At 56.5% G+C, this 112503-nt stretch carries 112 protein-coding genes, 6 tRNA genes, 1 pseudogene and 1 riboswitch (2 of these 120 only partly in view); of the genes and pseudogenes, 58 read left to right on the top strand and 61 right to left on the bottom strand.

Features of this window, described 5'->3' with window-relative positions:
• Together MTP39_RS02720 and MTP39_RS02715 are read right to left on the bottom strand one after the other, a co-directional pair.
• Positions 1-92: the 5' portion of a LytR/AlgR family response regulator transcription factor gene (locus MTP39_RS02720; protein ID WP_249241337.1), read on the bottom strand. Its footprint begins 619 nt before the window's first position; the window shows 92 of its 711 coding nt (coding positions 1-92); the start codon lies at positions 90-92; the stop codon falls past the left edge of the window.
• Between the two features lie 290 nt (positions 93-382).
• A tRNA-Val gene (locus MTP39_RS02715) sits at positions 383-459 on the bottom strand.
• A 277-nt stretch (positions 460-736) separates the two neighbouring features.
• Between MTP39_RS02715 and MTP39_RS02710 the strand changes: the two genes are divergently transcribed.
• Complete coding sequence (locus tag MTP39_RS02710; protein ID WP_249241336.1) at positions 737-901, top strand: FeoB-associated Cys-rich membrane protein; 165 nt, start codon at positions 737-739, stop codon at positions 899-901.
• Between the two features lie 68 nt (positions 902-969).
• On the opposite strand, the gene MTP39_RS02705 is transcribed toward MTP39_RS02710, so the two are convergent.
• A complete protein-coding gene (locus MTP39_RS02705) occupies positions 970-1263 on the bottom strand; it encodes a hypothetical protein (protein WP_249241335.1) in 294 nt (97 codons plus the stop codon).
• Positions 1260-1523 (bottom strand): XRE family transcriptional regulator, encoded by a 264-nt coding sequence (locus MTP39_RS02700; protein ID WP_249241334.1) that lies wholly within the window; start codon positions 1521-1523, stop codon positions 1260-1262. Before MTP39_RS02700 ends, MTP39_RS02705 begins: the two co-directional genes overlap by 4 nt.
• Positions 1524-1715: 192 nt before the next feature.
• Here MTP39_RS02700 and MTP39_RS02695 point away from each other — a divergent pair, with 192 nt between their 5' ends.
• Genes MTP39_RS02695 through MTP39_RS02680 form a run of 4 tightly spaced genes read left to right on the top strand, consistent with a single transcriptional unit; the run spans position 1716 to position 4195 of the window.
• Complete coding sequence (locus MTP39_RS02695; RefSeq protein ID WP_249241333.1) at positions 1716-2336, top strand: LexA family protein; 621 nt, start codon at positions 1716-1718, stop codon at positions 2334-2336.
• A gap of 24 nt (positions 2337-2360) precedes the next feature.
• On the top strand, positions 2361-2579 hold the full coding sequence (locus tag MTP39_RS02690) for an aspartate dehydrogenase (protein WP_249241332.1): 219 nt from the start codon (positions 2361-2363) through the stop codon (positions 2577-2579).
• Positions 2580-2593: 14 nt separating this feature from the next.
• Positions 2594-3292, top strand: coding sequence for a tRNA (N6-threonylcarbamoyladenosine(37)-N6)-methyltransferase TrmO (gene tsaA, locus MTP39_RS02685; RefSeq protein WP_249241331.1), 699 nt, complete (start codon positions 2594-2596; stop codon positions 3290-3292).
• Between the two features lie 12 nt (positions 3293-3304).
• On the top strand, positions 3305-4195 hold the full coding sequence (locus MTP39_RS02680) for a LysR family transcriptional regulator (RefSeq protein ID WP_249241330.1): 891 nt from the start codon (positions 3305-3307) through the stop codon (positions 4193-4195).
• A gap of 193 nt (positions 4196-4388) precedes the next feature.
• Here the strand turns inward: MTP39_RS02680 and MTP39_RS02675 are convergent, their stop codons facing one another.
• Positions 4389-5504, bottom strand: a complete 1116-nt coding sequence (locus MTP39_RS02675) for an ABC transporter ATP-binding protein (RefSeq protein ID WP_097779213.1) — start codon at positions 5502-5504, stop codon at positions 4389-4391.
• Between the two features lie 124 nt (positions 5505-5628).
• On the opposite strand from MTP39_RS02675, the gene MTP39_RS02670 reads away from it, so the two are divergent.
• Positions 5629-6474: a helix-turn-helix domain-containing protein gene (locus tag MTP39_RS02670; protein ID WP_249241329.1), complete on the top strand. Its 846-nt coding sequence runs from the start codon at positions 5629-5631 to the stop codon at positions 6472-6474.
• Here MTP39_RS02670 and MTP39_RS02665 read toward each other — a convergent pair.
• A complete protein-coding gene (locus MTP39_RS02665; RefSeq protein ID WP_249241328.1) occupies positions 6471-7772 on the bottom strand; it encodes an MATE family efflux transporter in 1302 nt (433 codons plus the stop codon). The genes MTP39_RS02670 and MTP39_RS02665 overlap by 4 nt on opposite strands.
• A gap of 185 nt (positions 7773-7957) precedes the next feature.
• Between MTP39_RS02665 and MTP39_RS02660 the strand changes: the two genes are divergently transcribed.
• Both MTP39_RS02660 and MTP39_RS02655 read left to right on the top strand, forming a co-directional pair.
• Complete coding sequence (locus tag MTP39_RS02660) at positions 7958-8935, top strand: carbohydrate kinase family protein (RefSeq protein WP_249241327.1); 978 nt, start codon at positions 7958-7960, stop codon at positions 8933-8935.
• Between the two features lie 92 nt (positions 8936-9027).
• On the top strand, positions 9028-9564 hold the full coding sequence (locus MTP39_RS02655) for a phosphatase PAP2 family protein (protein ID WP_249241326.1): 537 nt from the start codon (positions 9028-9030) through the stop codon (positions 9562-9564).
• 45 nt (positions 9565-9609) lie between these two features.
• Here MTP39_RS02655 and MTP39_RS02650 read toward each other — a convergent pair whose 3' ends face one another.
• Genes MTP39_RS02650 through rlmD form a run of 3 tightly spaced genes read right to left on the bottom strand, consistent with a single transcriptional unit; the run spans position 9610 to position 12448 of the window.
• The gene (locus MTP39_RS02650) at positions 9610-10119 is read right to left on the bottom strand and encodes a hypothetical protein (protein ID WP_249241325.1); all 510 of its coding nucleotides are present in this window, start codon (positions 10117-10119) and stop codon (positions 9610-9612) included.
• Positions 10120-10156: 37 nt separating this feature from the next.
• Entirely contained in the window at positions 10157-11272 is a 1116-nt protein-coding gene (locus MTP39_RS02645) for a GGDEF domain-containing protein (protein ID WP_249241324.1), read from the bottom strand.
• A gap of 6 nt (positions 11273-11278) precedes the next feature.
• The gene (gene rlmD, locus MTP39_RS02640; protein WP_249241323.1) at positions 11279-12448 is read right to left on the bottom strand and encodes a 23S rRNA (uracil(1939)-C(5))-methyltransferase RlmD; all 1170 of its coding nucleotides are present in this window, start codon (positions 12446-12448) and stop codon (positions 11279-11281) included.
• A gap of 180 nt (positions 12449-12628) precedes the next feature.
• On the opposite strand from rlmD, the gene MTP39_RS02635 reads away from it, so the two are divergent.
• The 3 genes from MTP39_RS02635 (at position 12629) to MTP39_RS02625 (ending at position 14600) form a co-directional block, all read left to right on the top strand.
• A complete protein-coding gene (locus MTP39_RS02635; protein ID WP_249241322.1) occupies positions 12629-13549 on the top strand; it encodes an ROK family protein in 921 nt (306 codons plus the stop codon).
• A 75-nt stretch (positions 13550-13624) separates the two neighbouring features.
• The gene (locus tag MTP39_RS02630) at positions 13625-14086 is read left to right on the top strand and encodes a DUF4430 domain-containing protein (protein ID WP_249241321.1); all 462 of its coding nucleotides are present in this window, start codon (positions 13625-13627) and stop codon (positions 14084-14086) included.
• Positions 14061-14600, top strand: coding sequence for a hypothetical protein (locus tag MTP39_RS02625; RefSeq protein WP_249241320.1), 540 nt, complete (start codon positions 14061-14063; stop codon positions 14598-14600). The genes MTP39_RS02630 and MTP39_RS02625 overlap by 26 nt, the downstream gene beginning before the upstream one ends.
• An 84-nt stretch (positions 14601-14684) precedes the next feature.
• Here MTP39_RS02625 and MTP39_RS02620 read toward each other — a convergent pair whose 3' ends face one another.
• Positions 14685-15956 carry a bifunctional folylpolyglutamate synthase/dihydrofolate synthase gene (locus tag MTP39_RS02620; protein ID WP_249241319.1) on the bottom strand — a complete coding sequence of 424 codons (1272 nt, stop codon included), beginning with the start codon at positions 15954-15956 and terminating at the stop codon, positions 14685-14687.
• Between the two features lie 315 nt (positions 15957-16271).
• Positions 16272-16784: a folate family ECF transporter S component gene (locus tag MTP39_RS02615; RefSeq protein ID WP_249241318.1), complete on the bottom strand. Its 513-nt coding sequence runs from the start codon at positions 16782-16784 to the stop codon at positions 16272-16274.
• 149 nt (positions 16785-16933) lie between these two features.
• A riboswitch (THF riboswitch) is annotated at positions 16934-17030 on the bottom strand.
• A gap of 202 nt (positions 17031-17232) precedes the next feature.
• On the opposite strand from MTP39_RS02615, the gene MTP39_RS02610 reads away from it, so the two are divergent.
• The 3 genes from MTP39_RS02610 (at position 17233) to MTP39_RS02600 (ending at position 19923) form a co-directional block, all read left to right on the top strand.
• Complete coding sequence (locus MTP39_RS02610; protein WP_249241317.1) at positions 17233-18927, top strand: M3 family oligoendopeptidase; 1695 nt, start codon at positions 17233-17235, stop codon at positions 18925-18927.
• A gap of 126 nt (positions 18928-19053) precedes the next feature.
• The gene (locus tag MTP39_RS02605; protein ID WP_249241316.1) at positions 19054-19722 is read left to right on the top strand and encodes a hypothetical protein; all 669 of its coding nucleotides are present in this window, start codon (positions 19054-19056) and stop codon (positions 19720-19722) included.
• Between the two features lie 125 nt (positions 19723-19847).
• A tRNA-Thr gene (locus MTP39_RS02600) sits at positions 19848-19923 on the top strand.
• A 99-nt stretch (positions 19924-20022) separates the two neighbouring features.
• Here the strand turns inward: MTP39_RS02600 and MTP39_RS02595 are convergent.
• From MTP39_RS02595 to MTP39_RS02580, 4 genes are read right to left on the bottom strand one after another with little or no spacing between them, the layout of a single operon-like run.
• Positions 20023-20856: a hypothetical protein gene (locus tag MTP39_RS02595; RefSeq protein WP_249241315.1), complete on the bottom strand. Its 834-nt coding sequence runs from the start codon at positions 20854-20856 to the stop codon at positions 20023-20025.
• A complete protein-coding gene (locus tag MTP39_RS02590) occupies positions 20840-21565 on the bottom strand; it encodes a hypothetical protein (protein ID WP_249241314.1) in 726 nt (241 codons plus the stop codon). The genes MTP39_RS02595 and MTP39_RS02590 overlap by 17 nt, the downstream gene beginning before the upstream one ends.
• A gap of 11 nt (positions 21566-21576) precedes the next feature.
• Positions 21577-22098 (bottom strand): hypothetical protein, encoded by a 522-nt coding sequence (locus MTP39_RS02585; RefSeq protein WP_249241313.1) that lies wholly within the window; start codon positions 22096-22098, stop codon positions 21577-21579.
• The gene (locus tag MTP39_RS02580; RefSeq protein ID WP_243138345.1) at positions 22085-22630 is read right to left on the bottom strand and encodes an RNA polymerase sigma factor; all 546 of its coding nucleotides are present in this window, start codon (positions 22628-22630) and stop codon (positions 22085-22087) included. Before MTP39_RS02580 ends, MTP39_RS02585 begins: the two co-directional genes overlap by 14 nt.
• 172 nt (positions 22631-22802) lie before the next feature.
• On the opposite strand from MTP39_RS02580, the gene MTP39_RS02575 reads away from it, so the two are divergent.
• Entirely contained in the window at positions 22803-23765 is a 963-nt protein-coding gene (locus MTP39_RS02575) for a biotin--[acetyl-CoA-carboxylase] ligase (RefSeq protein WP_249241312.1), read from the top strand.
• A 377-nt stretch (positions 23766-24142) separates the two neighbouring features.
• Here MTP39_RS02575 and MTP39_RS02570 read toward each other — a convergent pair whose 3' ends face one another.
• Genes MTP39_RS02570 through MTP39_RS02545 form a run of 6 tightly spaced genes read right to left on the bottom strand, consistent with a single transcriptional unit; the run spans position 24143 to position 29201 of the window.
• Entirely contained in the window at positions 24143-25042 is a 900-nt protein-coding gene (locus MTP39_RS02570) for an RnfABCDGE type electron transport complex subunit B (RefSeq protein WP_249241311.1), read from the bottom strand.
• Positions 25043-25057: 15 nt separating this feature from the next.
• On the bottom strand, positions 25058-25690 hold the full coding sequence (locus MTP39_RS02565) for an electron transport complex protein RnfA (RefSeq protein WP_249241310.1): 633 nt from the start codon (positions 25688-25690) through the stop codon (positions 25058-25060).
• 1 nt (position 25691) lies between these two features.
• Positions 25692-26357: an electron transport complex subunit RsxE gene (gene rsxE, locus MTP39_RS02560; RefSeq protein ID WP_249241309.1), complete on the bottom strand. Its 666-nt coding sequence runs from the start codon at positions 26355-26357 to the stop codon at positions 25692-25694.
• Positions 26358-26374: 17 nt separating this feature from the next.
• Complete coding sequence (locus MTP39_RS02555; RefSeq protein WP_005923037.1) at positions 26375-26929, bottom strand: FMN-binding protein; 555 nt, start codon at positions 26927-26929, stop codon at positions 26375-26377.
• Positions 26926-27885, bottom strand: coding sequence for an RnfABCDGE type electron transport complex subunit D (locus MTP39_RS02550; protein ID WP_097785402.1), 960 nt, complete (start codon positions 27883-27885; stop codon positions 26926-26928). Before MTP39_RS02550 ends, MTP39_RS02555 begins: the two co-directional genes overlap by 4 nt.
• Entirely contained in the window at positions 27885-29201 is a 1317-nt protein-coding gene (locus MTP39_RS02545) for an RnfABCDGE type electron transport complex subunit C (RefSeq protein WP_249242082.1), read from the bottom strand. Before MTP39_RS02545 ends, MTP39_RS02550 begins: the two co-directional genes overlap by 1 nt.
• A 320-nt stretch (positions 29202-29521) precedes the next feature.
• Here MTP39_RS02545 and MTP39_RS14000 point away from each other — a divergent pair, with 320 nt between their 5' ends.
• Positions 29522-29647: a hypothetical protein gene (locus MTP39_RS14000; RefSeq protein WP_015537317.1), complete on the top strand. Its 126-nt coding sequence runs from the start codon at positions 29522-29524 to the stop codon at positions 29645-29647.
• Between the two features lie 83 nt (positions 29648-29730).
• On the opposite strand, the gene MTP39_RS02540 is transcribed toward MTP39_RS14000, so the two are convergent.
• The 12 genes from MTP39_RS02540 to MTP39_RS02485 all read right to left on the bottom strand — a co-directional run bounded on the left by MTP39_RS02540 (position 29731) and on the right by MTP39_RS02485 (position 39752).
• Positions 29731-30231, bottom strand: coding sequence for a hypothetical protein (locus MTP39_RS02540; protein ID WP_249241308.1), 501 nt, complete (start codon positions 30229-30231; stop codon positions 29731-29733).
• 158 nt (positions 30232-30389) lie between these two features.
• Positions 30390-30896, bottom strand: coding sequence for a CAP domain-containing protein (locus tag MTP39_RS02535; RefSeq protein WP_249241307.1), 507 nt, complete (start codon positions 30894-30896; stop codon positions 30390-30392).
• Positions 30897-31041: 145 nt separating this feature from the next.
• Positions 31042-31656: a hypothetical protein gene (locus MTP39_RS02530; protein ID WP_249241306.1), complete on the bottom strand. Its 615-nt coding sequence runs from the start codon at positions 31654-31656 to the stop codon at positions 31042-31044.
• A gap of 296 nt (positions 31657-31952) precedes the next feature.
• Complete coding sequence (locus MTP39_RS02525; RefSeq protein WP_117554455.1) at positions 31953-32489, bottom strand: DUF5662 family protein; 537 nt, start codon at positions 32487-32489, stop codon at positions 31953-31955.
• Between the two features lie 4 nt (positions 32490-32493).
• On the bottom strand, positions 32494-34371 hold the full coding sequence (locus MTP39_RS02520) for a glycosyltransferase family 2 protein (RefSeq protein WP_249241305.1): 1878 nt from the start codon (positions 34369-34371) through the stop codon (positions 32494-32496).
• A 1-nt stretch (position 34372) separates the two neighbouring features.
• A complete protein-coding gene (locus tag MTP39_RS02515; protein ID WP_097782992.1) occupies positions 34373-35116 on the bottom strand; it encodes an ABC transporter ATP-binding protein in 744 nt (247 codons plus the stop codon).
• Positions 35117-35128: 12 nt separating this feature from the next.
• Complete coding sequence (locus tag MTP39_RS02510; protein ID WP_249241304.1) at positions 35129-35938, bottom strand: ABC transporter permease; 810 nt, start codon at positions 35936-35938, stop codon at positions 35129-35131.
• A gap of 6 nt (positions 35939-35944) precedes the next feature.
• A complete protein-coding gene (gene rfbC / locus MTP39_RS02505; protein ID WP_005923016.1) occupies positions 35945-36511 on the bottom strand; it encodes a dTDP-4-dehydrorhamnose 3,5-epimerase in 567 nt (188 codons plus the stop codon).
• A gap of 68 nt (positions 36512-36579) precedes the next feature.
• Complete coding sequence (locus MTP39_RS02500) at positions 36580-37911, bottom strand: D-alanyl-D-alanine carboxypeptidase family protein (RefSeq protein WP_249241303.1); 1332 nt, start codon at positions 37909-37911, stop codon at positions 36580-36582.
• 81 nt (positions 37912-37992) lie between these two features.
• Positions 37993-38586 carry a dipicolinate synthase subunit B gene (locus MTP39_RS02495; RefSeq protein ID WP_212792436.1) on the bottom strand — a complete coding sequence of 198 codons (594 nt, stop codon included), beginning with the start codon at positions 38584-38586 and terminating at the stop codon, positions 37993-37995.
• Positions 38583-39377: an NAD(P)-dependent oxidoreductase gene (locus MTP39_RS02490; protein ID WP_249241302.1), complete on the bottom strand. Its 795-nt coding sequence runs from the start codon at positions 39375-39377 to the stop codon at positions 38583-38585. Before MTP39_RS02490 ends, MTP39_RS02495 begins: the two co-directional genes overlap by 4 nt.
• A 150-nt stretch (positions 39378-39527) precedes the next feature.
• Entirely contained in the window at positions 39528-39752 is a 225-nt protein-coding gene (locus MTP39_RS02485; RefSeq protein WP_097785386.1) for a DUF896 domain-containing protein, read from the bottom strand.
• Between the two features lie 66 nt (positions 39753-39818).
• On the opposite strand from MTP39_RS02485, the gene MTP39_RS02480 reads away from it, so the two are divergent.
• Positions 39819-40448 (top strand): epoxyqueuosine reductase QueH, encoded by a 630-nt coding sequence (locus MTP39_RS02480; RefSeq protein ID WP_249241301.1) that lies wholly within the window; start codon positions 39819-39821, stop codon positions 40446-40448.
• 167 nt (positions 40449-40615) lie between these two features.
• On the opposite strand, the gene MTP39_RS02475 is transcribed toward MTP39_RS02480, so the two are convergent.
• The 5 genes from MTP39_RS02475 to MTP39_RS02455 form a co-directional block, all read right to left on the bottom strand.
• Positions 40616-41755, bottom strand: a complete 1140-nt coding sequence (locus tag MTP39_RS02475; RefSeq protein WP_249241300.1) for an MFS transporter — start codon at positions 41753-41755, stop codon at positions 40616-40618.
• A gap of 143 nt (positions 41756-41898) precedes the next feature.
• Positions 41899-43062 (bottom strand): hypothetical protein, encoded by a 1164-nt coding sequence (locus tag MTP39_RS02470; RefSeq protein WP_249241299.1) that lies wholly within the window; start codon positions 43060-43062, stop codon positions 41899-41901.
• 51 nt (positions 43063-43113) lie between these two features.
• A complete protein-coding gene (locus tag MTP39_RS02465) occupies positions 43114-43356 on the bottom strand; it encodes an acyl carrier protein (RefSeq protein ID WP_249241298.1) in 243 nt (80 codons plus the stop codon).
• A 27-nt stretch (positions 43357-43383) separates the two neighbouring features.
• Positions 43384-44850: a class I adenylate-forming enzyme family protein gene (locus MTP39_RS02460; RefSeq protein ID WP_249241297.1), complete on the bottom strand. Its 1467-nt coding sequence runs from the start codon at positions 44848-44850 to the stop codon at positions 43384-43386.
• Positions 44851-44889: 39 nt separating this feature from the next.
• Positions 44890-46362 (bottom strand): class I adenylate-forming enzyme family protein, encoded by a 1473-nt coding sequence (locus tag MTP39_RS02455; RefSeq protein ID WP_249241296.1) that lies wholly within the window; start codon positions 46360-46362, stop codon positions 44890-44892.
• A 372-nt stretch (positions 46363-46734) separates the two neighbouring features.
• Between MTP39_RS02455 and MTP39_RS02450 the strand changes: the two genes are divergently transcribed.
• The 8 genes from MTP39_RS02450 to cysS all read left to right on the top strand — a co-directional run bounded on the left by MTP39_RS02450 (position 46735) and on the right by cysS (position 57580).
• Positions 46735-47850 carry an acyltransferase family protein gene (locus MTP39_RS02450; RefSeq protein WP_249241295.1) on the top strand — a complete coding sequence of 372 codons (1116 nt, stop codon included), beginning with the start codon at positions 46735-46737 and terminating at the stop codon, positions 47848-47850.
• Positions 47851-47912: 62 nt separating this feature from the next.
• Positions 47913-48707 carry a hypothetical protein gene (locus tag MTP39_RS02445; protein ID WP_249241294.1) on the top strand — a complete coding sequence of 265 codons (795 nt, stop codon included), beginning with the start codon at positions 47913-47915 and terminating at the stop codon, positions 48705-48707.
• Positions 48708-48740: 33 nt separating this feature from the next.
• Positions 48741-50345: a glycosyltransferase family 4 protein gene (locus MTP39_RS02440; protein ID WP_249241293.1), complete on the top strand. Its 1605-nt coding sequence runs from the start codon at positions 48741-48743 to the stop codon at positions 50343-50345.
• A 193-nt stretch (positions 50346-50538) separates the two neighbouring features.
• The gene (locus MTP39_RS02435; RefSeq protein ID WP_249241292.1) at positions 50539-51576 is read left to right on the top strand and encodes a lysylphosphatidylglycerol synthase transmembrane domain-containing protein; all 1038 of its coding nucleotides are present in this window, start codon (positions 50539-50541) and stop codon (positions 51574-51576) included.
• 4 nt (positions 51577-51580) lie between these two features.
• The gene (locus tag MTP39_RS02430) at positions 51581-52039 is read left to right on the top strand and encodes a hypothetical protein (RefSeq protein WP_249241291.1); all 459 of its coding nucleotides are present in this window, start codon (positions 51581-51583) and stop codon (positions 52037-52039) included.
• A gap of 580 nt (positions 52040-52619) precedes the next feature.
• Complete coding sequence (gene pflB, locus MTP39_RS02425; protein WP_249241290.1) at positions 52620-54872, top strand: formate C-acetyltransferase; 2253 nt, start codon at positions 52620-52622, stop codon at positions 54870-54872.
• The gene (gene pflA / locus MTP39_RS02420; protein ID WP_249241289.1) at positions 54859-55611 is read left to right on the top strand and encodes a pyruvate formate-lyase-activating protein; all 753 of its coding nucleotides are present in this window, start codon (positions 54859-54861) and stop codon (positions 55609-55611) included. Before pflB ends, pflA begins: the two co-directional genes overlap by 14 nt.
• A 571-nt stretch (positions 55612-56182) precedes the next feature.
• Entirely contained in the window at positions 56183-57580 is a 1398-nt protein-coding gene (gene cysS, locus MTP39_RS02415) for a cysteine--tRNA ligase (protein ID WP_249241288.1), read from the top strand.
• A 336-nt stretch (positions 57581-57916) separates the two neighbouring features.
• Here cysS and MTP39_RS02410 read toward each other — a convergent pair whose 3' ends face one another.
• The 5 genes from MTP39_RS02410 to MTP39_RS02390 all read right to left on the bottom strand — a co-directional run bounded on the left by MTP39_RS02410 (position 57917) and on the right by MTP39_RS02390 (position 60616).
• Entirely contained in the window at positions 57917-59134 is a 1218-nt protein-coding gene (locus MTP39_RS02410) for an iron-containing alcohol dehydrogenase (RefSeq protein WP_015537293.1), read from the bottom strand.
• A 225-nt stretch (positions 59135-59359) separates the two neighbouring features.
• Positions 59360-59435, bottom strand: a tRNA-Thr gene (locus MTP39_RS02405).
• A 3-nt stretch (positions 59436-59438) separates the two neighbouring features.
• Positions 59439-59515, bottom strand: a tRNA-Asp gene (locus tag MTP39_RS02400).
• A 487-nt stretch (positions 59516-60002) separates the two neighbouring features.
• Positions 60003-60078, bottom strand: a tRNA-Trp gene (locus MTP39_RS02395).
• Between the two features lie 67 nt (positions 60079-60145).
• Entirely contained in the window at positions 60146-60616 is a 471-nt protein-coding gene (locus MTP39_RS02390; RefSeq protein ID WP_249241287.1) for an RrF2 family transcriptional regulator, read from the bottom strand.
• Between the two features lie 132 nt (positions 60617-60748).
• Here MTP39_RS02390 and MTP39_RS02385 point away from each other — a divergent pair, with 132 nt between their 5' ends.
• From MTP39_RS02385 to nifU, 4 genes are all read left to right on the top strand, one after another.
• Positions 60749-61072: a rhodanese-like domain-containing protein gene (locus MTP39_RS02385; protein WP_055186843.1), complete on the top strand. Its 324-nt coding sequence runs from the start codon at positions 60749-60751 to the stop codon at positions 61070-61072.
• A gap of 309 nt (positions 61073-61381) precedes the next feature.
• Complete coding sequence (locus MTP39_RS02380) at positions 61382-61822, top strand: hypothetical protein (protein WP_005922940.1); 441 nt, start codon at positions 61382-61384, stop codon at positions 61820-61822.
• Between the two features lie 133 nt (positions 61823-61955).
• Positions 61956-63173 (top strand): cysteine desulfurase family protein, encoded by a 1218-nt coding sequence (locus MTP39_RS02375; RefSeq protein WP_081028484.1) that lies wholly within the window; start codon positions 61956-61958, stop codon positions 63171-63173.
• A gap of 2 nt (positions 63174-63175) precedes the next feature.
• A complete protein-coding gene (gene nifU, locus MTP39_RS02370) occupies positions 63176-63619 on the top strand; it encodes a Fe-S cluster assembly scaffold protein NifU (RefSeq protein WP_005922938.1) in 444 nt (147 codons plus the stop codon).
• 357 nt (positions 63620-63976) lie between these two features.
• Here the strand turns inward: nifU and MTP39_RS02365 are convergent, their stop codons facing one another.
• The 6 genes from MTP39_RS02365 to MTP39_RS02340 all read right to left on the bottom strand — a co-directional run bounded on the left by MTP39_RS02365 (position 63977) and on the right by MTP39_RS02340 (position 71815).
• Positions 63977-65515, bottom strand: a complete 1539-nt coding sequence (locus MTP39_RS02365) for an AAA family ATPase (protein ID WP_249241286.1) — start codon at positions 65513-65515, stop codon at positions 63977-63979.
• A 17-nt stretch (positions 65516-65532) separates the two neighbouring features.
• Positions 65533-66963: a vWA domain-containing protein gene (locus MTP39_RS02360; protein ID WP_249241285.1), complete on the bottom strand. Its 1431-nt coding sequence runs from the start codon at positions 66961-66963 to the stop codon at positions 65533-65535.
• Between the two features lie 14 nt (positions 66964-66977).
• On the bottom strand, positions 66978-68102 hold the full coding sequence (locus tag MTP39_RS02355) for a leucine-rich repeat protein (protein WP_249241284.1): 1125 nt from the start codon (positions 68100-68102) through the stop codon (positions 66978-66980).
• Positions 68103-68233: 131 nt separating this feature from the next.
• Complete coding sequence (locus tag MTP39_RS02350) at positions 68234-69793, bottom strand: recombinase family protein (protein ID WP_249241283.1); 1560 nt, start codon at positions 69791-69793, stop codon at positions 68234-68236.
• Between the two features lie 120 nt (positions 69794-69913).
• Positions 69914-71041, bottom strand: coding sequence for an anaerobic sulfatase maturase (locus MTP39_RS02345; protein ID WP_249241282.1), 1128 nt, complete (start codon positions 71039-71041; stop codon positions 69914-69916).
• Positions 71042-71068: 27 nt separating this feature from the next.
• Positions 71069-71815: a MurR/RpiR family transcriptional regulator gene (locus tag MTP39_RS02340; protein ID WP_249241281.1), complete on the bottom strand. Its 747-nt coding sequence runs from the start codon at positions 71813-71815 to the stop codon at positions 71069-71071.
• Positions 71816-72102: 287 nt separating this feature from the next.
• Between MTP39_RS02340 and MTP39_RS02335 the strand changes: the two genes are divergently transcribed.
• The 5 genes from MTP39_RS02335 to MTP39_RS02315 all read left to right on the top strand — a co-directional run bounded on the left by MTP39_RS02335 (position 72103) and on the right by MTP39_RS02315 (position 77742).
• Positions 72103-73575 carry a PTS transporter subunit EIIC gene (locus MTP39_RS02335; protein WP_249241280.1) on the top strand — a complete coding sequence of 491 codons (1473 nt, stop codon included), beginning with the start codon at positions 72103-72105 and terminating at the stop codon, positions 73573-73575.
• Positions 73576-73601: 26 nt separating this feature from the next.
• A complete protein-coding gene (locus MTP39_RS02330) occupies positions 73602-75065 on the top strand; it encodes a sulfatase (protein WP_249241279.1) in 1464 nt (487 codons plus the stop codon).
• Positions 75066-75145: 80 nt separating this feature from the next.
• On the top strand, positions 75146-75727 hold the full coding sequence (locus tag MTP39_RS02325; RefSeq protein ID WP_249241278.1) for a chromate transporter: 582 nt from the start codon (positions 75146-75148) through the stop codon (positions 75725-75727).
• A complete protein-coding gene (locus MTP39_RS02320) occupies positions 75724-76281 on the top strand; it encodes a chromate transporter (RefSeq protein WP_249241277.1) in 558 nt (185 codons plus the stop codon). Before MTP39_RS02325 ends, MTP39_RS02320 begins: the two co-directional genes overlap by 4 nt.
• Before the next feature lie 21 nt (positions 76282-76302).
• Entirely contained in the window at positions 76303-77742 is a 1440-nt protein-coding gene (locus tag MTP39_RS02315) for a glycoside hydrolase family 1 protein (RefSeq protein ID WP_249241276.1), read from the top strand.
• 890 nt (positions 77743-78632) lie between these two features.
• Here MTP39_RS02315 and MTP39_RS02310 read toward each other — a convergent pair.
• The 3 genes from MTP39_RS02310 to MTP39_RS13995 all read right to left on the bottom strand — a co-directional run bounded on the left by MTP39_RS02310 (position 78633) and on the right by MTP39_RS13995 (position 80767).
• Positions 78633-79559: an alpha/beta hydrolase gene (locus tag MTP39_RS02310; protein ID WP_249241275.1), complete on the bottom strand. Its 927-nt coding sequence runs from the start codon at positions 79557-79559 to the stop codon at positions 78633-78635.
• Between the two features lie 129 nt (positions 79560-79688).
• Positions 79689-80636, bottom strand: coding sequence for an alpha/beta hydrolase (locus tag MTP39_RS02305; RefSeq protein ID WP_207666231.1), 948 nt, complete (start codon positions 80634-80636; stop codon positions 79689-79691).
• Positions 80633-80767 (bottom strand): hypothetical protein, encoded by a 135-nt coding sequence (locus tag MTP39_RS13995; protein ID WP_256468832.1) that lies wholly within the window; start codon positions 80765-80767, stop codon positions 80633-80635. Before MTP39_RS13995 ends, MTP39_RS02305 begins: the two co-directional genes overlap by 4 nt.
• A gap of 98 nt (positions 80768-80865) precedes the next feature.
• Between MTP39_RS13995 and MTP39_RS02300 the strand changes: the two genes are divergently transcribed.
• The gene (locus MTP39_RS02300; protein WP_133303624.1) at positions 80866-81411 is read left to right on the top strand and encodes a TetR/AcrR family transcriptional regulator; all 546 of its coding nucleotides are present in this window, start codon (positions 80866-80868) and stop codon (positions 81409-81411) included.
• 49 nt (positions 81412-81460) lie between these two features.
• Here MTP39_RS02300 and MTP39_RS02295 read toward each other — a convergent pair whose 3' ends face one another.
• On the bottom strand, positions 81461-81712 hold the full coding sequence (locus tag MTP39_RS02295) for a DUF6061 family protein (RefSeq protein ID WP_120019808.1): 252 nt from the start codon (positions 81710-81712) through the stop codon (positions 81461-81463).
• Between the two features lie 417 nt (positions 81713-82129).
• Between MTP39_RS02295 and MTP39_RS02290 the strand changes: the two genes are divergently transcribed.
• The 15 genes from MTP39_RS02290 to MTP39_RS02220 all read left to right on the top strand — a co-directional run bounded on the left by MTP39_RS02290 (position 82130) and on the right by MTP39_RS02220 (position 99843).
• On the top strand, positions 82130-83044 hold the full coding sequence (locus tag MTP39_RS02290; protein ID WP_249241274.1) for a DUF6017 domain-containing protein: 915 nt from the start codon (positions 82130-82132) through the stop codon (positions 83042-83044).
• Positions 83045-83144: 100 nt separating this feature from the next.
• Positions 83145-83615, top strand: coding sequence for a PcfB family protein (locus MTP39_RS02285; RefSeq protein ID WP_249241273.1), 471 nt, complete (start codon positions 83145-83147; stop codon positions 83613-83615).
• Positions 83612-85420 carry a VirD4-like conjugal transfer protein, CD1115 family gene (locus MTP39_RS02280; RefSeq protein ID WP_249241272.1) on the top strand — a complete coding sequence of 603 codons (1809 nt, stop codon included), beginning with the start codon at positions 83612-83614 and terminating at the stop codon, positions 85418-85420. Before MTP39_RS02285 ends, MTP39_RS02280 begins: the two co-directional genes overlap by 4 nt.
• Positions 85421-85482: 62 nt before the next feature.
• A complete protein-coding gene (locus MTP39_RS02275; protein ID WP_005922889.1) occupies positions 85483-85698 on the top strand; it encodes a Maff2 family mobile element protein in 216 nt (71 codons plus the stop codon).
• A 103-nt stretch (positions 85699-85801) separates the two neighbouring features.
• Positions 85802-86665, top strand: coding sequence for a VirB6/TrbL-like conjugal transfer protein, CD1112 family (locus tag MTP39_RS02270; protein ID WP_249241271.1), 864 nt, complete (start codon positions 85802-85804; stop codon positions 86663-86665).
• A 15-nt stretch (positions 86666-86680) separates the two neighbouring features.
• On the top strand, positions 86681-87106 hold the full coding sequence (locus tag MTP39_RS02265; RefSeq protein ID WP_249241270.1) for a PrgI family protein: 426 nt from the start codon (positions 86681-86683) through the stop codon (positions 87104-87106).
• A complete protein-coding gene (locus MTP39_RS02260; RefSeq protein ID WP_249241269.1) occupies positions 87033-89435 on the top strand; it encodes a VirB4-like conjugal transfer ATPase, CD1110 family in 2403 nt (800 codons plus the stop codon). Before MTP39_RS02265 ends, MTP39_RS02260 begins: the two co-directional genes overlap by 74 nt.
• Positions 89432-90328: a DNA cytosine methyltransferase gene (locus MTP39_RS02255; protein WP_249241268.1), complete on the top strand. Its 897-nt coding sequence runs from the start codon at positions 89432-89434 to the stop codon at positions 90326-90328. The genes MTP39_RS02260 and MTP39_RS02255 overlap by 4 nt, the downstream gene beginning before the upstream one ends.
• Positions 90325-92301 carry a C40 family peptidase gene (locus MTP39_RS02250; RefSeq protein WP_249241267.1) on the top strand — a complete coding sequence of 659 codons (1977 nt, stop codon included), beginning with the start codon at positions 90325-90327 and terminating at the stop codon, positions 92299-92301. Before MTP39_RS02255 ends, MTP39_RS02250 begins: the two co-directional genes overlap by 4 nt.
• 18 nt (positions 92302-92319) lie before the next feature.
• The gene (locus MTP39_RS02245; protein WP_097777297.1) at positions 92320-92571 is read left to right on the top strand and encodes a DUF4315 family protein; all 252 of its coding nucleotides are present in this window, start codon (positions 92320-92322) and stop codon (positions 92569-92571) included.
• The gene (locus MTP39_RS02240) at positions 92561-93283 is read left to right on the top strand and encodes a DUF4366 domain-containing protein (RefSeq protein ID WP_249241266.1); all 723 of its coding nucleotides are present in this window, start codon (positions 92561-92563) and stop codon (positions 93281-93283) included. The genes MTP39_RS02245 and MTP39_RS02240 overlap by 11 nt, the downstream gene beginning before the upstream one ends.
• Entirely contained in the window at positions 93280-95397 is a 2118-nt protein-coding gene (locus MTP39_RS02235; protein WP_249241265.1) for a DNA topoisomerase 3, read from the top strand. Before MTP39_RS02240 ends, MTP39_RS02235 begins: the two co-directional genes overlap by 4 nt.
• A 99-nt stretch (positions 95398-95496) precedes the next feature.
• Entirely contained in the window at positions 95497-98691 is a 3195-nt protein-coding gene (locus MTP39_RS02230; protein ID WP_249241264.1) for a YodL domain-containing protein, read from the top strand.
• 3 nt (positions 98692-98694) lie between these two features.
• Positions 98695-99639, top strand: coding sequence for a hypothetical protein (locus MTP39_RS02225; protein WP_442899410.1), 945 nt, complete (start codon positions 98695-98697; stop codon positions 99637-99639).
• Positions 99640-99642: 3 nt separating this feature from the next.
• Complete coding sequence (locus MTP39_RS02220; RefSeq protein WP_249241263.1) at positions 99643-99843, top strand: transposon-transfer assisting family protein; 201 nt, start codon at positions 99643-99645, stop codon at positions 99841-99843.
• 116 nt (positions 99844-99959) lie between these two features.
• On the opposite strand, the gene MTP39_RS02215 is transcribed toward MTP39_RS02220, so the two are convergent.
• The 4 genes and pseudogenes from MTP39_RS02215 to MTP39_RS02200 all read right to left on the bottom strand — a co-directional run bounded on the left by MTP39_RS02215 (position 99960) and on the right by MTP39_RS02200 (position 103147).
• Complete coding sequence (locus MTP39_RS02215) at positions 99960-100856, bottom strand: BRO-N domain-containing protein (RefSeq protein WP_249241262.1); 897 nt, start codon at positions 100854-100856, stop codon at positions 99960-99962.
• 111 nt (positions 100857-100967) lie between these two features.
• Positions 100968-102296, bottom strand: a complete 1329-nt coding sequence (locus tag MTP39_RS02210) for a relaxase/mobilization nuclease domain-containing protein (protein WP_249241261.1) — start codon at positions 102294-102296, stop codon at positions 100968-100970.
• A pseudogene (locus tag MTP39_RS02205) lies at positions 102257-102587 on the bottom strand (plasmid mobilization protein). The gene MTP39_RS02210 and the pseudogene MTP39_RS02205 overlap by 40 nt, the downstream one beginning before the upstream one ends.
• Positions 102588-102790: 203 nt before the next feature.
• On the bottom strand, positions 102791-103147 hold the full coding sequence (locus MTP39_RS02200; protein WP_097769871.1) for a helix-turn-helix transcriptional regulator: 357 nt from the start codon (positions 103145-103147) through the stop codon (positions 102791-102793).
• 397 nt (positions 103148-103544) lie between these two features.
• Here MTP39_RS02200 and MTP39_RS02195 point away from each other — a divergent pair, with 397 nt between their 5' ends.
• From MTP39_RS02195 to MTP39_RS02170, 6 genes are all read left to right on the top strand, one after another.
• Positions 103545-103730: a cysteine-rich KTR domain-containing protein gene (locus MTP39_RS02195; RefSeq protein ID WP_003431289.1), complete on the top strand. Its 186-nt coding sequence runs from the start codon at positions 103545-103547 to the stop codon at positions 103728-103730.
• A 17-nt stretch (positions 103731-103747) separates the two neighbouring features.
• On the top strand, positions 103748-104731 hold the full coding sequence (gene rlmN, locus MTP39_RS02190; RefSeq protein ID WP_002584956.1) for a 23S rRNA (adenine(2503)-C(2))-methyltransferase RlmN: 984 nt from the start codon (positions 103748-103750) through the stop codon (positions 104729-104731).
• A 473-nt stretch (positions 104732-105204) separates the two neighbouring features.
• Positions 105205-105642 carry a sigma-70 family RNA polymerase sigma factor gene (locus MTP39_RS02185; protein ID WP_002604474.1) on the top strand — a complete coding sequence of 146 codons (438 nt, stop codon included), beginning with the start codon at positions 105205-105207 and terminating at the stop codon, positions 105640-105642.
• Positions 105626-105868, top strand: coding sequence for a helix-turn-helix domain-containing protein (locus MTP39_RS02180; RefSeq protein ID WP_002604473.1), 243 nt, complete (start codon positions 105626-105628; stop codon positions 105866-105868). Before MTP39_RS02185 ends, MTP39_RS02180 begins: the two co-directional genes overlap by 17 nt.
• Positions 105869-106320: 452 nt before the next feature.
• Positions 106321-106500 (top strand): hypothetical protein, encoded by a 180-nt coding sequence (locus tag MTP39_RS02175; RefSeq protein ID WP_005927535.1) that lies wholly within the window; start codon positions 106321-106323, stop codon positions 106498-106500.
• A 98-nt stretch (positions 106501-106598) separates the two neighbouring features.
• The gene (locus MTP39_RS02170; protein WP_249241260.1) at positions 106599-108308 is read left to right on the top strand and encodes a recombinase family protein; all 1710 of its coding nucleotides are present in this window, start codon (positions 106599-106601) and stop codon (positions 108306-108308) included.
• Between the two features lie 56 nt (positions 108309-108364).
• On the opposite strand, the gene MTP39_RS02165 is transcribed toward MTP39_RS02170, so the two are convergent.
• Positions 108365-108451, bottom strand: a tRNA-Leu gene (locus MTP39_RS02165).
• Between the two features lie 462 nt (positions 108452-108913).
• Between MTP39_RS02165 and MTP39_RS02160 the strand changes: the two genes are divergently transcribed.
• Together MTP39_RS02160 and MTP39_RS02155 are read left to right on the top strand one after the other, a co-directional pair.
• Complete coding sequence (locus tag MTP39_RS02160) at positions 108914-109291, top strand: DUF3592 domain-containing protein (protein WP_249241259.1); 378 nt, start codon at positions 108914-108916, stop codon at positions 109289-109291.
• Positions 109292-109307: 16 nt separating this feature from the next.
• Positions 109308-110261, top strand: coding sequence for an FKBP-type peptidylprolyl isomerase (locus MTP39_RS02155; protein ID WP_249241258.1), 954 nt, complete (start codon positions 109308-109310; stop codon positions 110259-110261).
• Between the two features lie 113 nt (positions 110262-110374).
• Here the strand turns inward: MTP39_RS02155 and MTP39_RS02150 are convergent, their stop codons facing one another.
• From MTP39_RS02150 to MTP39_RS02140, 3 genes are all read right to left on the bottom strand, one after another.
• On the bottom strand, positions 110375-110977 hold the full coding sequence (locus MTP39_RS02150; protein ID WP_249241257.1) for a TVP38/TMEM64 family protein: 603 nt from the start codon (positions 110975-110977) through the stop codon (positions 110375-110377).
• A 170-nt stretch (positions 110978-111147) separates the two neighbouring features.
• Positions 111148-112140, bottom strand: coding sequence for a 3'-5' exonuclease (locus tag MTP39_RS02145; RefSeq protein WP_249241256.1), 993 nt, complete (start codon positions 112138-112140; stop codon positions 111148-111150).
• Positions 112141-112147: 7 nt separating this feature from the next.
• Positions 112148-112503: the final stretch of a Cof-type HAD-IIB family hydrolase gene (locus tag MTP39_RS02140; RefSeq protein WP_005922828.1), read on the bottom strand. Its footprint extends 466 nt past the window's final position; the window shows 356 of its 822 coding nt (coding positions 467-822); its start codon lies beyond the right edge, outside the window; it ends in the stop codon at positions 112148-112150.

Genomic DNA, 112503 nt, shown 5'->3' with positions numbered 1-112503 from the left:
TGTAACCCCTGCTCCTCGGCATATTGCCGAACGAACCGGTTCAGGCATTCCCGCGTTTCCTCCTGATCTTCCACGATTGCGATCCTGAACATCCTGCACCCACCTTCTCTCTGCGTCTGATCGCCGTATCACTCTTTTTATTGAAACATACTTTTCCGTGAAATGCAATGGAAAACCTTTGTTTGAAACGAGGTTGTTTTTAGACGCCTGTCTTGTAGGGGCGGCCAAGTTCGCACAAAGCAAGCTTCCTTCTGCAAAGCAAAAAGGCAGGATACCATCACTACGATGATACCCTGCCTTTGCTCGTTTATCGCTTTGTTGCGCCAGTATGATAAACAAAAAAAACGTACCCAAACCCTTGCAGGTTCGAGTACGAACTGTATGGTGGAGAATTAGGGACTCGAACCCCAGACCCCCTGCGTGTGATGCAGGTGCTCTAACCAGCTGAGCTAATCCTCCATATTCGCTTGTGTTGTGCGCTCCGAACTGGAACGTGATTATTATAGCACGGCCTTTGCCGAAATGCAAGCCCTAATTTGAAAAACTTTTACTTTTTTCGAAACACTTTCCTTCCCAGCAAAAACGCCATGCCGGGTGCCGGGCGTGCAACATTACCGCCGGGCAGCTGCACCGGCTGCGCCCTGCACAAAAAATGTGCGGCAGGCTGTTGCTCTTTGCCTGCAAATCGTGTATACTTGGGGGCAGAAAGCTGCATAAGAGAAATCGAGGGATGTATATGCTGACACTTCGCGGGATCATCACGCTGGTAATATTGGCTGTGCTGTTTGCGCTGGCTGTGGTCTGGATCTCCAGACAGGGCGGCTGGAAGGGCGAGGGCTGCAACGGCAACTGCGCTTCCTGCCACAGCCATTGCGAGGACCCGGACGCCAAGAAGAAATAACCCAAACAGGGCTGCTGCACGAAACACGGTGCAGCAGCCCTGTTTTATGTTTTTTCACGGTTATTTGCTCAGAACGCACCGCGCTGGGCGGCATAGACGGCGATGGTGCTCAAAAGATCCTGCAGCGCCTTCTGGTAGGTGGTGCGGCCGATGTGCAGCTGCTCTAAGATCTCGTCCTCCGGGCGCTGCTCAAAAAAACGCATCCGCAGCAGGTCTGCCCGCATGGGGTCGTGCACCTGATAGTAGTCGATGCCTTCATCAATGGCGCTTTGCCAGCGGCGGTTTTCTGGCGTGCGCGCCCAGTGGCGCTCGCCGTACTTGCGCAGGGCGTTCCGGGTCAAGTCGCGTTGTTCCTGCGTCACTGGCGCTTCCCCCTTTTGGGCAGCTCCAGCACCGCACTGCGCGAAAACCGGTTCTCGGCATCGAAAAAGCAGGCGTCCCGCTCGGCCATCGTCAGCCCAAGCATAGTGGAAAGCCGTTCTGCTTCGTCCAGCTTGAATTGAGTCTCGCCCAGCAGCTTGTGCCGCAGGGTGTTGCTGCTGATGTGCAGCACACTGGCCACATATTGCAGCTTGTAGCCACTGTCTTGGATGTAAGTGTAGATCAGGTTTGTGTTTGCCATGGCTTCGCTCCTTTTTTGTAGTTCACCGCATTTGCAACAATCATTGGTTGTATTATACTCTGTTGTTGATTAACTGTCAACCTGCAATTTCCAAAACGCTCTGTAATTGTTGATTTTCAGGAAATTTTCTGCTATACTCAAAGCAGAAAGCCGCGTTTCACACTACAACCCATAGTTTTCAGGAGAACTGTCATGTCCGATCTATCTACCCGTGTCCGTCTGCGCCGGGAGCAGCTGGGCCTTTCGCAGCAGGAGCTTGCCCGGCGCATGGGCTACCGCTCCCGTTCCTCCATCACCAAACTAGAAAAAGGCATCAACGACCTGCCCCAATCCAAGGTAGAGGAGCTGGCACAGGCGCTGGAGACCACCCCCGCTGCTCTGCTGGGGCTGGACGCACCCTGCGCCTGCCCCCCGGGCTTTGAGCCGCTGCCTGCCATGGTGCAGGTACCGCTGATTGGCTCCATCGCCTGCGGCACCCCCATCACCGCCGAGCAGAATATTGAGTGCTATATCGGGGTGCCCGCCGCGTGGCACGCAGATTTTGCCCTGACCTGCCACGGCGACAGTATGTCTCCCACAATATGCAACGGAGACATCGTTTGCATCCGCTGCCAGCCCGAGGTGGAGCAGGGCGAGATCGCCGCCGTGCGGGTGGGCGAGGAAGCCACCCTCAAGCACTTCCACCGGCAGGGCGATGCCGTGATGCTGCTGGCAGACAACGCCGCCGTCTGCCCGCCCATGTTCTACGCCGGAGAGCAGCTTTCGGAGCTGCACATTGAAGGCAAGGCCGTGGGGCTTTGCCGCGGCCTATAAGATAAGGAAAGAAAGGAGCAGCCCGTGTTCGGCAAAAAGAAAGCGTTCCCCGCTTACGACCCCGCCGCCCAGAAGCCAGTGCTGCGGTGCAGCATCTGCACTGGGGAGCAGGTGGCCGGGTTTCAGGATCTGCACACCGGCCATTTTACCGAGGTGCAGCTGATCCGCAGCCCGCAGGAATTGCAGTCCTTCCGCAGCCGGTACGGCATCCCCGCCGACTGCCCTATTGAAAAGATCTATTGAGCAAGGAGTTCATCATGCAGCAGGCATCCGAAGCCATGACCCTGAAGGTCATTGCCCATATCCACACCGCCTTTCCCACCAAGTTCGGCATCCCGCGTCAGAGCGGGCTGGTAGAAGAGCTGCGGGGTGAGATCATCTTTACCCCGGAATACCGCAACCCCGATGCTCTGCGCGGACTGGAGGATTTCAGCCACATCTGGCTGGTATGGCAGTTTTCCGGCGCGGTGCGGGAAAGCTGGTCCCCCACCGTGCGCCCGCCGCGCCTTGGCGGCAACACCCGGGTGGGCGTGTTTGCCACCCGGTCGCCCTTCCGGCCGAACCCTCTGGGACTTTCCAGCGTAAAGCTGGAAGCTATTGAGCAGCGCCAGGACGTTGGGCCGGTGCTCATCGTGCGCGGTGCCGACCTGATGGACGGCACCCCCATCTACGATATCAAGCCCTACATCCCCTACGCGGACTGCCACCCGGATGCCGCCGAGGGCTTTACCGGGCAGACCCGCACCCACCATCTGGAAGTGTCCTGCCCGGAAGCGCTGTGGCAGACCGTACCGGAGGCCGACCGCGCCGCGTTGCAGGGCGTACTTGCCAGCGACCCCCGCCCCTCCTACCAGCACGACCCGCAGCGGGTGTACGGCATGGAGTTTGCCGGGCTGGAAGTGCATTTTACCGTGGACGGTGCTCAGCTCACCGTGCAGGATATCACCCTGTTATAAAAGGAGCCGTTCATGGAACTGCGGACTGTCAATACCTTTTTGCACATCGCCGAGTTGCACAGCTTTTCCCGCACCGCGCGGCAGCTGGGCTACTCGCAGTCGGCGGTGTCCTCCCAAATTGCACAGCTGGAGGCCGAACTGGGCACCCCGCTGTTTGACCGCGTGGGTAAAACGGTGCGCCTGACCGATGCCGGGCAGACCTTTTTAGGCTACGCCCGCACCCTGCTGGAAACTGCCCAGCAGGCGCAGGCCGCCTTGCAGCCCGCCCAGCAGGTGCGGGGCAGCTTGCGCATTGCGCTGGCGGATTCCGTGTGCAGTACCTTTTTGCCGGGGCTGTTGCAGCGCTACCATGCCCGCTGCCCGCAGGTGGAGCTGGTGCTGCACACAGCCTCCACGGACGAGATGCTGCAATTGCTGAGCACCAATCAGGTAGACCTTGTCTACACGCTGGACCAGCCCCTTTTGCAGCCTGCGCTGGTGCTGGCTGCGGATGTGCCGGAGCCGGTGTGCTTCATTGCGCCGCCGCAGCATCCGCTGGCGCAGGAAAGCGTGCTCCCGCTGGACATTCTGCCCCGGCAGGAGTTTCTGCTTACCGAGCGGGGCATGAGCTACCGGGACGCGCTGGACCAGTGCATGGCGGCGCACGGCCTTGCCATCCACCCCTATCTGGAACTGGGCAGCGCCGCGCTGCTGTGCCAGATGGTAGAGCAGGGCATGGGGCTTTCCTTTTTGCCGGAGTACATCGTGCGCAGCGCACTGGCCGAGGGGCGTCTGGCTCGGCTGAACGTGCCGGACTGCACCGTCATGATGCACCGGCAGCTATTCTACCACCGGGATAAATGGGTGACCCCCCAGATGAACGTGTTCATCGAGCTGGTGCGGCAGGGCACACAGATCAAATGATTGGGAATGCCCGCCGCGTTGCTTTGGGCATATTCAGCGGAAGAAATATTTTTATTTCGGGGTTCAGAAACGCCTGTGGGCGTTTCTGAACCCCATTTTCACGAGAGGGTTCTCCAAAACGAAAAACCGCCGAAGGTTTCCCTTCGGCGGTCTTTCGTATGATAGGAGGATCAAAAATGATCTTTGCTAAGTCTTAGTTCAGGATGGTCTGCTCGGTCTCGATGTCGAACAGGTGCACCTTATGGGGATCGAATGCAACGCGGACGGTGTCTCCGTTGCGAGCCTTGGAGGTGGGAGCAACGCGGGCGGTCATCTTGTTGCCCTTGTACTCCAGGTACAGGTAGATCTCAGCGCCCATCATTTCGGAAACATCGACCTGAGCATCCAGCTGGCAGTCGGTGTGCTTTGCCATAAACTCGGGCTCGTCGTCGATATCCTCGGGACGGATGCCCATCTTGATCTTCTTGCCAACGTAGGAATCCAGCTTGCCGTCGGCGGTCTTCTCCTTGGGCAGGGGGATCACGTCGCCGCCCAGGTCAACACCGTACAGGTCGCCCTTCTTGATCAGGGTGCCGTCCAGGAAGTTCATCTGGGGGCTGCCGATGAAGCCAGCAACGAACATGTTGCAAGGCATATCGTACAGGTTCTGCGGGGTATCGACCTGCTGGATAATGCCGTCCTTCATAACCACGATACGGTCGCCCATGGTCATAGCCTCGGTCTGGTCGTGGGTAACGTAGATGAAGGTGGTAGCCAGCTTCTTGTGCAGCTTGATGATCTCGGTGCGCATGGAGGTACGCAGCTTAGCATCCAGGTTGGACAGGGGCTCGTCCAGCAGGAAGACTGCCGGGTTACGAACCATTGCACGGCCCAGAGCAACACGCTGACGCTGACCACCGGACAGAGCCTTGGGCTTGCGGTCCAGCAGGTGCTCGATCTCCAGGATCTTAGCAGCCTCGTGCACGCGCTTGTCGATCTCGTCCTTCGGGGTCTTGCGCAGTTCCAGACCGAAAGCGATGTTCTTGTAAACGGTCATGTGGGGGTACAGAGCGTAGCTCTGGAACACCATGGCGATATCACGATCCTTCGGGGGGACGTCGTTGATCAGACGGCCGCCGATGTACATCTCGCCCTTGGAGATCTCCTCCAGACCGGCGATCATACGCAGGGTGGTAGACTTGCCGCAGCCAGAGGGGCCGACGAAGATGATGAACTCCTTATCCTGGATCTCCAGGTTGAAGTCGGTAACAGACGGGGCAGTTGCGCCCGGATAGATCTTGTAGATGTGCTGGCAGCTAATGGAAGCCATAATCGTTATCCTCCGTAAATATTTGGTGTTTCACGCCCTTGACGGCGTGTTGTTTCGTTGGTACTATAATAACAGATAATTTTGTGATATAAAATAGCATTTTATTGATTAGAGGTGTCAGATATTGCTGTTTGACTGGAACACCATCGCCGCACCAGCTGCGCTGCTGGACGTGCAGCTTTCCGCGCCCCGCACCCTGACCGGCGAGGGGCTGTGGGTCTGCCTTGTTTCCAGCGGCAGATGCACGGCTTCCCTGCCCGGGGCATCGGCTGCGCCCGCCGGCTCTGTGCTGGTGCTGCCGCCGCAGTCCGCTGCGGCGGGACATCTGATCTTAAGCCGCGCCCCGCTCACCCTGACCCCGGAGGACAGCTGCCATCTGCTGTGCGTCCAGCTGACCGGGCAGGCCAGCACGCAGTTTTTGAACGGCCTGCAGGAGCTGCCCTATCTTGCCAAAGGCGAGACCTGCCCTGCCGCCGCCGAGCTGATGGGGCGTCTTGCGGAGGAAAAAAACACCCACAGCCGTGCCCGCAGCCAGCTGGTCTTTGCCCTGCTGTGTGAGCTGGCGGATGCCGACAGCGCCGCGCCCGCCCTGCCGCCGCTGGTGCAGGCCGCCATTGAGGATATCCGCGCCAACTACGCGGGACTGTACGGCGTGGAGGAGCTCAGCGAGCGGCTGGGGGTCTCCAAAAGCCATTTGGTGCGCACCTTTACCGCCGCCGTGGGCGTGCCGCCGGGCAAGTACCTGACCACCGTGCGCATCGAGGCCGCGCAGCGGCTGCTGCTGCACCGGGAGTACACACTAGACGTGGTGGCCAGCTTGTGCGGCTTTTCCGGGGCGAACTACCTGTGCCGGGTATTCAAAAAAGAAACCGGCCAGTCCCCTGCACAATGGCGGGCACTGACCGGTCGCGCCGCACAGGCCGGGCTTACGCCCGAGGAGACCATGCGGGAACAGGAGATGTATATTTAAGCCGTCTCGGCCTTTTTTCTGCGCAGCAGAAACAGGGTCAGCAGGGCGGTGAGCAGCTCCGAAGCCGGGAAGGCCGCCCATACGCCCGGCATCCCGAACACTGCGCTCAGCACCAGCGAGCAGGCCACGATGGCCACCATGCCGCGGCAGATGGAGGTGATAGAGGCCTCTGCCGGGCGGTTCACAGCGCTCAGATAGCCCGCCGCCATGATGTTGAAGCCCGCAAAGAAGTAGCCCACAAAGTACATCCGCATCCCGGTGTGGGCATACTGCGCCATCTGCACCGAGTTTTCGCTGTTGAACCAGCTTACAAAGGTATCGGTCAGCCCGAACACCGCAGCGTACAGCACCGCCGCCAGCACCAGCACGGTGCCGCTGCCCAACAGCAGCAGCTTCCGCGCCCCGGCGTGGTCGTTCTGCCCATAGCAGCGGCTCACCAGCGGCTGTGCACCCTGCGCCACGCCGTTGAAGATGGCGGTAGCCACCAGCGCAAAGTTTGCCACCACGCCGTAGGCTGCTACGCCCACGTTGCCCGCCAGCCCCAGCAGCAGAAAGTTGAACACCGTGGTGGTCACGCCGGAGGAAAGCTCCCCCACAAAGCCGGAGATGCCCAGCTGACAGCTCTGCCCCAGCAGCCTTGCCGAGGGCATCTGCCGCACGAATTGCAGGGTGTTCTCCTTTTTAAAGAAGTGGCGGCTGCAAATGGCGATGCTGATAATAGGCGAAACCGCCGTTGCCAGCGCCGCACCGGCCAAGCCCAGACCCATGGGGAACATAAAGATATAGTCGAACACCACGTTGAACAGACTGCCGCTCAGGGTCGCTACCATGGCAAGGGAGGGGTCGCCGTCGTTGCGGACAAAGGCCGAAACGATGTAATTGCACATAAAAAACGGAGTGAACAGCAAAAAGATGCGCGCATAGGGGATGCCCAGCGCCACGATGCCGACATCGCCGCCCATGAGCCGCAGCAGCGCCCCGGGCGCAAAGACACCCGCCAGCATCCACGGGATAGATGCCAGTACGGCGCACAGAATGGCATTGGAGAAATACCGCTGTCCCCGGGCATCGTTCTGCGCCTTGGCAATGGCGTAGCGGGTGGCCGAGCCCAGCGCGATCATAGAGCCAATGGCAAAAATAAAGTTGTAGATGGGCAGGCAGAGGTTGAGCAGGGTAACGCCATCCGTACCGGCGGCCTGTGCAATAAAATAAGTGTCGGCCAGAATATAGCACGAAGTACCCAGTAAGCCGAAAATATTCTGCGAGACATATTTAAAGAACTGTTTTGTCAGATCCATACACTTTTTCCTTTTTCCCTGTTTTTGCATACGTCTGGAAATTGTAGCATATCTGCCGCCGCAAGTCAACCGCAAAACCCGCCCATTACCGTATAAAAGAAGCAGTTGCGCACAGCGCCCTGCGGGTGTATACTGTACACTGCCGCACCTTGCGGCACACCTGTATGCAGAAAGGAAGAAGCCCTATGTCCGACAGGATCTTATTTTCCATCGGCGAAGCGCTGATCGATATGATCCCCTCCCGGGTGGGGTGCAGCTTTGACGAAGTGCCCGCTTTCAGCCCCCGGGTGGGCGGTGCCCCGGCCAATGTCTGCGCCGCCGTTGCCCGGCTGGGCGGCCGCAGTGCGCTGCTGAGCCAGCTGGGCGATGACCCCTTTGGTCACAAGATCGCCCGGGCGCTCGCCGCCTGCGGCGTGGAGCTTTCCCATCTGGAATTTACCGGCAAAGCCAGCACCGCGCTGGCCTTCGTCAGCTTAGCGGAAAACGGCCAGCGCACCTTCAGCTTCTGCCGCAAGCCCTCCGCAGACCTGCTGTATACCCCGGAGCAGATCGACCCGGGCTGGTTCTCGCAGGCCTTTGCCTTGCACTTTTGCAGTGTCTCGCTGGTGGACAGCCCCATGCGCTACGCCCATCTGGCCGCCATCACTGCTGCGCGGGAGGCGGGCGCCATCCTCAGCTTTGACCCCAATCTCCGCTTCCCCCTCTGGCCGGACCGGGAGCAGCTGCGCCAGACCGTGTGGCAGTTTCTCCCTCTGAGCCACATCCTGAAGCTTTCGGACGAGGAACTGCCCTTCCTCACCGGCACCGAGGACATTGAAGCCGCACTGCCCGCACTTTTTACCGGAGATGTGCAGCTGGTGCTGTACACCTGCGGCGGCAAGGGTGCCCGCGCCTATACCCGCGCCACCAGTGCCCGCGCCCGCAGCCCCAAGGTGACAGCGGTAGACACCACCGGCGCAGGGGACGGCTTTATCGGCTCGTTCCTGTGGCAGCTGCAGCGGGACGGCGTGACCACCGCCGAACTGCCAAAACTTTCCCGCAAACGCCTGACCGAGTATCTGACCTTTTCCAACCGCTTCTGCGCCCTCAGCGTGCAGCACCACGGTGCGCTCGACAGCTACCCCACTTTGGAGCAGATGAAAGCGGAGTATCCCCTGCCCTGAGGGTAAATTTACAGTGCATTCTGTATTTTTTAACATTTATATGCTATATTGTATAAAAAATCCGCTCTTTCACCACCCAAAAGGAGGAACCCATGCCCTTTGAGTTTGCTTTTCTGGACTGGCTGTACCAGTTCCGCAACCCGGTAATGAATGCGATCTCCATCTTTTTTGATTACGCCGGTGCCCACGGCGAGATCTGGATCGCGTTCACCCTGCTGCTTCTGCTCTTCCGGCGCACCCGCAAAGCAGGCTTTGCCATGGCGGTGGCGCTGGTGCTGTACATGGCGGCGGGGCACTTCTTCCTCAAGCCGCTGTTCGCCCGCCCCCGTCCCTGCGATATCAACACCACCATCACCATGCTGGTGGCGCGACCGCACGGGCACTCCTTCCCCTCCGGGCACACCGCTTCCGGGGTGGCGGCAGCCTATGCGCTCTGGCTGCAAAACCGGAAGCTGGGCGCACCCGCGCTGGTGCTGGCAGCCTTTATCGCCTTTACCCGGCTGTACCTCTATGTGCACTTTCCCACCGATGTCCTTGGCGGCGCAGTGCTGGGCATCGCGCTGGGCACTGCGGCCTCCGCATTCGCAAACTATATGGCAAATCGTAAAAAGAAACAACAAATTGTATAAGAAAAGGTCGCTGCACGCATTTTGTGCAGCGACCTTTTTGCTCTATTATTCCTCCGGGAGCTGCACTTTCCGGTTCTGTGCCGGATCCCAGCACACCAGCCCCAGCCGACTGCCCGCAGGCAGGGCGGCGTCCGGCTTTGCCGCCTGCCAGCAGCGCTTGAGCGCCGCAGCGGCATCCTCTGCGCCGGGCAGCTCGGTGCACAGCACCGTGCCCTGCCAGCCGTTCTCCGTGTACAGGCTCAGTGCGCCCGCCTTGCCGTCCAGAATGGCGGTGATGTCCTGCTGCAGCTGCGCGTAGCCCTCGGCGGTGGCGGCGTACTCACCGTGCCACTTTTCAAAAAACACCGAGAATTCCCCGCACAGCTCAATCAGCAGGTCCTCTGTGCCGGAGGGGCTTTGCACCACCAGTGCCAGATCCTGCTCCTCCATGTAGTCAAAGTCCGGGTCGTCCCATGTGTGCACGGTGACCTGCTGTCGGCTGAGCAGCATCAGCAGTTCTCCCTGCTTTTCAGCGGTGTCAAAATCGCCCTGCGGGCTGTTCCAATCTGTATTCATCGGTGTTCCTCCATTTATAAAGTGTGCAGGCAGTGTTTCAGGCTGTCTGCTCTCTGTCTGCGTGCTTTTCCGCTGCGGCGCGGGCCTTCTGTTCTTTTTTGGCGCAGTAGAGCGCACGGTCGGCGCGGTCCTTCACTGTGACCACGTCCTCCCCGGAAAAGGCGGCAGAGCCAAGGGAGACCGTCGGCAAAATGGTAAGCACCTTGCGCCGCTCTGCCAGCAGAGATTGCAGCGTTGCTGCGCAGCGGGCTTCGCTTGCCTCGTCTTTCAGCAGCACGCAGAATTCATCGCCGCCAATGCGGTAGCAGTAGCCGCAGCGGGCATAGGCTTTTTTGATGCAGTCTGCGATCTCGGCAAGGCAGACATCTCCCTGCAAATGGCCGTAGCGGTCGTTGATCTGCTTGAAGTCGTCCACATCAAACACCACCAGCACCCCGCCGCTGCGGCGCATCTCGGCGGTGCGGTTCAGGTAGCTGTTCTGGTTCAGAAGTCCGGTCAGGGCGTCCAGCTGGTTCCACATCTCGCTGCAATAGATATAATACAGCACCGACAGCAACGTGACGCACAGCCATGTGACGTGCAGCTCCGGCAGTGCGATCTGAATCACGGTCTCCGCGCCCAGAAACAGGATCAGCGGGTAGATCAGCGTGCGGCTGCGGTTCTGAAAAGCCGTCGCCGTGCGCACCGTAGCCGCCATAAGGTACAGCATGGAGATATAATACATCATGACATAGATGTAAAAGCGCTCGCCCCGGGCGTAGAGGTTCTCCTTACTCACCGAGAACACAGGCCCATAGGGCAGCGTTGCCGCCAGAAAAAGCAGATACACGCCCTCGCAGCACACCGCCACCTTGAACCCGCGCCGGATGATGGATTTTTTGTCCAGCACATATACCAGACACAGCGCCACTGCCGGTGTCAGCCCGAAGCCCAGATAGTTGGACAAAATGTTCAGCCAGCGGCAGCCCGGCGGTGCACCATCCACCACAATGGTGATGACCTCCAGCACCGAAATGCACGCAATGAGCGCAAAGGCCAGAAAGAACCCGCGCTTCTGCTTTTTATTCAAAGATTCGCTCAGCTTTGTAAGAAAGCACATAAAGCCAAGCACAAAAAGATCAATGGTCGTTAAAATAAAAAAATATCTATCCATTGCAGATTATCTCGCTCTGTACGCTGATGTCTTGGATAATGCGCATACCGTTTCGATATGCTCCGTATGCGGGAACATATCCACCGGGGTAAAGCCCTCGGCCTTATAGCCCAGCTTTGTCAGGGTGGCAAGGTCGCGGGCAAGGGTAACGGGGTTGCAGCTGACGTAGACCACCCGCTTTGGAGCCATGCGGGCCACGCTGGCAAGGAATTCCGGGGTAGAGCCCTCGCGCGGGGGGTCCATAAAGATCACATCTGCCTTCTCCCCTGCTGCGGCTGCTTCGCGGATCCAGCGGGTGGCGTCGGCGGCAAAGAAGCGGGCGTTCTTTACGCCGTTGTGTCTTGCGTTGCCAATGGCGTCCTGCACGGCGTCCCGGTTCAGCTCCACACCCACCACCTGCTTTGCATGGTCGGCGGCGGTCAGGCCAATGGTGCCAATGCCGCAGTAGGCGTCCAGCACCACCTCTTTGCCGGTCAGCTTTGCAGCTTCCACCGCAAGGCCGTACAGCACTTCGGTCTGGGCGTGATTGATTTGATAAAAGCTGCGCGGGCTGATGGCGTAGGTCTTGCCGCAAAGGGTGTCCAGAATGAACCCCTTGCCGTACAGCACTTTTTCTGCCTCGCCCAGCACCACGCTGGTCTTGCGGCTGTTCACGTTCTGCACCACGGTGGTCACAGTCACGCCGCGCTGCGCAGTTTCCGCCAGCAGCGCCTTGACAAAGTTTTTCGCGCCCGGCAGCACCGGCTGCGCCGTTACCAGCACTACCATCACCTGCCCGGTGGCTACGCCCCGCCGCAGCAGGCAGTGGCGCACAAGACCGGTACCCTTGTCCTCGTCGTAGGGCTGGTAGCGGCAGGCGTTGGCGGCAGCCCGCACCGCCTGCATGGTCTTGTCCAGCACCTCGTCCTGCAGTAGGCAGCTTTCCACCGGCAGCACCTTGTGGCTGTTTGCCGCGTAGATGCCGGAGGTCAGTTTTCCACCCCAGCCGGTGGCAAAGGTGGAGATCACCTTATTGCGGTAGTGGTAAGGCTGCTCCATGCCCCGGATGGGGTGCACCGGGCCGTATTTGCCCACAAGAGCCCGCACTTTTTCTTCCTTTTGTTTCAGCTGCGCGGCATAGTCCAGCCCCAGCAGGGGGCAGCCGCCGCAGTTTTTGGCACGCAGTTTGCAATCCATGGCAGTTTCTTCCTTTATATAACAGATACTCTCTTTTCAGGATATCACAGGGCGGGGTGGATTGCAACCGCAAGCCGGTGCGTTTTTTGCAGTTTTCTTTTTTACCGCCGGGGCTTTACTTTCCCGCGATGATTTGCCATAATAGGGACAGAAAACGACCGTTTACGGGAGGGCTACAAGATGAAGATCATGGTTTTTGATGTAGGCGGAACCGAGATCAAATACTCGGTCATGGATGAGCAGATGCACCGCACGAACAGCGGCGCGGTGCCCACGCCGCAGGATACGCAGGCGCAGTTTCTGGATACGGTCTACCGGCTGTATGCGCCCCACAAGGGCGAGGTAGTCGGCATTGCCATGGCGCTGCCGGGCTTTGTGGACAACCGCACCGGCTATGTGTCCAACGGCGGGGCGCTGCTGTACAACACCGCTACCCCGGTGGGGCAGCTGCTGGCAGAAAAGTGCGGCTGCCCCGTTATCCTGGAAAATGACGGCAAGGCCGCCGCCATGGCAGAGCTGGCAAACGGCGCGCTGAAAGGCTGCTGCAACGCGGCAGTGTTCATCATTGGCACCGGCGTGGGCGGCGGCATCATCGCCAACGGACAGCTGGTGCGCGGGGTGCACTTTACCGCCGGAGAGTACAGCTTTGTCAACACCAACGCCGAGGCGTGGGACGCCCCGGACCAGAACATGGCCTGCCAGTGCAGCACCAGCAATCTGCTCAAATGGTACCGCGCCCGCAAGGCACTGCCGGAAAACGCCCCGCTGGACGGACGCAGCTTTTTTGCCGCCGCCAACGCCGGGGAGCCGGAAGCCTTAGAGGTGCTGCGGCGGTTCTGCCACGCGGTGGCGGTGCAGATCTACAACCTGACCGTTCTGCTGGATGTGGAAAAGGTGGCCATTGGCGGCGGCATCAGCAAGCAGCCCCTGCTGCTGGAAAGCCTGCGCAGCGCCTACGATGGACTGTACGCCTCCCGGGCGGGACAGGCTTACATGGAGGGCTTACCCCGCTGCCAGATCGTGCCCTGCGCCTTCAGCAGTGAAGCCAATCAGGTGGGCGTCGCCGCCGCATATTTTGAAGCCATGCAGAAAAAATGTTGATTTTCAGCCGGTTTCATGGTACTATATCTGCCATGCGTTCTGCACGCAAAACACGAAACAAGGAGATCTTGAACCATGAACTACCTGCATAAATTTGCCGTTCTGACCCTCAGTGCTGTGCTGTCCGTCTGCCTGCTGGCAGGCTGCGGCGCTTCCGCGTCCTCTACCGCCTCCAGCGCTGCCTCCTCTGTGGCTTCTTCTGTGGCCGCTTCCGAGGTTGCTTCTTCCGCTGCCAGTAAGGCACAGGCCACGGTGGAGTTCACCGTTACCGCTGCGGACGGCAGCGTGTCCAGCGTACTGCTGAACGTGACCGACGGCGAAAAGCTGAGCACCGCACTGGCCGAGGCCGGGATCATCAGTCAGGAAGAAGCCGAGGCCGGCTTTGTGACCACCGTGAACGGCGAGACTGCCGACTACGATAAGGATCAGGCATGGTGGTGCCTGACCGATGCTGCCGGTGAGATGACCACGGTGGGCGTGGCCGACATCGAGCTCCACGACGGTGACAGCTATGCCTTTACCTACACCAAGGGCTAAAAAGCCGGTGGCGCTGCACACCCGGGTGCTGCGGCTGGTGCTCAGCGGCCTGATGGGCGCACTGCTGGTGGTGAGCAAGCAGGCCATGAGCGGTCTGCCCAATCTGGAGCCGGTAAGCCTGCTCATCATCCTGTTTGCACTGGAGCTGCCCCGGGAGACGCCCGGCGCCATCACGGTATTCATCCTGCTGCAGGGCGTGCTGTACGGCTTTGGTCTGTGGTGGGTGATGTATCTGTATGTGTGGTATCTTCTGGCGCTGCTGGCATGGCTGCTGCGCCGCATGGACAACGCCTTTTTCTGGGCGGTGTTCAGCGGGCTGTACGGCCTGTGCTTCGGCGGACTGTGCGCGGCGGTATATCTGTTTGCCAAAACGCCCGCCTTTGCCCTGAGCTGGTGGCTCAGCGGTCTGAGCTACGATGCACTGCACGGCATCGGCAATTTTGTGCTGATGCTGCTGCTCTATCGTCCGCTGCGCCGTGCGCTGCAAATGGCAAAAAAGCAGCTGCGGATCTAATATTTTCTTTATAAAAACACAGAGCCGGACCGCCCGAGGGCTGTCCGGCTCTGCTTGTATTCAAAAATATTTTTTTCTGCATCGTTACGCATTCAGACGGGCAAAGGCCTGCCGGACATCGCCGGAGAAATACAGCGTACCCAGTGCACACACCGGGCCTTCGCCGCCCAGTTCTTCCGCGCGGGCTACACCGGCCTCGATGCTGTCTGCTGCCTCGGCGGTGCAGCCGTAGGCGCGGATATGCTCTGCCAACGTCTGCGCCGGCATGGCACGGGGGTTGTGCGCCGTCACGGTCACGAACCGCTCGGCCAGCGGTGCCAGCAGCGCCAGCATCTCGTCCACGTCTTTATCTGCCATGATGCTGACCAGAAAGACGAATTTCTGCCCGGGGAAGCGGTCTTTCAGGCTCTGCACCGTGGCGCGCATCCCGTGGGCGTTGTGGCTGCCGTCCAGCACAAAGGCCGGGCTGTGGCGCAGCAGTTCAAAGCGCCCGGGCCAGCTTACCTGCTCCAGCCCGGTGCGGATGGCGCTTTCCGGGATGTTCCAGCCCTGCTGCCGCAGCACCCGCAGGGCGGTGATGGCCAGCGCGGCGTTGCGGGGCTGATAACTGCCGATGAGCGGCAGCCGCACCCCGTCCAGCCCGTCAAAGCTGAAGGTAACTGCGTCCAGATCCCCGCCGGTGATCTGCAGCTTGGCAAAGTCCACCTCGGTAAAGGGGGCGTGCTGCTGCGCTGCCACCCGGCGCAGCACGGCGTCTGCCTCCGGTGCACCGCCGTAGCTCACCACTGGGCAGCCCGGCTTGATGATGCCCGCCTTGGCAGCGGCGATATCCGCCAGCGTGGGGCCCAGCTCCTTGACGTGATCCATGCCCAGTGCGGTGATCACCGCACTGGCAGGCTTTTCGATGACATTGGTGGAATCCAGCGTGCCGCCAAGCCCCACCTCCAGCACCACGATATCGCATTGCTGCTGCGCAAAATAGAGCATTCCCAGCGCGGTGATGATCTCGAACTCGGTTGGCACATCCTCCATGGCATCGGCGGCGGGCTTTACCTGTTCCACCAGCTTTACCAGCACCTCGTCCGGGATCTGCTGTCCGTCGATCTGGATGCGCTCGTTGAACCGGTTGATGAAGGGCGAGGTATACAGCCCCACCCGGTAACCGGCGGCTTGCAGGCAGGAAGCCAGCATCGCCGCCGTACTGCCCTTGCCGTTGGTGCCCGCCACATGGACGAATTGCAGCTTTTTGTGCGGGTCGCCCAGTGCAGCCAGCAGGGTGCGGGTGCGGGTAAGCCCGGGCTTATGCCCCGCCCACTGCACCGCGTGGATGTATTCCATTGCCTGTTCGTAGTTCATAGATACTGCCTCGATTCAAGATCACGATTTGGAATGCGCTCCGCTTTGCTCTGCGCATAAATAGCGGAAAAATTATTTATAATTTCGCAATTCTGGAAAATCTGCGGATTTTCCAGAATTGCCTTTTCACGGTAGGGGTTTGGGAACGAACTCCCTCAGTCAAAACCTGACGGTTTTGACAGCTCCCTCGGGGAGGGAGCCTTTGGCATGGTGGGAAAGTTTCTCATTGCACATAAAGCTTTAGCAACGAGCCTTACGGCTTGGCTCTCCCTTTGGGAGAACTGGCGCGGGAGCGCCTGAGAGGGTTTTCACAGCTTACTTCTTTGCCAGCTTCATCAGGCTGCGGTTTTCCAGCAGGATGCGCAGCAGCACAACGTTCACGGCGCTCAGAATGAGGGCGTTGGGGATGCGCACTGCCAGCGTTGCCCACGGGTAGCCGTAGAACAGCCGCAGCGCCAGCGAGGTGATGACCATAGAGCCCACAAAATGCCCCAGCAGCACGCTGGCTGCAAGCCGCAAATTTGTGGAAAGGCTGTTCAGCTTCTGCCACGCAAAACCTGCCACCAAGCCGATGGCACCCGCACCCAGCGTGATGAGCGGGTTGATGGCGTAGCCCGCCAGCACACCGCCGATGATATCGGCCACTGCACCCACCGCAAAGCCTGCGCCGGGGCCGAACACCACCGCCGCCAGCAGCACCGGCAGACTGCCCAGATTGAACCGGACGAAGCCGGTGGAGATGCTGAGCACCCGGCTGAACACGATGCTCATGGCTATCAGCAGGGCCAGCATGGTCAGGGTACGCACCGAAGTTTTTTTGTCGTTCATTATAGTTGTCCTCCTTAAAAAGGAACAGCAGGCAGGACGCAAAAACGCCCTCCCCTGTGACAGACCGCACAAAGGAGGGCGTGAATTCCAACAACATTCACTTCCGGGCAAAAACCGCAGACGGCTCTCGCCTGCACCCAAGTCCATGCAGCAGCGGGATGCAGACCCTGCACCGCGGTCAATACCTTCGTCCGCAGCACAACTCCCCGTTGATGCGGCACTTAACGCGCAGGGTCTTACTCTGTTGATGATGCCATTATAATCCTTTTTTTGCTGCACTGCAAGCGCTTAAACGGACATCTTTGCCAAAGGAGCGTTTTTATTTTTGGCAGTGTTGTATAAACGTAGGACTTTTGCCCGCCTGTCTCCCTCTTTTCTTTTGGCGCAGAACGTGGTAAGATGAACACAAGATACCAAAGGGGAAACTGCCCCGGAAAGGAAATTTTCCATGAAATTCAGCGAAATGACCTATACCCGCCCGGACATCGACGCCCTGCTGGCACGGTGCAAACAGCTGGCTGCCAAGGCCGCTGACGCCCCGGACGGCGACGCTCTCATTCAGGTGTACTACGAGCAGAGCCGCGCCTTTGCAGACTACACCACCGCCTCTCAGCTGGCCAACATCCACTACACCTGTGACACCCGCGATGCCTACTGGAAGGCCGAGCAGGACTTTTTTGATGCCAACGGCCCTGCCGTGACCAACGCCAGCGTGGAGATCAGCCGGGCATTTCTGGCAAACCCCTATGTGGATGCCCTCACCGAGCACTTCGGCACCACCTGCGTAGCCGGTATGAAGAACGCCGTGCTGGGCATGGACGACCGCACCGTGGAATTGCAGCAGGAGTTCAACGCGCTGGTCAGTCAGTACCAGCAGATCTACGGCGGCGCACTGGTGGAACTGGACGGCAAGCAGCTGACCATCCCCCAGCTGGGCCCCTACAAGGAGGATCTGGACCCCGCCGTGCGCCGCGCCGCCTACGAAGCCGAGGCCGGTTACTTTGACGCCCACCGGGACGAGCTGGACGCACTGTACACCAAGATCGTCAAGAACCTGAATCAGCAGGCCAAGGTGCTGGGCTATAAGGATTACAGCGAGCTTTCCTATGTGCGCATGAACCGCATCGGCTACGGACAGGCCGAGATTCAGGCCTTCCGGGATCAGGTTGCCCGGGACGTTGTGCCCGAGCTGCAAAAAGTGATGGCCATGCGCGCCAAGCGCACCGGCATCACCCACCCCACCTTTACCGACCTGCCCATCATCTTCAAGGACGGCAACCCCAAGCCCATCCCGGGCTATCAGGCACGCATGGATGCCGCCCGCACCATGTACCACGAGCTGAGCCCCGAGACGGCAGAGTTCATCGACTTCATGCAGGACAACGAGCTGTTTGACGTGGAGAGCCGTCCCGGCAAGATGTCCGGCGGCTACATGACCAGCCTGCCCAGCTACAAGGCACCCTTTATCTTTGCCAACTGGAATAACACCTCCGGTGATGTGGACGTGCTGACCCACGAGTGCGGCCACGCCTTTGAGGGCTATGTGGCCGAGCGCGACCCCAACGTGCCCGCCGATTTGGAATGCCCCGCCATGGAGAGCGCCGAGATCCACTCCATGGCCATGGAGTTCCTCACCGCGCCGTGGCACCACCTGTTGTTCGGCAAGGATACCGAGAAATACTCCCTGCTCCACGCCGAGGACAGCTTTGTGTTCCTTGCCTACGGCTGCGCCGTGGACGAGTTCCAGCACATCATGTACCAGAACCCCGACCTGACCCCCGACCAGCGCAACGCCGAGTGGCTCAAGCTGGAAAAGAAGTACCGCCCGTGGATCGACTTTGACAACCTACCCTTCTACGGGCGCGGTGCCGGGTGGCAGCGCCAGCTGCACATCTACGAGTGCCCCTTCTACTATATCGACTACTGCCTGTCCACCATGGCGGCCTTGCAGTTCTTCCTGCTGAGCCTTGATGACCACAAGGACGCATGGGAGCGCTACCTCAAGCTGGTGCGCCGCGCCGGTCTTGCCAGCTACACCGAGCTGATGCAGACCGCCGGGCTGAAGGTGCCTTTTGAGGAAGGCAGCGTCAAGGGCATTGCCCAGCAGATGACCCGCTGGCTGGAAGAGCATCAGGTGGGCTAAAGACAAGCGAAAGTCGTTTCGTGACAGCGTCAGGGCGTTTCGTGACAGTTTTCTTGCTTTTCCGCCGTGCTGCGGTATACTGAAACCAGCATCATCCCCTTCGAAAATGGAAAGGAGTACTGACTTATGAGATCTTCCCGTTTGTTCCGGCGCGTCATCGCCGGTCTGTGCGCTGCCGCCATGCTGTGCGGCGGCATGGCCGCTTCGGCTGCTGCGCCCGCACTGCCCACTGTCCCCGCTGCGGTGGAAGCTACCAACGCCGCCCCCAGTGATGCCGAGCTCAAGACCGCTTTTTCCAAGTTCACCGTCACCTACGATAAGGAGACCGGCGGCTGGGATCTTTCCTCTCCGCAGGAGCAGGCCAGCATGGCCAAAAAGTCCTGCGGGCTGTACCCCTATATGTTCGTGCAGGACGATGGCATTGCCTTTAATATGATCCTGACCTACGCAGGCAGCAAGAAGCTGGACATCAAAACGGTCAACGTATCTGCTGATGACGAGCTGTACACCTTTACCTGTGACGAGGAGTACGGCGGCGGCTACGATCAGGATATGGGCTGCTGGTTCGACATGGAGCTGTTCCAGCTGAGCGATGAGGAGATCAGCTGGCTGAGCGAGTGGCTGAACGCCAAGAGCGTCACCGCTGTGTTCATCGGCCGGGACGGCACCACCCAGAGCTATGCCCTGACCAAGGAGAACCGCACCGCCATTCAGGAGATGGTCACCGCCTACAACCTGATGCTCTCCTCCACCGTAGAGCAGTGCGAGCCCATCCTGACCAGTCTGGCAAAGTAAACGCATTTCCAGAGTCCCCGGAGCGTCTACGGATGCTCCGGGGATTTTTGCGCAAAAATATTATTTTTTGCAAAAAACGCTTGCAAAACCCGCAAAGCTGTGCTATACTAATCGAGCTGTGATGTGCTGCTATAGCTCAGTTGGTAGAGCGCATCCTTGGTAAGGATGAGGTCTCCAGTTCGAATCTGGATAGCAGCTCCAGCTTAAACGCCCTGAAGTCTTAGGACTTCGGGGCGTTTTTCGTTTATCCTTTCAGCCGCACTGCAAAAATACCGCCGCACTGCTGTGCGGCGGTATTTTTTAATCCTCGTCGGGAATATTCTCTGCATCCAGCAGATACTCGGTCTCGGTCTGCTGTTCCATCTGCTGCGCGGTCCAGTCCAGCTGCACAGCGCCGCTCAGGTCCAGCGAGTAATCCTCAGTATACAGCAGACTGCCGGTGTTCAGGCTGCTTTCTGCCGCGCTGGGGGCATCCCATGTAAAGTGCAGGCTTTCCGGCGGTACGGTGCACTGCTTTGCCAGTGCGGTCAGGGTGTAGCAGTCCCGGGCAAAGGCGGCGGCGCTGTCGTAGGGGCCGAACAGCTCCACGGTCAAGGTCAGGTAGGTATCCCCGGCGGGCAGGGCGGCGGCCTGCTGCAAAGTTTCGGCCTGCGGGCCGCTCAGGTACAGCCTGCCGCTGATATCCCGGATGGCGATATCCTGCGCATCCTGCTTGCAGGCGGTGTACAATTCGTCAATGGCCTGTGCGCTCAGACGGTTCATCGTCTGCTGATTTTCGCCGCTCAACTCGTCCCACAGCATGGGCAGCATCGCCATGCAGAAGCAGCCCGCCATCAGCACCAGACAGACCAGCACGGACACAAAATCGTACTTCCAGCGGCCGGGGCGGGCGGCAAAGAACAGCACCTCGCACCCCAGCAGCACCAGCGCCACCGCCGGGGCAATTTTCAGGGTCAGCTGCACATCAAAGCCCGGCACGAAGAAATACAGCAGGAAGAACACGCCCGCCGCAATGAGACACGCGCCCAAGGTCAGGCTGCCCACTCGGCGCAGGGGCTTTTCAGCGGGCTTGTGCTCCGGCGGGGGCACACTGCCCGGCTGTGCCGTCAAGGGGGTCTTATTCTGCTCGATCATCGTCATCCTCCGCAGGATTTTCGTCCTGTTCTGCGCCGGTCACCGGTTCCCCCAGCAGTGCCGAAAGCTCCGGCATGGCAAAATGGGTATCCGTGTCCGCGGTATCCTCGGCATCCTCAGCCTGCGGCGCAGCCGTGTAGGCGTGGAAATCCTCAGCTTCCTCGGTCTCCTCTTCAGGGGGCTGCTTGCCCTTTTTGTTCTTCGGGCCGCGCACCAGCCACATACCGCACACGATCAGCGCCACGCAGACCACGATCTGCGGCAGGGCATCCAGCATCAGGTAGATGGCGCGGAAAACCGGGTTATCCTGTCCCCAGCGCCACATCACATCGCCCAGCACCCGCATGATGATGTTGTTGTAGAACACGATGGCGCCCAGTGCGATGAGCCCCCAGCCCACCAGCTTGTGGCTTTCGCCCATGAACTGGGTCATGCGGGCATCGTGCCAATTAAAGTGCACCAGATAATCGTCCTCCGGGGCTTTTTCCGCCGCCAGCTGCGCGCGGAGGTTCAAGGTATCGAAAAAGCTGTACATATACACAACGATACAGCCGACTACCAGTGCGTCCAGCCCCGTGGTGCTGCCTAGGATAATAAACAGGCAGAACATGGTGATGAGCGAGAGCCCCCGCTTCATATAGCCCTGATACATCTGCCCCGCACCGGGGATGCAGGCAAACAGCAGGGTCAGGATCCCGTTTTTCTTCATAATCAGTTCCCTCATTTCTCAGTGGTGTCTGCACTGTGGTGCAAAAGCGCGTCCAGTGCGTCGGATAGTTTTTCGGTCAGCTGTTTTTTGTCCTCTATGGGCTTGCCCAGCGGAGCGGTGGATTGCTGCGGGGCTTTGTCGTTCACCGGCTTGCCCAGCAGCTCCGGTTCGGTCTGCTGTGTAGTCTGCGGCAGCCATGTATTCAGCTGCTGCCCGGTGTGCAGGATCTGTTCCAGCGTACCGGCTCGCCACATGGTCAGCGCCAGCACGGCGGCTACGGTCGCCACGGCGGCGCGTCCCCATGTGTTCTGCATCAGCCGTATCCAGATGGTGCCCATCACCGCGCCCCGGGCGGAGCGCGGCGGCTGCTCCAGCACATCATCGGTCAGCAGAGCGGTGTAGCGGTCCATGCAGCGGTCGCAGTAGGCAAGGTGTTCGGCGGCTTCCAGCCGCTGTGTTTCGTCCAATTGCCCGCCGACCAGTGCCTGTAAACCTTCCTCGCTCAAACAGCCTTTTGCGTCAAACAGTTCCATGTACGCTCCTCCTTTCACAGGGTATGCGGTCGTTTTGCAGGATCTGCTGCGCCAGCATCTTTTTGGCGCGGTAGACCTGCGCTTCCACCGTTTTGGGCGGTCGGCCGCACAGTCTTGCAGCTTCGGCCATGGTGTGCTGTTCCAGCAGCACCAGACGGCAGGGCGTGCAGTAGGGCTCGCGCAGATTCAAGATCATCTCCGTCAGCTCTTCCTCGCCCAGCGCTTCCAGCACCTGCTGCTCCGGCTGCATACCGGGCGGCGCGCCCTCCAGCGCCAGCACCTCGTCGCCGGGGGTGTTCATCTTGCGCACCCATGCGCTGCGCAGATAGTCCTTGGCTTTGTTGGCGGCGATGCGCGCCAGCCACTGCTTTTCAAAGCCGGGCGGGCAGCGGTCGATGGCCCGCCACGCCGCCAGAAAGGTCTCCTGCGTCAGATCCTGCGCTTCCTGTACATCCGGCACCAGCTGGTGGCAGACCGTGTACACGAGCGCCTGATATTTCTGCACCATCGTGCTGAATTCCTGTGTTGTCAACGCGCTGCACGGCCTCCTTTCCGGTCTTGGATGCGCTGCTCTGCGCCGCCCTTCTGTCTTTAATACGAGGGAGCGGCGGCAGTTCCTGCAAAAAACTAAAATTATTTCAAACTTTTTCTTCTTCCGCAGATATGGTACAATAGCAGTATAGCACACAGGGAGGATTTACGCCATGGCTTCTACCACCCGTCAGGCGCTTTTACAGGCGCTCAGCGCCGCCGAGGGCGCTTATATTTCCGGCCAGCAGCTGGCGCAGCAGCTGGGGGTCAGCCGCGCTGCCGTGCACAAGGCGGCGGCTGCGCTTACCGCGCAGGGCTATGTGCTGGAAGCCGCCTCCCGCCGGGGGTACCGCCTGCTGGGCGGCGATCCCTTCTGCACCGAGGCGGTAGGCCCCTACCCTGCCCCGGTGCAGCTGTACGACACGTTGGAAAGCACCAACCGCACCGCAAAGCTGCTGGCGCTGGAAGGCGCTGCCCACGGCACTCTGGTGCTGGCGGGCGGGCAGACCGCCGGGCGCGGGCGGCTGGGGCGCAGCTTTGCCAGCCCGGCGGGCAAGGGGGTGTACTGCTCGGTGGTGCTGCGCCCGCCGCTGCCTGCCGCCAACGCCCAGACCGCCACCATCGGCGCGGCAGTGGCGGTGTGCCGGGCTGTGCAGACGCTGTGCGGGCTGGAACTTGCCATCAAATGGGTGAACGACCTGTATTATAAGGGCAAAAAGGTGTGCGGCATCCTGACCGAAGCCGGTACTGACCTTGAAAGCGGCCAGCTGGAGTGGCTGGTGGTGGGCATCGGGCTGAACCTGACCGCCACCGCCGAGGACTTTCCCCCGGAGCTGACCGCCAAAGCTGGCAGCCTATACCCCGGCGACCCCGCCCCGGTAAGCCGGGCGGCGCTGGCAGGCGCTATCGGGCGGGAGCTGTTAGCGCTCTGCCCGGGCTTTGAATGTCTGGACGAGTACCGCGCCCGCTGCTTTGTGCCCGGCCACTGGGTGACCGTGTGCACCGGCACCGAGACCTACGCCGCGCAGGCGCTTTCCATTGACGATGCCGGGCGGCTGGTGGTGCAGCGGGAGGGCGGGCGCACCGAGGCGCTGCGCTGCGGCGAGGTGACCATCCGCCCCACTAAGACGGAATAAACGGGAGAGCGGACGATTTAAAATGCCCTCCGCGTTGCTCTGGGCATGATTTAAGGAAAATTTATTTTAGATTTCGGCAGAACGGAACGCCTGCGGGCGTTCCGTTCTGCCATTTTCACGAGAAGGGTCGTAATGGTAAACTGCATTTGCAGCGCCGCTTCCTTCGGAAGCGCGGCGCTGCGGAGTGCGTTACCGTTTGCCTTCTCGGCCCCTCCTGTGAAAAAAGCGTTTGGAGCGCTCCGCAGAGCGCGACAAACGCGAAATTAAAAATAATTATTCCGCTGAAGATGCCCAAAGCGCAAGCGGAGGGCATTCTCAATCATTTTCATACAAAAAGCCCGCCGGGCATTGCAGCACGGCGGGCTTTGGTTTACAGTTTACTCTGCCTTGGCCTCGGGCTTTGCCTCAGCCTTGGCTTCCGGCTTTGCTGCGGGGGCAGCAGCGGGAGCGGCGGGCTTCACCACGGGCTTCGGGGGATTAGGGTCGTCCTTCAGCGGGAACAGGATGATGTGCTTGGGGCACTTCTGGGCGCACATACCGCAGCCCTTGCACTTGTCGTAATCAACGCGTGCCACGCCGTCCACAACATGGATGGCGTCGAACTTACAGGTGCGCTCGCACATGCCGCAGGCAATGCAGGAAGTGGTGCACAGCTTGTTTGCCACAGCGCCCTTATCCTTGTTGGAGCACATGACCACCGGCTTGCGGGGGCCGGCAGCGTCGATCATGATCACCTGCTTGGGGCAGATGTTGGCGCAGGCACCACAGCCGGTGCACTTATCCTTGTCCACCTTGGCCACACCGTCCACGATGTGGATGGCGTCGAACTTACACACCTTGGTGCAGTCGCCCAGACCGATGCAGGCGAAGGAGCAGGTCTTGGGGCCGCCGTACAGGGCTGCCGCAGCAGCACAGGTCTGGATGCCCTTGTAGTCGTAGGCGGGCTTGCAGTGCTCGGAGCTGCCCTGACACTGCACAACAGCCTTCTTTTCTACGGCGCTTGCCTCGCCGCCCATGATCTTGGCAATGGCAGCAGCAGCCTTGGGGCCGCCGGGTGCGCATTTGTCGCAGGGCACGCCGTCCAGAACCACTGCCTTGGCGTAGTCGGCACAGCCGGCGTAGCCGCAGCCGCCGCAGTTTGCGCCGGCCAGACAGGCAGAAACTTCCTCAATGCGGGGGTCTTCCTCCACCGCCATGAACTTTGCGGCGGCTACCAGAATGATAGCACCCACAGCGCCCACGATGGTGCACAGGATAACAGCAGATACAATATTCATAGTCCTGTTCCTCCCTTACAGCGTAACATTGAACAGGTTTTCGACGATGCCGCCGAAGCCCATGAAGGACAGGCTGGTGATTGCAGCTGCGATCAGGGTGATGGGCAGGCCCTTGAAGGGTGCCGGGGGATCGCAGGCTTCCACGCGCTTACGCACGCCGCTGAACATGACCATAGCCAGCATAAAGCCGCAGCCTGCGCCGATGGCGCAGATCAGAGCCTCGATGTAGGCGTAGCCGAAACCGTGTGCAGCCACATCTGCGCCGTAGTCGCCCACGACCAGAATGGTAACAGCCAGCACGCAGCAGTTGGTGGTGATCAGGGGCAGATAAACGCCCAGCGAGTTATACAGTGCAACGACGTACTTCTTGAGGAAGATCTCGATGAACTGCACCAGCACAGCGATGACCAGAATGAACACGATGGTCTGCAGGTAGCTCAGACCAGCCGGGTCCAGAATGAAGATCTGGATGGGGAAGGTAACGGCCGTTGCCATGAACATGACGAAGATGACAGCACCGGACATACCAACAGCGGAATCCAGCTTTTTGGAAACGCCCAGGAACGGGCAGATACCGTAGAACTTCACCAGCACATAGTTGTTGACAAGGATCATGCTGAAGAAGATCGCAGCGAGTTTGACGAGCATCTTATTCCGCCTCCTTCTTCAGATTGTCAAGATCACAGCAGCTCTTGCGCTCGATACGGGCGTCCAGCTTGCCTTCCAGCCAGATGCAGCCTGCCATCAGGATGCCGTAGCAGAAGAATGCACCGGGAGCCTGCGTCATGATGGACATCTTGGCAACGCTTTCCGGAATGATCTGGAAGCCCAGCCAGGTGCCGCTGCCCAGAATCTCACGGATGGAGGCCATCAGAGTAGCGGTGAGGGTGTAGCCGAGACCCATGCCCACGCCGTCCAGTGCGGAATCCACCACATTGTTCTTGCAGGCGAACATCTCGGCACGGCCCAGAATGATACAGTTGACAACGATCAGGGGCAGGAACACGCCCAGAGCGTTGTACAGGCTTTCCATGTAGGCCTGCATGAACATCTGCACGATGGTCACAAAGCCTGCAATGATAACGATGTAGCAGGGCAGATGCACCTTGCCGGGGATGACTTTCCGCAGCAGGGAGATCATGATATTGGAGCACACCAGCACGAAGGTGAAGGCGGCGCCCATGCCCAGTGCGCTGGAAACTGCCGTGGTAACGGCCAGAATGGAGCAGGTGCCCAGAACCAGACGCAGAACAGGGTTTTCTTTGATGATGCCGTTGGTAAGGATGCTTACCTTGGACTTATTTTCTTGTGCCATTTCTTACCAACCTCCTTTTATGCCAGCTCGTTGAAGCAGTTGATACAATCATTGATGGCAGCAAACAGAGCGGTGGACGAAATGGTTGCGCCACTGTACGCATCGAAATCCTGATTCATCACAATGTTCTTGGTGCCGTCCATGCCGTTGAACTGTGCCAGGAAGTCATCGGTGGACACATTGGAGCCGATGCCCTTGGTCTGGGTAGAAGCGTCCACCCAGATGCCGGTCTCGGCGCCGTTGGCGTCGAAGCCCATGATGACGGTCAGGATGCCGCCGTCAAAGCCCTTTTCCTCGGCCTTGATGGCAATGCCGCCGTCCGGAGCCTTTACCACGCCGGTAACGTTGGCGGTGGTGTAATCGGTAACTTCCTCCAGCGTAGCTGCGTCAGAAACAGAGGGCATCACGCTGACATAAGCAGCCAGCGTGGTGCGGCGGGTGTTCTCCTTGATAACGGGAGCGGTCATGCCGTTCACCAGAGCCAGCAGCAGGCTGACGATCAGAGAGATGACGGTCAGCACAACGATGGGCTTACCGGTGGTTTCCCAGCTGGAATTTGCAGTCTTACTCATTTGCCAGCACCCTCCTTCGCTTTCTTTGCAGGCTTCACATAGCCATACGGGGTCTGACGGGTCAGATCATTGATGTACGGGACCCACAGGTTCATGAACAGCAGTGCGAAGGACACGCCCTCGGTGTAGCTGCCCCAGTAGCGGATGGCAAAGGTAACGATGCCAAGGCAAACGCCGTACACCAGCTTGCCCTTCAGGGTAAAGGGGCTGGTAACGTAGTCGGTAGCCATGAACACAGCACCGAACAGCAGGCCGCCGCTCAGCACGGCAACCAGTGCGCTGTGCAGATCCTTGGTAGCGATCAGGTAGAACACGAACACGCTGCCAACGTAGGAAGCCGGGATGGCGATGCTGATGGTCTTGGTAGCCACCAGATAGATAAGACCCAGCACGATGGCCAGTGCGCAGGTCTCGCCCAGCACACCGCCGTGGATGCCCATGAACAGGTCCAGCAGGCTCAGCTTGGAAGGATCTGCCACAGCCAGCGGGGTAGCCTTGGACAGCTGATCCACTGCTGCATCCGGGAACACCCACTTATTCATGGAGCCGGCAAAGCTGATGAACAGCACGATACGGCCCACCAGAGCGGGGTTTGCAAAGTTCATGCCAATGCCGCCGAACAGCTGCTTGACAACGATGATGGCCACCAGATCGCCGATGATCAGCTGACCGATGGGCATACCCACAGGCACGTTCATAGCCAGAATGATGCCGGTGACCACAGCGGACAGGTCGCTGATGGGGTTTGCACGCTTCAGCAGCTTGCAGTACAGCCACTCAAAGACCACACAGGCTACCACGGAAACGGCGGTGACCAGCAGGGCGCGCACGCCGAAAATGATCGCAGAGGCAACCACGCAGGGGCACAGTGCAACGATCACGTTGGCCATCAGGCTCTGGGTGGTCTCGTCACTGCGGACGTGCGGGGAAGCCGAAACAATAAGCTTCGTATCCATTACTTATTGCCTCCTTTTTTGATTTCGCCAAGATAGAAGGCCTTGGCCAGACTCATCATCTGGGTGACCGGGCGCTTTGCCGGGCAGACGAAGGAGCAGCTGCCGCAGTTGAAGCAGTAGTCAGCGTGCAGCTTGCCCAGCTCCTGCACATCGCGGGCGGCGTAGGCCTGATTGACCTCCACAGGCTCCAGACCCATGGGGCAGTACTCCACGCAGCGGCCGCAGCGGATGCAGGGGTTGACCTGTGCGGGCTGTGCAGCTGCCTTGCTCAGCAGGATCAGACCGGAAGTGGTCTTGGTGGTGGGGTAGGAAAGGTTCTCCACAGCGGGGCCCATCATGGCACCGCCGGCAACCACCTTGCCCAGTTCGCCCTTGACGCCCACATAGTCCAGAATGTCCTGATAGGCGGTGCCCACGGGCACAACAACGTTCTGGGGCTTTGCGCAGGCATCGCCGTCCACGGTGATGGTACGCTGGACCACCGGCATACCGGTAGCCAGATACTTGCCCAGCGTGGAAACGCTGGTCACGTTCATCACGATAGCGCCTGCATCAGCGGGCAGACCGCCGTGGGGCACCTCGCGGCCGAGGCACTTCTCGATCAGGATCAGCTCTGCGCCGGTGCCGTAGACACTGGGCAGGGGCTTTACCTCAATAGCGCTGTCGTCCTTGGTCTTTTTGCACAGCAGGTCGATGCACTCGGGCTTGTTGTTCTCAATACCAATGATGCACTTCGGGATGCCGGTATACTGCAGCACAGCCTTGATGCCGCGGATGATATCATCGCTGCACTCCAGCATCTCCTGCGTATCGCTGGTCAGCCACACCTCGCACTCGGAGGCGTTGATCAGTAAAGTATCCACCGGCTGCTTGGGCTGCAGCTTCACATCGGTGGGGAAGCCTGCGCCGCCCAGACCGACCAGACCGCACTCGCGCACGGCAGCAAGGAAGCTTGCCTTATCGGTGACTTCCGGTGCCTTGACGGCCGGGTCTACGGTCTGCTTGCCATCGGTCTTGATGACAACAGAATCGCACATACGGCCATTGGACAGACGGAAAGCTTCCACTGCAGCTACCATACCGGAAACGCTGGAGTGGATGTTTGCGGAGACAAAGCCGCCCGCCTCACCGATCTTGGTGCCGACGAACACTTCATCGCCTTTTTTCACCAGTGCCTTGGCGGGTGCGCCAATGTGCTGGCTCATAAGGATGCGTACCTGCGCGGGCAGAGGCATCGGGACAGGTTTGCTTGCAGCAGTTGCCTTGTCATGCGGCGTATGCGCGCCAAGCGCCGCACGTTTCAGCTTGTTCAACATGGATTTCAAATCCCCCATTCTGCTTGAATTGCTATCCCCACGCCCATGCAGGCGCACTGGTACAGGGACAGCAGCTGCTTAACACACTTATTGTATCATTTTGGCGCGGGAAGTCAACGACATCACGCCCCAAATGATGAATTTTCCTGAACTTTCTTATTCGTTTTCGTCAATTAGTTTTGACTAACCACCGTATTTTTCTTTTTGTTCTCCCCTCTCTGCCGTTTGCCTTTACTGCGGGAATATGCTATACTATACCTAACATGACAGGCGGAACGTCCCCCGCTCCGCTCCCGAACTTCACAAGGAGGCACCAAACCATGAAAGTTCTCAAAGCTCTGCTCGCCGTCCTCACCACACTGGCTGTCGCCCTGACCGCCATTCTGCTGCTCTGGCAGGATAAAAGCGCCCCGCGCTATATCAAGATCTACGAAAACGAGCAGTAATTATTTCTTGCAAAACAGCACCCCGGCCAAGCGGTAAAACCGCCCGGCCGGGGTGTTTTATTTTATATCTGTTTTTTAACTTATCAGGACGCCGTCTTGATGAGCCATGCGATCGTATAGGTCTTGCTTCCGATATTATCTACTGCGATGCCGACATAGTCTGCCTCGGTCTTATCAAGACCAAAATAGCCGCCGTCTACCAGCGGCTTGTCGGTTCCTTCTGTATAGCGTACCTGTGCCATGGTGATGGTGACCTCTGCACCATCAATTTTCAGCGCACGAGCTTCTTCTACAAGCTCGCTTCGCGTATTTTTCATATCAGTATCGTTCCAGTTTGCACCGCACTTTTTCAATGCTGCCATATAGCGTTCTGCCAGAAGGTCCACTTCTGCATTTTCTTTCAAGTCCGGCTTTCCAAGCTCTGCACGCGTTTTATTCAAACCGTTCAAAACCTGCGTTCTGACCTCCTTGCTTGTTTCGTGGAGCGGAGCCGACGGGGCAGATGTACCGCCGCAAGCGGTGAGCATGGTCAGCGCCAGCACCGCAGCCAGCGTAAGCGCAACCAGTTTTTTGATGCATTTCATAGGTTTTGCCCTCCTGTAAATAATAAATACCCCGGCAGACCACGCGATCTGCCATAAAAGCAGTGTAACCCCGCAGGCGACGGCTGTCAATGCACGAACCACACAAAAACGCCGCCGACTTTTCGTCAGCGGCGTTTGCAGAGATTTCAAATTACAAATCAGTAAGTCACAACGACCGTAATATACTTACCATTGCTGATTTGTTTCATGACAACACCAACATATTTTGCATCAGCGCTGCGCACGATCCGACAATCACTATAATTCATCTTGTTCGAATCATACGTTTTCTGCCAGCTTTCCTTGGTCAAAGCCTTCTCGCCCGAGGAGTTAGATGTCGTTGCTAAATATCCGATGTAGCTTCTGCCAGCCACCTTAATGGCATACAGCTCACGCATTTCCTTTTGATAGTTTTCTTCCGAGATCAGATTCAGCTTCTTCTTTTCCTGTACCGCTAAATATTTTTGGGCCACATCCGTTACAGCCGTGTTGATCTCCAGTGCCGACAGGCCGTTTTCCGTCCGAACCGCATTGATATTGTCCACGATCTGCTTTGTTTCTTCCGTTGCCTCTGGCACACTCGGTGTACCGCCGCAAGCGGTGAGCATGGTCAGCACCAGCACAGCAGCCAGCGTAAGCGCAACCAGTTTTTTGATACATTTCATAGGTTTTGCCCTCCTGTAAATGATAAATACCCCAGCAGACCACGCAGTCTGCCATAAAAACAGTGTAACCTCACGGGCGGCGGCTGTCAATGCACGAACCACACAAAAACGCCGCCGACTTTTCGTCAGCGGCGTTTGCGCATATTCAGTAGGTCATCACGACCACCATAAAGGGAATTTTATCCTTCGTTTTGGGGTCAGTGTTCTGCACCACACCCACGCCTACAAGGGTGGCTTCCGTGCTCGTGACCAGTGCCTTTTTCAGGGTGCTGCCGTTCTTTGCCCAGCCGCGGATCACGCTCTCTGTGGGATCCCCGCCGTAGCCGCCTACGCCCACCAGCTTTTTGCCCTTTACCGTCAGCTTGCTGATGGCGTTCCAGTCCTTCGCGTACTGCTCGCTCTTCATCGGGTCGCTGCCGTACTTGCCAAGCAGACCGTCCAGCTGCAATTTTGCCATTTTTTCAGCCATGGCGCAGACCTCGGCGTCCATGGTCAGCGGGGTGTCATTGCCGTAGTCCTTGCGCACTGTGTTCAGTGCTTCCACCACTGCGGCCTTCTTTTGTTCCACGGTATTTTCCTCTTCGGGGTCTTTGCCGGGTTCTCCCGTTCCGGGGTCGGTGGGGTCTTTGCCGGGTTCGCTGCTGCCCGGCTTGTCCGGCGCATCCGGTGTGGAAGGGCCGGAGGGCCCGCAGGCTGTTAAAAGCAGCAGCACCATTGCAGCTGCAAGGACCGCTGCCGTCCATCGTTTCCAAAGCTTCATCTGTGGTCCCTCGCTTTCTTCTTATGGGAGCGCGTTGCTCCCCAGTTTCATCTTATCCTCTGCCGCGGTGTGCTGTCAATGGGCAGATGCGCCAAACTTTGCCGGAAAGTTTCGGCAAAGCACGCAAAAGCAGGAACATTTTAAAATAGCTTCCGCGTGCGCTCCAGCCATATTCCGTGGAAAAATTATTTTTTATTCGCAATTCCGGAAAATCTGCCGATTTTCCAGAATTGCCTTTTCACGGGGTTCTGCACGCAAAAAGGCTGCCGCACAGTCTGTGCAGCAGCCTTTCGGGTTCAGTAATCAGTCTCGCAGCCAAGCAGGAATTTCATGTAGGCAAAGGTGCGCTCACGCCCCAGGTCCCGCACCATGCACAGCAGCTTTTCCAGCAGCGCCCGGGTCTCCGGGTGCATCAGGTAGTGATCCTTGCTGCGCTGGTAGTACTCCCACGCGGAGGCATCGGTGTACTTATCGCCCAGATAGATCTGGCTTGCCGCCACCCGGTCGCACACCATCTCGCAGACGTACCGCAGGGGGATCTTCATGCCGGTCAGGCCGGTCTTGGTGGTGCTGTAATCGATCCAGTATTCCAGATGATGCTTGTTGCGCCCCTTGTGGTGCAGCCACGCCGAGGTGTAGCCCTTGGCCGCGCGCTCCGCCTCGTTGGGGCTGTGGTCACCCTGATAATAGATGCACCCGGGGATGAACTCGGTGGGGCTGTACTTGCTCAGGTCGTGGGCAAGGCCCTGCTCATACAACCCGCATTCAAAGCAGTATTTCATCACCAGCAGCTTGTGCCGGGTGATGGTCTCGAAATGACCTTTGATGTTCATGCTGTTATTCCCTCCACTGCACCGTGATGCGTCCCTCTTTCAGCCCGCGCAGATCATCGCTTTCGGAAAAATCCTCCCGGTCCATGGTCAGGTTGGGGTTGTAGTAGGGGTCATGCAGGATGTTCGCCTTGCCGTGCACCTCGTACAGACGCTGCTGCTCGGCGGCAAAGCGCCGTGCCTTTACCGGGTCTTTTTCGTCCCCGCCGCGGCTCTTGCTCTCGTAGTGGGTCAGCTGGGCGTAGGGCGTCCACGCAATGCGGTAGCCCGCATCCCGCACCCGCAGACAGAAGTCCACATCGTTGAAGGCCACCGCAAAGGCTTCGTCCAGCCCCTTCACCTCGTCCCACACGCTGGTCTTTACCAGCAGGCAGGCACCGGTCACAGCGGAAAAGTCCTGCACCGTGGCGGTGCGGAACAGATACCCGCTGCCGCCTGCCTTTTTGTACTTGTGGCTGTGCCCCGCGTAGCCCCCCAGCCCGGTAATGACGCCCGCGTGCTGGATGGTCTCGTCCGGGTAAAAGAGCATGGCACCGCACACGGCCGCCCCGCCGGGGTGGGCGCATTGGCGCAGAAGTTCAGTGAGCCATTCGCCGCTGCGCACCTCCACGTCGTTGTTCAGCAGCAGCAGATATTCGCCGGTGGCGTATTTGCGGCCAAAGTTGTTGATGCCGGAAAAGTTGAAGCCTTTTTTCGGGTAGGTGACCACCCGCAGACCGTCGTAACGCTGCTGCGCCTTTTTATAGTAGGCAAAGGTGGCGGGGTCGGTGGAGTTGTTCTCCACCACGATGACCTCAAAGTGCTCCCAGTCGGTCTTTGTCCAGATGCTGTGCAGGCACTTTTCCAGATCCTCGGTGTGGTCCTTGTTGGGGATAAGGATGCTCACCTTGGGTTCGCCCACGATGTCCCATTTCACCCGGTAGGTGCTGGGGAACAAGCCGTCCTCCACCGTACCGGTGCGCCCGGTGCGGGTCAGGTGGTCTGTCAGCGCCTTTTTGGCCGCTGCCGCAACATATGGCTTGGCGTCTGCACCGCCGGAGGTAGACCCCGCGTGCACCCGCCAGTAGTAGAGCACCTGCGGCACATGGGCGGCACCGCCGGTCTCTTCCAGCAGCCGCAGGAACAGATCATGATCCTGACTGCCGTCGCATTCCGGGCGTTCGCCGCCCAGCTGCTCCCACAGTGCCTTTTTAAACACCGCCAGATGGCAGATGTAGTTGCAGCACAGCAGGTAGTCCGGGGCGTAGTCCGGCTTGAAGTGCGCCACCATGGGGCGGCGGATGCTCTTGGTGAACAAGGCTTCATCGCTATACAGAAAACCGTCCGGTTCGCCGCGCTGCCGCAGCTGCAAAATGGCCTTGCCCATAGTGTACAGAGCATGGGGTGCCAGAATGTCGTCGTGGTCAGCCAGCGCCAGATACTCCCCCGTTGCCAGCTGCGCGGCGGCGTTGGTGTTGGCCGCAATGCCCTGATTTTCGATCTTTTTGTATACGATCTGTTGATTCTTTTGCTGATATTCCTTTACGATCCGTTCCACGTCCCCGTGGGCGGCGTCCGAAGCATCGGCAAGGCAGAGCTGCCCGTTGGGCGCGGTCTGCCCCACGAAGGAATCCAGAAATTCCCGCAGGTATTTTTCCGGGGTATTGTACAGCGGGGTCAATATCGAAATGGTGGGCAGGCCGCAGTCTGCCGCCGTTTTGCCCGCCATCTCGGCGCGCTGGGCTTCCAGCACCTTTTTGGCGGGCAGGTAGCGTGCGCGTTTGCCAAAGCAGCGGCGCTTTACAAAGCCCGCGCCGCGCCTGACCATGGTGGGCAAGCCCTCGTCCTTTGTCAGCTGCACGGCATAGCCGGCAAGCTCCTTGGCGCGTTTCAACCGTACATTCATATCAGACCTCGCCGCGCTGGGTCGCCTTGTAGGCGGCGCAGACTGTTGCGGTATCCCCGTTCATTTTCAGGTGGCCGTGGCTCAGCCATGCCACCTTGGTGCACATCCGCTCGATCTGCTCGATGGAGTGGGACACCAGAATGACCGTGGTGCCGCCCGCCATCAGCTCCTGCATCCGCTTTTCGCACTTCTGCTGGAACAGGAAATCACCCACCGACAGCACCTCGTCCGCGATGAGGATATCGGGCTTTGTGATGGTGGCAATGGCAAAGCCGATGCGCGCCACCATGCCGGAGGAGTAGTTTTTCAGCGGCACATCCAGAAAGTTTTCCAGCTCGCTGAATTCCACGATCTCGTCAAATTTTTCGTCCAGATACTTGGGCGAGAAGCCCAGCACCGTGCCGTTGAGGTAGATGTTCTCGCGGGCAGTCAGGTCCATATCAAAGCCCGCGCCCAGCTCGATGAGCGGGGCGATGGTGCCGTTTACGGTCACCTTGCCCTTGCTGGGCTTGTACACCCCGGCAATGGTCTTGAGCAGGGTGGATTTGCCCGAGCCGTTCAAGCCCACAAGGCCGTAAAAATCGCCGGGCATAATGTCCAGACTGACGTCCTTTAAAGCGTAGAACTCGTCGTATTGCAGCCGCCCCTGCACCATGGCCAGAAAGTACTCCTTCAGGCTCTCATGCTTTTCCTTGGAAAGGTTGAAGCACATGGAAACATTGTCCACTTTGATGATCGGTTCCATTGTTCACCCTCCTTAAATGTGCAGCACAAAGCGGTCCTGCGTTTTGCGGAACACCTGCAGCCCCACTACCATGGACACTACCGCGCAGATGCCGCAGACAAGGAACATATTCCAATCCAGCGGGATGCCCCACATCACCGTGCGGCGGAAGCCCGTGATATACCAGTACATGGGGTTCAGCTTGATGATCTGCTGCATATTGAAGCCGCCGATGGAAAAGGTCATCTGGGTGGGGTCGTAGAAGATGGCGGAGAAATACAGCAGCGCGGTGACGAACACGCTCCAGATGTGCATGATATCCCGGAAGAACACGGTAGCCGCCGCCAAGAACATACTGACGCCCAGACTGAAGAAGAACAAGGTCACCAGCGGGTACACTGCCTCGATCAGGGTGAGGTGGAAGGGTGCGCCGGTAAAGATCATGACCAGCAGCAGGGCCACAAAGCTGAACACGCAGTTCACCATGGCAAAGCAGCACTTTTCCAGCGGGAAAATATACTTGGGGATATACACCTTTTTCAGCAGCGGGGCGGCGCTGAGTACGCTGCTCATGCTGGTGGAGGTAGCCTCGTTGAAGAAGTTGAACAGCAGCTGGCCACACATCAGAAAGACGGCAAAGTTGTCGATGCCGCTGCCGCGCATATCCATCAGGCTGCTGAACACCGCCCAGTACACAAGGCACATGAGCAGCGGGTTCAGCACGCTCCACACCACGCCCAGCACGCTGCGGCGGTATTTCAGCTTGAAATCACGGCTTACAAGGTTCCACAGCAGATAGCGGTAGCGCCAGAAGCCGTTCCACATTGCTTTGAATTTTGCCACGGGCGATCACCACTTTTCAAAATACTCGAACTTCTGGGCGGCAAAGGGCTCGTGCAGCTTGTCCTTTGCGCTGGTCTTGTGCTCGCAGCCGCAGTCCGGCCACTGCACGTTGACGGTGGGGTCGTCGTAGGGGATGCCGCCCTCGCTGGTGGGGTCGTAGACATCGGTGCACTTATAGCAGAACTCTGCCACATCGCTCAGCACCAGAAAACCGTGGGCAAAGCCCTCCGGGATATAGAACATCTTCTTGTTGTCCTCAGAGAGGGTCACGCCCACCCACTTGCCAAAGGTAGCGCTGTGGGGGCGGCAGTCCACGGCAACGTCATACACCTCGCCCTTGGTCACGCGCACCAGCTTGCCCTGGGTGTGGTTCTTCTGGAAGTGCAGCCCGCGCAGCACGCCCCGGGTGGAGCGGCTCTGGTTGTCCTGCACGAATTCCTTGTCGATGCCAGCCTCTGCAAACTGATCCTTCTGGTAGGTCTCCATAAAATAGCCGCGGTCATCGCCGAACACCTGCGGCTCAATGACCACCACGCCGGGGATCTCGGTCTGCGTAAAAATAAACTTACCCATGATATTTTACCTCTCTTTTTTCTGAAAGCTTTTTCTTTATCTGGAAAAGTCTGGTTTTGAACAGGCTTTTACGCTTTGTTGCGGCGCTTTGCCGTTTTGCGGTGTTTTTTCAGGCGTGCGTGCACCCGCAGCACCAGCACCGTGACCACTGCCGCACCCACCGTGCAGCCCACCGAGATGCCCGCCAGCAGCCATGCGCTGCTGCCCGGTTCCACGTCCTTGGCGGCTTCCAGCGTTGTGCCGGTGCTCTGCTCCAGCAGCTCGGCCAGACCGGTGATCTCGGCCTTTACCCGCACGCTGGTACTCTCCTGCTTTGCGCCGCCGTTCAGGGTGTACACCGCATACACGGCGGGCTCTGCGCCCAGCAGATACTGCTCCGGCAGTTCTAAGTCCACGGTCACATCCTGCGCAGACAAGCCCTCGGCCAGCAGCAGCTTCACCCCGGGGTCTGCCACAGTAACGGTGCCAAGGCTCTGCCCGCCGCCCGCCACTGCCAGCTGTGCGGTGACGCTGCCGCCGGGCAGCTGGGTGTAGCTTTTATAGGTAGCAAAGGCGTAGTCCAGCAGGGTGCGCATATCGTTATATTTATCGGTGCTCAGCTGACTTTGCATGGTCGCGCAGATCAACCGTACCCCATCCTGCTCTGCCAGACAGACATAGCTGTACCGGGCGGTGTTGGTGTAGCCCAGCTTAGAGCCCAGCACACTGTCGATATGGTAGCGGCTGGAACCGATGCGGATCTTATCCTGCTGGGAGAAGTAACGGATCACCGGCTGAATGTTGGTGGACTGCATGGTGTACATCTGGTTGCGGGTGAACACATCTTCAAACCCGGGCTGCTGCAATGCCCAGCGCAGGATCTGCGCCATATCGTAGCAGCTGGTGTAGTGGTCGTCATCACTGATGCCGTGGGGGTTTGAAAAGTGGGTGTGGGCAAGCCCCAGTTCCTCCACCTGCGCATTCATGGCCTTCACGCCGTCCGCGATGGTGCCGCCGCCGAAATATTCCGCCAGCAGGTTGGCACCGTCGTTGGCACTTGCCATCTGGGTGGCGTACAGCGCATCCACCAAGGGGACTTCTTCCCCTTCCAGCAGGGCGATATGGCTGGAATCCGTGCCCGCCAGCGAGTAGACATCCTCGTGGGTCACGGTCAGCTTTACGTCATCCCAATCTCCCTGCGCCTTTTCGCAGGCAAGACCGAGGGTCATCACCTTGGTAATGGAGGCCGGGTGCAGTTCCTCGTCCATATTCTGCTGCGCCAGCACAAGGCCGGTGTCTGCATCCATGATGCAGTAGCCCCGAGTATTGGCCAGTGCCGGGCCGGCTGCTGCCGCGCCGGGCACCAGCACAGCGCCTATCAAAAGCAGCACAGTGCACAGTGCTGCGGTAAATTTTTTCATCAGGTATTCTCCGCTTGTCAGTTTTATGCCCGCAAGGCATCATTTGGAGTATACCACATTTTTTCCCCGCTGAAAAGAGATTTACGCATTCCTTTGCCCCAGCAGCACCGGCTGCAGCTGCTCACCCCGCAAAGCGGCGTCCACGGCGGCGGGCAGCAGGGCAAGGTCCGCCTTCAGGCTCTGGGGCTTGGCAAAGGGGTCGTCCTGCCCGTAGGGCACAAAGTAATAGTGCTTGCGCTGGCATAGCCGTGCCATGTTTTCCCCGGAAGCGCCAAGGCCATCGTTGGTGGAGACTGCCAGCACCACCGGGCTGCCCACCCGCAGCAGGCTTTTGGCAGCAAGGGTCACCGGCGTATCCGAAAGCCCCGCCGCCAGTCGCGCCAGCGTTGCGCCGGTGCAGGGCGCGACTACCAGCGCCTGCGCCAGCCGCCGGGGTCCCAGCGGCTCTACCGCCTGCAAGGTATCCAGCACCGGCTGCCCGGTAACGGCCTGCAGGCGCTGCCGCCAGCTTTCCCCGGTGCCGAACCGGGTATTCTGCTGCGCGGCAAAGCTCATAACGGGCAGCAGCGTCCAGCCCTGTGCCGTCAGCGCCTGCGCCGCGCCCAAGGCATCCTCCAGCGTGCAAAAGCTGCCGCACACCGCAAAGGCAAGACAGCCCTTTTTCTCTGTGGTCATACCCTTCCCTCCCGCTCCTGCAAAATAGCCTGCACCGTGCGTGCCAGCGCCTCCCCTGCCGTTTCCGGTGCCCAGACCGTCGGCAGGCTCAGCGCGTGCAGCGCCGTATGCCCCAGCCGCCGGGCGGCGGCAAAGTCTGTGCCGCCGGGCTTTGAGGCCAGATCCACGATCAGGCACCCCTTCGGCAGCGCCGCCAGCACCTGTGCCGTCAGCACCGGCGCAGGGATGGTGTTCACCACTGTGTCAAAGGCGGCAGCTTCTGCGGCAAGGTCTGTCAGCGGCACCGCCCGCAGCCCCAGCTCCTCTGCCATCGCCCGCTGCACCGGGCGGCGTGCCGCCACAGTCACCCGCGCACCCAGCGCCGCCAGACGCACCGCCAGTGCCCGCCCTACCGGGCCAAAGCCCAGCACCAGCACCGCCGCGTCCCACAGGGTACGACTGCGCCGCTCCAGCAGAATGCCGATGCAGCCCTCGGCGGTGGGGATGGCGTTATACACGGTCAGTTCCGGGCGGGCAAAGTAGTCCACCAGCTCCACCCCTGCCGCCCGGGCAATGGTCCTTGCACTCTCCGTCACCTTGCCGCCCAGCGCCAGCGCGCCGGGCTTTGCCGCGCCCAGCAGCTGCGTCAGCGGCAGACCGGGCTGTTCCAGCGGGAGCGGCAGCAGGATGTAGTCTGCCTGCGGCAGCTGCTGCACGCCGCCCACCGTATACCCTGCCCGTGCCAGTGCACACCCTGCCGCCGCCTGCCGGGCATCACCGCCCACCACCGCAAACCGCTTTGTCTGTCTCATGCCGTCATCTCCCCTTTTCCGCTGTGCGCCATCCTATGCGAATAGGCAAAAATGCGTGCGGGGAAGCCTTGCGGCACCGCCTGCAAAAACGGGGTACAGAAACGCCCGCAGACGGTTCTGTGCCCCGAAATCCAAACGATTCTTCCACGCTCAGCTGCGCTCCCCGGTCAGGTCGGTGCGGCGGGTCACCTTGTGGATGGTGCCGTCCGGCTCCTGAATGGATGTGCGCTCCAGCTGGCTGCGCAGGCTGGCCTTGATGTCGGCCAGATACTCCTGCCGCAGCGCCTGCTGCTCGGCTTTTTCGGCCTCGGTCAGGCCGGTGGTCTTGCTCTTTTTGGCCAGCGCATTGATGCGGGCGATCTTTTCTTCTGTCATGGGGGAAACCTCCTGTATTTCATCGTAAAATATGCTATAATGTAGGCAAGACCATTATAGCAAAGGATGATACCAATGGCAACACAACGCAACTATGCCCAGCAGATGGACGCCGTGCTGGCAACCCTTGGCGATGCCCGCCCGCGCCTTTTGCTCCACGCCTGCTGCGGTCCCTGTTCCAGTGCCGTGCTGGAACAGCTGTGCCGATATTTTGAGATCACGGTGCTGTACTACAACCCCAACACATGGCCTGCGGCAGAGTACCACCGCCGGGGCGAGGAGCTGCAAAAGTTCGTAGCCGCCGCCCACCCGCTGGGGGTGACCGTGGTGGAGGACACTTACGATCCGCAGCAGTTCTACACCGCCGTAGCCGGGCTGGAAAATGAGCCGGAGCGCGGCAGCCGCTGCACCGTCTGCTACCGGCTGCGGATGCGCCGCGCCGCGCAGTACGCCCGGGACAACGGCTTTGACTGGTTCACCACCACCCTGTCCATCAGCCCCCACAAGGACGCCGCCCGCATCAACGCCATTGGGCAGGAACTGGAAGCCGAATTCGGGGTCAAGCACCTGCCCTCGGACTTCAAAAAGCACAACGGCTACCTGCGCAGCCTACAGCTTTCGGAGCAGTACGGCCTGTACCGGCAGGACTACTGCGGCTGCGAGTTCAGCGCCAAAGCAAGAGGTATTGAGGGCTGACGCAAAACGATTTAAAATATCCTCCGCGCCCTCTCCTGTGAAAATGCAATGCCGGACAGCCCGCAGGCTGCCCGGCATTGCTCTTATAAACCGGCATTGCCGCACCGGCGGCACATCATTTTGCGCAGAGCGCAAACATCATTTCTGCGTCAGCAGAACCTCATTTCTTATTCCTCCGGCAGCTTTGCTACCAGCAGGGTGAACAGCACCAGACCCACGCAGGGCACGATATTGGAGGCCATACCGGCGGCAAGACCTGCGCGCTCGGCCACAATGCCGATGACCCACGGCATCAGGATGGCACCGCTGGAAGCCACCGGCAGCATGATGCCCATGCTGGTCACGCTGGTCATGCGGCCTGCACTGGCCACGGCGGTGGGGTTCAGCCCGGACATGGAGATGGCAAAGGCGAACAGCAGCGCAATGGCTGCGCCCTGCGTGTGCGCCATGACCAGCAGCACATAGAACACGGTGCACAGCACGCTCATGCCCACCATGGCCTTGCGGGGCTTTTTTAAGGGGAACACAAAGGCGATGAGCAGCCGTCCCACCAGCGTAGCGCCCCACATCACGGTGACGGTGTAGGCCGCCAGCGTGCCCGCAATGATGCCACTGCCCTTGAAGTAGGTCACCATCCAGCCGTTGACGCTCTGCTCAGCGGCGTTCTGGAAAAAGAGCAATCCGGTCAGCAGCCAGAAGCGGGCAGAGCGCAAAAAGCTCCAGTCGATGGTCTCTTTCTCTGCATTGCCCTTGCTCTTGCCGCCGCGCAGCGGGGTAAAGACGTATACCAGCCAGAGCAAAAGGCCCATAGCTGCCAGTAAAAACACAGCCAGCTCGGTGCTTACCCGGGCTGCTGCCGCGATGAGGAAGGGGCACAGCAGTGCGCCGCAGGCGTAGCAGCTGTGCATCAGGTTCATGCCCCGGGTGCGGTCGGCGGAGTGATCACTGACCAGAATGGTACAGGTGTTGATGACGCTGCCCTTAGCGATGCCTACCACAAAAAAGGCCGCTGCCAGCAGCGCCACTGCACCGGTCAGCCCCATGACGGCATAACCCACCGCGTAACCAATGGTCAACAGCAGCACACTGCGCTTCATGCCCAGCACGCTGGGCAGCATTCCCATCAGCAGACCCGCCAGCAGGTTGCCCACGCTCATCAGGGAGAGCAGCGTACCAGTCATGCCGTAGGCAAAGCCGTAGCGCTCCTGCAACAGACTGACCACCACACCTGCACTGATGGCGCAGATGCCGCTGAAGAAAAAGGTCGCAAAGCCCGCATTGCGCAGGCGCGTGTTCGGTTGTTCCATGGTGTACCTCTCTTTACGGAAATATCCTTTCTCTATTTAACCATTTTTTCGCAGCTTTGCAACCGGATTTTCTTACAAAACACAGCAAAAAAGCCACTGCACAAAAACGTGCAGCAGCCCTTTGCTTTTATGATATGTATTTCTCAGTCCAGATCCTCGGCTTCCAGCACCGCAACACCTTCGGTTTCAAGGGTCTTGCGGAGGATATCGGCCAGACCCGGGTTGGGTGCCTTGTTGTGGATGCACAGGATGATCTTTCCGTTCAGGCTGGCGGCCTCCACGCCCACGGATGCGCCCTCCGGCGGTACCCAGACGCCAAAATCCGTGGTGTACTGTGTCAGCTCCGGGGTGGCGGGCATCAGCGGATTGCCCAGATAGCTGAGCCAGAAATCCGAAATGGTGCCGCCGATGTACTCACCCATCTGGAACACCCGCTGCTTGATGCGCAGGGGCGCTTTTTGCTGGTCCACCTTGTACACCCAGCCCATCTGCTCGGTCATGCGGCGGCGCTTGGACTGCGGCTGCAAGTCCCGCTTGATGTCTGCATCTACGTCAGATACAAGATCCGCAAGGCGGGTCTGGGCTTGCAGCTGCACCGTATGCTCAAAGCTGCATACGCAGTTGTACAGTGCGTTCGGCACACCAGCCACATCGCGGGTATCGGAGGAGTAGGAATACTGGATATTCTCCTTACCCAGATACTCCCGCATGGCCATGCACAACAGCCCCATCAGGGCGCTTACCGGCTTTGCATTGTTTGCCAGCGCTTTTTCCACCAGGCTCTGCTTGCTCAAGTACACCCGGGTACGGCGCAGCGCACCCTCATAAGTCTGCACCACGTCCCGCTGGATGGCATCGCTCCCGGCCTCCACGGGCGGATACTCTGCCAGCATAGCCTCCATATCATAGGGCGGGTCGCACACGATCTGCTGCACCGCAAAGGCAGTGCCGTAACGCAGGTTGCAGTACTGTTCCAGAATGCTGGTGAACAGGGGCGATACCCCGTGGCCGTCCAGTAGGAAGTGGTACCAGTCAAAATAGACGGTATCCCCTTCGCAGCTGATGCAGAACAGATAGCCGTTCGTTTCCTCCGGGATATTGCGCATGGTGCTACCGGGGTACACAAGGCAGGGCTCCGTGTTGGGCTCCAGCCACATCTCCCGCTTTTCCTGCACCAGACGCTGGGTGTAATAAGGCGCACTTGCCAAAGCCGTGGTCAGTGCTCGCTGCAAGAGGGTGATATCCACCGCATCCCGCAGCGAGAACTGGTACCGGCACTGGATCTTTTCCCGACGAAAAAAGTACATGATTCCCTGAAAGTTATATTCCGTCGAGCGCTGTTGCGTTTCCATTGGTTTTTACCCCACGTTTGCTACCAGATAATCCACCAGATCACCCATGGTGACAAAGTTGCGCAGCTCCTTTTCCGGGATGCGCAGACCAAAGGTCTCCTCAAGATCTGCCACAATGGTCAAAATCTCCATAGAGGACAGATCCAGATCGTCCATCAGGACGCTGCTTTCGGTCACATCCTCCGGCGATACCTCTGCGACATCCTCCAGAATAGCCGTGATCTGAGAAATGATTTCTGCACGTTCCATCGTATTATGCTTCCTTTCTGTTGCGTTTTACTTGCGCACCAGCTTGCCCGTAGCGTTGCGGGGCAGCGGCGTTTCGCTGAACTCCACCACACCGATGCGCTTGTACAGCGGGACGGTGCGGTTCATCTGGGCAACAAAGTCACGCACGGTCTGCTGGTGCTCCTTTTCACAGTATACCACAACACCTATCTTTTTGCCCAGTTCTTTTACGATACATTCCTGTACGGCGGGATATTTTTCTACCATGCCCTCCAGCTCCTCGGGGCTGACGTTCTCACCGCTGTCCAGAATGATCAGGTTCTTCTTGCGTCCGGTAATGTAATAGTAGCCGTCCTCGTCCACCCGGGCAAGGTCGCCGGTATGCACCCAGCCGTCCTTGTCGATGACCTCTGCGGTGCCCTCCGGGTCCTTATAGTAGCCCATCATCACGCAGTCGCCGCGCATGCACAGCTCGCCGTCCGGCTCGATCTTGTAGTCCATGTACTCGCTGCCCTGACCCACGGCACCAATGTGCTTTTCGTCCTGTGCAAAGTTGATGATGCCGGCACCGCAGGTCTCGGTAGCGCCGTAGCACTGGATGACGAACATCCCGTTGTGCGCCATATCCAGCAGTACCTGCGGGTCAAACATGGCAGAAGAGCCGATGGGCACCCACAGATCGCCCAGACGATCGCGGTGGCCGCGCATCACGTCCTTGTGCAGGGCGTTCATGATCATCGGCACCACAGACATGACCTGACTGGGCATCTTCTGGATATCGCGGTAGAAGTTGCGGATATCGTTGCCCAGGTTCAGCGGCCAGCCCATGACGGTGGTGGAGAACAGGTCGATGAAAGCGCCCAGATGGAACATGGGCAGCACCATGTAGTGGCCGGGCAGGGGCTCCTTCTGGCTGATCTTGTCCTCCAGCTGTGCGGAGATGGCCCACAGCACATGACCTGCGCTGAACAGGTTGCGCTCGCTCATCATAACGCCCTTGCTCAGGCCGGTGGTGCCGGAGGTGAACATCAGCACCATCAGGTCATCGTGACCGATGGGGTGCAGCTCGGCTGCCGGCTCATAGCTGCGGAAGCCGTCCATGGGACGCAGCAGGCTGCCATAGGCGGCCTCCAGCTGCTCCCTGTTGCCGTAGTCCTCGCCGTCGGTCAGGATGGCGGCGGGCTCCACCAGCTCCAGCTCGTGAGACATCTCTGCCCAGCTCTTGCGCTGGTTCATTGGCACCAGCACGCAGCCTGCCATGATCGCGCCAAAGGTGTTTACCACATATTCGTAGCTGTTCTTGCTCAGCAGACAGATCTTTTTGCCCTTCACATCCGGGATGGTGCTCTGCAGGTAGGTGACCGTCCGGCGGACATCCTGTGCCAGCTCCTTAAAAAGGACGGTGGTCACGGTGTCGGTCTCCTCGGTATAGTAGCGGAAGGCCACGCGCTGGGGAAATTCCTTTTCCATGCCCAGCGTAATAGCGTCGTACATGTTTTCCACAAATTTGCCCATTGTAGTTTTCCCTTCTGTTTTATCTCATCCGTTTTATACTCAGCGCAGCAGTTTGCCCGTGGCGTTGCGGGGCAGCGGCTCTGCACTGAACTCCACCACACCGATGCGCTTATACAGCGGCAGGGTACGGTTCATCTCGGTAATATGCTCCTGCACGGTCTGCTGCTCGGCCTGCGGGCAGTACACCACAACACCGATCTTTTTGCCCATTTCCTTCACGATGCACTCCTGCACAGCGGGGCATTTTTCCACAAGACCTTCCAGCTCCTCGGGGCTGATGTTCTCGCCGCTGTCCAGAATGATCAGGTTCTTCTTGCGGCCGGTAATGTAGTAGTAGCCGTCCTCATCCACCCGGGCAAGGTCGCCGGTGTGGAACCAGCCGTCCTTGTCGATGACCTCCGCGGTGGCCTCGGGATCCTTGTAGTAGCCCAGCATGATGCTGTCGCCCCGGATGCACAGCTCTCCGTCCGGCTCGAGCTTGTAATCCAGATAATCGTTGCCCTGTCCCACAGCGCCGATGTGCTTTTCATCCTGCGCATAGTTGATGATGCCGTCGCCGCAGGTCTCGGTAGCGCCGTAGGTCTGCACCACGAACATGCCGTTGGTGGCCATATCCAGCATCACCTGCGGGTCAAACATGGCAGAGGAGCAGATGGGCACCCACAGCTCGCCCAAGCGCTTCTTGCGGCCGCGCATCACGTCCTTGTGCAGGGAGTTCATGATCACCGGCACCACCGCCATGACCTGACTGGGCATCCGCTGGATCTCCTTATAGAAGTTGCGGATATCGCCGCTGACGTTCAGGCCCCAGCCCGCGTGCGCCCACGAGAACAGGCAGATGAACGCGCCCAGATGGAACATGGGCAGCACCGTGTACTGGCTGACCACAAGCTCCGGGTCGTGCTTATACTCCATCATGTGCTCACCGATCTGCACATGGGCGCGCATGACGCTGAAGAAGTTGCGCTCGCTCAGCATCACGCCCTTGCTGCGTCCGGTGGTGCCGGAGGTGAACATCAGGATCATCAGGTCATCGTGGCCGATGCAGCGGGGCATTTCTGCCACCGGCTCATAAGCGCGGAAGCCGTCCATCGGGCGCAGGATGCTGCCGTAGGCGGCTTCCAGCTGCTCCTTGGTGCCGTAGTCGTCACCATCGGTCAGGATGGCGGCGGGTTCCACCAGCTCCAGCTCGTAGGACAGCTCGTCCCAGCTCTTGTGCTGGTTGAGCAGTACCAGCACACCGCCCGCCAGAATGATGCCGAAGGTGTTCACGGCGTATTCGTAGCAATTTTTGTTCAGCAGGCAGATCTTTTTGCCCTTGATATCCGGGATGGTGCTCTGGAAGTAGCTGACCGCACGGCGGATATCCCGCGCGTAGTCCTTATAATGGACTACGGTCACCTCGTCCGTATCCTTATTATAGAAGCGGAGCGCCACGCGCTCCGAAAAACGCTGCTCCATATTCAGCGTGACCAGATCATAAACGTTGTCCAATACTTTTACCTTCATCATTGCTTTTTCCTCCCACGTTGTCCTTTCATGCAGCGGTGCGTCGCACTGTGCCCAGTATACAATATCTTCCAGCGCAATGCAATACTTCTGCAACATTTAATTTCCATTTTTGGCAACTTTCTATTGCATATCTTAGGGCACAGCCCGGCCAAATTCTACCTTTCGTTGCAATCTTCCGGTTTCTATGCTACAATTTTTAGCGCAAAATACCAGTTCCGGTATGGTGCGGACTGCAAAACAAAATTGACAGTCTCTATAAAAAGCATTATACTAGCCATATATCATGGCAATGCTGTATAAAAATCGATCATTTGCGCCGTATCCGGCTTTTTTCATGAGGGGTATTGGCCCGGCGCAGGGAAGGAATCTTTCATGGAAACAACCAAGCCCCGCACTGTCAGCTCCATCGGGATGTTTGATATGCTCAAGGGCGCAGGGATGCTGGCCATCGTGCTGGGACACACTGCGGAACTTTATCCGCTTCAGTTGTCGAACGGCCTGTCGCTGACCGCCTTTTTGGTCTTTGTCTACCGCGAAACGCTGATGGCGGCCTTTTTTATCGCCAGCGGCTACGGCTTCCGCAAGCGCTCCATCGGCAAATGCATCCACCAGCAGCTCAAAAGCCTGCTCAAGCCCTTTTGCTACACTGCGGTCTTTACCACGGTGCTGCATTTTATCATTCATTATAATACCTTTCACTATCTGCCCGGCTCCCTGACCGAGAGCATCAAGGTGGCGGGCGGTTTTCTGCTGGGTCTGCCCCACACCGCCACCTACTTCGGGCAGGAGTTCTTTTCCTGCGGGCCCATGTGGTACCTGCTGGCGCTGCTGATGGGCTGGATCGCGCTGGACGTTATCCTGAACATCTTCCCGGAGCGGTACATCCCGTGGGCGGTGGGCGGCTGTGCCCTGCTGGGCTGGGGTGCCAGCCTTGTATGGGAGCTGCCCTTCTGCCTGATCCAAGGCGCGGTGATCACGCCGTACCTGTACCTTGGTTACCTTGCCAAGCGTCAGCACTGGCTGGATCAGCCCTTGTCCCGCCGGATGTCCTGCATCCTGTGGGCTGCCGTTCTGCTGGTCCCGGTGGCTGCCTTTGCCACCGGCATCACCGACTGTGTTTCCATGGCAGAGTGGACGATGGGCCCCATCAGCATCCTGCTGGACGGCCTTGCCGGCCTGCTGTTCGTCCGGCTGTTTCTGCGCTTGAACCGGCACCGGAACGCGCTGGTGAGCTTTTTTGAGGCCATCGGCCGCCGCTCCCTGTACATCTTCTGCATACATACCGTAGAGCTTACCGCTATTCCGTGGTATCTGTTCGCGGCGAAATACGCCGACCGCCCTGTTTTGGGCATCTGCCTGCAATATGTCCTTTCGCTGGGCTCCATCTGGCTTGTCTGCGCCCTGCTGCAACGGCGGCGGGACCTGATCATCAAGCTGTTCCCCGCCCGGCGGCACACCCCGCAGGTACACTACACCCCACGGCACTGATATTCTGAATGTTCCGGCTGCGGTGCAGCCGAGCTTAGGATAAGGAAGAGGAGGATCCCGTTATGAACCACGATGCCCCCGTGACCCCTGCTGCCCTGCAGGCGCACATTGCCGAGCTGGAGCAGCAGCTCAAGCTTTCGGACGAGGGTGTTTCCCAGCTGGCGCAGCGGTGTCTGGAGCTGGAGCAGCAGCTGCTGACCTGCCAGACCGAGCTTTCCAGGCACAGCGCCGAAGCCGAGAATATCACCCTTACCCTGCCGCAGCTGTTCTATGACACCGGCAGCGGCTTCTCGCCCCGGGAATGCCTTGTCGCCACCGAGGATGTCTACAACGAGCTGACCCACGAGGTGTCGGTCACCTTTATTCTGCCGGAGGACGCCCGCGCCGTCCGGCTGGACCCGGGCGAACTGGCCTGCTGCATCACTGACCTTGCCATCTCGGACGAGCGCATCAGCTTTCAGCCGGTCAACGGCCTTGTATTGCAGGAGGACAGCCTGCTGTTTTTGGACGTAGACCCCAACCTTTCGCTGCACTGCACCACCGGCTTTGGTGCCGGCATGAAGTTTGCGGTGAACTATCACTACTACCCGCTGGGACGTTTTCTGCACGAGCAGCCCGGCAAATCCCTGTTGCGGGCGCTGAACGACCTGAAGCTGAAAAACGCCACCGCCGCACAGGAAGCAGACGAGGTATTGCAGGCCAGCCGCGCCGAGTGTATGCGGCTGAATCAGCAGCTGCTGACCTTGCAGGGCATCCAGCACGAATATCAGGTCTCGCTGGAAAATATGCGCGCCAGCAGCAGCTGGCGGCTGACCGCCCCGCTGCGCAGGCTGCTGACCCTGCTGCGCGGCCACTAAGCCCGCCCGATATTCTGCCGGAGGAGTTGGATCATGTACACCAGTTACAGTACCCTGCAGCGCAAGCAATTGTCTAAGCAGGTCTATACCGATACCCAGAGCACCTATCTTCTGGTCTACGCGCCGGGGCGTCACAAGGCGCTGGAAACGGCGCTGCAAAACCAGCTGCACCGCAAGTTCCGTCTGGTGACACAGCTGGAGGGCGAGCTGACCCCCGCTGTGGCCGGGGTGCTGCTGGTAAGCGAGGATGTGGAGTGCACCCCCACTGCCCTGACCTATTTTGCCGCCGCCCTGCGGGAGGGCGCAGACCTTGCGATCTGCGATGCCTCCTTTGGCTTTGACGGCGCTACCGCCCTGTACCTGAGCACCCAGCACCTGCCCGGCAGCCGCTGCGCACTGGTGTCCCGCGCATTGCTGGACGAAGTGCGCGCCGCCGCCCGTGGCAAGGACAGCGTTACCGAGCTGCTGCGTCTGGCCCATGCCATGGCGCAGCACAGCTGCCGCATCCCGCAGGCACTGCTGCACTTCCGCCGGGAGCTGTGCGCCGATGACGTGTTCTCCGCCAAGGGACGCCGTGCGCTGATCCTGAGCCACGAGCTGACCATGACCGGCGCGCCCATCGTGCTGGTAAGCGCCGTGCCGGTGCTGCGCAGCTTAGGCTTTGAGGTGGTGGTGCTGGGTCCCTCGGACGAAGGCTCGCTGCCGCTGTTTCTGGATGCCGGAGCCGCCGTGGTCACCCGCCCGGACTGCGTTACTTCCAGTGCCCTGTGGGGGCTGGCCACCAGCGCAGACCTTGTGCTGGCCAATACGGTGGTGGAAGCCCCTGTGGTGAGCACCCTGAACGGCTCCTTTGTGCCGGTGCTGTGGTGGCTGCACGATGCCTTTGCGGGCTACCCCTTCATCGCCCACAGCATCCCCAAGGAGCTTGGAAAAAATATCCACGCCTGCGCCGTAGGCTCTCACGCCACCGCCGCCATGCACTCCGTCCGGCCGGATTTTGAGATCGAGCAATTGATCTACGGTCTGCCGGACTACGCCGCCGAGCAGTTCCCCCGCTACGACATCAGCTTTGCCGGGGGGCGTCCCCTCTTTGTGACGGTGGGCTCGCTGGAACACCGCAAGGGCCCGGATATCCTGTGCAACGCCATCCGATTGCTGCCCTCTGCGGTGCGGGAGAAAGCCGCCTTCCTTTTTGTGGGCAAAGCCGCCGACAAGGGGATGTACAATGCCGTGGACAGTCTGGTGCGGGACTATCCCCAGACCGTTTTCTACCGCAAGCGGCTGGAGCGCCCGGAGGTCAAATCCCTGATGGAGCAGTGCAACTGCGTAGTGTGCGCCTCCCGCGATGACCCCATGCCCACCTTCGTCACCGAGGGACTGATCTTCGGCAAGCCCTCCATCGTATCGGAGCACACCGGCACCGCCGGACTGGTGACCGAGGGCGTGGATGGTTTCCTCTACAAAGACGACGACCCGCAGCAGCTTGCCGACAAGCTGACATGGGCCATCGAGCACCCGGAGGTGCTGGCTTCCATGCACGACAACTGCCGCCGCCTATATGAACAACAGTTCTCCAACGAATCCTATGTAGCCACCCTGACAAGGCTGGTAAAAGAGCTGACGGACGGGGAAGAATAATGGAAAAAACAATGCCGGCCAGCCGCACGCTGCCCGGCATTGTTTTTTACGGGAGAGGTCTCCCCATTTTATCAAATGCCCCAAATTGCCCAACAAAGTTCCGCTTCCGTTCACAAAGGGCGGCGGGAGATGTGCTATACTGGTTCCAGAATTTCCGGTTAAAAGCATCCATACCGAAAGGAGTTTTGTTTCCATGAGCCAAGCCGCCGCGCAGCAGCCCTCCCGCAAAAAGACCGCGATCTCTCTGCTGGTGCTGCTGGTGCTTACCTGCATCATTGTGTTCACTTTTAAGGATCACTGGGCCGAGATCACCACGGCGCTGGCGCAGCTGTCGGTGTGGCAGGTGCTGGCGGTGCTGGCGGTCGGCCTCAGCTACCCCCTGCTGGAAGGGTGCGTGGCGTGGGTCATCGTGCGCAGCCGTCTGCCGCAGTTCAAGCTGTGGCAAGGGTTAGATGTAGGCTGGTGCGGCACCTTTGGCAACGTGGTCACGCTGGGTGCCGGTGCTGTTCCGGTGCAGCTGTACTACCTGCACAAGGCCGGGCTGCCGCTGGGCCCCGGCGCAGGGCTGATGACACTGGAATACGTTTCCCACAAGAGCACGGTGCTTTTGTACGCCACCGTGATGCTGCTGTTACAGCGCCGCTGGCTTGCCGCCAACACCACCGGTGTCATGCGGTATCTGCCCATGGCATACGCTGTGGTAGCGGTAGTTATCGTGGCGCTGGTGCTGCTGTGCGTCTCGCCAGTGGTGCAGAACCTCGCCCGCTGGCTGCTGGGCTTTCTGCCCAAGACCGAAAAGTGGCAGCAGCGCCGCGCCGACTGGCTGGAGCAGCTGGAAGTGCTGGGCACCGAGAGCCGCCGCCTGCTGGCGGATAAGCCCCGCTGCCTGAAAATTTTTGCCCTGCAGGCGCTCAAGCTGTTCGGGCTGTTCTGCCTGCCCTACCTGTGCATCCGGTTCATGGGGCTTTCGCCGCTGGGCTTCTGGCAGGTGCAGCTGCTCACCAGTCTGATGCTGTTTGTTTCCAACGCCCTGCCCAACGTAGCCGGGATGGGTTCTATTGAGACCGCCTTTCTGCTGGTGTTCGGCAGCTTTCTGGAACGGGGCGAGGTGATGAGCGTACTGATGCTCTACCGCATCGCCAGCTATTATGTGGTATTTGCCGCCAGCGCCGTGGGCTTTTTCATCGCCCAGCGGCATCTTGTCCAAATGGAGCCGCCAAAGGAGGGGTAAACGGATGAAAAGCTTCCACATTCCCCGCACCGCTTTATTTTTTATCCTGTTTGCACTGGCAGCTTTTGCGGTGCTATACCATCCCATCGACCTGAAAGCACTGGTACGCGCCAGCTCGCAGGGCACGCTCCGCACCGAGGAAGTGGCGCATTTTGGCAGCACAAACGACATGGACTATCACCTCCTCTCCATGGACAGCGAAGCGTTCCAACAAACGGCAGAATTGCTTTCCACTGTCTCCTGCCGCAAAAAACTGAACCAGAACTATTCTGCCTACACCCACGATACCTTCCCGGTGCAGTCGGTCACCGTCAGCTTTTATGATGATGCCGAAAACCAGAAGTTTCTGCTGACTGTGTACTCCGACGGCGTGTGCATCCTGAACAGCGCCTATGTCAGCGTAAAATACCCCGGCGGCGGCGCAGCGCAGCTGTATGAACAACTGGCGGGGCTGGGGCAGTAAAAACAAAAATCGGGGCACTCAGGTGGTCAAGCTGAGTGTCCCGTTTTTGTTTTCTTTGCGTCGGCTGTGGTACCAAACACAGCCGGTGCCGCGCCGGAAGCAGCAGAGCAAACCGTGCTGCCGCTTCCCGTAGAAAAGAGAAAGGAATGGAGGAATGGAGCGGAGCGCTTGCAGACGCTCCTTTTTTCTGGTGCAGCGGTGGTTAGAATTAGCTAACCACCGCTGCGAGAACAGGATACCACAGACGGTTAGTCTTGTCAACCCTTAATTTGCAAATTTTTTCGCAAAGTTGCCGTGCCGCCGGGGTTTCGGCGTTTTTTCTACATTCTGCCCAAAGAATAGCCTTTCCGCTGGAAGAAAACCCACTTGTTTTCTATTGCTTTTTAAAACAGTTCTTGCTATTATAATAACGCAAGATTTTGTGGGCAGGTTTTTATTTTTGTCTACACCTTGTAGTAAGGGCTGCCGCAGACGGCAGCGCAAGACCGTTTCGCCCCCAGAAAACCGCCTAGACAGAGCGGTTTTTCAAAGGCTCAGAAGTTAGAAAACGCTAACCGCGTAATGGAGCAAGGAGGTTCCAATGATCCAGTTTGAACAGTGGGAAGGCTTTGAAGGCCGCATCTGGAAGGAAGAGGTCAATGTGCGTGACTTCATCCAGAAAAACTACACCCCCTATAACGGCGACGAAAGCTTTCTGGCTGGCCCCACCGAGGCTACCGATAAGCTTTGGGGTGCTTTGCAGCAGCTGCAGAAGGCCGAGCGCGCCAAGGGCGGCGTGCTGGATATGGAGACCGAGGTGGTCAGCAGCCTGACCTCCTACGGCCCCGGCTATATTGACGAAAACCTGAAGGATCTGGAGCAGATCGTTGGTTTGCAGACCGACAAGCCCCTCAAGCGCGCCTTTATGCCCTACGGCGGCATCAAGATGGCAGAGCAGGCCTGCACCACCTACGGCTACCAGCCCTCTGCCGAGCTGCACAAGATCTTTACCGACTACACCCGCACCCACAATCAGGCCGTGTTCGATGCCTACACCCCCGAGATGAAGAAGGCACGCCACACCCACATCATCACCGGTCTGCCGGACACCTACGGCCGCGGCCGCATCGTGGGCGACTACCGCCGCGTTGCCCTGTACGGCATCGACGCCCTGATCCAGTTCAAGCAGGAGGATCTTGCCAACTGCGGCGACGGCACCATGACCGATGACGTCATCCGTCTGCGCGAGGAGATCGCCCGCCAGATCAGCGCCCTGAAGGGCATGAAGAAGATGGCCGAGGCCTACGGCTACGACATCTCCCAGCCCGCCAAGGACGCCAAGGAGGCCTGCCAGTGGCTGTACTTCGGCTATCTGGCTGCCATCAAGACCCAGAACGGCGCCGCCATGAGCGTGGGCCGCATCTCCACCTTCCTGGATATCTATATCCAGCGCGATCTGGACAAGGGCATCCTGACCGAAAGTCAGGCACAGGAGCTCATTGACCACATGGTCATGAAGTTCCGCATGGTCAAGTTTGCCCGCATTCCCAGCTACAACCAGCTGTTCTCCGGTGACCCCGTGTGGGCAACGCTGGAAGTGGGCGGCATCGGCATGGACGGCCGCAGCATGGTCACCAAGAACTGCTACCGCTTCCTGCACACGCTGGAAAACATGGGCCCCGCACCAGAGCCCAACCTGACCGTGCTGTACTCCTCTGCCCTGCCTGAGGCCTTTAAGAAGTACGCCGCCAAGGTGTCCGTCAACACCAGCAGCGTCCAGTACGAGAACGATGACGTGATGAAGCCCGTCTGGGGCGACGATTACTCCATCTGCTGCTGCGTGTCTGCCACCCAGACCGGCAAGGAGATGCAGTTCTTCGGCGCACGCGCCAACCTTGCCAAGTGCCTGCTGTACGCCATCAACGGCGGCGTGGACGAGAAGAGCCACGAGCAGTGCGGCCCCAACTACGCTCCCATCACCAGCGAGTACCTGACCTATGACGAGGTGCTGCCCAAGTATGTGCAGATGCTGGACTGGCTGGCCGGGCTGTACGTCAACGTGCTGAACCTCATCCAGTATATGCACGACAAGTACTACTACGAGGAAGCCGAGATGGCACTCATCGACACCGATGTGCGCCGCACCTTTGCCACCGGCATTGCAGGCTTCTCCCATGTCATCGACTCCCTGAGCGCCATCAAGTACGCCAAGGTGAAGGTGGTGCGCGATGAAAACGGCCTTGCCACCGGCTTTGAGATCGAGGGCGACTTCCCCAAGTACGGCAACGATGACGACCGCGCCGACGAGATCGGCGTGTGGCTGCTCAAGACCTTCCTTGAGATGATCAAGAAGCGCCACACCTACCGCAACTCCGAGGCTACCACCTCCATCCTGACCATCACCTCCAACGTGGTGTACGGCAAGTACACCGGCGCTCTGCCGGATGGCCGCGCCGCCTTTACCCCGTTTGCCCCCGGCGCTACCCCCAGCTACGGCGCAGAGCAGAACGGTCTGCTGGCCTCGCTGAACTCCGTAGCAAAGCTGCCCTACCACTGGGCACTGGACGGCATCTCCAACACCCAGACCATCAACCCCGAGGCACTGGGTCACAGCGAGGGCGAGCGCGTGGAGAATCTGGTGCAGGTGCTGGACGGCTACTTCGATCAGGGCGCACACCACCTGAACGTGAACGTCTTTGGCAAGGAGAAGCTGCTGGACGCTATGGAGCACCCCGAGAAGGAAGAGTACGCCAACTTCACCATCCGCGTTTCCGGCTACGCCGTCAAGTTCATCGACCTGACCCGCGAGCAGCAGCTGGACGTGCTGGCCCGTACCTGCCATGGCGTCCTGTAAGACCCTTGGGTACGTCCACTCGCTGGAATCCTTCGGCTCGGTGGACGGGCCCGGCGTGCGCTTTGTGGTGTTTTTGCAGGGGTGTGCCCTGCGGTGCAAGTACTGCCACAACCCCGAAACATGGGCAGAGGGCGGCGAGGAGTGGACGGCGGAAGCGCTGTTCCAGCGGGTATACCGCTACCGCAACTACTGGGGCAAAAAGGGCGGCATCACGGTGAGCGGCGGTGAGCCGCTGCGGCAGATGGACTTTTTGACCGAGTTCTTCACGCTGGCGCGCGCCAAGGGCGTGCACACAGCGCTGGACACCGCCGGTCAGCCCTTCCGCCCGGACGACCCGGCGTATCTGGCGGCGTTCGACCGCCTGATGGCTAACACCAGTCTGGTGATCCTTGACCTCAAGGAGATCGACCCGGAGCGCCACCGGCAGCTCACCGGCAAAGACAACGCCAACATCCTTGCCATGGCGCGGCACATCTCCGACCTCGGCATCCCGCTGTGGATCCGGCACGTCCTTGTACCCGGGCTGACCGACGACGAGGAGGGGCTGCGCAAAACAGCAGACTTCATCCGCAGCCTGAAAACGGTGCAGCGGGTGGAGGTGCTGCCCTACCACACCTTGGGACTGTTCAAGTGGCAGAAGCTGGGCATTCCCTACCCCCTGCCGGACGCTGTACCGCCCACCGCAGAGCAGGTAAAGCGGGCAGAAGAACTGCTGGAAGTGAACCGGTATCCCGGGTAAAGCACCACCGTTTTGATTGCGCTCCGCTTCGCTCTGCGCAATTTCAGCGGAAAGAAGATTTATAATTTCGGCCCCCGGAGCGTCTGCGGACGCTCCGGGGGCCCTTTTCACGGGTAAAAATGGGATATCGGAACGCCCGCAGGCGTTCCGATATCCCGAAATTCAGAATAATTCTTCCGCTGAGGATGCCCAAAGCAACGCGGCGGGCATTCTGAATCGTTCTTCGTTGTACCTTGACTTCCCTGCGCTGCACCGCTATAATAAAGGGGTAAAAGGATAAATGCGTTTATCCGGGCAGAGTAGCGCCGCATACCGTCTGCGCAGAGAGAACAGGCCACTGGCTGGAAGCCTGTTTGCAGACCGCCGCGCAAAGTGCGCCCGGACAGCACGCGGCGGGAACCCCGTGGGGAAGTATCGCCGTGCGGTGCGCCGCCGTTACCGGCTTTGAGCGACAAACAGAAGTGGAACCGCGATTTTGATTTTAAAACCGCCTTCAGAGCTGTGCCTTGTGCACCGCTCCGGGGGCGTTTTGTTTTGCGGCTTCTGTTTGGAACAAAAAGGAGAATTGACCATGCAGATCTTCAACACCCTGACCCGACAGAAGGAAGAATTTGTGCCGCAGGTGCCCGGCGAGTACCGCATCTACGTCTGCGGCCCTACCGTGTACAACTATATCCACATCGGCAACGCACGCCCGCTGATCGTGTTCGACACCCTGCGCCGTTATCTGGAATACCGGGGCAACAAGGTGATCTACGTTTCCAACATCACCGATATCGACGATAAGCTCATCAAGAAGGGACAGGAAGAGGGCACCTCCATGAAGGAGGTGGCACAGCGCTTTGAGGCCGAGTACCTGAAGGATGCCGCCGGTCTGAACTGCGAAAAGCCCACCGTGCAGCCCCGCGCTACCGAGCATATCCCCCAGATTTTGGATATCGTCAAAGACCTGATCGACTCCGGCCACGCCTACGTTGCCAAAAACGGCGATGTGTACTTCCGGGTGAAGAGCGACCCCGGCTACGGCAAGCTGAGTCACCTGAATCTGGACGATCTGGAAAGCGGCAACCGCGAGCTGCGCAGCCGCATGGAGGACGACCTGAAGGAGGACCCCGCCGACTTTGCCGTCTGGAAGGCTGCAAAGCCCGGTGAGCCCGCATGGGAAAGCCCCTACGGCATGGGCCGCCCGGGCTGGCACATCGAGTGCAGCGCCATGAGCCGCACCCATCTGGGCAAGACCATCGACCTGCACTGCGGCGGTCAGGATCTGATCTTCCCCCACCACGAAAACGAAATTGCCCAGAGCGAGTGCGCCAACGGCTGTGAGTTTGCCCGCTACTGGATGCACAACGGTTTCATCAACGTGGACAACCAGAAAATGTCCAAGAGCCTGCACAACTTCTTTACCGTGCGGGATGTGGCAAACCTCTACGGCTACGAGCCCATCCGCTACTTCATGCTGACCGCCGGCTACCGGATGCCCCTGAACTACACTGTGGACCTCATCGAGAGCTGCAAGAACAGTCTGGAGCGCCTGTACACCTGCCGCGAGAATCTGGACTTTGCCCTGAGCAAGACTGACTTCGACACCGACGAGACCCTGAAGGAAAAGGCCGCCGAGGCACGCACCAAGTTCTGCACCGCCATGGACGACGACCTGAACACCCCGGATGCGCTGGCTGCCGTGTTCGATCTGGTCAAGGAGATCAACACCCTGTCTGCTGCTTCCAGCAAGGCTGCACTGGAGACTGCTGCCGCCGCCTTTGACGAGATCACCGGCGTGCTGGGTCTGCTGTACAACCGCAAGAAGGACGAGGTGCCCGCCGAGGTGACCGCGCTGGTAGAGAAGCGCGCTGCCGCCAAGAAGGCCAAGGACTGGGCCACTGCCGACGCCATCCGCGCACAGCTGACCGAACTGGGCTGGGCTGTCAAGGATACCGCACAGGGTCCCCAGCTGAGCAAGCTGTAACGTCTGCCGCTGCGGGAGGACCATTTTAAATGGCCTCCGCGCTGCTCTGGCCATAGTTCAAGGAATTATAATTTAGAATTGGGGGTTCAGAAACGCCTGCGGGCGTTTCTGAACCCCTTTTTCACAGCTGGGGTCTCAATCCCGTGAAAATGCAATGCCGGAGCGTCCGCAGACGCTCCGGCATTGCTCTATTAAAAATAATTTTTCCGCTGAATATGCCCAAAGCGCACGCGGCGGGCATTTCAAATCGTCCAGCATAATCAGCAAAAGCCCCGCAGGGCGTTGTGCTCTGCGGGGCTTTTGGCGCTAGGGGAGGTGTAACGAAGAAAGGACGAATCAGAAATCCACCTCGGTGTCGTAGTAGCAGCACTTGAGCAGCTTCTCCATCTCCTCCTGACTGGGCTGGCGGGGATTGGAGCCGGTGCAGGCGTCGGCGATGGCGTTCTTGGCGATCTCGGGCAGACGCTCCAGGAACACATTCTCCGGCACAAAGCCCTGCTCAGTGGGGTAGGAGTCCGGGCCGTAGTGCTGGATGCAGTGGGGGATGTTCAGCGCGTCGTTCATGCCGCGCAGGTACTCGATGAGCAGCTTGACCTTCTCGTCATCGTTTGCGCCGCCCAGCTTCATCTCGTCTGCGATGACGCCGTAGCGCTTCTTGGCCTCGGGGTCCTTGGCGTTGAAGGCGATGACCTTGGGCAGGTACATGGCGTTGGCCGCGCCGTGGATGATGTGTGCGCCGTAGTCTGCAAAGGCAGCGCCGGTCTTGTGTGCCATGGAGTGCACGATGCCCAGCAGAGCGTTGGAGAAGGCCATACCGGCAAGGCACTGGGCGTTGTGCATGGAGTCGCGCTTGGACATATCGCCATTGTAGCTGTCCACCAGATCACCCTGGATCATACGGATGGCAAAAATGGCCAGCGGATCGGTGTAGTCGCAGTGTGCGGTGGAAACATAAGCCTCCACAGCGTGGGTCATGGCGTCCATACCGGTGTGGGCAACCAGCTTCTTGGGCATAGTCTCAGCCAGATCGGGGTCTACGATGGCCACGTCCGGGGTGATCTCGAAGTCCGCGATGGGGTACTTGATGCCCTTCTGGTAGTCGGTAATAATGGAGAAGGCGGTCACCTCGGTAGCAGTGCCGGAGGTAGAGGAAATGGCGCAGAAGTGTGCCTTGCGGCGCAGCGGCGGGATGCCGAACACCTTGCACATTTCCTCAAAGGTGATCTCGGGGTACTCGTACTTGATCCACATGGCCTTGGCAGCATCAATGGGAGAGCCGCCGCCCATGGCGATGATCCAGTCGGGCTCAAACTTCAGCATGGCCTCGGCGCCGCGCATGACGGTCTCCACGGAAGGATCGGGTTCGATGCCCTCGAACAGCTCCACTTCCATGCCGGCTTCCTTCAGGTACTCAACGGCACGGTCCAAAAAGCCGAAGCGCTTCATGGAGCCGCCGCCGACACAGATCATTGCCTTTTTGCCAGTGAAGGACTTCAGCGCTTCCAGAGCGCCCTTGCCATGGTACAGATCACGGGGCAGAGTAAAACGAGCCATAATACAAAACCTCCAAAATTATCACGGCACACGCAGCGCTGTGCCGTAGTTCATTATTATGTTAATTATATAACAACTTAGAGATGGCTTCAATTGACGTACCGGAAGAAAAAGTCGTTCTATTTTGGGCGGTTTCCACAAGCAGTAGGATGCAACAGCCCCTCTGCCCTGAAAAAAGCGCAAAAAAACACCCCGAAGTCTTAAAGACTTCGAGGTGTTTGCCTTTGGAGCTGCTATCCAGATTCGAACTGGAGACCTCATCCTTACCAAGGATGCGCTCTACCAACTGAGCTATAGCAGCAAATGGCGACCCGGATCGGGCTCGAACCGACGACCCCCAGCGTGACAGGCTGGTGCTCTAACCAACTGAGCTACCGGGCCATGATCGCTCAAGTTCGTGCGGCATCTTACCGCGGGAACGTGCTCTATTATATCGGAAAGTCGGTCTGTTGTCAAGCACAAATTTGCGGAAAATGCAATTTTTTGCAAAAGCTGGTAAAGGTGGGCTGTTTGGAGGAGCTGGGACGATTTTAAATGGCCTCCGCTGTGCTCTGGCCATATTCAGCGGAAAGACTATTTTAAATTTCGCGTTTGTCGCGCTCTGCGGAGCGCTCCAAACGCATTTTCACGGGAGGGGTTTAGAACGAACTCCCTCAGTCAAAACCTGACGGTTTTGCCAGCTCCCTCGGGGCGGGGGAAGTCTTTCCTCAAAGGGAGAGGCAAGAGCACTGCCGAAAACTTTCTCATTGCGCCTAATGCTTTAGCGCTAAACTTTACGGCTTGGCTCCCCCTTCGGGGGAGCTGGCGCGGGAGCGCCTGAGAGGGTTCAAAAAACAAAACGCACAAGTTCCGAAGAACCTGTGCGTCATGGCAGGGGTAGTAAGTTTCGAACTCACGGCACGCGGTTTTGGAGACCGCTGCTCTACCAGCTGAGCTATACCCCTATATACATTCGCTGAATGCTTGATTATTATAGCCGATGCAAAGGGGAATGTCAAGCCTTATTTTTACTTATTTCTCATTTTTCGTGCCGCCGCAGCTGCAGCAGCTCTCCTGCGCGGTGGAATCCAGTGCGGGCAGCTGGCTTGCCAGCTGTTCCAGCGTAACGCTGTCGATATACTGGTTGATCACCTCGTCCAGCCCGGCCCAGAACGGCAGGGTGAAGCACTGCTCAGACATGGGGCACTCGTTGGTCACGCTGCCAAGGCACGGAATGGGCGCTACGCTGCCCTCGATGGCGCGCAGGATCTCGCCGGCGGTGTAGTCGGCGGGGTCCTTTGTCAGGCGGTAGCCGCCCTGACTGCCCCGCTCGCTCTTGACCAGCCCCACCCGCGCCAGCGGGGTGACGATCTGCTCCAGATATTTCAGGCTCAGGTTCTGCCGCTCGCTGATCTCCTTCAGGCTGACGGTGGTGCCCGGCGCATAGCGCGCCAGCTCCGCCATCAGGCGCAGGGCGTAGCGGCTCTTGGTGGAAAATTTCATGGTAGTCCTCTCCTTGTTGCAGTTTATAGTATAGCACGTTACTCGGATTTTGCAAAGGAGAAACCTCTTGTGCAAACAAAAAAGGTCTGTTATCATAGGATGGAACAGAACCTATCTTTGAGGAGTGAGAGTATGACAGAAAAGATCACCGCCGCAGACGCCATTCGTCTGCTGGATTCCGGCAAGGCCGTAGCCGTGGATGTGCGCGAGCCGGACGAGTATGCCGTGGGGCATATCCCCGGGGCAAAGCTGCTGCCGCTGGGTCAGGTCATCGACCGTGCCGCCGAGGTGCTGCCGGACAAAAACGCCCTGTGGCTGGTGTACTGCCGCACCGGCCGCCGCAGCGCCGATGCCGTGCAGAAGCTGGAAAGCCTTGGCTACACCAACCTGCGGGACCTTGGCGGCATTTTAAGCTGGCCCTACGAGATCGAGGGCGATTTTGAGGGGCATTTTTAAGGAAAACCATTGAAATGCCCTCCGCTTACGCTCTGGGCATAAACAGCGGAAAAATTATTTTTATTTCGCGTTTGTCGCGGCCTGCGGGCCGCTCCAAACGCATTTTCACAAAAGGGGCTTAGAAAACCGGCGCCCTCCACTCGTGAAAAAGAGCATCTGAAAAGCCCGCAGGCTTTTCAGATGCTCAAATAAAAAATCTAATTCCGCTAAAAATATCCAGAGCGAAGCGGAGGATATTCTAAATCGTCCCCTAAAAAGCCGCTTATTATAATAAGAAGCACAAACCCATACCAGAAAGGAAACCATGCCATGTCGTTCCATGCAAAAGAGTTCGCGGGCAGCCACTGCGGCTGCCGTTACCAGCAGGATTACCGCCCTACTTTGGGTCGGGACGGCAAAAAGGAATCCGGCACGCTGGAGGTCATCAAGTTCTACTACGATGGTGCTATCCGCTTTGAGCAGCACTGCTATGGCGAGGCTGCCACCTTTGTGTTCGGCGTGTGGGCGTCCGGCATGGATGAGGACGGCACACTGCACTGGGTACTGCCGGACCGCCGCAAGAGCTATTACGACGAAAGCTATCTGCCCAAAAAGCTGGACCGGGTGGACGAAGCCGGAAACCTGTACTTTGACGGCGGCATCTTCCCGTGGAAGCTGGCGGACGACTTTGCCGAGGATAAGCGCTGGGGCTACCCCAAGTGGAAGGTAGCGCTGGGCAAGCTGACCGGAAAAGGCAAAAAAGGTGACTGAATCACGAAAATCCAGTATTCATATTGACATACTAGGGAATGATATGGTATAACTTATCCGTTGAAAGGATTCCGCATCTGCACAGGGCATTTAAGGCTCCCGCAGACGCGTTCAATAAGAAAGGATCATTCCTATGGAAAACATGGAAAAAGTGGTTTATCTGGATAATGCTGCCACCACTCCCTGTGCTCCCGAGGCACTGGAAATGATGGTCAAAGCCCTGAGCGGTGCCTGCGGCAACCCCAGCAGCCATTACAGTGTGGGCTACGAGGCCAAGGAATTCGTGGACACCGGCCGTGCGCAGGTGGCAAAGGCCATCAATGCAAGTCCGGCTGAGCTCTTCTTTACCAGCTGCGGCTCCGAGGCCGACAACTGGGCCGTAAAGGGCACCGCCTTCACCAAGGCACGCCAGAACAAAAAGCACCTCATCACCAGCGCTTTTGAGCATCATGCCATCATGCACAGCATGGCTGCACTGGAGCGCATGGGCTTTGAAGTGACCTATATCAAGCCCACCGCCGAGGGCTACATCCGCCCCGAGGATGTGGAAGCTGCCATCCGTCCCGACACCGCGCTGGTCAGCATCATGATGGCCAACAACGAGATCGGCACCATCCAGCCCATCAAGGAGATTGCCGAGGTCGCTCACAAGCACGGTGTCTGGATGCACACCGACGCCGTGCAGGCTGTGGGTGCCATCCCCGTGGATGTGAAGGAGCTGGGCGTGGATATGCTGTCCATGAGCGCCCACAAGTTCAATGGCCCCAAGGGCATGGGTGCCCTGTACTGCCGTAAGGGCGTATGGCCCCAGAACTTGATCGATGGCGGCAGTCAGGAGGCCCGCCACCGTGCAGGCACCGAGAACGTGGCCGGCATTGCTGCCATGGGCAAGGCACTGGAGATCGCCACGGCGCATCTGGATGAGCGCATGGCCCACGAGAGCGAGCTGCGCGATTACGTCATCGACCGCATCCTCAAGAACATCCCGGAAGCCCGCCTGAACGGCGGCCGCAGTCCCCGTCTGCCCAACAATGTGAACATCAGCTTCCCGGGTCTGGAGGGCGAGACCATCCTGCTGGATCTGGATATGCACGGCATCTGCGCCTCCACCGGCTCTGCCTGCAACTCCGACAGTCTGGACCCCAGCCACGTCCTGCTGAGCATCGGCGTGCCTGAGGAGATCGGCCACGGTTCCATGCGGTTCACCTTTGGCCCGCAGAACACCATGGAAGAAGCAAAATATCTGTGTGACGTGCTGGAGGAGGTCATTCCCCGCCGCCGCGCTATGAGTTGTATGTGGCTGCAGGGTCAGAACAAGGCCCGCCAGTTCAGCCTGAAGGGAGAACAGTAATTATGGCAAGTATGTATAGTGCCAAGGTCATGGAGCATTTCGCAAATCCGCACAACGTAGGTGAGCTGCCCGATGCAAACGGCGTGGGCGAAGTGGGCAACCCCAAGTGCGGCGACATCATGCGCATGTACCTGAAGATCGAGAACAATGTGATCGTGGACGTTAAGTTCCTCACCTTTGGCTGCGGCGCAGCCATTGCCACCAGCAGCATGGCCACCGACCTGATCAAGGGCAAGACCGTGGACGAGGCACTGAAGCTGACCAACAAGGCCGTTGTGGAGGCTCTGGAGGGTCTGCCCCCGGTCAAGGTGCACTGCTCCGTTCTGGCAGAGCAGGCTGTCAAGGCCGCTCTGTCCGACTACTACCGCCGTCAGGGCATCGACCCGGAACCCATCGTGGGCAAGCTGGAAGAGGATTGCGAGCACTGCGAGAGCTGCGGCCACTGATCCTGACAATATGTCCTAAGCAAAAAGAGGACACCGCATTCGTGCGGTGTCCTCTTTTTGCGTAAATACGATTTAGAGTGGCCTCCGCTACGCTCTGGCCATATTCAGCGGAAATCACTTTTATATCTTTGGTACACCGGAGCGTCTGCGGACGCTCCGGTGTACCTTTTTCACGGGAGAGAGCCGCAACGGTAAGCAGGCGCTTTCCACGAATCCTGTCGTTTTCCCTTGCGTCCCCACTTGTAAAAAAGGGATTCTGAAAAGCCCGCAGGCTTTTCAGAATCCCGGATAAAAAACAAACTCCTCGAAACATGGCCAAAGCACACGCGGAGGCCATTTTCAATCGTTTTCCGCGCCTTACACCCCGCCGTGGCGGCGCTGCTCGGCGGCAAGCTCCTGCTGCAAAGCAGCCTTGCGGTGATCCAGCAGCAGATCCTTGTTGTACTTGAAGTACCGCTCGCAGCCGTTCTCGGTGAGGAACTGGTGGGAGGCGGGGTTCACCGTAAGTTCGGTGACGAACACCACCATCTCCTGACTTTCCGCAAAGGCCTGCTCCATAAAGTCGAAGGCAGCTTCCAGCGCAGCGGCGGCGGTCTTTTGGGTGGTCTCGCGCTGGTCTGCCAGCGCACGGAACTGACCGCGCAGCAGGTCGAAGGCCTCCTGCGTACCGGCGGCGTTGGCGCGGCGCAGCTCCCCTTCCCACTGGTGCAGCGCGGCCTGCACCTGCAGGCGGTTGGTCAGCTCTGCCTTGCCCAGCAGCCCGGCATCGCGCTTTTGCTGGGTCTCAGTTTCGTAATCCTTGATCTGCTGGCTGAATAGTTCCGCGGAGCCGTCCGGGATATCCTCCGGCAGGGTTGCCAGCGCCTTTTTGGTCTCCCGCAAAAAGGCGTAGCAGGCATCGGCCACAGCATCCGCCTGCAGAGAGGCAGCAAAGCGGGTGTCCAGCCCCGCCAGCAGCAGGCTGACAAGGCTGAGCCGCTCGTCAAAGGGGGCTTGCAGCAGCCGGGCGAACACGGCGGGCTTTGTCTGCCCGGCAAGAATTTCCTCCACACCGTAGTCGTCCCGGTATTTGTAGTACAGGTCCAGATAGGCCGAGAAGTCCTCGGCGATCTTCGGGTGCTGGATGTACTCCCGGATCAGCTCCTCGTCTGCCTGCAAGCCCAGCGTTTCGTAGGTGTCCAGCAGGTTGGAAAGATCCTCCCAGCCGCGGGCGGTGACGAACTGGGTGCCGTCCACGTCTGCGTTGATCTGGTAAAAGTTCTGGGGATGCAGCTCCAGATAGCTCAGGATGGCGCTGTGGATGTGCGCGGCGCGGGCGTAGTCCTTCCACACCGGCAGGTCGGGCTCGATATCCATGCGGCGCACACGGTCAAGGGTCACGATGTCAAAATCCCGGACGGATTTGTTGTACTCCGGCGGGTTGCCAGCCGCCACGATGACCCAGCCCGCAGGCACGGCCTGATTGCCAAAGGTCTTGCACTGCAAAAATTGCAGCATGGTAGGGGCCAGCGTTTCGGACACGCAGTTGATCTCGTCGATGAACAGAATACCCTCGGAAAGGCCGGTGGCCTCCATTTTGGCGTAGATGCTGGCAATGATCTCGCTCATGGTGTACTCGGTGACAGACACATCCTTATCGCCGTAGTGGCGCTGTCGGATAAAGGGCAGACCCACGGCGCTCTGGCGGGTGTGGTGGGTGATGGTGTAGGCCACCAGCGCCACCCCGCACTCCCGGGCCACCTGCTCCATCACCTGCGTTTTGCCAATGCCCGGAGGCCCCATCAGCAGGATGGGACGCTGCCGGATGGCGGGAATGGCGTATTCGCCCAGCGCATCCTTGGCAAGGTAGGCTTTTACGGTATGTTCGATTTCTTCCTTAGCACGTTTGATATTCATAATGGTTCCCCCTCTTGTCAGGAGTTGTTCAGTTCGCGGTACAGGTCATCCTCCTCGGCCAGAGCGTCCGCAAGGGCGCTGGCGGGGCGGGCTGCCGCACCGGTAAATTCTTCTTCGTCCAGTACCACCTTCATCGCCCACGGCGGCACGTTGGCATCGTCGAACCGCTCCCCCAAAAACAGGAAGGCGGTATCGTAGCCGGGACGCCGCGCCGGGTAGGTGCCCATGCCGTCGGTGAAGTACAAAAGGCCGCGCAGGTTGGAAAACTTCTTTTCGGCGCAAAGCTGGTTTACATATTCAAAGGCCGGACGGAAGTCCGTTCCGCCACCGCCCCGCAGCTCAAAGTGGTTCATGGCATGGATGAGCTCGTCCTCGTTGCGGATGAGGATATCCTGCCGCACGGCGTTGTCGGCCTGAATCAGGTGCAGGTTCATGCGGTGGAAAAAGTTTTCCCGCCCTTTGAGCAGGGTGTAGGTCTCGGCCAGAAAGGCGCGCACCAGTTCGCCGGAGGTGGAGTAGCTGGTGTCGATGACCAGCGCCAGTTCCTCGATTTTTTTGCTCTCCCGGCTTTCCAGCGGCTCGATGAGGGGCAGGTTGCCGTACACCGAAAGGCCGTAGGTATAAAAGTTCAGGTCAAACTCGTCCGGGTCCAGCTTGACCTCCTCGCGCAGGACGCAGAACCGGCGCAGAAAATCCTTGTAGCTGCGGCGGCTGCGGTTGGCGGCTTTCACCTGCTGCTTCAAGGCATCGGTGCCCTCGCCCGCCTCCTTGTCCCGCAGGTCCAGTTCGGTCTGCATCCGCTCCCCGATCTTCTGCCACGTTTTCTGCGGCAGAGGGGTGGGCATCTGCTGGGGCTGCTCCGGGGCATCCTTCGGCCACAGGCGGTGGTCATCGGTGACAAATTCCCGCTCCAGCTGCCGCACTACGCCGGGCGTCTGCCGGGTGAGCCAGCGGTACACCGGGGCTGCTGCCACCACCTTTTCCTCGGCGGTGATCTGCCGGTAGGCGTTCTGCCGCACATAGGTCAGCGGGCGCATCACGCTTTTGCGCTGTAAGCTGTCAATGACGTTTTCCACCGCGATATCGCACGCAAGGCTCCACAGCTGCGGCTCCCGGCGGCCTTTCAGCCACAAATGCCGGAATACGCAGTGGAATATGGTGTGCAGATACAGCCGGTTGAGATATTTCGGGTTTTCCTGATAGAGCTGCAGCAGGCGCTGCGGCTGGTAATACAGGGTCTGACCGTCCGTAGCCAGCACCCGGCAGCGCTCGTCCGGGGCGGGGGTCAGGGCGCTGAGTGCCATATCCAGAAACCGGAAGTCCAGATACAGCCCGCTGCGCACCACCGCCAGCACCTCGCCGCCCATGCGCGCCTGCCACTCCTCGTGGGTCTCCGGCCGCTGGGACTGGAAGGGCTTGCGGGGGTCGAAAAATTTTTCCTTTGGCAACGTGTGGTCACCTCTCAAAAATCAAAATCGTACCGCTGCTTTTTGGGCTGGGGAGCATATTTTTTGTGTTCCGCATCTGCCAGCAGGGCGGCAGCGGCGGCGTTCTCTGCCTTGGCGGCAAGGGCAGCGGCGGACGCAAAAGCGGCTTTGTCCAGCACATCCAGCGCCAGCAGGGCGCGGATGCTGTCGATGTCCTGCGCCTTTAAAAGGCGGGCGAACACCCGGTCAGTGTTGGCTGACAGAAACGCCCGGTAGTGCCCGGCAGCAGTTTCGGTCAGCTGCCACGGATACCGCAGGCGAGCAAAGCAGAGCATGGCCATAATGGCGGCGTCATCGGCATCGTGCCCCTGCGGGAAGATAGCGTCATATTCTGCGGGGAGGAATTTATTGTCGAGAAAACACTGCCTGTAATGGTATCCCTGCCCAGAAAAGGTGTGCAGCAGGATGTGGGCGGGAGTCTCCTCGATGTCCTCCCAGTAGGCAGGGTACCACAGCGCCGCCAGCGGTGCGGGGGCATCGGCGGGCCAGAACTGTGCCTGCACCGCCTCGGTGATGTTGTTCACCAGTGCAAACAGCCCGGTGGGCTGCTCCGGTGCGGCCTGCACTCGCAGCGTTTCCAGCGCAAAGCAGTTCAAAAACACATCGCTGCCCACGGTCAGGCTGCTGCTGCCCACGGTGAGCAGACGCAGGCTGCGGCAGTTGTAAAAGGCACAGCTGCCAATGACCTGTACACTGTCCGGCAGGGTGACTTCCTCTAAAAAGCTGCCGCACACCGGGTGCAGTTCCTCTTCGTCCGCAGCCGGGGCGTCAAGGTCAAAATCGTACCGGCGGGCGGGCTTTTGCCCCACCGCCTGCCCAAACGCCCGGGTCAGCCGCACCGTGCCGTCTGCGCTTACTGCGTAGCGGCAGAGGGTATCCGCCGCAGGCAGGCTGCGGGGCTTTTCCGAAAAACAGTAGTTGCCCAGCTCGGTCAGGGCAAAACTGCCGCCCGCCGGGGCGGGCAGAGTACCCGGCAGCACCACGCAGGGCGCTGTGCCGTACACCCGCACCAGCCGTCCCGTCTGTGCCGAAAGGGGCAGGAGATCCAATATCAGTTCGTTTGCCTGTTCCACCATGCTGCGACCTCGTTTTTTCTGCATTTCATTCAGCTTTCAGTATACCGCGAACAGGGGGTGGTTGTCCAGTGCAGAGAACGATTTGAACGGTTCTGTGCAAATAGGCCGCGGTGCCCGGCAGCGCTGCCGGTGCTTCCCTTTTGTTGCCGCCCTATTCAAGTCCGCTGTTCTGCCGGTGCTGCTGAAAGAAAATTGCCATATAAAGCAAAAAAGACAGCTATCAAAAGCTGTCTTTTTTGTGGTGCAGGAATGCAATCCAAATCCGAACCATTTCCCTTTGATGCGGCTTCTGCCGCTTCTCCAAAAGTCACGGTCTGTGTCCCTTCTTTATAGTTAAAGGTAATGAGAACCTTATCATCATACAGGTAAATCGCATTGATAAAGGTATCCACCAGTGCCTGCCGCTGGTTTTTCAGGCTCATATCCAGCTTGCGGAACCGCAGCAGCCAAAACCTGATAAATTCTTCGGTTACTTTCGGCTTTGCCAGCTTTTCTTCTGCAATGCGGGCTTCAAGCTCACGCTTGGTTTCTTCCAGCTGCTCCAGCCGCTCCTTGGCGGAACTGGTCAGGATACCGGCCTGAACCGCATTGAGCATATTCTGGATACCGGATTCTGCATCCCGGAGCTGCTTTTCATAAAGGGAAATGTTGGTATTCTCCTTGTTTTGCAGTTCCATGACCTTGGCAATGATGGATTCCATAGCAGCATCATCCCGAACAAGCTTCATGGTCTGGTTGACCACCAAATCTTCCAGCCACTGTTTGCGGACGGTTTTCTTCTTGCAGCCCTTCCTCTTTTTGACGGTAGCACATTTATAATAGCGGTGGACTTCTCCCGTCCGGCTTGTGCCGCTCTCGCCAAACATCAGCGCACCGCAGTAACCACAGTGCAGCTTGGTTGTCAGCAGGTAATCATCCTCTGCCTTTCTCCGGGCAGGGGCTTTCTTGTTTTTGGCGATTTTTTCCTGCACGTCCTCAAACAGTTCCAGCGGAATGATGGGCGGGATAGCATCCGGCACGACCACATCCCGGAATTTCAGTTCTCCGATGTAACGCCGATTCTTGAGCATATGTTCGACACTGTTATAGGTGAACGCGCTGCCGACCGGGTTCTTGATGCCATTTTCATTCAGCCAGTCCCGAATTTCTTTCATCGTAAGACCATCCCGGTACTTCCTGAACGCTTCCAGCACGAAAGGGGAGGCAAGCGGATCGATGTGAAATTTTCGCTCGGAATCCAGCGTATAACCAAACGTTCCACGCCCACCATTGCAGCGGCCTTTCAGGATGTTCTCCGTCTGTCCACGGACAACCTTTTCGGCAAGGTCGGCAGAGTAGTATTCTGCATAGCCTTCCAGCACCGATTCCAGAATGATGCCCTCCGGTCCCTCGGAGATGATCTCGGTAGCAGACATGAGCTTGACACCGTTTTTCTTCAGTTGGGTCTTGTACCGGGCACTGTCGTAGCGATTCCGGGCAAAGCGGTCGAGCTTCCAGACAATGATGACGTCAAAGATGCCACGCTCACTGTCCTTGATCATCTGCTGGAACTGCGGGCGGTTATCGGTCTTGGCAGAGATGGCACGGTCAATGTAGTGCTTGACCACCGTAATGCCATTCTTTTCGGCATAGGCCGTACATTCACGAATCTGGCCTTCAATGGATTCTTCACGCTGGTTGTCGCTGGAATAGCGGGCGTATATCACGGCAGTCATGGCAGGCACCTCCCATTTATACAGCATTGAACAATAATACGTTTGCCGATCTTGAATTTCGTATAATATATCATGCAGCTTCAATAAATACAAGGTCTTTCTAAAAAAATCCAAGAAATCTCAATATAAACAAGCTTTCTGTTGTTTTGCAATTTGTTCGATTCTGGGAAATGAATGTTCAAAAAACATCTGGAAAGCGCCACACAAATAGTTATGATTTCCCGTGGAATCTACATACCAATCCCGTTTACAGCCGCCGAAGCACATTCTTCGCCAGCGGCATGAATTACACTCAGCAGGATGTTCTGCTCCGTCCTTCAAAAAACGGCGCTCCTTATCGCATTGCATGATTTCGACAAATGACGTATCCTTCACTACCCCCAGTTTCCATTCGTCTAAACAGTAAAAGTCACAAGGATAGAGAGAGCCGTTTCCTTCCACCACAAGATAATTTCCACAGCTTCCACTTGTGGCACATGTTCCTGCAGGCATTCCCATAGCAAGATAGATATAGTCGTCAAATAAACGGACGCTTGTATACTGACCAGCTTGCCAATCCCGATACCATTCATCAAATAACCCACATAAAAAGTGTCCATAAAGTTCCGGTGTAATGGAATATGGCATACTGCCACGAGGTTTACCTAATGGATCAAGACACGGCGTAAATTGCAGATAGTTACCACCAAGTTTCTGAAGCGTATGATACACTTTGACAGGGCTTTTTGCACACGATCGTGTAACAACACAGAGGATGTTTGTATCAACTTTATTTTTTTGCAAAAGAGAAAGTGCTTTTGTCACGCGAGCCCATGTGGATCTTCCAGAAGCATCTGGGCGTAATTCATCATGAAGAGCTTTTGTGCCATCTATACTGATTCCCACTAGGAAGCGATTTTCTGCCAGAAAAACAGCCCACTGTTCATCAATCATCAGGCCATTTGTCTGAATTGCAAAATTCACGTGGACGTGGTTTGCGTTATGCTGGTAAACCTTTTCAACAAAATAACGGTAGTAATCCAGCCCAGCAAGTGTTGGTTCTCCTCCCTGAAAGGCGAACGTCACGCTACTGTTCCTGTTATCCAATGCAGCAAAGGCTTGTTGAATCAAACAATCGACAGTTTCAGTCGTCATTCGGCCAGTGCTGGCTTCTGTACGATTGACTGCTTCATCTTCATAAAAACAGTAGCGACAACGCATATTGCACAGACTTGAAGCCGGTTTGATTAGAAAGTTCAAATTTTTCATTGTTACCTCAGCTTAATATCTTCTATTTTACTGCTTAGAGCTTTCTTCATGAAGCGCTTCTATGATCATCTCAATAAACATGAAAAAAGTAATCGCATCATCTAGAAGATAATTGCATCGCTCGTGGCTAAGGAAAGGAAGCACAACCGTCTGGGTAACAAGTTTTGCGAGAGTGGTACGGGTCGACATGGTGATGAGAATGACCGATGCTCCTCGTTGAACATATTGTTCCACAAGGGATTCATAAAGCGGATCACCGCTGAGAGAAAAAATAAATACAACATCATTAGATCGGATGAAGGAAACATAGCATTCCATCTGCGAAGTATCATTCATAAAGTGGCTGTCGATGCCGGAACGATTCAGACGAAAAGCCATCTGCTGTGCAGACATGCCAGAGTGATAGTTGCCAAGAGTGATAACGCGATTGGCCCGGTGGATGATCTGAACGATCGTCTGAAGCTGATCAGCGGCGACCCCTTGACGGAGCTTTTGGATAATGTTTTCGTACCGGGTCAGGATGTTGTGCTCCTGTGCAGAAGCTGCCAGAGCCGGTTCATGAAGATAGGCATATTTGAACTCAGACCATCCCTGATATCCGAGTTTCTGGCATAAACGAACGATGGCACTGCGTGAGATGCCGGCATCCTGTGCAATGAGCTCAGCGCTTCGGCGCTGGATATCGTGCGGATAGTTCAGCAGGTATTCTGCGGCTTTGCGCTCGTTTTTGGGGAGACTGGGAAGCACAGCCTGCATATTTTCCAGAACTGTCATAGAGATTACCTCCATCGGAGTCTAAAAATTGGGGTATCGGTAAGGATCACTATTTCAAGTATAATCGAAAAATGAACATCTGTCCAGAATTGAGCTGTAAAACAATCGAAATTCCCGAAAATAGTGTACAAAAACGAACAAATGTTCTTGTGCAGCACGACAAAAAGCGAACATTTGTTTAGAAAAATATTGATTTTACGAACGAATGACCGTATAATGAATCTATCGAAAAGATTCCAGGGCCCGGAATTTTTACATTGGTAAAAAGCAAATGAAGGAGAATCTTTATGGCCAAAATTGATTATAACGCTCTTGCTCCATTCATCGTTGAAAATGTTGGTGGGAAAAAGAACATCGTCTCATTGACACACTGCGTCACGCGTCTTCGATTCAGACTTAAGGATGAATCCAAGGCAAACACCACTGCATTGAAGGAAAAAAACGGGATCCTGGATGTAATTCAGAAAGGCGGTCAATATCAAGTTGTCATTGGCAACGCGGTTGAAGACGCTTATGATGCAGTGTTGAAGCTTGGCGGCATCGGGGCAGGCGGTGAGGTTGAAGCGGAAAACACTAATACGAACCAAAATCTCTTTGATCTGTTTGTGTCAACGATTTCCGGCATTTTTACTCCACTGCTTGGTCTGATGTGCGGCTGTGGCATCCTGAAAGGTTTGAGTGTTTTTCTTGGTGCACTGGGCGTGATCAGCACATCGTCCGGCACTTATGTGGTCATCAATGCTATTGGCGATACTATTTTTTACTTCTTTCCGGTATTTATCGGTTTTACCGCCGCAGAGAAGTTTGGTATGAATCGTTTTGTAGGCGCAGCTGTTGGTGCCGCTCTCCTGCATCCCAATATTTCAGCCCTTCGATCCAGCGAAGTGTTGTTTTCGGTTCTCGGCGGCACACCATTTGAAAGCAACGTGACCACGACCTTTGCAGGTATCCCCGTCATTATGATGAATTACGCATCGACTGTTATTCCCGCGGTTCTGGCCGTATTCTTTGCGTCCAAGGTAGAGCGTCTGATAAAAAAGATCTGCCCGGCTGTTGTCAAAATGTTCCTCGTTCCCGCATTCACACTTTTAATTGCTGTTCCTGTAACGTTGATTATCGTTGGTCCTGTCGCAACATGGATCAGCGATGCTATTGGCATGATGTTTGCAGTATTTCACGATTTTAGTCCGATTCTTTCCGGTGCACTGGTTGGCGGACTGTGGCAGGTACTGGTCATGTTTGGTGTCCATCAGGGAATCACTCCAATTATGATCAACAACCTTATGACCAATGGTTTTGAAAACGTCATCTGTTGTATGCAGGCGGTTCCTTTTACCACTTGCGCGGTCGTCTTTGCGGTATATCTGAAAAGTAAGAATAAGAAAATCAAAGAAACTGCTCTGCCTGCTGCAATCTCCAGCTTCTTCGGTGTAAGCGAACCTTCCATCTATGGTGTTACACTGCCTCTGAAAGTCCCCTTTGTGATCACGCTGTTCTGCTCTGCTGTTGGCGGTGCCATTATGGGGGGCTTGGGGGTCAATATGTATACTATGGGCGGCATGGGTCTATTTGCATTCCCCGCCTATATCAATCCTGCAGTTGGTTTTGATATTTCGTTCTACGGCGTTCTGATTGCAGTTGGCATCGCTATGGTACTTGGCTTTATCACAACGCTGATTTTTTATAAAGACAAAGATGGTGTGACGGTTCAGGATGCCAAAGCATCCAAGGCCGCAGTAAAGCAGAAGCTTGGCCGCTAAAGCACTTCATCTAGGGAGGTATTTTTGTGAAAGTTGTTATGGTGATGTTTGATACGCTGACGCGAAAGTTTTTGCCGAGTTACGGCTGTAACTGGACAAAACTGCCTAATTTCAAACGGTTGGAACAACACTGCACAACCTTCGACAATTTCTATGCGGGCAGTCTGCCCTGCATGCCGGCCCGACGAGAACTACATACCGGAAAGCATAACTTTCTTCATCGAAGCTGGGGTCCGCTGGAACCGTTTGATCGTTCTTGTGTCGAAGTCCTGCGTGCGGAGGGCGTCTATACCCATCTGTGTACAGACCATTCGCACTATTGGGAAGACGGTGGCTGCACCTATCACAACCGCTATGACACCTGGGAGGGCTTCCGTGGACAGGAGGGCGACCGCTTTGTGGCGCACGATATCCCGGTGGACATGCCAGAGAAACGCCATCCCCTCAATAAGACTGGCATCTCCGTAACACAGCATTACCGCAACCGGGAGCGTCAGCGGACGGAAGAAGAAATGTCCGGCACACGAACTGTACAGGCCGGACTGGAATTTCTGAAAGAGCACGTGGAAAAAGACAGTTGGTTTTTACAGATAGAGTGCTTTGATCCTCACGAGCCCTTCTATGTTCCGCAGAAATACCGTGCCCTGTACGATCTGCCGGAAGAAGAAACTTTGAACTGGCCCCGATACGGCAGAGTTGCAAGCGAAGACTACCGTGAAGATCTGCAAAATGCAGCTAGAGAGTATGCGGCTCTGATGACAATGTGCGATGTGCACCTCGGGCTGATTCTGGACTTCATGGATGCGCACGATATGTGGAAGGATACGGTCCTCATTGTCAACACCGACCACGGCTTCCTGCTGGGCGAACACGAATGGCTCGGCAAGAATTTTCCGCCGCCTTATGACGAATTGGCACATCTCCCGTTCTATTTCCATGTTCCGGGCATCGCTGAGGGTGGACGGTGTGAACAACTGGCAACAACAGTGGATATCGCGCCAACGCTGCTGGAACTCTTTGGATGTGACCAGACCCCGATGGGCGAGATGGACGGTCGGTCACTGCTCCCGGCATTGGAAGGGAAACCGGTTCGGGAATGGGCATTGTTTGGTGTCCATGGCTGCTATACGGGCATTACAGATGGTCGGATGACCTACCTGAAAGCCGAACAGAACGAGGATGCGCCGCTGTATGAGTACACCCTGATGCCGACGAATATTCGTGGGTATTTTTCGGAAGATCAGCTTCGCCGTGGGGAGCTGGTGGAAGGGACCCGGTTTACCAATGGCATCCCGTGCATCCGGTATCCGGTCGTAAAAATATACCAGACTGCAAAATTGAAAGACCGCCTGTATGACCTCAAAAAAGACCCGGAACAGCTGAAAAACCTGAGCGGAAGTCCGGAAGAGACTGTCTGGAAGGATAAGCTGACCAACGCACTGAAACAGGTGCAGGCTCCGCAGGAAGAGTTTTTCCGACTGGGATTATAAACAGAAACAGGACGGCATTACAGCTTGTCCTGTTTTTTCCTGTAGAGTCCTGCTTCTCCTTGTAGAGATGGAGTAAAGTTATGAATAAACGCACAGATACAAAAACACTTTGGAAGCTTTTCCTAAGTACCCTTTATATCAGCACTTTCACCTTCGGTGGCGGCTTCGTCATCGTCACCTTCATGAAGCAAAAATTTGTTGATGAACTGCATTGGCTGAAAGAGGATGAAATGCTTGATTTTGCGGCTCTGGCTCAGTCCAGTCCGGGCGCTATTGCGGTCAATGCTGCGATTCTAGTCGGCTGGCGTGTCGGCGGATTTATTGGAATGGTGACATCGGTCATCGGTACCATCATTCCACCCATGGCGATTCTCTCGGGCATTTCCTTTTTTTATACGGCTTTTGCTACTAATTTATATGTTTCCCTTGCACTGAAAGGTATGCAGGCCGGTGTTGCTGCGGTCATTCTGGACGTTGTTTTTGGCTTGGGCGGTAACATCATCCGGCAGCATAAGCCTGTTTACATCGGGGTTATGATGCTTGCCTTCCTTGCAAACAGCATTTTTAATATCAACGTCATCTTCATCATTCTGACCTGTGCCGTTTTTGGCGTCCTGCTCGAAGTCATTCACCACATAAAGCGGAGAGGAGATGCCGTATGATTTACTTGCAGTTGTTTCTGAGCTTTCTACAGGTAGGCATGTTCAGCATCGGTGGCGGTTATGCGGCCATTCCACTGATTCGGGATCAAATTGTGACCAGCCACGCTTGGCTGACAATGAACGAATTCACCGACCTCATTACCATTGCTGAAATGACACCAGGTCCTATTGCGGTCAACTCGGCGACCTTTGTTGGCATCCGTATTGCCGGCCCTCTGGGTGCCGTCATCGCCACATTGGGTTGTATTACGCCTTCGCTTCTCATTGTTTCTCTGCTGGCTTATATTTATTATCGATATAAGAATGTCTCTGCCCTGCAAAGCGTTTTAGCAAGCCTGCGTCCAGCAGTCGTTGCTCTTATCGCAGGTGCCGGTCTGTCTATCTTAAAGCTGGTTGTGTTTCAAGGCAATGTTGTTGCCCTTGCCTCCGTGAACTGGGCTGGTGTTTTGATTTTTGTTGCCGCTTTTGTTGCCCTTCGGACGTTCAAAATAAATCCAATTTTAACAATGCTCTGCTGTGGAGCAGCAAATTTATTTGTAAATCTCTTCTGCTAAAAAGAATAGGAGAAACAAACCATGAGTGTTTTTCGTGATGATTTCCTGTGGGGCGGCGCCTGTGCCGCCAACCAGTTTGAGGGTGCATGGGACGTGGACGGCAAGGGTGCCAGTGTGCCCGATATGTGCACCAATGGCTCCCATACCAGCCCGAAATGGGTGACCACCAGCATCCGCCCCGACCGGCTGTACCCCAGCCACGAAGCCATTGATTTCTACCACCACTACGAAGAGGACATCGCCCTCTTCGCCGAGATGGGCTTCAAGACCTTCCGCACCTCCATCAACTGGACCCGCATCTTCCCCACCGGCATGGAGACCGAGCCGAACGAGAAGGGGCTGGAATTCTACGACCGCGTGTTTGATTGCTGCAAACAGCACAGCATCGAGCCGCTGGTCACCATCAGTCACTATGAACTGCCCTATGCTCTGGTGGAAAAGTACAACGGCTGGGCGTCCCGGGAGCTGATCGACTTCTACATGAACTACTGCAAGGCGATCTTCGAGCGGTATAAGGATAAAGTCAAATACTGGCTGACCTTCAACGAGATCAACTGCGGCACCATGCCCATGGGTGCGATCCTCGAGACCGGCACGATCAAGGGCTTTGAGGGTCCGGTCAACAAAGTTCCCGACAACAAGCAGGAGCGTTTTCAGGCACTGCATCACCAGTTCGTGGCCAGTGCCAAGGCGGTCAAGTACGCCCACGATAACTATCCCCGGTTCAAGATGGGCTGCATGATCTGCTTTGTCACCACCTACCCGCTGACCTGCGACCCGGCTGACCTCGTGGCCAACCAGAAACAAATGCAGATCATGAACTGGTTCGCCTCGGATATGCATGTCCGCGGCGAGTACCCCTATTATATGAAGCGGTACTTTGCCGAAAACGATATCACCATCCGGCAGGAGCCAGAGGATGCCGCCATCCTGAAAGAGGGCACGGTGGACTTCTACACCTTCAGCTACTATATGTCCAACTGCGTCACCACCCACAAAGATGCCGACAACATCAGCGGCAACATCATGGGCGGCAAGAAGAACCCCTATCTTCAGGCTTCCGACTGGGGCTGGCAGATCGACCCCATCGGCCTGCGCTATACCCTGAACGAGATCTACGACCGCTACCACATCCCCCTGATGGTGGTGGAGAATGGTCTGGGCGCTTATGACGTGAAGGGCGAGGACGGCAAGGTGCACGACAGCTACCGTATCGACTACCTGCGCCAGCACATCGAGCAGATGGCTGAGGCTGTCAAGGACGGTGTAGACCTGATGGGCTATACCCCCTGGGGCTGCATCGATCTGGTTTCGGCTTCAACCGGCGAGATGGCGAAGCGTTACGGGTTCATCTACGTCAATAAGTTTGACGATGGCACCGGCGACCTGAGCCGCGAGAAAAAGGACTCCTTCTACTGGTACAAGAAAGTTATCGCCTCCAACGGCGAAAAATTGGAATGATTGATTTTTCTAGAATTGTGCAACGCCTCCATATAAGCCGCACTTCTTTCACTTTGCCGCAATAGAATTTGTAAAGCTATCTTGGCACATCTTAGAAACCATGATATTTTCTGTCACAAATCCCACTGATTTTGTGGATTGGTTCAAAACCATCCACAAGATGTGGTCGTATTCATTTTGAACACTGCCACAGAAAGTGGTTGGTTATCACCATGAGACCCACCACTTCAGTGAGGAAAAGACCCCGAAAGAATTAACCGCCCCGCAACACACCCGATTCATTTTGCCGCCGATTCACCCGACAAAATCATCGCTGCGCTGCATGGGCGGTATTTTTCTTTTTCACAAATAAAATCTTATGTAGTTGTTCAATCTTCCAAAATTTGTTTTCGGTTGTTGACAGCACAACCTCAAAGCGTTATTCTTGTGCTTGAAAGAAGCAAGACGTAGTGTCCGCACTGCGCCCGGCTTTCTTCATACTGTACCTTGAATCCTTCATAAGCCGTCTGAACGTGATACTGTGCCACGACCTCACACTTTCCGTGAGCGAGCCAGACAACGCCGCTGCACAAACAGGGGCAGGAACTTCGTTCGGAGCAAACGGCGATCAACATACACGAGCAGTGGAACTCTCTACTTATTTTTGCGCCTTAACAATTCGGAAACATTTGTTGAAAATGCGTTTTGAGCGCAGCGGTAGAGGGCAAGAACCGTCCCGTGGCCACAAATTTTCAATTCTTGAAAATCTTGTGCTCCATCGGGACTTCACTTCTCAAACTCTAGCGAGTTTTGATGTGATCTTGTTGGGGCGTGCCTGCCCCAAACCCTGCTTAGAACGGACGAGGAGGAATTGTGTCAAATTGACACAATTCCTCCTCAGCCCATGCGGATCAATCGGTGAAATAACGCTCGGCATATTCCAAAGACTTTTCCAGAAATTCCTGCAGCTTATCCGGATCATTATACATCCCATGGTTAGACTTCGGAAATTCAATATAGTCGTATGGAACGTTGTGCAGAATGTACGCTCCCATCAGATAATATTTTTGGTTCACAGGGACACAATGATCGATTCGACCATAGGCGATCAACGACGGCACAGAATCATCCTTCACGATGCCTGCCGGAGAGATTTTCCGAATCTCCTGTGTATAATCCTCCAATTCCTTTCCGGTCATCATCCTGCAGAAGTCGTGCGCCGATGTGAGTTTGTCCACCTTCATGAGCAGGGGCCACTCGGACGGCTCAAAGTATGTGGGGGCAGCCACTTGGAAAACAAATCTGACCGGGATCGCAGAATTTCCACTATAAGCCAGATTCATCGCCAAGGTCCCGCCTGCGGACACCCCAAACGGAGCCATTCCTGCAATATGATACCCCAGTTCCTCCGTCCTTTGCCGAATTGCCCGAACTGCGTTTTCGATTTCTTTGTTCATCTGATAAATGGACGCATCTTTTCCGTGCATCTGCAAGGTGTAATCCACGGAAGCGGTAATGTACCCCTGTGCAGCATAGTATCTGCACCATGTTTCACCGTCAGCTTTTGAACCGGAATTGAAGCTTCCCCCGTGGATATAGAGGATCAGATTCTGATCCTGCATCCTGTCCAGTCCGGCGGGAATATAAAGGTCGTACCGGTTTCCGTTCTCGTTTTCGTAGTTCTGATCTCTGAAAACCGTGCCGGTCAGATCCTGCCCCAGCGATTTTACCAGTCGTTCCGGTGCACTTCCCAGCAGATAGACCCTTGCCAGTGCAGCAGCAAGAAACACCAGAACAAATATTCCGGTGTACACGATTATTTTTGCTTTCCGTCTCATATGATGTTATCCAATAGCAGCTTTCCGCATATTGCCCCCAAAACGATGGCGGCAATCACGATAATTGCCACGACCAGAAGATCTTTCTTTTGCATGGCAGCCTCCTGAACGGTTATCCTTTACACAAGGTCAGTCCTTCATGTACTTGTCCAGATATTCCACTACGGCATCCAGATACTCCATATAGACCTTATTGTCGTTTTGCAACCCATGGCCGGAATGCTTCGCTACGAAATACCGGTAATCTACTCCGTTCTTTTCCAGTGCGGCGACCAACGGTTTAGATGCGGCAAAGGGCTGCATCTTGTCGTGTGCGCCGTAGCAGAGGACAGAGGGCACCGTATCCTTTGTGACCCAGCGGTCAGCAGAGATCGGTTTGACTGCGTCCAGATAGGCACCGGATGTGATATCTTCCGGGGTCAGCGCCTGACCGGACATTACACTGAACAGTCCTGCGGCGGCCTCCGGGCTTTGGTCGAGACCGAAGATACCCCAATCCTCCACATGAAAGCTGCCGGGGCCGACTGCTTCAAATACCATTTTGACCGGAAGCGGCGAGGTGTCGGCATCCCGGTAGGCATAGATCAGCGCAAGACATCCACCTGCGCTGCCGCCGGAAATAGCCATCCGGTCAAGTTTATACCCCAGTTTTTCGGCTGCTGCAACCACAGAGGGCATGGCGGCTTTGATCTCCTCCGACTGGCTGTATACGCTGGCATCCGGGTTTTCTTCCGTAAACAATGTGTAGTTGATTCCTGCCGCCACATAGCCTTTGCTGCACAGCCATTTCAGCATCTCGGCGTCACCGGCTTTGTCTCCGCCGGTAAATCCACCGGCGTGAAGATAGACCACAAGACCGTATGCATCCTGACTTTTGTCAGCCGGTACATAAAGATCAAACTTGTTGGCGGCACCCTCTCCATAAGGCAAATCGGTGTATGCCTTGCCGATCGTTTCATCCCAACGGGTGTTGTATTTGCCGTGGGTCGGGTCGCTGTTTATTTTGAGTAAAGCAGAGCCGACAAAAGCCGCAAGAAACGCAGCAGTATAGAGCAATCCCCATTTCAGTGTTTTCACAGAATATTCCCTCCAAACAGCGTGCCGCCCAGCAGCAGATTCAGCCCAGCGCGAACAGCCAGCCGCCCTAAGACTGCTCCGAAAATGATGACGATGAACAAAATCAACAATCGCTTTTTCGTCAAATTCATTGTGAACTCCTTTCTTCTTGACTTTTCGATGGGACGAGTGTATCATCAAAACAGTGCTGAGTCAATCGTCTCAGCCAAAATGAGACAAAGAAGGGCGTTTGTATCATCCCATGAAGAACATGAACAATCAGGAAAAGAACACCTATGTGCGGCAGCACATTCTGTCTGCGCTGCTGGAATTGATGCACACACAGGACTTTGCGTCCATCAGCATTCAGGCGCTGGTGGATGCTGCCGGTGTTGGGCGGGCATCTTTTTACCGTAATTTCGCAAGCAAAGAGGACGTATTACAGCAGGAGTCTGTGCGTCTGACCAATGAATGGAAGACAAATTTTGACCATGAGCATCCTGATGGCACACCGGGTCAGGATAATCTATGGCTCGTCAGTTTGCTGGATTTTTACAAGGACCATGCTGAATTTTACCTTGCATTGTACCATGCAGGGCTTTCCAATATCATGCTGGAAACGATCCTCGGCTATTTTGACCGTTCGCCGGAGATTCCCAACGGGTTGGCTTATCTGAATTCTGCCATCGGTTATATGCTATATGGCTGGGTACATGAGTGGATGAATCGTGGAATGCAGGAATCCGGCACGGAGATTGCCCGGATGTTTGCAGAAGCACAGAAAAAACAGGCATAAAAGAACAGGGCGCATCCCATAAAAAGAGATACGCCCTGTTTTGCTATTCTTAATCTTCTAAGCCATGGCTCTCGGTTACGTTTTTCAAATATTCCTTCGGATTGCCGTTCAAAATCAAATCGGCATAGCCCAGTGGGTCATTGTAGATGAGGTAGTCTAACTCTGACCTCTGGGCCATGGTCACGTCCAACGCATCCTCGACCCCGGTGCAGTCAATGGAAATTTTGCGCCCATCCCGGAGCAGTAGTTCCACACAGCCGGTGTCCATGTTGAAATGGCAAGCTCTTGCATCGTACTTCATGTTTATGTCCTTTCCGCCTTACGGCACCTTTACAGTTGTGACCTTTGTGACGCGGTCTTTTTTCTGATAAGGTTTCGGACACACAGCCGTCAGGGAAGAGCCCTTGTTTTCGTTTCCGAAGAAAACAAAAAATCCGAACCCTTCTCCTATCGAGAAAAGGTTCGGATTTTCATTGTTTGGTGCGAGTAGTGATACAGAACTTTTCAAAAACCATCGTAGTACAATTTGTTTTTGAGGCCATCGGATAGCAACTTGCTTGTATCGCACCCCCGATGGGCAGCTGTATTGAAAAAACAGTTGCCTTTTATATACCACACAACCTAAAAATTATCAAGTACGCGCAGCGTTCACTTCTCCCATCACCGGGAGCAAATGGACGCTGCTTTTTTGTTTACAACGAAAGGAGGCATCCGTGAAATGGCAGTTTTTCGGGTAGAAAAGAACAGCGGCTACACGGTCATGTCAAACCACCACCTGCGGAACCGGGCCTTGTCCCTGAAAGCCAAGGGCTTACTCTCCCAAATGCTCTCCCTGCCGGAAGATTGGGACTACACCCTGCAAGGGCTGGCCCGTATCAACCGGGAAAGCATCGACGCGATACGGCAGGCTATCCGGGAACTGGAACAGGCAGGCTACATCCAGCGTTCCAGAGAACGGGATGAGAAAGGGCGGCTGCGCGGTGCAGACTATGTGATCTTTGAGCTGCCGCAGCCCATTCCTGCATCGGTTTCACCTACATTGGAAAATCCAACGTTGGAGAAGCCCACGCAGGAAAACCCTACGTTGGAAAATCCAATGCAATTAAATAAAGATAAACTAATTACAGAAAAACAAAAGAAAGAGGGATTAAATACCGATTCCATTCCGATCCATTCCCCAAACCCCTTGCCTTTGGACGAGGACGAGGCAGCGGCACCGCCGCCGGAACGGACAGGAAGCCGAAAGGAAGCGGCCTATCAAATCTACCGGGACCTGATTTTGGAGAACATCGAGTATGACACCCTCATCCAGAATCCCCGGATAGACCGGGAGCAACTGGACGAGATCGTGGACATCCTGCTGGAAACCGTCTGCACCAACCGCAAGTCCATCCGGGTGGCCGGGGACGATTACCCGGCAGAGTTGGTCAAGGCCAAGTTCCTGAAACTGGACAGCCATCACATCGAGTTCGTCATGGACTGCCTGCGGGACAACACCACCAAAGTCCGCAACATCAAGCAATACCTGCGGGCCATGCTTTTTAACGCGCCCAGCACCATCAACAGCTACTATGCGTCCCTTGTGGCGCACGATATGGCGCAGCCTGATTGGGGCCGCCCGCCCAACAACTGACCGAAAGGAGCGTCCACCCATGAGAACCCTTTACCTGCGGCGGCTGGTGGTTCCACCTTAGCTACCGCTTTTCCGACTACCTGCCAAGGAGGATTGCTGAATGCAGGAAGAAGTCACCCAGAAAACCATTGCCCTGTCCATGAAAACGGGCAAGCTCACCGCCCAAGCCCTGCAAGCTGCGTTGAAAAAATACTTGCAGCACCGGGCCAAGGGACCAAAGCTGCATCACGGCAAGCAAAGCCTGAAACAGCTGAAAGCCCACGGCGCGTCCCTGACCAACATTGAAGTCACGGAGGCGAACATCGGGGCATTCAAACCCTGCGCCAAGAAGTACGGCGTGGACTTTACCTTGCGCAAGGACAAGACCACCCAGCCGCCCCACTACATCGTGATCTTCAAGACCAAGGATGCGGACAATCTGGAACAGGCGTTCCGGGAGTTCACGGCCAAAACGCTCACCAAGGAGCAGCGGCCCTCTATCCGCAAGGTGCTGGCAACAGCCAATCAGAAAGCCGTCCAGCAGCCGAAACGTGCGAAGGAAAAAATCAAGCAAAGGGGGCTGGAACGATGAAGCCTGAACTGAAAAAGCTGCTGTTGCTGAATCTGCCGTATCTGCTGTTCGTGTACCTGTTCGCCAAATGCGGGCAGGCGTACCGTCTGGCGGCGGGCGCGGATGCTTCGGCAAAGCTACTCCACCTGACGGGCGGCATCTCCGCCGCCTTTGCAAACCCGCTACCCAGCCTGCATCCGTTTGACCTGTGCGTGGGCGTTGCCGGGGCGGTGGCTGTCCGGCTCATCGTGTACAGCAAAGGCAAGAACGCCAAGAAATACCGCAAGGGTGAAGAATACGGCTCTGCCCGATGGGGCACCGCCAAAGATATTGCCCCGTACATCGACCCCAAGTTTGAAAACAACATCCTGCTGACCCAGACCGAACGCCTGACCATGACCGGGCGTCCCAAAGACCCCAAGACGGCCCGGAACAAGAACGTGCTGGTGATCGGCGGCTCCGGCAGCGGCAAGACCCGCTTCTATGTGAAGCCCAACCTCATGCAATGTTTCCCCACTTCCGACTATCCCACCTCATTCGTAGTCACAGACCCGAAAGGCACACTGGTTCTCGAAACAGGCCAAATGTTCCAGCGGGCGGGCTACCGGGTGAAAATCCTGAACACGATAAACTTTTCCAAGTCCATGAAGTACAACCCCTTTGTCTATATCCACTCGGAAAAAGACGTGCTGAAGCTGGTGAATACCCTTATCGCCAACACCAAGGGCGAGGGTGAAAAATCAGCAGAAGATTTTTGGGTGAAGTCGGAACGGCTGTTCTACACCGCGCTTATCGGCTACATCTGGTATGAGGCCCCGGCAGAAGAAATGAACTTCACCACCCTGCTGGAAATGATAAACGCCAGTGAAGCCCGTGAAGATGACCCGGAGTTTCAAAGCCCGGTGGACCTCATGTTTGAACGGCTGGAACAGAAAGACCCGGACCACTTCGCCGTCCGGCAGTACAAAAAGTTTTTGCTGTCGGCGGGCAAGACCCGTTCCTCCATCCTGATAAGCTGCGGTGCCCGTTTAGCCCCATTTGACATCCGGGAAGTGCGGGAACTGATGGAGGATGATGAAATGGAGCTGGACACCATCGGGGATGAAAAGACGGTATTGTTCCTGATTATGAGCGACACGGACACCACTTTCAACTTCATTCTCGCCATGCTCCAAAGCCAGCTTATCAATCTGCTGTGTGACCGTGCGGATGACAAATACGGCGGTCGGCTGCCTGTCCATGTGCGGCTGGTTCTGGACGAGTTCGCCAACATCGGGCGGATACCCAACTTCGACAAGCTGATCGCCACCATCCGCAGCCGGGAAATCTCGGCATCCATCATTTTGCAGAGCCAGTCGCAGCTGAAAGCCATCTACAAAGATGCCGCCGAAATCATTTCAGACAACTGCGATTCTGTTCTCTTTTTGAGTGGGCGGGGCAAAAATGCCAAAGAGATCTCCGATGCGCTGGGGAAAGAGACCATCGACAGTTTCAACACCAGCGAGAACCGGGGTTCTCAAACCTCCCACGGACTGAACTATCAAAAATTAGGAAAGGCGTTGATGTCAGAGGACGAAATCGCAATCATGGACGGCGGCAGGTGCATTTTGCAGCTGCGGGGCGTGAGGCCGTTCTTCTCGGAGAAGTTCGACATTACAAAGCACCCGCACTACAAGTACCTTGCGGACGCGGACAAAAAGAATACCTTTGAGGTGGACAGGTTCTTATCCACCCTGCGCCGGAAACGGCAGCAGGTAGTCGCACAGGACGAAAGTTTTGACCTGTACGAAATCGACCTGTCGGATGAAGATGCAGCCGCCGAATGAGGCGGCATTTTTTGAAAAAATTTTTGAGTGCCGCAGAACAAGCGGCAGAAAGTGAGGACCTTATGGAATTTTTCAACAGCGCAGTTGATACTTTGCAGACGATTGTGGTCGGTCTGGGCGGTGCCCTGTGTGTCTGGGGTGGCATCAACCTGTTGGAGGGCTATGGACAGGATAACCCCGGCAGCAAGAGCCAGGGCGTGAAGCAGCTGGTCGCGGGCGGCGGCGTTGCCCTGATCGGCGTGACCCTTGTCCCGCTGCTGTCCGGGCTGCTGGGCTAAGTCCTGCATCGCCACCCACAATTTTCCGAACAACGAACACTTAAAATCCTACTCCGCGCTCTCCCAGAAAAGTGGGAGGGCGCTGGAAAGGAGGTATCTTTGCTTGATTAGTGAGATCATCGAGAAATGGATAAAAAGCATTTTGATAGATGGCATCACGGGCAACCTCTCCGGCCTGTTCGATAACGTGAACGCTAAGGTGGGCGAAATCGCTTCGGATGTCGGCTCTACCCCGCAGGCGTGGAACAGCGGCATTTTCAATATGCTGCGTAGTCTTTCCGAAACGGTGGTGCTGCCCATTGCAGCGGCCATCCTTGCTCTTGTGATGTGCCATGAGCTTATCCAGATGATTACCGAAAAGAACAATATGCACGACTTTGACACCTCCATGTTCTTCCGCTGGATTTTCAAGTCTGCCTTTGCCATCCTCATTGTCAGCAACACATGGAATATCGTCATGGGCGTGTTCGATGCCACCCAGAGCGTTGTCAACCAAAGCTCCGGCGTTATCATCGGCGAAACATCCATCCACTTTGACCGCCTGATACCCGGACTGGAATTTCAGCTGGAAAGCATGACCATTGGCAGTCTGCTCAGCCTGTGGTTCCAGACCCTTGTGGTGGGTCTGACCATGAACATCCTGTCTATCTGTATTTTCCTTGTGACCTACGGCCGCATGATCGAGATTTATGTTGTGACCGCACTGGGGCCTATCCCGCTGGCGACCATGGGCAGCAGCGAGTGGCGCAGCACCGGGCAGAACTACTTGAAGTCTTTGCTGGCACTGGGTTTCCAAGCGTTCCTGATTATGATTGTCGTGGGCATTTACGCGGTGCTGATACGCAACATTTCGGGCGCGGCGGACATTGCCGGGGCCATCTGGGGCTGTATGGGCTATACCGTTCTGCTCTGCTTCTGTCTGTTCAAGACCGGCAGCATCAGCAAGTCGGTGTTCGGTGCCCATTGAGAAAGGAGCGTTTGAATGGCGTATGTGACCGTTCCCAAAGATTTGACCCATGTAAAATCCAAAGTCTTATTCGGACTGACCAAGCGGCAGCTGGTCTGCTTCGGCGGTGCGCTCCTTACGGGCGGGCCGCTTTATTTTTTGGCCCGGAACTTTCTTTCCAACAGTGCGGCGGCCCTGCTGATGATTTTTGCCATGCTGCCGGGGCTGCTGTTCGCCCTGTTCGAGCGGCATGGCCAGCCCCTTGAAGTAGTGATTCAGCAAATGATTCAGTGCTGCTTTATCTGTCCCAAGGAAAGGCCCTATCAAACCAACAATGCTTACGCCGCCCTTGTGCGGCAATACCAAATGGAACAGGAGGTAAAGGCCATTGTCCAGAAAAACGATACCCCGCGAAACCGAAAAGCCCAAAAAGCTCACCCGCACCCAGAAAAAAGAAATTGATGCTGTTATCCGCAAGTACAAGGGGGATGGCAAGCCCCGCACGGCACAGGCCACCATCCCGTATGAGGCCATCTACCCGGACGGTGTGTGCCGCATTGACCGGCGCACATTCTCCAAGTGCATTGCCTTTGAGGACATCAGTTATCAGCTGGCCCAGCCGGAAACAAGAACTGCCATCTTTGAACACCTGTGCGACCTCTACAACTATGTGGATGCTTCCATCCATGTGCAGCTTTCGTTTTTGAATCGCAAAGTTGACCCGGTGCAGTACGCAAAAAGTTTTGAGATCGCACCGCAGGGGGATGATTTTGACGACATCCGCGCCGAGTACACCGCCATCCTGCAAAAGCAGCTTGCCAGCGGAAACAACGGCATTGTCAAAACCAAGTACCTGACCTTCACCATCGAGGCAGACAATCTAAAAACCGCACGGGCGCGGCTGACCCGCATTGGTCTTGACCTGCTGGGCTATTTCAAGACCATGGGCTGCGTGGCGCACGTCATGGACGGACAGGCGCGTTTGGAGGTGCTGCACGGCATCTTCCACCCGGACGGGGAACCGTTCCGCTTTGACTGGGACTGGCTGGCGCCCTCCGGCCTGTCCACTAAGGATTTTGTGGCCCCGTCCTCCCTCTGCTTCGGCACGGCCAAGACTTTTGGACTGGGCGGCAAATATGGAGCTGTGAGCTTTTTACAAATCCTTGCGCCGGAACTTTCGGATGAAATGCTGGCCGATTTTCTCAAAACGGAAAGCGGCATTCTCGTCAATCTCCATGTGCAGGCCATCGACCAGACCGAGGCCATCAAAACCATCAAACGGAAAATCACAGACCTTGATGCTATGAAGATTCAGGAACAGAAAAAGGCTGTCCGTTCCGGGTACGACATGGATATACTGCCCAGCGACCTTGCCACCTACGGCGAGGATGCCAAAAAGCTGCTGAACAAATTGCAGACCCGGAACGAACGGCTTTTCATGCTGACTTTTTTAGTGCTGAATGTGGCCGACACCAAGCAAAAGCTGGGCAACGATGTGTTCCAAGCCGCAGGTGTGGCCCAGAAGTATAACTGCTCGCTTGTCCGGCTGGACTACCAGCAGGAGCAGGGCCTTGTGTCCAGCCTGCCGCTGGGCATCAACCAGATAAAGATTCAGCGCAGCCTTACCACCTCCAACGTGGCGGTGTTTGTGCCCTTTGTAACGCAGGAGCTTTTTCAGAGCGGTGCGGCCATGTACTACGGCATCAACGCAAAATCCCACAACATGATCATGCTGGACCGCAAGCAGGCCCGGTGTCCCAACGGCTTGAAGCTGGGCACGCCCGGCAGCGGCAAATCCATGAGCTGCAAGTCCGAAATCGTCAGTGTGTTTTTAACGACTGCTGACGATATTTTCATTTCAGACCCAGAGGCCGAGTATTATCCGCTGGTCAAGCGGCTGCATGGGCAGGTCATCAAACTTTCGCCCACCAGCAAGGACTATGTGAATCCTCTGGACATCAACCTGAATTATTCCGAAGATGACAGCCCGCTGGCCTTGAAGTCGGATTTTGTGCTGTCGTTCTGTGAGCTGGTCATGGGCGGCAAAACAGGTCTGGAAGCGATTGAACGCACCGTGATAGACCGTGCCGTGAAAGCTATCTACCGCCCCTATCTGGCGAATCCCTGCCCGGAAAATATGCCGATTTTGTCTGACCTCCACCAAGCCCTGCTCGACCAGCACTTGCCGGAAGCGGACCGGGTAGCGCAGGCATTGGACTTGTATGTGTCCGGCTCGCTGAATGTGTTTAATCACAAAACGAATGTGGACATCCATAATCGGCTTGTGGCCTTTGACATCAAAGAACTGGGCAAGCAGTTAAAAAAACTGGGGATGCTCATTATCCAAGACCAGATATGGGGCCGCGTTACCCAGAACCGCAGCCAAGGCCGGGCCACATGGTATTTTGCGGACGAGTTCCACTTGCTCTTGAAAGAGGAACAGACCGCCGCATACAGTGCCGAGATTTGGAAACGCTTCCGCAAATGGGGCGGCGTGCCCACAGGCGCCACCCAGAATGTGAAGGACCTTCTTTCTTCCCCGGAGATCGAGAACATTCTGGAAAACAGCGACTTCATCACGCTGCTGAATCAGGCATCCGGCGACCGCAAAATCCTTTCGGAACGGCTGAACCTCTCCGCAGACCAGCAGAAGTACATCGACAATTCGGAACCGGGCGAAGGACTGCTGATTTTTGAGAACGTGGTGTTGCCGTTCTCAAACCCCATCCCGAAAAACACCCAGCTCTATAAGATCATGACCACCCGGCTTAGCGAGGTGGTGGAGCTATGAGCCTAACACATTTCAGCTTGTTTTCCGGCATCGGCGGCATCGACCTTGCCGCAGAAGCAGCGGGTTTCACCTCTGTCTGTCAATGCGAGTGGGCGGCCTTCCCCGCCGCTGTGCTGGCAAGCCACTGGCCGGAGGTGCCCCGATTTCAGGACATCACCACCGTAACAAAGGAGGCTTTCTTTGAAAAAACAGGACTTCGCACCGTCACCCTCATTTCAGGTGGCTTCCCGTGCCAGCCGTTCTCCACCGCAGGGCGGCAGCGCGGCTTCCACGATGAACGCTACCTGTGGCCCGAAATGCTGCGGGTCATCCGGGAATTGCAGCCCCGTTGGGTGCTTGGAGAAAATGTTGCTGGCTTCCTCCGTATGGGGCTCGACAAAACGCTCATTGACTTGGAGCAGGCAGGTTACGATGTTCGGGTTTTCGTATTACCTGCTGCTGCCGTTGGCGCGTGGCACGAACGGAAACGGGTATTCATCATCGGCTCCGCTGCTTCCCACCCCCCTTGCCAGCGACACCGGGGATGTGGGCAAGGGGCTGGACATCCAAATCTCTGCGAACGGCAGCTACCGCAAGATGAACAAGGACGGCAAGGCGTGGACGGCGCGGCTTTCCCATGTGGTCTACCGCATGACCCCCACCACGCTGGAAAAGCCCTATCTCAACCCGGACTGGGTAGAGTGGCTGATGGGTTTCCCGCGCAAATGGACGGACATTTTCTTTGGGCCAAAGAGCCCTCCGACATCCCGCGTCTGACCGAAGAGGTGCCGAACCGCAGCAAGCGGATGAAAACACTGGGCAATGCAGTTTCGCCGCCGCAGGTGTTCCCGATTCTAAAATACATTGCGGACATTGAAACGGGCCGCTGTCCGATGGGAGGTGAAGAACCTTGAAAGAATTGCAGGCAAAAGCCAAAGTCACCCAGACCATGACCCGTGACGGTCTGGTGGTAGAAAATCAGGCGGACGGCACTGTGGAGAACGTTTCCAGCCGGGAGGCGGAACAGGATTATTCCACGGATTCCGAGGGCAAGACCGAAAAAATACTGGAACGCACCGAGGACGTAAAGGACAAGCACAAGGCAAAGAAAAAAGCCAAACAAGCTGCGGAAACCGCCGAGAGTGAAGATGGTCTGCACCGTTCCGCCGCCCGTCTGGAACTGACCGAAGAAGAACGGGCAGACCCGGCGTTGCAGCCGTACATCCAAAAGGCGGAAGCGAAAGCCGACAAGCTGGATGCGGCCCGCGCTGCTTTGCCGAAAAAACGTGTCCCGGTCAAGGAAAAAATCTACGATGCCGCCAGCGGCAAGGCGAAATCCACCCTGCGTTTTGAGCAGCAGGACAAAGGCCCGCCCAGCCTGAAACCAAACCCGGCCAGCCGCCCGCTATCAGAAGCGTTGCTGTTCGCTCACGGAAAAATCCATGAAGTCGAACACGAAAATGTGGGTGTGGAGGGTGGCCACAAGGGTGAAGAACTGGTGGAGCATCAGACCGCCAAGGTCATCCGCAGCGGCATCCGGCACCACAAGATGAAGCCCTACAAGGCCGTGGAAAAGGCAGAGCGTCAGCTCATGTCTGCCAATGCAGAATACTTTTACCAAAAATCCTTGCGGGACAATCCGCAGCTTGCGCAGTCCGCCAGCAACCCCATTTCCCGGATGTGGCAGAAACAGCGTATAAAGCAGCAGTATGCCAAAGCTGCACGGCAGGCCGGCCAAGCCGCCGCGCAGGGTGCGGCCACCACCGCAGAGAACGGTTTCCGGGTAACGAAGCTGGCGGCCGAGGGCGGCGAACGGGTAGCCGAATTTGCGGCCCGGAACTGGAAAACCATTCTGATCGTGGCGGTGTTCGGTCTGCTGGCTCTGCTCTTGATAACGGGTTTGCAGTCCTGCACCGTGATGGCGGGCACCGCTGGAACCGGCGTGACGGCATCCTCTTACTTTTCCAAGGATAAGGATATGCTGGGTGCCGAGAAAGCCTACGCCAAGCTGGAACAAAAGTTACAACGGTATCTGGACACCTACGAGGCCACCCACAACTATGACGAGTACCATTTTTATCTGGACGAAATCGAGCATGACCCCTATGTGTTGATCTCGATTTTGTCCGCGCTGCATGACGGTGTGTTCACGCTGGCCGAGGTGCAGGGTGAACTTGAAATGCTGTTTGAAAAGCAATACATTCTGACCGAGACCGTGACCATGCAGATACGTTACCGCACAAAAATGATGGTCATTATTGGCCCGTATGGTGTGCCGCAGGTTATCACCTACCAAGAGCCGTATGAATACTACATCTGTACGGTCAAGCTGAAGAACAAAGATTTATCTCACCTGCCCGTGGAAGTGCTGACCGAAGAACAACTCAGTGCTTATTCGCTCTATATGCGCACGCTGGGCAACCGGCCGGATTTGTTCGGGCAGGCACAGTACCCCAATGCGTCCACCATCAAGCAGCCCACCTACTACGATATTCCCCCGGAAGCACTAAAGGATGATAGGTTTGCCGCCATGATGGAGGAAGCCACGAAGTACATCGGCTACCCGTATGTGTGGGGCGGCAGTTCGCCCAGCACCAGCTTTGATTGCAGCGGCTACATTTCGTGGGTGCTGAATCACTCCGGCTGGAACGTGGGCCGCAAGAACGCACAGGGGCTTTATAACCTCTGCACTCCTGTTTCGGCGGCGCAGGTCAAACCGGGCGACCTTGTGTTTTTCAAGGGAACCTACGATACCCCCGGCGTGAGCCATTGCGGCATCTATGTGGGCAATTCCATCATGCTGCACTGTGGCGACCCCATCTCCTACACGAACCTCAACTCAAAATATTGGCAGGAACATTTTTATAGCTACGGGCGTTTACCGTGACGCCAGAAAGGATTTTGTATGGCAAAAAGACTTTCCCGCATTGAGCGCGATATTGAACGGCTCAAAGAAAAAATCAGCGAATACCAGCAGCAGTTGAAAGAACTGGAAGCTGCAAAGACCGAACAGGAAAATTTGCAGATCATTCAGCTGGTGCGCAGCATGAACATGAAACCGGACGAGTTTGCGGCTTTTCTGCGCAGCGGTGCGCTGAACGCCGCTCCTACCGTCACCCCGTACCACAAACAGGAGGATGCCGCCGATGAAACCTGATTGGAACTACCGTTTTGCTGCTGGATTGCTGGCTATCCTGCTCTGCCTCTGCTCGTTCTCCATGCCCGCTTTTGCAAGCGGCACTGACCCTGCCCCGGAACCTCTGCCGGAAATTACCGAGGAAGAACCAACTACGGGCGGCATGGAGCCGGAGGGTGTGCCCATCACGCCCAAGGGCAATGCAACACTGGTGGATGATTTCTATGGCGACAAGCAGCTTATCACTGTGACCACCAAGGCCGGGAATTATTTTTACATTCTGATCGACCGCGCCAATGAGGACAAAGAAACATCCGTTCACTTCCTGAACCAAGTGGACGATGCCGACTTGCTGGCCCTGCTGGATGAAGAGCCGCAGGCCGCCGAGGTCTGCACCTGCACGGTGAAATGTGAGGCAGGAAACGTGAACGAAAACTGCCCCTTGTGTGAAAAGAGTCTGCGCAACTGCACGGCCCCGGAAGCTGTGAAAACCGACACCGAAACGCCGCAGGAAAAGCCGAAATCCAACATGGGCAGTCTGATGATTCTGCTGGCGCTGGCTCTGGCGGGCGGTGGCGCGGCACTCTATTATTTCAAGTTCCGCAAGCCCAAGGCCGATACCACCGGGCACGATGATCTGGACGAATACGATTTTGGCGAGGACGAGGATGCAGACGAGGAACCGGCTGAAATCGAGATTCATTCGGAGAACGGACAGGAGGACGAAACATGAGCGTTCAGCTGGTGATTGCCGAAAAGCCCAGTGTTGCCCGCAGCATTGCCACCGTGATCGGGGCCGATGAAAAGCAAAACGGCTACTGGCAGGGCGACGGGTATCTTGTCAGCTGGTGCATCGGGCATCTGGTGTCCTTTGCGGAAGCGGGCCAGTACGATGAAAAATACTGCAAGTGGAAGTATGAAGATTTGCCCATCCTGCCCCAGCCGTGGCAGTTCATTGTCCCGGACGAAAAGAAACAGCAGTTTGAAATTGTGCGCTCTCTGCTCAACCGCCCGGATGTGGACAGTGTGACCGCCGCAACCGACGCAGGCCGGGAGGGAGAACTGATCTTCCGCTTTGTCTACCAAATGGCCGGCTGCACGAAACCCGTAAAGCGGCTCTGGATTTCCAGCATGGAGGATGCCGCCATCCGGGAGGGCTTTGCAAACCTGTGCCCGGATTCGGATTATGATGCGCTGTACCAATCGGCCCTCTGCCGTGCAAAAGCAGATTGGCTGGTGGGCATCAATGCAACGCGGCTGTTTTCGGTGCTGTACCACAAGACTCTGACCGTGGGCCGCGTACAGACACCGACATTGAAAATGCTGGTGGACCGGGATGCAAAAATCCTGCGCTTCCAGAAAGAAAAGTATTATACGGTCGGCATCCATTCCGGCAGCCTGAAAGCAGACAGTGGGCGCATTGCGGATGCAGAAACCGCAAATTCTCTCAAAGAAAAATGCACAGGCACAACTACCGTTTGTACTTCTGTCAAACGGGAGAAAAAGACAGAACAGCCGCCCAAGCTCTATGACCTGACCACCTTGCAGCGGGAGGCAAACCGTCTGTTCGGTTTCACGGCCAAGCAGACCCTTGATTACGCCCAGCAGCTTTACGAAAAGAAACTGCTGACTTATCCCCGCACAGACAGCCAATATCTGACCGAGGACATGGGCCAGACAGCACAACATCTTGTGTCTGATCTGCTGGGGCTGCTGCCCTTTGCCCAAGGGCTTGCACTTACCCCGGATGTAGACCGTGTGCTGAACAGCAAAAAGGTAGCGGACCATCATGCCATCCTTCCCACGGCCGAATTTGTAAAACAGGGCTTCACCGGCCTTGCCGAGAGTGAATGCAAGCTGCTGAACCTTGTCTGCTCCAAGCTGCTCTGCGCGATAGCCGCGCCCCATGAGTACGAAACTGTGACTGCTGTGTTCTCCTGCGCCGGGAACGAGTTCACCGCCAAGGGAAAAACGGTGCTTATTCTCGGCTGGAAAGAGATCGACCAGCAGTTCCGCTCCACCCTGAAATCAGATACCGAGGAAGAAGTGCTGAACACCCTGCCGGAACTGGCCGAGGGACAGAGTTTTTCCGTGACGGCTAACGTTTCGGAACACTTCACGTCCCCGCCGAAAGCCTACACCGAAGATACGCTCCTGTCAGCAATGGAGCGGGCCGGGGCCGAAGATATGCCGGAGGACAAGGTGAATTGCTCCGCAGGAGCAAGAGAGGGTGGCCTGGGCCATGCAGAACGCAAGGGGCTGGGCACACCCGCCACCCGTGCCGCGATTCTGGAAAAACTGGTGCAAATGGGCTTTGTGCAGCGCAAGGGCAAGCAACTTGTTCCCACCAAGGACGGCGTCAATCTGGCGGTGGTTCTGCCGGAAAGCCTGACCTCTCCCTCTCTGACCGCCGAATGGGAGAATCGTCTGACCGAGATTGCCAAGGGCAATGCAGACCCGGACGAGTTCATGGCCGAAATTGAGGCGCAGGTGCGCCAGCTGGTCAAGACCTATTCTTGTATCAGTGCAGATAAGCAAAACCTGTTCCAGTCGGAACGGGTTATTATCGGCAAGTGTCCCCGGTGCAGTGAAAACGTCTATGAGGGCAAGAAAAACTTCTACTGCGGGAATCGTAGCTGTCAGTTCGTGATGTGGAAGAATGACCGCTTCTTTGAGCAGCGCAAAAAGGCGTTCACACCGAAGATCGCCGCTGCTCTGCTCAAAAACGGTAAGGCAAAGGTCAAGGGCCTCTATTCCGGAAAGACAGGCAAAACCTATGATGCAACGGTGCTTCTGGCAGATACGGGAGGCAAGTACGTCAATTACCGGGTAGAGCGCAAAGAGTAAGGCAAAAATACGAGGGCCGGTTATGGTAAGGTGAAGCATTTCATTTTGCCATAACCGGCTCTCTCTATCCGTAGGATAGCAAAAAAGGAGTGTGACCAAATGAGCGAATTATTTTCCATCCAGCTGCAAAATCGGCAGCAGCAAGGCAGGGATGGCGTCTGGCTGGACCTGCCTACCACAACCGAACAGGTACAAGCAGCCCTGCGGCAAATCGACATTTCGTCCGATAATCCGCAGGGCCTTTTCATTTCCGGCTATTTTGCCGAGGAAGAAAAGCGTTTTGCCATCCCCTACAACATGGTGCTGGCATCCAATGTGGACGAGCTGAACTTTCTTGCCGCACGGCTGGAAACGCTTTCTGCCGGGGAACGCGCAGAGCTGAACGCCGCTTTGCAAGCCCCGCAGAGTGAGCTTTTCAGCATCGGGAGAATCACCGACTTTCCCGAAAACGTGGACTACTATGTGCATCTGCCGGATGTGCACGGGCCTGCCCAACTGGGCGACTACTATCTGAACCGTTCCGGCATGGTGGATATGCCGGACGAATGGAAAGGCGGCATCGACACGGCGCAGTTCGGCCGGTATGTGGCCCAGCAGGAGCAGGGCGTGTTTACCGAGTATGGCTACCTTGTCAAAAGCGGGGATGCGTGGCAGAAAGTCCACGAGGGCCAGCCTGTGCCGGAGGAATACCGGGTGCTGTCCTTTCCTGCGCCGGAAGTTTTGCGAGATTCGGCCAACATCCCGCCGCCTGTTCAGCCTGAAACAGAACCGCAGAAAGTTATTCCCATTATCCTGAACGGAAAGGACAGCGCGGAACGCATGAAAGAAATCACGGACCGGCTGGAAACAGGGATTCAGCAGTTGTTCGACAGCGACCGTTACAAAGTCTATCTCACCACGATGGCGAAATTCCACAATTACAGCTTCAACAACACCTTGCTGATCGCCATGCAGGGCGGGCAACTGGTGGCGGGCTTCAACAAGTGGAAGGACACGTTCCACCGCACCGTGAAGAAAGGCGAAAAAGGTATCAAAATCCTTGCCCCTGCGCCGTATAAGGTGAAGCAGAAGATGGAAAAGCTGGACGAACAGGGCAAGCCGATTCTGGACAAGGACGGCAAGCCGCTGACCGAAGAAAAAACGGTACAGATTCCGGCCTTTAAGGTGGTGTCCGTGTTCGATGTCAGCCAGACTGAGGGTGAACCACTGCCGTCCATTGCTGTGGATGAACTGTCCGGCAGCGTGCAGGACTACCAAGATTTTTTCAAGGCATTGGAGCAGACATCCCCGGTGCCCATCGGGTTTGAGGACATCGAGGGCGGCGCGCATGGGTACTTTCATCTGCTCGACAACCGCATTGCCATCCAAGAGGGCATGAGCCAGTTACAGACCATCAAGACAGCCATCCATGAGATCGCCCATGCAAAGCTGCACACCATCGACCCGAACACCCCGGAACAGAGCAACCGCCCGGACAGCCGCACCCGCGAGGTGCAGGCCGAAAGCGTTGCCTATGCCGTCTGCCAGCACTACGGGCTGGACACGTCCGAGTATTCCTTTGGCTATGTGGCCGGGTGGAGTTCCGGCCGGGAACTGGCCGAACTGAAAGCCTCTCTGGAAGTTATCCGCAGCACAGCCCATGAGCTGATCTCTGCGCTGGACGAACATCTGGCAGAACTGCGCCAGCAGCGGGAAGCAGACCTTTCTGCTGCACAGGAGACTGCATTTGTGCTGGACAGTGGCAACACCCTGTTCATCCAGACCTGCGATTCTGGCTATGACTACACTCTGTATGGCCCGGACCACACGGCTCTGGACGGAGGCCAGCTGGACGCGCCCGGTCTGACCCTGCCGGATGCCGGGCAGGAAGCGCTTAATCTGCTGGGGCAGACAGCCCCGGTGTCGGAAGTCCTGTTGGGCGATAAGCTAGCGGCATTCCAAGAGGCCGCAGAAAAGGCCAACGAAATTCCAGAACCTGTTAAAATTCCAGACCCCGCCGCAGAGCCCACGGTTACGATTTTGTGGAGTGAAAGCGACAAGCTGCAGGACAGCGAAACCATGCCGCTGTCCGTAGCGAATCGTGTTTTTGAAGAACTGGACGCCGCCCAGCACACTGACCGGGAAAAGGACGGCTACACGGGCGGCTGGTACGACAAAACAGCCTTCCGCATTGACTTTACTATGAACGGCCAGCCGGATAACTACGAGGGGCGGCAGGATTTTGGTGACGGAGAGGGTCCTTTGATTCAGCATATCCAGAACTACCACGAATACTACGCCAAGGACGAGAACTGGAAAAATTTTGTTCTGCACAACAAAGGCCCGGAAGCGTGGGAACAAGACAAGGCAGAGCGGGAAATGGTGCTGACCGAGTTTATCCCGTACCTCAAACAACATTGCAATCTTTCGGCTATGGAGCAGACCGCCGCCACCGCTTTGCAGGAGGGGCAGAACATTTCGCCGGAACAGGCTGCCTATTACAACACTGTTGTGGCCTATGTGCAGGACTGCCGCCCGCTGCTTAACCAAGGCCAGTATAACTTGCCGGAACCGCCCAAGCTGGCCGACTTCGACCAGAGCTTGCAGGATTACAAGGCGCAGGTGCAGGCCGAGATCGCGCAGGAAGCGGCGACTGCCGGAATGACCGTAGAGGAATACGCAGCGGCAGGTTTTGAGGTACCACAGCAGGACAGCTTTTCCATCTACCAGCTGCGCAATGAGGATTCCACCCGTGATTACCGTTTTGAACCCTACGACCGCCTGCAGGCTGCCGGTTTGACCGTGGACAAGGCCAACTATACGGAAGTATACGCCGCGCCGCTGACTGCTGGCACCACGTTGGAGGACATCTACCGCACATTCAATGTGGACTATCCGGCAGATTTCAAGGGACACTCACTGTCTGTTTCGGATGTGGTGGTGCTGCACCAGAATGGGCAGGACACCGCCCATTACTGCGACAGTGTTGGCTTCCAGCAGGTGCCGGAGTTTTTGCGGGAAAATCCGCTGCGCACCGCAGAACTTTCCAGCGAACAAAACGAAAATATGATTGATGGCGTGCTGAACAATGCGCCCTCTCTGGGCGAGTTGGAGGCCAAAGCAAAGGCCGGGGAACAAATTTCTTTGACAGACCTTGCCGCCGCAGTCAAAGCCGAGGAAAAGGCGCCGAAAGCAAAAAAATCCCGAACGGCCAAATCGAAAAAGCCGTCCATCCGGGCACAGCTGGATGCCGCAAAAAAGGAGCAGAGCAAGCAAACACCGCCACGGGAAAAGGCAAAGGAATTGGAGGTGTAAACCGTGCAGAAGTTTGAAAATGTGGACGTGATCGCTGCGCTGGAAGCCATTATGCACCAGAACACCGCATACTATCAGAGCGATTTTGCCTTTGACATCAAGATGCTGCGGGAAGCAGCCCGCAGCGACCAGCCGGAAGATAAGCTGTTGTTGTGGCTGTCCCGGCCCTCTGGAACATTCTGCTTCCGGGAACGGGACGTGCTGCTCAAAGACACGCAAGCCTACAACACATGGAAATTCTGCGGCGAACAGACCCATGACAGGATTCTTGCCTATGCGGTGGAGCTGACCGGCGCGGCCAACGGAACTGTGCAAGGCAATCTGTATGAACTGGACTATCAGCAGCATTTCCAGCATATCCGGGATGCCGCTCTGCTTGTGGGTGCCAATCGCCTGATCTACGAAAGTGGGATGCGGGAAATTGGCCTCAAAGAGCATTTCGACAGCCGATCGGACAAATATTTTGGAGAGTTCGTGCGGTATGAAATGCAGCCCCGTGACCCGGAACTTCTGCAAGCGGCCATCCGGCAGGAGCAGCGCAGTCGGGAATCTGCACAGCCCGGTGATTTCAAAGAACACCTTGCGGCATTGCACACCGGGCTGATCGAGGCCGAGGCCCAGCGCATTGTAACCGATATGAAGCGGCTGGCTGCTCCCAACAGCCCGGACAAGAATCATTTTATGGTAGAGGTATCGCCCTATTTCACCAAGCTGGCATCCAGCCGGGACACGGACCAGCTACTTGCCATGTTGCCGTACAAGTCCCTGCACCTGTCCAGCGTGAAAGACCGTTTTGGCATCTACGCGCTGGTTGGCAAAAACGAAAACCGGGACAAGGGCATCTGCAAGCCCCGCACTTCCGTCCGCAAGCAGCTTTCCGAAACAAAACAGGCCGCCAGCTCGAAAAAGGCAGCGGCCCGCAGCAAGCAACACGAAATGGAGGTCTGACGCATGAATTTCAGCGTAGAAGAAGAAAATTTGATTTGTATGTACCACACTTCTGACCGCCGTCGAACGATGGCGCGGATGCTCGCCGCCCTGCCGGACATGGACACGGAAATGCGGCGGCTGGTGAACGGGACCATTGCCAAGTTGGAGCGCATGACCGATGCTGACTTTGACGGACAGAGGTTTGATTTCACGGGTGAGTGATACCGCCAGCTTGACAACCACACATTATTTTCAATCAAAGTAATGTGTCATTGTCAACACAGAAATAGCCGGACACGGTGGCCTTGGGGTTGCTGTGTCCGGCTATTTTTCATGTATCAGTCTTTATCTTTTTTCTCGGTGGGATTTTCCGGCAGTTCGGCGGCATCTTCTACAATGTCGGTCACAAGCTGCTGGAAGTCAAACGCATTCTTTTCTGTGATAACAGGCTTGCCGGTTTCCGCTTCAAGAGCCTGCCGCGCAATGCCGGCCACCTTGCCGCCGCGTTTGGCAACCTGCTTGTTTTCTGCAAAGGTCTGTGGCTTTGCAGTTTTGGAAATATCCGTGGTGGAGGCTTCCGCCAGCATGGTCAGCACAAGTTCCAAATCAGTCATATTGTCCCGGAGATTTTCTTTCGTCAGACCTTTCAGCCGCTTGTACTGCCCTGTGGTCATGCCAGACCATGCGCGGGAGATTTCATCGGTCAGGATAGCATACTCCTTGCCCTTTTGTACTCCGCGCTTCTTCCATTCATCCGTCAGTTCGTTGCGGATGCGGATTGCCAAAAGTCGCTGGTGAATCCATTCTTCGGAGTAGCCTTTTTTCAAATAGGTATCAAGTGCGCGGTCGATGGCCTGTTCCGGGTCGATGGTTTCCTCGATGCGTTCCTTGCCTACCATTGCCAGCCATGCCTTGAACGGCTCAGCTTTCGGAGATGGGATTGACTGGATGATACGCAAAAGTTGTTCTGTACTGGCAACATCCGTCAGTCTTTTCTTTCCATCCGGGGACAGCAATTTCAACTGTACGATTTTTTCGTACACTTCAACTGCACCCTCAATTTTCAGCTTACGTTTCAGGTCGCTCCAATATCGCCGCGGATTAGCAGTATCTGTTAAAACGGAGATAACATCAATAATCGAAAAATACCATTCTTCCTTTTCTGCATCCCATGCAGTACGGATTTTCTGATCTTCAAAAAGCTGGATGGAGCTGTTATCGTTCACTTCTGCCATAGAGGGTTCCTCGCTTTCGTTGTCTAAGTCTATTTTACATGATTTCGGGTGGAAACGCCACCCGGTCTAAGCGTTTTGGATTCAAAAATCCGAACAATATTTTGTGCAGATTTACCGTTCCTGCATCTGCTCCTTTCCCGGTGCTGTCAGCAGAATGCCGTCCACATTCTGCTTTATGATGCCATACTCCTGCATCTGACGTTTGGCATCATTGTACTGCCGCTGCATCTGGTCTTTCTGCTCGGCCAGCTGCTTATACTCGGCTTTCAGCGCATAGAGGTCGGGCAGCTTTTGGAAGCCCTGCTCTTTCAGGGTCTTAGCTGCGGCCTCATAGAGAATCAGGGTGCCTTCATGCTTGCGCCGGAACTGCTTTTTATCAGCAGCCCGCTGATATTCCTGCACCAGTGGGCGCAGCTCCTTACAGGTGGTGACATCCTTTATCAGCACGGCCATTTCTGCAAGCCGGCGTTCGGCCGCTTTCAGCACGGCGGCAGCTTCGGTGCTGGCGGCGGTGATCTCGGCCACCCGGCTTTCCAAATCCGGGTAGCTTTCGATTTCATGCTCAGTCAGGAAGTTCAGCGTCCGGGCAGCCTGTTTCAAGTTGTGGAGCTTTGCCCACTTCTCGTACCCTGCGGACTGTTGGACCTTGATGCTGTTCTCCAAATCAATCCGCAGAGAAATTTTGCGGTTTTCTTTGGGCTTCCGCTCCACGAACCGCCCTTTGATGCGCTGGGTGATGGCTTCTTCGGTGTAGGCTTCGCCCAGCGTTTTGCAGCGGGTGAACCGTTCCTGTCCGGGCGCGCGGAACGAAACATACTTGCCACGCTTGACCTCGTAGCCTTGCTCCTGCAGGAGCCGCAGAAAATCGTCAAAATCCTTGGCCTGCGGGATGGCTGCATCTATGGCGGCTTTCAGTTTTGCCTTCCAGCTCATGCCCTTGCGGTGTGCGTCCCACTCGGCATAGCTTTTACCCCGGTCTTGACCGGGGACCAACACAGACAGGCCATGTTCCTTGCACAGCCGGTCGCTGGTGCGCCGGATGTAGGCATAGCTCCGCCGGTTGGAAACATATTTGCGCTGATTCACCATGTCCACAGCGCAAAAGATGATGTGGTTGTGGACGTGCCCTTTGTCAATGTGCGTGGTTAGCACATAGGGGTATTTGCCTTGCAGTACTTCATCTGCAAGCTGCCGGCCAATCTCGTGGGCCTGCTCCGGCGTGGTTTCGCCCGGCGCAAAAGACTGTATCAGGTGGTGGGCCAGATTGTTGCCTTTCTGCATGGCTTGTGATAGCAGCAGTTCAAATTCGATGTCGGCGGTTTCGTAGGAGCAGGCAAAGGAGGACACCAGTATTTTTTCATCCGTCTTGACCGGATTCTCGATGTAGTCCAGTGCCTTTTTCAGCGTTGACTTGATAGGATGTATCTTTGTAATTGCCATATCTGCGCCAATGCTCCCTTAATGTCCGCAACGTCTTGTGTGTACAGCGGCCCCATGCTGTTCAGCCGCCGTGCGATCTGATTGACGTTTGACACCAATCTTTTGCAGTTCGGCGGTCTGCGCCCGGATGTCGGTGGTGTCGATGTGGACAACATAACCATCTATCAGCATCTTCCGGGCGTAGGCAGAAAAATTCCGTGTGTGCAGCAGAGCCATCTTCTGCCGGATAAGTTCCTGTTCCTCCGGCGTCACGGGAACACGCAGAACAATTTTTCGGGTTCGGTTCGTCATAGTTTCACCTCGTTTCTTGGGGGTCTGGGGTACTCCCCAGCAAGCATTTCTGCCGGGAGTGGCTACACTCCCTATGCTTGCTATCTACTCCATACCCCCACCGAAAGGCGGTATTTTGTTGCGCGTTCCTTTAATTTTGGACGCAAAAAAAGATTGCAGCCGCCATGCGCTCGCTGCAATCTCCTGTTTCCCATATTGTGAGGTTAGTCCTCTGCTTTTTCGACTTTCGTTATCTCCCTTGCTGTTGCGGTTACAATCCGTATGCCTTTATCGCTCATACCGTCCAGCAGCGCGTCAAGCTGCCGCCGCCCGGTGGATTTCTCCGCATTGCTGTTCGGGAAGAAAAATTGATCTACCGAAATATGATACCGGGTTACAAGGTCATAGAATACCTGTAAACTCGGCTGTTGTCCCTTGTTCTCGATATTCGCAAGGTAGCGCGGGGAAATATATAACTCGTCGCTTACCTTTTTGCGGCTCTCGCCGTATTCATTTCTCGCGGCTTTTATAGCTGCCCCGAAAGCCTTAAAGTCGTACAATGGTACGGGTCTTTTTGCCATTTTCATTCACCCTGTTACATTTTACAGTTCACCTTTTTTTTGGATATGTCCACACAATTCATATCATTAGGTTAAATACTTCCTGTTGTGTATTGACAGTAGACTGATTTTCTGATAAAATAAAATTTATGTAAAAGGAGGCGGCGTTTATGTTGCATAGCATGCGTATTAGATAAGCATTGAAAAAAAGGATTTTCCCATTTTCAACATGGGCTTTTTTGTCATGCTTATTTTGCGGATGCAATACAAAAAACTAACGACGTATAGATATAGTATAGACATAGTGCAAGCTATGCCTTAGTTTTGTTGTACTGCTCTGTGCATTATAAATGCAGGTCAATGCTCATGTTGAGGATTGACCTGCATTTTTTTGTGTAAAAAGGACGAGTGAAATATAATGCTTAAAAAATATTGGATAAAATGTCCGATTTGTAACGGAAAGACGAGAGTTCAAGTATTTCATAATACTGTATTAAAAGATTTTCCTCTTTTCTGCCCTAAATGCAAATTGACGCATATCATTGATGTAGAAAAATTAGAGATTGTAATCAAAAATACAGAAAAACAAACTTTTATTATTTAGAAGAAAGGATATAAAAAATGAAACGTTTACCTAAATATACGCCTGCGGAAGTACGGAATGATCCATACGGATTTACTTACAAAGAAATGTCGGAAGTTATTGGCGAGAATGAAGCAAAAGCCTTATATGAAGAATTATATAAGCAATTACCACGCAAAAAAAATCTATCAATGTTGGTAAAAAATATTTGCAAAAGCAGTGATACTGAAAAGTATGTTTACGAACTGAAAGACAACAAATACATTGAAACGGTTTTTATCAAGCGGCGAGATGGTGGAACTGTTTGCGTGAGCACACAAGTCGGTTGTCCTGTTGGTTGTATTTTTTGTGAGTCCGGGCGAAATGGCTTTGTTCGTAATCTAACATCGTCAGAAATCGTACAACAGATTATATTGTTGCGTCGAAAAGTAAACCGTATCGTTTTTATGGGTATGGGAGAGCCTTTATTCAATTATGACAACTTGATAAAAGCAATCCATATTCTCCGAGATAGATATGGGCTCAACTTTCCAACCGACGGCATTACCATATCAACAGTTGGTCCGGTCGATCAATTAAAAAAATTGCGCGAGGAACATCTTAAAATTCAGTTGACAATATCTTTACACGCAGCAACACAATCTGCAAGAAATCGTATTATTCCTCACATGCGCATATATGCTATTGAAGATGTTGTTAAGCAAGCCTTATCCTATTCTGAAAGGCATAATCGCAAAATTGTCTTTGCGTATTTGCTTTTACCGGGTATAAATGACCGGCCCTCAGATGTAAGACAACTTGCAAAATGGTTTCGGGGCAAAAAAGTTATGATTAACGTGTTACAATACAACCCAACAAGCAATTCAAGAATTAAAGCACCACAGAAACGGGAAATAGTTGCATTCAAACATCAATTAGAGCAAGCAGGACTTGAAGTTACTATGAGAGTTTCTCATGGCAGAGAGATTAACGCGGCTTGTGGACAGTTAGCTAACACATATAATAAATTCAAAAAAAAATGATTAAAAGTGCCAGACGCATAGACGCAGAGCCGATAACGCATTAGGTCAAAAAACCTATGTGTTATCGGCTTTTTTATTTAATATTGCGCAAAAGCCGCTGTTCCCTATTATAGAATGGATTGCGGGTAGTGTATTAAAGTCGCCCTTTTTTAAGGATACGGCGGTATCGGGGAGGTATCGCCGTGTCCATTTTTATTTACTGTAACCCGCCTAATGCTTTGCGGTCAAAAAAAGCTATGCTCCGCAAGCGGGATATTCCGGCTATGAATGTGAACTGTCAATACATTTAGCTACTGCTTACATTTCCTTTGCGCCCGTCCGCGTCTTGCGGACGGGCGCATTTTGCTTTTTTCAACTTTTTTCTGAAAAGCGCACTCAAGAGCCATCTCCCGAACGGGTACGGAGCGAAAGGGGCAGAGAGGACAAGCCCTTAACTCCCGTCCTCTACTCCACGCGGGAAGGAGGTGAACTCTATGGAGCTATCTTCTTCCGACAAGGAAAGAATACAACATCAGTACGACGCATTAGCAAAGAAAACTTTGGTCGGCGAAGCGAAAAGCCACCGCCGCACTCTTGCGAAACGCGCAGCACGCGAAGTTACTTTTTCGGATTTGAGCGAAAGCGAACTCGCGCAGCTTTTCACAACGGACGAATACGAAAGCGATTATTTCCGTTTTCAAGTGTCCGGCTTTGATGTACTCGTCAAAAATGAACTGCTTGCCGAAGCCCTTAACGCTTTGCCCGAAAGGAAACGCGACATTATCCTTTTGTCCTACTTCTTGGATATGAGCGACGCGGAAATTGGCGAACTGCTGAATGTTGTACGCACGACGGTTTTCCGGCACAGGAAATCCGCGCTTGCGAAAATCAAACAGTATTTGGAGGGAAAAGCAGATGATGAATACCGTTAGGAAGTCTGAAAATCTGTTGCCGTTCCCTGTCATTTCCGCAGCGGCAAACGGCGACACAACCGCCATGTGCGCGATCTTGAAGCACTACGAGGGTTACATAGCGAAACTTTGTACCCGCACGCTGAAAGACGACGCGGGCAATACCTATTCCTATGTGGACGAGGAAATGCGTAACAGGCTGCAAGTGCGCCTTATTACCCGCACCCTTGCTTTTCATGTAGGATAATCTTTTAGCCCATGCGGGGAGCGTGTCCCCTTTCCACGCTTCCCGTTATGGGCTATTTGTCGTTCCGTAAAAGCATATCGGAAACGGTATGCTTTTACAGGCTGACAAAGCCTTATTGTTCCTTGATAAAGAAAGCCCGCAAGATAACGGCGGTGCATCATAGGGCAAACGGATACGTTGCTGTCTGTATCGAGCCGGACGGCGGGTGCGCCATGATGCTTTTCTCTGAAAAGTGGAGCGATCATCACCATGCCGCAATGCAAGCGCGGCTGCTTGTGGGCCATGACATACAGGCAGGCTGATACTCCCTTACCGTCAAAGTCCGAGCGTTCAGAGCGTCGCAGGCAATGAGTAGGGCTGCATGAGGAATGCAGGGGTGAGATTCCCGTGGGCTGCTGCCAGCAGCCGTCCGTTGGCTCATTTTTTGATTTTTAAGAAAGGGGATTTTTACGATGCAAGCGAAAAAGACAAACCCTGAAAAAACAAAAAATCCAGAGATGCTTACTCTGGATTCGACTTATCGTATTGGCAATCGCTCCTTTATCGTTGAGCCGGTGTTCAAAGAAGAAAGTTCCCAGACCTTAGGAGAAGTTCTTCTTCGGCTGATGAAATCCGAAAGCGAAAAATTATAATGACCTTTCGGGAGGCAGCGGACAGAGAAAGCAGATTGTGTTATAATATAGGTGTACAAGTGAATTTGCTATTCGACTGTCCCAAGAAAGGAGCGAGTATGAAACAGTCGAGTAACAAGAAATCCCGTGAAGCAACCGCTTTTCTCTATGAGCGTCTTTCCCGTGATGATAATTTGGAGGGCGAGAGTTACAGCATCGTCAACCAAAAGAAACTGCTCACCAAAGTTGCAAAGGAAAAAGGCTATACCAATCTGGTTCACTTTCTGGATGATGGCATTTCCGGCGTGACCATGAACCGTCCCGGTTTCGTTGAAATGATGCAGCAACTTGAACAAGGAAAAGCCTCTGCTGTGTTCGTCAAAGACCTTTCCCGTCTGGGCCGAAACTATATTGAGGTCGGACGGCTGACAGAAGAATTTTTCCCGGACCATGACATCCGACTTGTTGCCGTTTCGGACAACATCGACACGGCCGAGGGAGAAAATGAACTGGCACCCATCCGAAACCTGTTCAATGAGTGGTATGCCCGCGACATCAGCAAGAAACGCCGTATCAGTAATAAAATCAAAGGCAACTCCGGCGAACCGATGGGACTTCCTCCCTATGGGTATATCAAGGACCCGAACAATCCCAAGCATTGGGTCATTGATGAAGAAGCTGCACAAGTTGTCCGGCGCATTTTTGATATGACGTTGGAGGGCTTTGGCACGGAACAGATTGCCACCCAGTTTGAAAAGGAAGGCATCCTGACGCCGCAGGCCTACTGGATTCAGAAAGGCATCGGCCGTCCCGGAAGGAGCAAGATACGGCCCGCTACCAAGTGGAATGGCTCCACGATTACCCATCTTCTGTATCAGCAGGAGTATTGCGGGGATATTCTGAACTTCAAAACCTACTCCAAGTCCTACAAGAACAAAAAGCGGATTCATAACGACCCGGAAAATTGGGTTGTGTTCCAAAATATTCACGAGCCAATTATTGAACGTGCCGTGTTTGAGCAGGTACAGCAGAAGCGCGGAAAAATGCGCAAACGCCGTACCAACAACGGAGAACACAATATGTTCTCTGGCTTGCTTGTCTGCGCAGACTGCGGCTGCAATCTGCATTTTCACTTCAATCAGGGCAACCCGGAAATCAAGTATTTCAACTGCTCCAACTACAAGGGCAACCGTGGCACCTGCCAATCCACCCACTACATCCGGGTAGACTTTCTGGAAGAAGTGGTGTTGGGGGAGATTCGGCGGCTGACCAAGTTTGCCAGCCTCTATGAGGACGACTTCCTGAAAGCTGTTATTGGGCACTCCCAGCAAGCGGACGAAACCGACCGCAAGCTGAAAGAGAAAGAGTTGAAAGCACTCCTTGCCCGTGATGAAGAACTGGACGGCCTCTTTGAGCGCATCTATGAGGACAATGTTTCCGGCAAGATCTCTGATGAACGCTTTTCCAGAATGTCCCGGAGATATGAGGACGAGCAAAAGGAGCTGACCGAGAAAATCAAACAGCTCCGCTCCGAAATCGAAAAGCAGAGCAGCCGAACTATGACAACGGATATGTTTATCAGTCTGGTTCGCAAGTACACCAGAGCAAAAAAGCTGACACCCCGGATGCTGAATGAACTGGTGGAAAAAATCGAAGTGTTCAATGCAGAAAAGGTCAACGGTGTATGGGAGCAGCGGCTCCGCATTCACTACAACTGCGTGGGCACCATCGAGATTCCAAGCGCACTTCCTTTGCCGACACCCGATGTGTCGGTAAATACAAGAAAAGGCGTAGTTGTGAACTACGCCCCCTGTGATGTCGCTATTTAGCAAATAAAAAATGACGAATGTTCTTTGACAGCTAAATGCTGTAAGAACATTCGTCATGGTGCGGATAAGAGGACTTGAACCTCCACCGAGTTGCCCCGATTAGAACCTGAATCTAACGCGTCTGCCAATTCCGCCATATCCGCATATTCTGTTGTGTTCCTGCACCGCAGCGCCGGGAACGATAGTTATTATACCAGATACAAGAGAAATGTCAAGGCTTAATTTCAAAATTATTCGACAAATTTTTGCAGCAAAGTTGGTGCACTCTGGATAGCGACTGTGGGGCGCTTTTTAGGGCAGATTATGGTACAATAAACGATAGGCAACACCGCACGATTCCCGCCTGACGGCTTAAGCACCGTTCCGGCGGATCTCCGCGCCAAGAGCCGCCGCAAGCGGCGGTTGCGCTCCGAAGCGCCTCGCTGCGGCTCGGTGTGCGGCACGGTATCTGCGCTGCCAAAATGCTCGATCATACACAAAGTATTATCTGCGCTTTTGGCTTAGCATCTGCCGCACCTCGCGCGCCGTATCGGCACTTAGAATTATGTGGTATTGTCTATACGTCCGGGCACCGCCCGGCGATTACGGAAAAACGAGGGAAAACGATGCTGAATGTGATTATTTTTCTGGTGGGCGCACTGATCATGTTTTACATGGCGCTGCGCAGCGTGCGGGCACGGCAGCTGCTGCGCACCAAGGGCGCCTGCGTGCAGGCCACGGTAAGCGGTACGGTGCAGAGCCGGGACGGCGCTGCCTATGTGCTGGAGTTTACCACCGCAGGCGGCAGCCACCGGCTGCAGTACCCCAAGCCCGCCAAGGGCAAGCCCTTTGCCGAGGGCAGCGTGGTCACCCTGTACTACGACCCCGATGCCCCGGAGAAGATGTTCGTGGAGGGCGACAAGTCCGTGCTGGGTGCCGAGCTGCTGTACGTCGGCATCGGCGTGGCGCTGCTGGTGCTGATGGTCGGCATCATGAACCGCTGAGAAGGAGGGACACCGCATGAAACTGGAACATTTCGGCATGGCAGAGCCGGGTGACTGCCGGTTGGTATTCACAGCAGGCGCGGAGGAGCTGGCCGCTGCGCTTGCAAAGGAGCAGGCCGCCCCGGATGCTCCGCAGGACGAGGAAGAACTGCTGACGGCAGCGGTGAACCGCACCATTCTGGAGGGCTTTGACCCTCTTTACCGGCAGCTGGTGCAGGAGCAGAAGCTTGTACCGGTGACCGACCCGGATTTTGAGCTACTGGCGGTCAATAAGGCCGAGGGCTTCCGGGCAGGAGCGCAGTTCTACACCCTGCCACCGCTGGAGCTGGGACGGGATACCGGCTTTGTGCAGGCCATCGAGCCGCACCCGCTGCGCCGGTTGACCATTGAACTGGAGATCAACCGCAACTACGGCGATGAAGAGCGCGCCGCCGATGCCGCAGGCAAGGCCGCGCTGCGCGACCGGGTGACCCGGGAACTCTACGCAAAGCGCTGCGCACAGGCCAAAGACCGTGCCGAGAAGGAGCTGGTCTGGCAGCTGGGCGACGAGGTGACCGGCCCGGTGCCCAAACGGCTGGAAGCGGGCAACTACTTTGCCGAGCAGCGGCAGTTCAATCTGGGCTTGCAGGCCAACGGGGTCAACTTTGACCAGTTCTTAGCCGTGCGCGGACAGACGGTGGAGCAGTTCCGGCAGTGGCTGCACCGGCAGGCAGAGCGCAAGCTGCGCAGCTGGCTGGGGCTTTTGCTGGTGGCAGAGCGGGAGGGCTTGCTGCCCACCGAGGCCGAGGTGAACGCCGCCCTTGCCAACTGGAACGAGAAGCTGGACGGGGAGCGCACCTTCCCGGCGAACGACACCCGCAAGGTGCGTCAGCGCCTTGCCCGGGCAAAGGCTGCGGCCTTTGTGGTGGAGCATTCCACCCTCACCCCGCCGCCGGCAGAACCCCTTGTGCAGGAACCGGAAGCAAAATAATACGACCTACACCATGGCGGGCAGTCTGCGGGCTGTCCGCCATGGCATTTTTTTGCAAAAAAAAAAGACAGCAGAGCGCCCGCAGGTGCTCCGCTGTCCCGGATGTTATTCTTTTATTCCAGATGATGCTTGCGGCAGAATTTTTTGCTTCCCCAGTACATCCCGCCCCACAACAAGACCGAGAGCACAAGGTAGACCGGGTTTTTCAGGGAGCTGACCAGCGACTGCCCAAAGACGGCCATCATGGCTACCATCAAGCCTTTGCCTAAAAGAACGGTGCGCAGGTAGCGCTTTTCGTCAAAGTCCGACATCCCGAAGGCGAAATGCATAAAGGAGGTGGGAGTGAAGGGCAGCAGCGACAGCATGAACAGGGACGAGGTGTCGAAGCGGTTCACCCACTGCTGGGCCTTTTCCAGCTTGGGGGAGCGGCTGGCTACCTTCCAGAAAAAGCGCTTGATGAGCCGCCGCCAGAATAAAAACATGATGGTGCCGCCCAGCGCTACGCCTGCCCAGCTGTACAAAAAGCCCAGCAGGCCGCCGTGCGCGGCCACGTTCAGCGCTACAATGGCGATTAGCGGCAGCGGCGGAAAAAAGGACTCCACCATCGCCAGCAGAATGGGCACAAGGGGGCCAAGCCCCTCAAAGCCCGCCAGCAGCGCTTCCCAGTATTCCAGTGTTCCAAGCTGGTGTATCCAGCCCATCAGTGTGGTTTGCATCCTGTGTCCGATCCCTTTCTGTGCAGCCGGTGCCGGGACGTTCCCGGGCAGGCTGTATCATGCTTAGTATATCCATTCTCTATGACAGAGCCGTGAACAGAGTGTGCATTTTTCGACACGTTCTGTGCTCTGTTATCTATACTACGAAACGGAAGGGGATTTTCCTGCCTTTATTTTTCCGCAGCCTGCTTTTCAGCCTTGGCGCGCATCCGCTCCAGCTGGGCGGTGCGCAGCTTTTCCCAGCGGGCAAGGCTTTCGGCGTCCGGCATCTGGGCGCAGCGGGCAAAGCTCCAGTGCAGGCCGTCCCGGCGGGACAGCTTGTACCGCTGGAACACGCCCTGTCCGGCAGCGTTGCCGCTGCCGGTGCAACTGGGGCACTGACACAGGGTATACCAGCTGTTGCTGCCCTTTTTCAGCCAAATCTCGTCCGGCTGCAGGGTGGTGCCGCACTCCGGGCAGGGCATCTGGCTGATCTTGGGGTCAGCCCGCCATGCGTACTGCTCCACATAGCCGTGGAACACCGTAAAGTCCCGGTAATCGCCGGGGTTCTGGCACAGGCTCTGGCGCAGCGCCTCGTCCTCGGTGGGGTAGGCGGCAAGCCCGGCGCGCAGATCCAGCAGACGGCAGACGTCGGCGGTGTACAGGGTGTCGGAAAGTGCATCGTGGAAGGGGCGCTCCATGGGGATGCCCATGCGGGTAACTACACTTTCCAGCGTCATGCCCTCGCCCTCCTTGCGGGGATGCTCCCGCAGAAAGACCTGCTGCAGATCGTACCAGACGGTGGGTTTGGACTCGTCCAGATTGCACAGGAACAAGTTCTGCTTGAGCACCGGCACATCGTCCAGACCCCACTCGGCAAACTCGGCATCCGGGCCGCACCACTGCATAAAGCGGCGCAGTCCCTGCACGATGGGCTCGCCCTTGTCCAGATCTGCCTGCGTCAGGCCGGTCACCTTGGCGATATGGTGCTGCAATTTGCGGAAGATGCGGGGGCGCAGATGGATGGAAAAGGTATCCAGCACATTGGCATCCTCGTCGATCTTTACAGCGCCGATCTCCACGATCTCGCCCCGCAGGGTCTGCTGCACCCCATGGTAGTTAAAGGTATACGGCTGGTAGCCGATGTTCCATTCCAGATCAAATAAAACCAAGTTACGCGGCATTGCTTTGTTAGTCCTCTCGTAAAATAAACTTCTCCACGGCCTCGGCCACGCCGTCGTGGTTGTTGTCGGCGGTGGTCACATAGTCAGCGCAGTCCTTCACCGGCTGCTCGGCGTTCTGCATGGCGACGCCCACCCCGGCGTAGGCGATCATGGAGCGGTCGTTCAGACCGTCGCCGCAGGCCATCAGGTTCTCGCGGGTCAGCCCCATGCGGCGCAGAAGCTCTGCCAGACTACCGTCCTTGGCTACGCCCAGCGGCACCGCTTCAATAAAGAAGGGGCTGGAGGGGTACAGGTCGGCGCGGCCCGCAAACTGCTGCTGTCCGGCGGCGCACACTGCGTCCCGGCGGGCGGGGTCCAGCGTGA

The organism is Faecalibacterium sp. I3-3-33, assembly GCF_023347295.1.
Lineage (GTDB): Bacteria > Bacillota > Clostridia > Oscillospirales > Ruminococcaceae > Faecalibacterium.
Note: the sequence above shows the minus strand (reverse complement) of the source record. Positions and strands in the feature narration are given on the sequence as shown.

What these genes read in the sequence shown, in the direction of transcription:
- MTP39_RS02150 (WP_249241257.1), bottom strand. Translation starts at nt 110,977, where the DNA reads ATGCAAACCACACTGATGGGCTGGATACACCAGCTTGGAACACTGGAA.
- MTP39_RS02700 (WP_249241334.1), bottom strand. Translation starts at nt 1,523, where the DNA reads ATGGCAAACACAAACCTGATCTACACTTACATCCAAGACAGTGGCTAC.
- MTP39_RS02450 (WP_249241295.1), top strand. Translation starts at nt 46,735, where the DNA reads ATGGAAACAACCAAGCCCCGCACTGTCAGCTCCATCGGGATGTTTGAT.
- MTP39_RS02315 (WP_249241276.1), top strand. Translation starts at nt 76,303, where the DNA reads ATGAGTGTTTTTCGTGATGATTTCCTGTGGGGCGGCGCCTGTGCCGCC.
- MTP39_RS02575 (WP_249241312.1), top strand. Translation starts at nt 22,803, where the DNA reads ATGGCTTCTACCACCCGTCAGGCGCTTTTACAGGCGCTCAGCGCCGCC.
- MTP39_RS02555 (WP_005923037.1), bottom strand. Translation starts at nt 26,929, where the DNA reads ATGAGTAAGACTGCAAATTCCAGCTGGGAAACCACCGGTAAGCCCATC.
- MTP39_RS02145 (WP_249241256.1), bottom strand. Translation starts at nt 112,140, where the DNA reads ATGCCGCGTAACTTGGTTTTATTTGATCTGGAATGGAACATCGGCTAC.
- MTP39_RS02185 (WP_002604474.1), top strand. Translation starts at nt 105,205, where the DNA reads ATGGAGCTATCTTCTTCCGACAAGGAAAGAATACAACATCAGTACGAC.
- MTP39_RS02695 (WP_249241333.1), top strand. Translation starts at nt 1,716, where the DNA reads ATGTCCGATCTATCTACCCGTGTCCGTCTGCGCCGGGAGCAGCTGGGC.
- MTP39_RS02590 (WP_249241314.1), bottom strand. Translation starts at nt 21,565, where the DNA reads ATGAAGAAAAACGGGATCCTGACCCTGCTGTTTGCCTGCATCCCCGGT.
- MTP39_RS02200 (WP_097769871.1), bottom strand. Translation starts at nt 103,147, where the DNA reads ATGGCAAAAAGACCCGTACCATTGTACGACTTTAAGGCTTTCGGGGCA.
- MTP39_RS02295 (WP_120019808.1), bottom strand. Translation starts at nt 81,712, where the DNA reads ATGAAGTACGATGCAAGAGCTTGCCATTTCAACATGGACACCGGCTGT.
- MTP39_RS02195 (WP_003431289.1), top strand. Translation starts at nt 103,545, where the DNA reads ATGCTTAAAAAATATTGGATAAAATGTCCGATTTGTAACGGAAAGACG.
- cysS (WP_249241288.1), top strand. Translation starts at nt 56,183, where the DNA reads ATGCAGATCTTCAACACCCTGACCCGACAGAAGGAAGAATTTGTGCCG.
- MTP39_RS02540 (WP_249241308.1), bottom strand. Translation starts at nt 30,231, where the DNA reads ATGAAATGCATCAAAAAACTGGTTGCGCTTACGCTGGCTGCGGTGCTG.
- MTP39_RS02565 (WP_249241310.1), bottom strand. Translation starts at nt 25,690, where the DNA reads ATGCTCGTCAAACTCGCTGCGATCTTCTTCAGCATGATCCTTGTCAAC.
- rfbC (WP_005923016.1), bottom strand. Translation starts at nt 36,511, where the DNA reads ATGGGTAAGTTTATTTTTACGCAGACCGAGATCCCCGGCGTGGTGGTC.
- tsaA (WP_249241331.1), top strand. Translation starts at nt 2,594, where the DNA reads ATGCAGCAGGCATCCGAAGCCATGACCCTGAAGGTCATTGCCCATATC.
- MTP39_RS02155 (WP_249241258.1), top strand. Translation starts at nt 109,308, where the DNA reads ATGAAACTGGAACATTTCGGCATGGCAGAGCCGGGTGACTGCCGGTTG.
- MTP39_RS02460 (WP_249241297.1), bottom strand. Translation starts at nt 44,850, where the DNA reads ATGGGCAAATTTGTGGAAAACATGTACGACGCTATTACGCTGGGCATG.
- pflB (WP_249241290.1), top strand. Translation starts at nt 52,620, where the DNA reads ATGATCCAGTTTGAACAGTGGGAAGGCTTTGAAGGCCGCATCTGGAAG.
- MTP39_RS02465 (WP_249241298.1), bottom strand. Translation starts at nt 43,356, where the DNA reads ATGGAACGTGCAGAAATCATTTCTCAGATCACGGCTATTCTGGAGGAT.
- MTP39_RS02350 (WP_249241283.1), bottom strand. Translation starts at nt 69,793, where the DNA reads ATGACTGCCGTGATATACGCCCGCTATTCCAGCGACAACCAGCGTGAA.
- MTP39_RS02170 (WP_249241260.1), top strand. Translation starts at nt 106,599, where the DNA reads ATGAAACAGTCGAGTAACAAGAAATCCCGTGAAGCAACCGCTTTTCTC.
- MTP39_RS02160 (WP_249241259.1), top strand. Translation starts at nt 108,914, where the DNA reads ATGCTGAATGTGATTATTTTTCTGGTGGGCGCACTGATCATGTTTTAC.
- MTP39_RS02365 (WP_249241286.1), bottom strand. Translation starts at nt 65,515, where the DNA reads ATGAATATCAAACGTGCTAAGGAAGAAATCGAACATACCGTAAAAGCC.
- MTP39_RS02255 (WP_249241268.1), top strand. Translation starts at nt 89,432, where the DNA reads ATGAGCCTAACACATTTCAGCTTGTTTTCCGGCATCGGCGGCATCGAC.
- MTP39_RS02325 (WP_249241278.1), top strand. Translation starts at nt 75,146, where the DNA reads ATGAATAAACGCACAGATACAAAAACACTTTGGAAGCTTTTCCTAAGT.
- MTP39_RS02285 (WP_249241273.1), top strand. Translation starts at nt 83,145, where the DNA reads ATGCAGGAAGAAGTCACCCAGAAAACCATTGCCCTGTCCATGAAAACG.
- MTP39_RS02520 (WP_249241305.1), bottom strand. Translation starts at nt 34,371, where the DNA reads ATGAATGTACGGTTGAAACGCGCCAAGGAGCTTGCCGGCTATGCCGTG.
- MTP39_RS02320 (WP_249241277.1), top strand. Translation starts at nt 75,724, where the DNA reads ATGATTTACTTGCAGTTGTTTCTGAGCTTTCTACAGGTAGGCATGTTC.
- MTP39_RS02230 (WP_249241264.1), top strand. Translation starts at nt 95,497, where the DNA reads ATGAGCGAATTATTTTCCATCCAGCTGCAAAATCGGCAGCAGCAAGGC.
- MTP39_RS02340 (WP_249241281.1), bottom strand. Translation starts at nt 71,815, where the DNA reads ATGACAGTTCTGGAAAATATGCAGGCTGTGCTTCCCAGTCTCCCCAAA.
- MTP39_RS02345 (WP_249241282.1), bottom strand. Translation starts at nt 71,041, where the DNA reads ATGAAAAATTTGAACTTTCTAATCAAACCGGCTTCAAGTCTGTGCAAT.
- MTP39_RS02290 (WP_249241274.1), top strand. Translation starts at nt 82,130, where the DNA reads ATGGCAGTTTTTCGGGTAGAAAAGAACAGCGGCTACACGGTCATGTCA.
- MTP39_RS02280 (WP_249241272.1), top strand. Translation starts at nt 83,612, where the DNA reads ATGAAGCCTGAACTGAAAAAGCTGCTGTTGCTGAATCTGCCGTATCTG.
- MTP39_RS02455 (WP_249241296.1), bottom strand. Translation starts at nt 46,362, where the DNA reads ATGATGAAGGTAAAAGTATTGGACAACGTTTATGATCTGGTCACGCTG.
- rlmN (WP_002584956.1), top strand. Translation starts at nt 103,748, where the DNA reads ATGAAACGTTTACCTAAATATACGCCTGCGGAAGTACGGAATGATCCA.
- MTP39_RS02445 (WP_249241294.1), top strand. Translation starts at nt 47,913, where the DNA reads ATGAACCACGATGCCCCCGTGACCCCTGCTGCCCTGCAGGCGCACATT.
- MTP39_RS02675 (WP_097779213.1), bottom strand. Translation starts at nt 5,504, where the DNA reads ATGGCTTCCATTAGCTGCCAGCACATCTACAAGATCTATCCGGGCGCA.
- MTP39_RS02660 (WP_249241327.1), top strand. Translation starts at nt 7,958, where the DNA reads ATGTCCGACAGGATCTTATTTTCCATCGGCGAAGCGCTGATCGATATG.
- MTP39_RS14000 (WP_015537317.1), top strand. Translation starts at nt 29,522, where the DNA reads ATGAAAGTTCTCAAAGCTCTGCTCGCCGTCCTCACCACACTGGCTGTC.
- MTP39_RS02655 (WP_249241326.1), top strand. Translation starts at nt 9,028, where the DNA reads ATGCCCTTTGAGTTTGCTTTTCTGGACTGGCTGTACCAGTTCCGCAAC.
- MTP39_RS02710 (WP_249241336.1), top strand. Translation starts at nt 737, where the DNA reads ATGCTGACACTTCGCGGGATCATCACGCTGGTAATATTGGCTGTGCTG.
- MTP39_RS02605 (WP_249241316.1), top strand. Translation starts at nt 19,054, where the DNA reads ATGAGATCTTCCCGTTTGTTCCGGCGCGTCATCGCCGGTCTGTGCGCT.
- MTP39_RS02335 (WP_249241280.1), top strand. Translation starts at nt 72,103, where the DNA reads ATGGCCAAAATTGATTATAACGCTCTTGCTCCATTCATCGTTGAAAAT.
- MTP39_RS02470 (WP_249241299.1), bottom strand. Translation starts at nt 43,062, where the DNA reads ATGTACTTTTTTCGTCGGGAAAAGATCCAGTGCCGGTACCAGTTCTCG.
- MTP39_RS02645 (WP_249241324.1), bottom strand. Translation starts at nt 11,272, where the DNA reads ATGGATAGATATTTTTTTATTTTAACGACCATTGATCTTTTTGTGCTT.
- MTP39_RS02435 (WP_249241292.1), top strand. Translation starts at nt 50,539, where the DNA reads ATGAGCCAAGCCGCCGCGCAGCAGCCCTCCCGCAAAAAGACCGCGATC.
- MTP39_RS02440 (WP_249241293.1), top strand. Translation starts at nt 48,741, where the DNA reads ATGTACACCAGTTACAGTACCCTGCAGCGCAAGCAATTGTCTAAGCAG.
- MTP39_RS02680 (WP_249241330.1), top strand. Translation starts at nt 3,305, where the DNA reads ATGGAACTGCGGACTGTCAATACCTTTTTGCACATCGCCGAGTTGCAC.
- MTP39_RS02495 (WP_212792436.1), bottom strand. Translation starts at nt 38,586, where the DNA reads ATGACCACAGAGAAAAAGGGCTGTCTTGCCTTTGCGGTGTGCGGCAGC.
- MTP39_RS02535 (WP_249241307.1), bottom strand. Translation starts at nt 30,896, where the DNA reads ATGAAATGTATCAAAAAACTGGTTGCGCTTACGCTGGCTGCTGTGCTG.
- MTP39_RS02475 (WP_249241300.1), bottom strand. Translation starts at nt 41,755, where the DNA reads ATGGAACAACCGAACACGCGCCTGCGCAATGCGGGCTTTGCGACCTTT.
- MTP39_RS02630 (WP_249241321.1), top strand. Translation starts at nt 13,625, where the DNA reads ATGAACTACCTGCATAAATTTGCCGTTCTGACCCTCAGTGCTGTGCTG.
- nifU (WP_005922938.1), top strand. Translation starts at nt 63,176, where the DNA reads ATGGCAAGTATGTATAGTGCCAAGGTCATGGAGCATTTCGCAAATCCG.
- MTP39_RS02595 (WP_249241315.1), bottom strand. Translation starts at nt 20,856, where the DNA reads ATGATCGAGCAGAATAAGACCCCCTTGACGGCACAGCCGGGCAGTGTG.
- MTP39_RS02485 (WP_097785386.1), bottom strand. Translation starts at nt 39,752, where the DNA reads ATGACAGAAGAAAAGATCGCCCGCATCAATGCGCTGGCCAAAAAGAGC.
- rlmD (WP_249241323.1), bottom strand. Translation starts at nt 12,448, where the DNA reads ATGGATTGCAAACTGCGTGCCAAAAACTGCGGCGGCTGCCCCCTGCTG.
- MTP39_RS02550 (WP_097785402.1), bottom strand. Translation starts at nt 27,885, where the DNA reads ATGGATACGAAGCTTATTGTTTCGGCTTCCCCGCACGTCCGCAGTGAC.
- MTP39_RS02515 (WP_097782992.1), bottom strand. Translation starts at nt 35,116, where the DNA reads ATGGAACCGATCATCAAAGTGGACAATGTTTCCATGTGCTTCAACCTT.
- MTP39_RS02390 (WP_249241287.1), bottom strand. Translation starts at nt 60,616, where the DNA reads ATGAAATTTTCCACCAAGAGCCGCTACGCCCTGCGCCTGATGGCGGAG.
- MTP39_RS02275 (WP_005922889.1), top strand. Translation starts at nt 85,483, where the DNA reads ATGGAATTTTTCAACAGCGCAGTTGATACTTTGCAGACGATTGTGGTC.
- MTP39_RS02265 (WP_249241270.1), top strand. Translation starts at nt 86,681, where the DNA reads ATGGCGTATGTGACCGTTCCCAAAGATTTGACCCATGTAAAATCCAAA.
- MTP39_RS02525 (WP_117554455.1), bottom strand. Translation starts at nt 32,489, where the DNA reads ATGAACATCAAAGGTCATTTCGAGACCATCACCCGGCACAAGCTGCTG.
- MTP39_RS02175 (WP_005927535.1), top strand. Translation starts at nt 106,321, where the DNA reads ATGCAAGCGAAAAAGACAAACCCTGAAAAAACAAAAAATCCAGAGATG.
- MTP39_RS02375 (WP_081028484.1), top strand. Translation starts at nt 61,956, where the DNA reads ATGGAAAACATGGAAAAAGTGGTTTATCTGGATAATGCTGCCACCACT.
- MTP39_RS02615 (WP_249241318.1), bottom strand. Translation starts at nt 16,784, where the DNA reads ATGAACGACAAAAAAACTTCGGTGCGTACCCTGACCATGCTGGCCCTG.
- MTP39_RS02245 (WP_097777297.1), top strand. Translation starts at nt 92,320, where the DNA reads ATGGCAAAAAGACTTTCCCGCATTGAGCGCGATATTGAACGGCTCAAA.
- MTP39_RS02570 (WP_249241311.1), bottom strand. Translation starts at nt 25,042, where the DNA reads ATGAATATTGTATCTGCTGTTATCCTGTGCACCATCGTGGGCGCTGTG.
- MTP39_RS02500 (WP_249241303.1), bottom strand. Translation starts at nt 37,911, where the DNA reads ATGAAAAAATTTACCGCAGCACTGTGCACTGTGCTGCTTTTGATAGGC.
- MTP39_RS02410 (WP_015537293.1), bottom strand. Translation starts at nt 59,134, where the DNA reads ATGGCTCGTTTTACTCTGCCCCGTGATCTGTACCATGGCAAGGGCGCT.
- MTP39_RS02215 (WP_249241262.1), bottom strand. Translation starts at nt 100,856, where the DNA reads ATGGCAGAAGTGAACGATAACAGCTCCATCCAGCTTTTTGAAGATCAG.
- MTP39_RS02620 (WP_249241319.1), bottom strand. Translation starts at nt 15,956, where the DNA reads ATGAACTACGAACAGGCAATGGAATACATCCACGCGGTGCAGTGGGCG.
- rsxE (WP_249241309.1), bottom strand. Translation starts at nt 26,357, where the DNA reads ATGGCACAAGAAAATAAGTCCAAGGTAAGCATCCTTACCAACGGCATC.
- MTP39_RS02650 (WP_249241325.1), bottom strand. Translation starts at nt 10,119, where the DNA reads ATGAATACAGATTGGAACAGCCCGCAGGGCGATTTTGACACCGCTGAA.
- MTP39_RS02310 (WP_249241275.1), bottom strand. Translation starts at nt 79,559, where the DNA reads ATGAGACGGAAAGCAAAAATAATCGTGTACACCGGAATATTTGTTCTG.
- pflA (WP_249241289.1), top strand. Translation starts at nt 54,859, where the DNA reads ATGGCGTCCTGTAAGACCCTTGGGTACGTCCACTCGCTGGAATCCTTC.
- MTP39_RS02180 (WP_002604473.1), top strand. Translation starts at nt 105,626, where the DNA reads ATGATGAATACCGTTAGGAAGTCTGAAAATCTGTTGCCGTTCCCTGTC.
- MTP39_RS13995 (WP_256468832.1), bottom strand. Translation starts at nt 80,767, where the DNA reads ATGAATTTGACGAAAAAGCGATTGTTGATTTTGTTCATCGTCATCATT.
- MTP39_RS02210 (WP_249241261.1), bottom strand. Translation starts at nt 102,296, where the DNA reads ATGGCAATTACAAAGATACATCCTATCAAGTCAACGCTGAAAAAGGCA.
- MTP39_RS02380 (WP_005922940.1), top strand. Translation starts at nt 61,382, where the DNA reads ATGTCGTTCCATGCAAAAGAGTTCGCGGGCAGCCACTGCGGCTGCCGT.
- MTP39_RS02585 (WP_249241313.1), bottom strand. Translation starts at nt 22,098, where the DNA reads ATGGAACTGTTTGACGCAAAAGGCTGTTTGAGCGAGGAAGGTTTACAG.
- MTP39_RS02240 (WP_249241266.1), top strand. Translation starts at nt 92,561, where the DNA reads ATGAAACCTGATTGGAACTACCGTTTTGCTGCTGGATTGCTGGCTATC.
- MTP39_RS02625 (WP_249241320.1), top strand. Translation starts at nt 14,061, where the DNA reads ATGCCTTTACCTACACCAAGGGCTAAAAAGCCGGTGGCGCTGCACACC.
- MTP39_RS02220 (WP_249241263.1), top strand. Translation starts at nt 99,643, where the DNA reads ATGAATTTCAGCGTAGAAGAAGAAAATTTGATTTGTATGTACCACACT.
- MTP39_RS02235 (WP_249241265.1), top strand. Translation starts at nt 93,280, where the DNA reads ATGAGCGTTCAGCTGGTGATTGCCGAAAAGCCCAGTGTTGCCCGCAGC.
- MTP39_RS02355 (WP_249241284.1), bottom strand. Translation starts at nt 68,102, where the DNA reads ATGCAGAAAAAACGAGGTCGCAGCATGGTGGAACAGGCAAACGAACTG.
- MTP39_RS02610 (WP_249241317.1), top strand. Translation starts at nt 17,233, where the DNA reads ATGAAATTCAGCGAAATGACCTATACCCGCCCGGACATCGACGCCCTG.
- MTP39_RS02480 (WP_249241301.1), top strand. Translation starts at nt 39,819, where the DNA reads ATGATACCAATGGCAACACAACGCAACTATGCCCAGCAGATGGACGCC.
- MTP39_RS02385 (WP_055186843.1), top strand. Translation starts at nt 60,749, where the DNA reads ATGACAGAAAAGATCACCGCCGCAGACGCCATTCGTCTGCTGGATTCC.
- MTP39_RS02545 (WP_249242082.1), bottom strand. Translation starts at nt 29,201, where the DNA reads ATGTTGAACAAGCTGAAACGTGCGGCGCTTGGCGCGCATACGCCGCAT.
- MTP39_RS02430 (WP_249241291.1), top strand. Translation starts at nt 51,581, where the DNA reads ATGAAAAGCTTCCACATTCCCCGCACCGCTTTATTTTTTATCCTGTTT.
- MTP39_RS02635 (WP_249241322.1), top strand. Translation starts at nt 12,629, where the DNA reads ATGAAGATCATGGTTTTTGATGTAGGCGGAACCGAGATCAAATACTCG.
- MTP39_RS02665 (WP_249241328.1), bottom strand. Translation starts at nt 7,772, where the DNA reads ATGGATCTGACAAAACAGTTCTTTAAATATGTCTCGCAGAATATTTTC.
- MTP39_RS02530 (WP_249241306.1), bottom strand. Translation starts at nt 31,656, where the DNA reads ATGAAGCTTTGGAAACGATGGACGGCAGCGGTCCTTGCAGCTGCAATG.
- MTP39_RS02490 (WP_249241302.1), bottom strand. Translation starts at nt 39,377, where the DNA reads ATGAGACAGACAAAGCGGTTTGCGGTGGTGGGCGGTGATGCCCGGCAG.